Here is a 112869-nt window from a genome sequence, read left to right as displayed (position 1 = left end):
ATTCGGCCATCGACGCAGCCAAGGCCGGCGCGGCCATCGTCCACTGCCATGTCCGCGACCCCGAGACCGGCAAGCCGCGCCGCGATGTGCATCTCTACCGCGAGGTGACCGAGCGTATCCGCGACGCCAATGTCGACGTCGTTCTGAACCTCACCGCCGGCATGGGCGGCGACATGGTGTTCGGCTCGCCGGAAGCGCCGCTGCCGCTCAACGAAAAAGGCACCGACATGGGCGGCGCCACCAACCGGATGGAGCATGTGCGCCAGTGCCTGCCGGAAATCTGCACGCTTGACTGCGGCACCATGAACTTCGCCGAAGCCGACTATGTCATGACCAACACGCCCGGCATGCTGCGCGCCATGGGCGGCATGATGACGGCCCTCGGCGTCAAGCCCGAGATCGAGGCTTTCGACACCGGCCACCTCTGGTTCGCCAAGCAGCTGGTCGAGGAAAAGGTGCTCAACCCCGACGCGCTGGTGCAGCTCTGCATGGGCGTGCCGTGGGGCGCGCCGGACGATCTCAACACCTTCATGGCAATGGTCAACAACGTGCCGTCGACCTGGAACTGGTCAGCGTTTTCCATCGGCCGCAACCAGATGGCCTATGCCGCGGCGGCCGTGATCGCCGGCGGCAATGTCCGCGTCGGTCTTGAGGACAATCTCTGGCTCGACAAGGGCGTGCTCGCCACCAATGCGCAGCTCGTCGAGCGTGCCGCCAGCATCGTCACCAATCTCGGCGCCCGGATCCTGGGGCCGGAGGAAGTGCGCAAGAAGCTCAACCTGACCAAGCGGGCGCCGATCGCAGCCGCGGCATAGGTGGGGGCTGGCGATGGCTACTACCGTCAAATTCACCGCGATGAAGGATGGCGACAGGCAAGACTACGAGTTCCTGACCGCCCATGAGACCGACTATGCCGCCAGGACCGGCGAGCGGCTGCTCGACGCGCTGGTCCAGCTCGACGAGGGTCTGTCCGGCTACAAGATCACCCGGCTCGGCCATTCGTTGCAGGCGGCGACGCGCGCCTGGCGCGACGGCGCCGACATCGACTGGATCGCCTGTGCGCTGCTGCATGACATTGGCGACATCTACGCGCCATACAATCACGACGAATACGCCGCTTCGATCCTGAAGCCCTTCGTGCGCGAGCAATGCACCTGGGTCGTCGAGAAACACGGCGACTTCCAGCGGCTCTATTACGCCCATCATCTCGGCGGCAACCGCCATGCCCGCGACCGCTTTGCCGGCCACGCCTATTTCGACGATTGCGACCAGTTCTGCGAGCGCTGGGACCAGTCGAGCTTCGATCCCGATTATGAGACGCTGCCGATCGACTTCTTCCGGCCCTTCGTGCTCGAGGTTTTCGCCCGCAAGGCCTACGACGCATCCGTGATCCGCGCCGGCGAGCGCGTGCCTCTCATTGATCCCGAAACAGCCAGGACAAGAACCGGAGCTTGCGCATGAGCATCATCAACAAGGCGGCCGCCGTTGGCGGCGGTGTCATCGGCGCCGGCTGGGTGGCGCGGCTGCTGCTCAACGGCATCGACGTGTCGATCTTCGATCCAGATCCGGAAGCCTCGCGCAAGGTCTCGGAAGTGATGAAGGGCGCGCGCCGCGCCTACAAGCAGATGGTGCCCGGCGGCTTGCCGAAAGAGGGCAAGCTCACCTTCGCCAAGACCATCGCCGAGGCGGTCGCGGACGCCGATTTCATCCAGGAAAGCGTGCCGGAGCGGCTCGACCTCAAGCACAAGGTGCTGGCCGAGATCGACGCCCATGCGCCGGCCAACGCCATTGTCGGCTCCTCGACCTCCGGCATCAAGCCGACCGACATGCAGGTGGCGATGAAGAAGCACCCGGAGCGGCTGGTCGTCGGCCATCCGTTCAACCCTGTCTATCTCCTGCCGCTGGTCGAAATCGTCGGCGGCGAGCAGACCTTCCCCGAGGCGATCGAGGTCGCCAAGGAGATCTATGCCTCGATCGGCATGAAGCCTGTCGTCATCCGCAAGGAGATCGAGGCCTTCGTCGGCGACCGCCTGCTGGAGGCCGCCTGGCGCGAGGCGCTGTGGCTGATCAAGGACGGCATCTGCACGGTCGAGGAACTCGACGACATCATGCGCTACGGCTTCGGCCTGCGCTGGGCGCAGATGGGCATGTTCCAGGTCTATCGCGTCGCCGGCGGCGAGGCCGGCATGCGCCACTTCATGGCGCAGTTCGGGCCATGCCTGAAATGGCCGTGGACCAAGCTGATGGACGTGCCGGAATTCAACGACGAACTGGTCGACCTGATCGCCACCCAGTCGGACGACCAGGCGCATGGCCTGTCGATCCGCGAACTGGAAAAGATCCGCGACGACAATCTGGTCGCGATCATGGATGCGTTGTCGAAGCAGAACAAGGGCAAGGGCTGGGGCGCCGGCGCCTTGCACAAGGATTACACCAGGCAGTTGGCCAAGCTGGCGGCAAAGAAGCCGGCTGCTTCCAAGGCCGCCGAAAAGGCCAAGGCCTCCAAGCCGGTGAAGAAGGCGGAAAAGCCGAAGAAAAAGAAGAAGGGCTGAGACGATGGATTTCGGTCTTTCGGAAGAGCAGAAGCTGATCGTCGAGACGACGCGCGCCTTTGTCGAGAATGAGCTTTACCTGCATGAGCGAGAGGTCGAGCGCACCGGTGTGCTGCGCCGCGAGCTGATCGAGGAACTCAAGGCCAAGGCGATCGCGGCCGGGCTCTATGCCGCCAACATGCCGGCCGATGTCGGCGGCGCGGGGCTCGATACGGTGACCTGGCTGCTCTACGAAAAGGAACTCGGCCGCGCCAATTACGCGCTGCACTGGACCTGCGTGGCGCGGCCTTCCAACATCCTCCTGGCCGGCACGCCCGAGCAGCGCGAAAAATATCTGTTCCCGTGCATCCGCGGCGAGAAATGGGACTGCCTGGCGATGACCGAGCCGGGTGCCGGCTCCGACCTGCGCGGCATGAAGGCGTCAGCCGTGCAGGACGGCGACGACTGGGTGCTCAACGGCACCAAGCATTTCATCAGCCACGCCGATCTCGCTGATTTCGCCATCGTCTTCATGGCGTCCGGCGAAGAGGATTCACCGCGTGGCAAGCGCAAGAAGATCACCGCCTTCTTCGTCGACAAGGGCACCAAGGGTTTCACGGTGCGCGATGGCTACCGCAACGTCTCGCATCGCGGCTACACCAACGCCATCCTCGAATTCGACGATTGCCGGCTGCCGGCCAGCCAGGTTCTCGGCGAAGTGCACAAGGGCTTCGACGTCGCCAATTCCTGGCTTGGCGCCACCCGCCTGCAGGTCGGCGCCACCTGCCTCGGACGCGCCGAGCGGGCGCTTGGCCATGCGGTGGAATATGCCGCGCAGCGCCAGCAATTCGGACAGCAGATCGGCAAGTTCCAGGGCGTGTCGTTCAAGCTCGCCGACATGGCGACCGAGTTGAAGGCCGCCGACCTCATGGTCTTCGAAGCCGGCTGGAAGTACGATCAGGGCACCGTCACCGATCAGGACATGGCCATGGCCAAGCTGAAGGCCACCGAAATGCTGGCATACGTTGCCGACGAAGCCATCCAGATCCATGGCGGCATGGGGCTGATGGACGACCTGCCGCTGGAACGCATCTGGCGCGACGCCCGCGTCGAACGCATCTGGGAGGGCACGTCGGAGATTCAGCGACATATTATTTCGCGGGCGCTGCTGCGTCCGTTCGGTGCTTAGAGCATGATCGCCCAAAGCCGAGATTCGGTTTTATCGGGCAAACGAGATCGTTTGTCCTGAGATGCTCAAACGAAAAGATGACCATGCATAAACTCGAACGTCTCCTGCGCCCGAAATCCATCGCCGTCTTCGGTGGCGTGCAGGCCGCCGCCGTCGTCGCGCAATCGATCAAGATGGGTTTTGCCGGCGAGATCTGGCCGGTGCACCCGACCAAGGACGAGGTTGCCGGACGCAAGGCCTACCGGTCGGTCGCCGATCTGCCCGGCGCGCCGGATGCCGCCTTTGTCGGCGTCAACCGGCATCTGACCATCGAGGTGGTCAAGGCGCTGGCCGAACGCGGCGCCGGCGGTGCCGTCTGCTTTGCCGCCGGCTTCCTCGAAACCGAGGCCTATGACGATGACGGCGAGCGGCTGCAGGCCGAACTGGTCGCGGCCGCCGGCGAGATGCCGATCATCGGGCCGAATTGCTACGGCCTGATCAACTATGCCGATGGCGCGCTTTTGTGGCCCGACCAGCATGGCGGCATCCGGCTGGAGGAGGGCGGCAAGGGCGTCGCCATCATCACCCAATCCTCCAACATCGCCATCAACATGACGATGCAGAAGCGCGGCCTGCCGATCGCCTTCCTGATGACCGCCGGCAACCAGGCGCAGACCGGCCTCTCCGAAATGGCGCTCGGCCTGATCGAGGATGAGCGGGTGACATCGCTCGGCCTGCATATCGAGGCCTTCGATTCGGTAGCCGGCTTCGAACGGTTGGCTGCGCGGGCACGCGAACTGAAGAAGCCGATCATCGCCATGAAGGTCGGTCGCTCCGAACAGGCGCGGCAGGCCACTGTCTCGCACACCGCGTCGCTGGCCGGTTCGGACGCGGCCTCCGGCGCTTTCCTGAGGCGGCTGGGCATTGCGCGCGTCGATTCCATTCCGGCCTTCATCGAGGCGCTGAAGCTGCTGCACATCACTGGTCCGCTCCCGGGCTATCGCCTGTCGTCTATGAGCTGTTCTGGCGGCGAGGCTTCTGTCATGGCCGACAGCGCCGAAGGTCGCTGGGTCAATTTCCCGGTTTTGACGGAAAAACACCGTGCCCATGTCAAGTCGACGCTCGGGCCGCTGGTCGCGGTCGCCAACCCGCTCGACTACCACACCTTCATCTGGAACAATGAGCCGGCGATGACCGCCACCTTCACCGCCATGGTGTCGGGCGGCTTTGACTTGAACATGCTGGTGCTCGACTTTCCGCGCCCGGACCGTTGCTCGGTCACCGACTGGTGGGCGACGCTGCGCGCCTTCGAATCGGCGCTGAAGACCAACAAGGCGCATGGCGCGATCGTCTCCTCGCTGCCGGAGAACCTGCCGGAGGAATACACCGCGGAGCTGATGGCGCGCGGCATGGTGCCGCTGTTCGGCATTTCCGAGGCCATGGATGCCGCAGGCGCAGCGGCCTTCATCGGCTGGGCATGGGCCGAACCGCAGGCGCAGCCGGTCGACACCTCCGCTGCTGGCGCCGCCGGCGGCGCGCATGTCACGCCCGACGAGGCCGAGGCCAAGGCGCGGCTGATCAAGGCCGGGCTTCCCGTGCCCAAGGGCGAGCGCGCCGGCAACGCGGTCGAGGCGGTGATTTCCTCGATGGCGCTCGGCTTTCCCGTTGCCCTGAAGGCGCTGGGCGTCACCCACAAATCCGAGGTCGGCGCTGTCCGGCTCAACCTCAAGGACGCCGAATCCGTCAGCACGGCGGCGCATGATCTGCTGCCGCTCGGCACCGGCCTCTATGTCGAGCGCATGGTGCGCGACGGCGTCGCCGAACTGATCGTCGGTTTCACCAGGGATCCGATGTTCGGCGCTGTCATGACGCTCGGCACTGGCGGCGTGCTGGTCGAACTGCTGCGCGACAGCGTCACCTTGATGTTGCCGGCGACCCGCGACGACATCGAGGCGGCTTTGCGCGGCCTGAAGCTGTTCCCGCTGCTCGAAGGCTATCGCGGCCGGCCGAAGGCCGACGTCGCGGCCGCCATCGACGCCATCGCGGGCATTGCCGGCTTCGTGCAGAAGAATGCTGGCGAGATCGAGGAACTCGACATCAACCCGTTGATCGTCTGCGTCGAAGGCAAGGGTGCCTGGATCGCAGACGCGCTGCTGGTGCTGGGAGAGAACAAGAATGTCTGATGTCATTTCGACCCGTCGCGAAGGCTCGATCCTCGAGGTCACCCTCGACCGGCCCAAGGCCAACGCCATCGACCTGAAGACCTCGCGGCTGATGGGGCAAACCTTCAAGGCGTTCCGCGACGATCCGGAATTGCGCGTCGCCATCGTCAAGACATCCGGCGACAAGTTCTTCTGCGCCGGCTGGGACCTGAAGGCGGCCGCCGGCGGCGACGCGGTCGACGGCGATTATGGCGTCGGCGGCTTCGCCGGCCTGCAGGAATTGCGTGACTTGAACAAGCCGGTCATCGCTTGCGTCAACGGTATGGCGGTGGGTGGCGGCTTCGAACTCGCGCTGTCCTGCGATCTCATCTACGCCTCCGACCACTCCTCCTTCGCGCTGCCCGAAATCCGCGCCGGCACGTTGGCCGACGCGGCGACGATCAAGCTGCCGAAGCGCATTCCCTATCATGTCGCCATGGACCTTCTGTTCACCGGCCGTTGGATGGATGTCGCGGAAGCGCATCGCTGGGGCCTGGTCAACGAAGTGCTGCCCAAGGAAAAGCTCGAGGACCGCGTCTGGGAGATCGCGCGCCTGCTCGCCAGCGGCCCGCCGCTGGTGTTCGCCGCGATCAAGGAGACCGCGCGGGTGGCCGAAGCGCTGACCTTCCAGGACGCCATGAACAAGGTGACGCGCCGGCAGTTGGCGACGGTCGACGCTCTCTATGGGTCGGAAGACAATATCGAAGGGTTCCGCGCCTTCGCCGAAAAGCGCGATCCAGTGTGGAAGGGGAAGTGATTTACCCTTCCCTTGATGGAGAGGGTCGGACCGAAGGTCCGGGGTGGGGTGAAGCGCGCCGCCCGCCGCTCCGCGGCGCTCTCCCGCATCAAGGGGGAGGTAAAGGAGCTCCATGACCGACTACACAAAACTCATCGACGCCGAGACCTGGGCCTTCATCGAGCGGACCAATTCCTATTATCCGCCCGATACGATCGATTACACGATCACCCAGCAGCGCGAGATCTATGACCGCATGTGCCGGGAATTCTTTGCCGGCTATCCCCAGGGTGTGACGGTCGAAACCTCGGCCATTGCTACGCCCGCGCACGACATCCCGATCCGCATCTACCGAAGCGCCCCGCAACCGGCGGCGACTGTGCTCTACATCCACGGCGGCGGCTTCATTCTTGGCGGGCTGGACAGCCATGACGACGTTTGCGCCGAGCTCTGCGCCCGCACCACCTACGAAATTGTCTCCGTCGATTACCGGCTGGCACCGGAGCATCTGCATCCGGCCGCCTTTGACGACGCGATGAGCGCCTTTGCATGGGCCGCTTCCACGCGCGACCGACCCATCCTGCTTGGCGGCGACAGCGCCGGCGGCAATCTCTGCGCCGCCGTCGGCCACGCCACGCGCGGCCATGCGAAACGGCCGGCGGGCCAGTTGCTGATCTATCCCGGCCTTGGCGGCGACCGCTCGAAGGGCTCCTATGTTACGCATGCCGAAGCGCCGATGCTGACCATGCGCGATCTCGAATTCTACAAGCACATCCGCACCGGCGGGCAGGATCGCAGCGGCGATGCGACGCTGGCGCCGCTTGCCGATACCGACTTCGCCAAACTGCCGCCGACCGTGCTGATCACCGCGCAGTGTGACCCGCTGTCTTCGGACGGCGAGGCCTATCGGGACCGCATCGTCGGGGCGGGCGGGAGAGCCACCTGGTTCGAGGAACCGGGTCTGGTGCACGGCTATCTCCGGGCCCGGCACACGGTCGGTCGCGCCCGCGAAAGTTTCACGCGGATTGTCGACGCGGTGGCCGCGCTTGGACGAGGCGCCTGGCTCTGGTGAGCGTTTCCCGTCTCACGACGGGCCTGACACCACGGTATCGCCGTTTCACGCCACAGAGCCGGCCGCCGCTCGGCCGGCGCTGCGGCCGGAGAAGATGCAGCCGCCGAGGAACGTGCCTTCCAGTGCGGCATAGCCGTGCACGCCGCCGCCGCCGAAGCCGGCCGCTTCGCCCACCGCATAGAGCCCTGTGACCGGCTGGCCATCCGCATCCAGCACGCGGCTGTCGAGATCGGTCTGCAGGCCGCCCAGCGTCTTGCGGGTCAGGATGTTGAGGCGCACCGCGATCAGCGGGCCGTTTGCCGGATCGAGCATCTTGTGCGGCTTGGCCGTGCGGATGAGCTTGTCGCCGAGATAGACCCGGGCGCCGCGCAGCGCGGTGATCTGCATGTCCTTGGAGAACGGATTGTCGAGTTGGCGATCGCGGGCGCGGATCTCGCGTTCCACCTGCGCGAGCTCGAGCAGCGGCTCGCCGCCGGCCAGCGCGTTCATGCGCGCCACCAGCTTCGAAAGGTCGGCCTCGACGATGAAATCCTCGCCCTTCTCCATGAAGGCCTTCACCGGACCCGGAATGCCTGATGTCGCGCGGCCGAGCACCTGGCGCCAGCTCTTGCCGGTCAGGTCCGGGTTCTGTTCGGAACCCGACAGCGCGAACTCCTTCTGGATGATCTTCCTGGTCAGGATGAACCAGGAATAGTCGAAGCCGGTGCGAATGATGTGGCTGAGCGTGCCCAGTGTGTCGAAGCCGGGATAGAGCGGTACCGGCAGGCGTTTTCCCCTGGCATCGAGCCAGAGCGACGACGGGCCGGGCAGGATGCGGATCGCGTGTTCGGTCCAGATCGGCGCCCAGTTCCTGATGCCCTCGACATAGTGCCACATGCGGTCACGGTTGATGATCGAGCCGCCGGCCTGTTCCGTGATCGCCAGCATGCGGCCGTCGACATGGTCGGGCACGCCGGTGATCATGCGCTTCGGCGCCGTGCCCAGGCGCTTCGGCCAGTTTTCCCGCACCAGCTGGTGATTACCGCCGATGCCGCCGGAGGCGACGATCACCGCTTGCGCATGCAGCTCGAAATCGCCCGATATGTCACGCGAGCTCTTGTGGCCGCGCTCGACGGTGCTGGGTTCGAGGATATCGCCGCGCACGCCGGTCACCACGGCGCCCGTCCGCGTCAATTCGTTGACCCTGTGACGGAACTTGAAGCTGATCAATCCGCGCTTTTGCGCCTCGCGCACGCGCTGCACGAACGGCTCGAGCACGCCGGGGCCGGTGCCCCAGGTGATGTGGAAGCGCGGCACCGAATTGCCATGGCCGATGGCATTGCCGCCGCCGCGCTCGGCCCAGCCGACCACGGGAAAGAATTTCAGGCCGCGCTGCAGCAGCCAGGAGCGTTTCTCGCCGGCGGCGAAACCGACATAGGCTTCCGCCCATCTGCGCGGCCAGAAATCCTCCGGCCGGTCGAAAGCGGCGGTGCCCATCCAGTCCTCGAGCGCCAGATCATGCGAATCGCGGATGCGCATGCGCCGCTGCTCGGGGGAATCGACGAGGAAAAGCCCGCCGAACGACCAGAATGCCTGGCCACCCAGCGACTGCTCCGGCTCCTGGTCGACGATGATGGTCCTCTTGCCGGCCTCGGCAAGCTCGGCGGCGGCAACCAGCCCGGCAAGGCCGGCGCCGACAATGATCACGTCCGCTTCGTCAGCCATTTTTCCTCCCAGAATCAGCCGGCCACTTCATTGCGGAGAGTTAGACAGCCTCCCAGCCGTCCTTGCCGCCGGCGCGGAAGATGGCGTCGATGACCTTCTGGTTGAGCACGGATTCCTCCAGCGTGAAGACACGCTCCTTGCCGCCCTGTGCCGCGCCCGCGAAAGTCTCGACCTCAAGCCGGTACTGCTGCGTGCCGGGAAAGCGGAACACCTGCGCCTCGGTGTGGTTCTGGTTGTGCAGTTCGACGCGGTGATGATCGTAGAGCCCGGCATTGAAGGGCGAAAAGACCTCGATGAAACCCTTCTCGCCGTGGAACACCATCACCTGACGCGCAGCCATCTGCGTCGACAAATAGAAGGACAGTTCGAAATCGCCGAAATCGGCGCGGATCGAGGAGTAGATGTCGGTGCCGAATTTCTTGTCGCGCTCGATCGTCGCCTGCACGCGGCTAGGCTCCTTGCCGGTCGAGAAGCGCGTCGACACGGTCGGGTAGACGCCGATGTCGGGCAGCGCGCCGCCGCCGAGGTCGAGCTGGTTGCGCATGTTGTTGGGGTCGACATTGTAGTAGGAGAACGCGCCTTGCACATGGCGCAGCCGGCCGATGGCGCCGCTGGCGATGAGATCGTGCACCTTGATCCATTGCGGATGGTAGATGACCATGAAGGCCTCGCAGACCAGCACCTTCTTGGCATCGCGCAGCTTGATCAGGGGGAGAATATCCTTGGCGTCAAGCGCGAGCGGCTTCTCGACCAGCACATGTTTTCCCGCCTCGATCGCCTTCGCCGTCCATTCGACATGCTGCGAGGTCGGCAGCGGGATATAGACGCCGTCAATATCCTTGGAGGCCAGGAGTTCCTCATAGGAGCCAAAGGCGTGGCGGGCGCCGAAGCGCTCGGCCAAGGCCTTGGCTTTCGACAGGTCGCGGCTGGCGATCGCCGACAGCACGCCGTTCTCCGCCTCGACGATTGCCGGCAACAACTGCTCGCGGCCGATCTTGGCCGTCGACAACACACCCCATCGGAACATCACGCTTCTCCATGTCGGTTACATCAGGCGAGGTTTGCCCGAAATCGACGGAAAAGCCAATGACCGGGGCTGACCCTAGCTCAGCCCCGCTTCCCCATCAGCGTCATGTCGAAGTTGACGACGTTGGAATAGAGCGGCGTGCCGACATCCATGCCGTAGCGCGACCGCAGCACATTGCCGGTGACATGAAATTTGATTGTGCCGCCCTTCAAGCCGTCGAGTTCGGCGGTGAACTTTTCCGCAAACGTCTTGCCGCGCGCCGTCAGCCTGCCGGTGACAAGCGCTGACGTATCGCCGGTGCGGGTCACGCTGGTCGATCGGAACTGGATCTCCGGGCTGTTTGCCGCATCGAACACCGCGTCGGAGCGCAGGAAGGCATCGATGCGGCTCTGGCCGGTGCCGACGCTTTCGGGATAGATGGTAAGGTCGACCTTCGAGCGCCCGACATCGCCATTGTCGATGCGGATCGTGCCCTTGAAGCGGGCGAAGGCGCCGTCGAAGCCGCCGCCGCCGGCCTTGCCTATGGTGAAACGGATGCTGGAGCCTGCCGGGCTGACCGTGTAGCTGCCGGCGGCGTCGCTCAACGCCACCGCCGCGGCTGCGGGCACGGCAAGGCATGCGACAAAAGCCGCGAATCCAAGGATGCGCGCATGCATGGGATTGTTCCTTTCCCGGAGGCAACGCGTTTGGCGTCCTCACCTCACAAACGCGGGAGGTCCCCGCTCTATTCCCCTTCTGACGAAGGCGTGATCATGCGCGTGAGCACGCTGTCGTGAAGCAGGAAGTGGTGGCGCAGTGCGGCCGCGATATGCAGCGCGACCAGTGCGATGCCCACATAGGCGAGATACCAGTGTGCGGCCGCCCAGAAGCTTTCGGCGGCATCGGATTCGGCGAGCGGCAGATTGGGCATCACGAACAGGTTGAACGGCATGGTCGGGATTTCCAGCGTCGAGACCGAAACCAGCGCCCAGCCGGACAGGGGCAAGGCGATCTGGAAGGCATAGAGCGCCAGATGCGCCAGCGGTGCCGTTCGCCGCTCCAGCGCGCCGACCGAAGCCGGCAGCGGCGGCGTCGCATTGCCGAGCCGCCAGGCGATGCGCAGGATGATGAGGCCAAGCAGCAAAAAGCCCAGGGATTTGTGCAGCTGAATCAGCTCGAAAGCGGTGCGCTGGCTGGTCAGCCGCACCATGACGAAGCCAAGGGCGAATTGCCCGATGAAGATGATGCCGATCAGCCAGTGGAGGAGAATGGTTGCCCAGCCGTAGCGGGTTGGCGTGTTTGTGATTGAAGTCTGCATGGCGTGTGAACGAATGCCGGGTCGGCTTTCTTCCGGCGTTCCTCACCCTCCCCTTGTGGGGAGGGTCGATCCGCAAAGCGGATCGGGGTGGGGGTCCTCGTAGGCGCTACCCCCCAACCCCGCTCGCATTCGCCGCTTCGCTGCGACTGCGAGCCGACCCTCCCCGAGAGGGAGGGTGAGGGACGTTGCCTAACCGCTCACCTTGAAGAAATCCACAAATGCCCTGAGCGCCGGGCGCATCTGCCGGCGGCTGGGGTAATAGACGAAGAACCCGTCGAAGGGCGGGCACCAGTCCTCGAGCACGCGGATCAGCCTGCCGTCGGCCAGCGGCGCGCGGACATAGTCTTCGAAGACGAAGGCGAGGCCGGTGCCGTCGATTGCTGCTTGCGCGATCAGATGATCCTCGTCGAGGATCAGCGGCCCTTGCGCGGCGATCTCGATTTCCTCGCCGCCCTTCGCGAATTCCCAGCGATAGAGAACGCCGCTGGAGAAGCGGAAGCGGATGCAGCGATGATCGGCAAGGTCGCGCGGATGATGCGGTCTCGGCATGGCCGCGAAATAGGATGGCGCGCCGACCACAGCGCCGCGAATGTCCGGCCCGATACGCACCGCGATCATGTCGCGCTGCAGGCTCTCGCCAAGCCGCACGCCGGCGTCGAAACCGCCTTCCACCACATCGGTGAAACGATCCTCGATGAGGATCTCCAGCACGATGTCGGGATAGGCCTTGGCAAAGGCGCCGAGCCGTGGCGTCAGCACCAGATGCGCCGCCGTGCGCGGCACGCTGAGCCGGAGATTCCCGGCCGGCCGGTCGCGCGCCTCGAGTGCCGTCTCCAGCGCCAGGTCGATTTCGGAAAGGGCAGGACGTAACCGCTCCAGCAATTGCGCACCCTCTTCCGTCGGCGCGACGCTGCGGGTGCTGCGCGCCAGCAGCCGCACGCCGAGCCGTGCCTCCAGGCTGGACACCGCATGGCTGACCGCCGACGGCGCGATGGCCAATTCCCTGGCCGCGCCGCGAAAACTGCCGCATTGGGCAACGGTTGCCAGCACGGCAAGTTGGGAAAGATGTGCTCGGTTCATTGATCTATTTCTTGGAACAGCCCGTACAAATGAGAGCCGATTATCGAACAGACTGCAAGGCGCTATTTCTGCTGCATCACAACAAGGAGACGCGTGATGCAAGCCCGCAAGCTAGGAACTGAATTGAACGTCTATCCCGTCGGCCTCGGCTGCATGGGCATGAGCTTCGCCTATGGCGGCCAGCCGGAGGCAGAGGCGATCGCCACGCTGCACCGCGCCGTCGAGATCGGCGTCGACTTCTTCGACACGGCGGAAGTCTATGGTCCTTACGAGAACGAGATCCTGCTCGGCAAGGCGCTGAAGTCGGTGCGGAACAAAGTGACGATCGCCACCAAATTCGGCTTCAAGATTCTGGAGGAAGGCACCGGCCTCGACCGCATGGCCGGCGTCGACAGCCGCCCCGAGCACGTCAAGGCGGTGGCCGAGGCCTCGCTGAAGCGGTTGGGCACCGATGTCATCGACCTCTATTACCAGCACCGCGTCGATCCCAACGTGCCGATCGAGGATACGGTCGGCGCCATGGCAGAGCTGGTGCGCGAGGGCAAGGTGCGCGCGCTCGGCCTGTCGGAGGCAAGTGCGGCGACCATCCGCCGGGCGCATGCCGTGCATCCGATCGCTGCCGTGCAGAGCGAATACTCGCTGTGGAGCCGCGACCCGGAAGAGGAGGTCTTCGCCGTTTGCCGTGAACTCGGCATCGGCTTCGTTCCCTACAGCCCGCTCGGCCGTGGTCTTTTGACGGGCAAGATCGCCAGGCCCGAAACGCTCGACGATGGCGACTGGCGCCGGACCTTGCCGCGCTTCCAGGCCGAGGCCATGGAAGCCAATGCCAAGGTCATCGCCACGCTGGAAGGGATGGCGGCGGAAAAGGGCGTGACCTCGGCGCAGCTGGCGCTGGCCTGGGTGCTGCACCAGGGCGATTTCATCGTACCGATCCCGGGGGCGCGAAAAATCCGCCACCTGGAGCAGAACACGGCGGCGGCCGGGATTGAACTGAGCGCGGCCGAAGTGGCGGCGATCGGCGATGCGCTGTCGCCGGATAAGGTGGTCGGCAAGCGCTACACCGAGGAGCTGCTGGCTCTGGTGAATGGGTAAGCCTTCACCCTCCCCCTTGTGGGGAGGGTCGGCTCGCGGCCGCAGCGAAGCGGAGGCAGCGAGACGGGGTGGGGGAGCGCCCTACGAGTACCCCGCCCCGATCCGCTGCGCGGATCGACCCTCCTCACAAGGGGGAGGGTTAAGTCACCAAGGCACCACAATAATCTCAGGCCAGTTTTCCTTTGCCCGCTTGCCCTTCGCCTCATGCGTTCGCTGGTTGTCCGTCACCCGGTTCGGCGTGATGCGAAACGAGAAGACGTCATCAAGCCCGAACGGCGCCACCAGCTCCATCTGCCCGCCGGCATCGTAGCGCACCCCGACCCCATGCGTCTTCGAGGCAAAATAGCTGATGGGTTCGCTGGAACTCGTATAGCGCGGGCAGGGCTGCCCGAATTTCTGCGGATACCACAGATGCACCCGCGCCTGGTTGCGCACCTCGACCGGCAGCGCCAGCCTCTCGAAATGCCGCGCCGCCCGGCGGATGACAGCATCCTCGGCCTCATAGGACAGGTCGCTGTCGTCGAAATAGAACAGGTCGACATCCTTGATGCCGTAACCCGACGGCTTGCCGGTCAGATGGTTCCAGACTGTATTGTAGAGCGCCCCAGAAACCACCAGCCAGTCCGGCAGCTCAAGCGTGCGGGCCCGCGCCAGCGCCTCATGGACGAGCGGGTCCCCCAAGATGATGTCGAGGAACGCCGCGCGCTGTGCTTCGAACGGCAGCCCGGAATAGCGCAGATGGCCCATCGCCCTTTGGAGGACGATTCGCCATCTGCCCGCAAGCCGTGGTTTCTGCGCAATTCCGGACGGAAAACCGCCAAGCACTTTTCCTGGAATTGCTTCAGCCGCGCAGCACGCCACCCGTCTGCTTGCCGACATTCTCGACGATGCGCTTGGCCAGCGCCTCGAAATCCTCGTCGGTCAGCGTCTTCTCGACCGGCTGGATCGACACTTCGATGGCGATCGATTTTTTGTCGGCGCCGAGCGACGCTCCTTCGAAAATGTCGAAGACCGTGACGGCTGTGATCAGCTTCTTGTCGGCGGCAAGTGCTGCGCGCACCAGCGCGCCGGCCTCGATCGCTTTGTCGACGACGAAGGCGAAGTCGCGCTTCACCGCCTGGAAGGCGGAGAGTTCCAGCTTCGGCTTGGTCTTCGTCGGCTTGGCTTTCGGCTCCGGCACGGCGTCGACGAACACTTCGAAGCCGCAGAGCGGGCCGGAAACGTCGAGCCCTTCCATCGTCTTGGGATGGAATTCGCCGAACGTGCCGAGCACGGTCTTCGGCCCGAGCTTGATCGTGCCGGACCGGCCGGGATGGTACCAGGCTGGACCGCCCGCCTCGATCTGCAGCCGCTCGACCGGCGCGCCGCAGGCTTCGAGCGCCGCGATCGCATCGGCCTTGGCGTCGAACACGCCGACGGGGCCGGAATTGCCGGCCCAGCTGCGGCCCGAGCCGTCGAGCTTGGCGGTGCCGCGGCGCACGCCGGCGGCGACGCGCCGCTGCTGGTCGGCGCCGTCGCCCTCATAGGTGCCCGACACCTCGAACAGCGCGACATCGCCAATGCCCTTGTCGGCATTGCGCTGCGCGGCGGCGATCAGCCCCGGCAGCAGCGACGGCCGCATGTCGGACATGTCGGCGGCGATCGGGTTGGCAAGCTTCAGCGCCTTCTGGCCGCCGCCGAACAGCTCGGCATGCTTAGCCGGGATGAACGACCAGGTGACGGCCTCCATCATGCCGCGCACGGCAAGCGCGCGCTTGGCGGTGCGGGTGCGGACCTGCAGCGTGGTCAGGATCTTCGAATTGACCGCGTCATGCGCGCCGAGCGGCTGCGGCGCGATGTTGTCGACGCCGTGGATGCGCATCACCTCCTCGACCAGGTCGGCCTTGCCGTCGACATCGGGACGCCAGGACGGCACCGCCACATCGACGACATCGCCCGAACCCTGCGGCTTGAAGCCGAGGCGCGACAGGATGTCGAGGCTTTCCGCCTCAGGCACCTCGATGCCGGTCAGCCGCGTCACTTCCGACAGCGGGAAGGAGACGATCTTGGGCTTGTGGCCGGCATAACCGACGACTTCGGTCTCGGCCGGCTCACCGCCGCAGAGATCGAGCACCAGCCTCGTCGCCAGCTCGATGCCGGGGACCATGAATTCAGGGTCGACGCCGCGCTCGAAACGGTAGCGCGCATCGGTGATGAGGCCGAGCGTGCGGCCGGTGCGGGCGGTGGTGATCGGATCCCAAAGCGCCGATTCGATCAGCACGTCCGTCGTGTTCTCGTCGCAGCCGGAATGCTCGCCGCCCATCACGCCGGCGATGGATTCGACGCCATTGTCATCCGCGATGGCGCACATGTCGGGCGTCAGCGTGTATTCGCGACCGTCCAGCGCCATCACCTTCTCGCCGTCCCTGGCGCGGCGCACGACGAGATTGCCGGCGACCTTCCTGGCGTCGAACACATGCAGCGGCCGGCCGCGATCGAAGGTGACGTAGTTGGTCATGTCGACCAGCGCGCTGATCGGCCTGAGACCAATGGCGATCAGCCTTTGCTGCAGCCATTTCGGCGAGGGGCCGTTCTTGACGCCGCGCACCAGCCGCAAGGCGAAGCCCGGGCAAAGCTCCGGCGCCTCGATCACCACTTTGACCGGCGTCTGGCCCTTGCCGGCAATCTTTTCGACCGCAGCGCTTTTCAGCGTGCCGAGCCCGCTTGCCGCCAGATCCCTGGCAATGCCGTAAACGCTGGTGGCATCCGGCCGGTTCGGCGTCAGGTTGATCTCGATGACCGGATCGTCGAGATGGGCGTAGGACGCGAAGCTGGCGCCGACCGGCGCGTTCTCGGGCAGGTCGATGATGCCGTTGTGCTCATCGGACAGTTCCAGCTCGCGCTCGGAACACATCATGCCATGGCTCTCGACGCCGCGGATCTTGCCGACCGTCAGCGTCACGTCGATGCCGGGCACATAGGTGCCGGGCGCGGCGAAAGCACCGATCAGGCCGGCGCGGGCATTCGGCGCGCCGCAGACGACCTGGACGGGGGGCTTGCCGTCGCCGGTATCGACGGTCAGCACCCGCAGGCGGTCGGCATCGGGGTGCTGCACCGCCGTCAGCACCTTGGCGATGACGAAGGGTTTCAGGCCCGACTTGTCGTCGACATGCTCGACTTCGAGGCCGATCGACGTCAGCCGCTCAACGATCACGTTGAGCGTGGCGTCGGTCTCGAGATGATCCTTGAGCCAGGAGAGGGTGAATTTCATGGGGCTGTTCCGTCTGGTCTTTTGACGCTTGATTTCAGATGTCTCGGCAGATCGTCGGACATATGCAGGAAGGGAAGCTGCTCGCTGACATAGGCATGCAGCGTCGGCTTGAAATCGGCCGGCGCGTCCATGGCGCCGAGCATGAAGTAGATGTCGTCTGCCAGCCGCTCGTCGAGATAGGCGATGGGCGAGCCGCAGACGCCGCAAAACGAGCGCGTCACCGGGCCGTTCTCGTACATCATCAGCGCCTTGCCGGTGAACGCCACTTTATCGGCCGGGAAGCCGACAAAGGCCGAGACCGGCGCGCCGCTGGCCCGCCGGCAATCGCCGCAATGGCAATAGCCGACGTGATGCGGCTCGGCCGAGGCCTCGAACCGCACGGCGCCGCAGCGGCAGCCGCCGATGGGGAGCGCTGTCATGCGCTCAAGCCGCCGAACAGCGTCGGCATGTCGAGGGGCCGGAACCCGTAATGCGACAGCCAGCGCACATCCGCGTCGAAGAAGGCGCGCAGGTCCGGCATGCCGTATTTGAGCATGGCGATGCGGTCGATGCCCATGCCCCAGGCAAAGCCCTGATACTCGTCGGGATCGAGCCCGCCGGCGCGCAGCACATTGGGGTGCACCATGCCGCAGCCGAGGATCTCCATCCAGTCGGAGCCTTCGCCGAAGCGCACTTCGCCGGGCCGTGAGCGGTCGCATTGGATGTCGACCTCGAGGCTTGGCTCGGTGAACGGGAAGAAGGACGGCCGGAAGCGCATCTTGACCGACGGCACCTCGAAGAACGCCTTGCAGAATTCCTCCAGCACCCACTTCATATTGGCGACGTTGGCTGATCTGTCGATCACCAGACCCTCGACCTGATGGAACATCGGCGAGTGCGTGGCGTCGGAATCCTGGCGGTAGGTCTTGCCCGGAATGACGATGCGGATCGGCGGCTTCTGCTTCTCCATGGTACGGATCTGCACGGGCGAGGTGTGCGTGCGCAACAGCTTGCGCTCACCCTTCCCGTCCGGCTGGAAGAAGAAGGTGTCGTGCATCTCGCGCGCCGGATGTCCTTCCGGGAAATTCAGCGCGGTGAAATTGTAGTAGTCGGTCTCGACATCGGGACCTTCGGCGATGGCGAAGCCGAGATCGCCGAAGATTGCGGCGATCTCGTCGATGACCTGGCTGATCGGATGGATGCGGCCGCGCTCGGCCGGCGACTGCCGCACCGGCAGCGTCACGTCGACCTTCTCGGCGGCGAGACGTGCTGCGATCGCCACATCCCTGAGTTCGGCCTTGCGGGCCGTCAGCGCCTCGGTGACGCGGTTCTTGAGGCCGTTGATGACGGGCCCCTTGAGCTGGCGCTCCTCGGCGGTCATGGCGCCAAGCGTTTTCAGCATCTCGGACACGGTGCCCTTCTTGCCGAAGGCGGCGATGCGCACGGCCTCGATGGCCGGCTCATCGGCGGCAGATGCGATATCGGCCAGCAGTGAATCTTCCAGGGCTTCAAGATTTCCAGCGGTGGCGTTCACAGTGAAGCTCTCTCGATAGGGTGACCGACACCATTTTGGTTCGTCGTCACCATTTTGGTTACATCAGGGTCAAAAAAGAACCCGCGCCAGCCGTGCCAGCGCGGGTTCCCCATAATCAGAATTGCGAATGCTTGGGAAGCGCTGGTCTTAGGCGACAGCGCTTTCAAAAGCGTTCGGCGTGGTGTTCTTCAGATATTCGAGCGCGACCTTGGCCTTGGCCACGAGCGCGGCGAAAGCCTGCGGCTCATGGATGGCCATGTCGGACAGGATCTTGCGATCGATCTCGATGCCGGCCTTGTTGAGGCCGTCGATGAAGCGGCCATAGGTCAGGCCATGCTCGTGGGTCGCGGCGTTGATGCGCTGGATCCACAGCGCGCGGAACGAGCGCTTGCGGTTCTTGCGGTCGCGGTAGGCGTACTGCAGCGACTTTTCCACCGCCTGCTTGGCGATGCGGATGGTGTTCTTGCGACGGCCGTAGAAGCCCTTGGCGGCTTTCAGGACCTTCTTGTGCTTGGCGTGCGAGGTGACGCCTCTTTTTACGCGTGCCATGTCATGATCTCCTTAAAAGCAATTCCTGGAAAAGTGTCTTGCGGTTTTCCGTTCGGAATTGCGTAAAACTAATGCGTGTCCAGACCGAATGCTCAGAGGCCGTTCGGCAGAAAATTCTTGATGACCTTCTTGCCATCCGGTTCAGCCAGAACCATCGTGCCGCGGGCATTTCGAATGAACTTGTTGGAACGCTTGATCATGCCGTGACGCTTGCCGGCCGCAGCCGACAGGACTTTACCCGTACCTGTGATCTTGAACCGCTTCTTGGCGGCCGACTTGGTCTTCATCTTGGGCATTTTGCTACTCCGTCTTGTTGGCGCACTATCGCGCTTCTTGTTCGCTCCGGGCCGACCAAAGCCCGAAAAGCAAATGAAACCGCCACGGCATGCCCTGCCGGGCGGTTTTCTTGAACGGCGGTCCTATACGTCAAAGCCGGCCTGTACGCAACACCTGAAGCCGTGCGGCGCTCTGTCCCGATCAAGGCAGCGTAAACCACACAGGCAGCACGCCCGACTGCTGCGCGCCGTCGATCAGTTCGAAGGCCGGCAGCGCGATCAGGAACACCAGGCCGTCGAGCAGCGTGGTCAGCAGCAGGCGCGGCTTGAAGCTGCCGGTGTCGCCCTCCTGATAGAGGGAAAGTTTCGGAAAGAAGCGCGGCACCTTCTCCAGATAGGCCTGATAGGGCGCCCCAAGTGCCTCCTTGAGGAATTTCTCTTCGCGCAGGATGACGATGTGGAAAGCCCCCGCGCATAGCAGTGCGAACAGGATAATGCCCGAGAACGAACCAATCTGCGCGCCGACGCCGGCCGCGGCCACGGTCGAGAACACATAAAGCGGGTTGCGGGTGATCGAGTACGGCCCGCCCGTCACCACCTCGGAGGACTTGCGCCCGCCAATATAGAGCGTGGCCCAAAGGCGGCCGACGATGCCGAGGAAAATCAGCAGCACGCCGAACATCTCGACTGTTTCATGCACAGGCGTGTCGGGTGGGAAGGTCGATTGACCGAACAGCAGCGCCAGAAACAGCACCGCCACGAGCACGGCAAGCACCAGCCGACGCATCTGCTGGTAATTGCCCAGCCCGTATTTGAGTTCGTTGTCCAAGGGATATCCGATCGTCGAGGAGCTATTGCATGTCGCCCAAAAGTGGGTTCGGTTTTGGGAGGACGACATGCATAAAAACAAAGCCGGCGATCGCAGCTTTAGCCGAGAAACAGGCGTCCCGCCGATCGCCGGGAGGCTCTGCAAGACAATTCAGGCGGATTTGGAGCGCTGGTCGCGCCTGACTTTATCGTGATCTCAGGTGTTGATATTCAGCACACCTTAGCGCGGCGCCAGCACCATCATCATCTGGCGGCCTTCGAGCTTCGGCTCCGCCTCGACCTTGGCGATGGTCGCCACTTCCTCGCGCACCTTGTTCAGAAGCTGCATGCCGAGTTCCATATGCGCCATCTCGCGGCCGCGGAAACGCAGCGTCAGCTTGACCTTGTCGCCTTCCTCGAAGAAGCGGCGCACCGCCTTCATCTTGGTCTCGTAGTCATGGCTGTCGATGTTCGGGCGCATCTTGATCTCCTTGATCTCGATGACCTTCTGATTCTTGCGCGCCTCGGCCGCCTTCTTCTGGTTGGCGTACTTCAACTTGCCGAGATCGAGGATCTTTACGACGGGCGGCACCGCATTGGGCGATATCTCAACGAGATCGAGCCCGGCCTCTTCGGCGAGCAGCAATGCGTCGTTGATGGAAACATCGCCGCGGTTCTGGCCTTCGGCGTCGATAAGCTGGACCCGGGGAACCCGGATGTCACGGTTGGAGCGCGGCCCATCCTTGGTTGGCGCCGCTGCTTTGAAAGGTCTGCGAATGGTCGTGGTCTCCTTGGCCGTTTCGTTCAGGATTTGTCAGTCTTGATGCGTGGACGCGCCAATGTGGTGAGCGCGCGGGCGGAGTCAATAGCACAGCGTTGACAGAAAATCACCCTGATCACCGCCTGCACCAAACAAAGAAGCAGCGCGAGCACTTTTCGCCACGCCATTGGCTGTGCCACAAGAGCCCGAGCCAGAAGAGGGGCCTGAGGAAAAAGCCATGACCGTCACGCCCCCAACCTTTCTCCCCCCGACCTTTCTCAACGTCGATGGATCGCGCATAGCGGTGCGCCATACGACAGGCGCCGTGCCCGGCATCGTCTGGCTCGGCGGCTACAAGTCGGACATGCTGGGCACGAAAGCGCAGACGCTGTCTGACTGGGCGGCGAAAGAGGGCCGCGCCTTCCTGCGCCATGACTATTCCGGCCACGGCGAATCCGGCGGCGCCTTTGCCGACGGTACGATTTCGACATGGCTTTCGCAAAGCCTTGTTGTGTTCCGGAAGTTTGCCAAGGGCAATCAGATCCTGGTCGGCTCGTCGATGGGCGCCTGGATCGCGCTGCGCATGGTGCAGGAATTGCGCAAGGCGGGCGACGCAAGCGTCGTCGGCCTGGTGCTGCTGGCGCCGGCGCCGGATTTTACTTCTGATCTGGTCGAACCGGCGCTGACCGAGGCGCAAAAGCGTGACCTCGCCGAGAAGGGTTTCTTCGCCGAGCCCTCCGATTATTCAGCCGAGCCCTACATCTATACACGCGCTTTGATCGAGGACGGGCGCGCCAACCGGGTAATGACCGGTCCGATCGACACGCATTGCCCGGTCCACATTCTGCAGGGACTGGCCGATCCGGACGTACCGTCGAGCCACGCGCTGAAACTGGTCAGCCTGCTGCCGGCCGACGATGTCACGCTGTCGCTCATTCCGGACGGCGATCACCGCCTGTCGCGGCCGCAGGATCTCGACATGCTGGTGCGGGCGGTCGGCGACATGGCCGGGCGGGGCAAGTGACGATGCGCCTTTCCATTCCGATCTCGGCCTTCGTCGCGGCAATCGTCGGCTTCGGCGGCACGCTGGCCATCGTCATCGCCGCCGCCCACGCGGTCGGCGCGTCGCAAATTCAGACGGCAAGCTGGGTGACGGCCATTTGCCTGGCCATGGCGATCGAGAGCCTGTGGCTGTCGTGGCGCACGAAAATGCCTGTCATCACCGCCTGGTCGACACCAGGCCTGGCGCTGATGGCGGCGTCGACCGGCTTTTCAATCGGCGAGGCCGTCGCCGCCTTCATCGCCACCGCCATCCTGCTGATCGCGACCGGCCTGTTCCGGCCCCTGACGCAATTGATCTCCAGGATACCGCCCTCGGTCGCTTCCGGCATGCTGGGCGGCATCGTCGTCACCTTCGCCCTCAATGCGGTCAAGACCGTTCCCGTCGACCCCTGGCTGATCCTGCCGCTGATCGCGGCCTTCTTCTTGATCCGCGTGTTCCACCCGGCGCTGTCGGTGCTATCGGTGCTGGTCGGCGGCGGTCTCGCCGCATTTCTCACCGGCCGTGTCGGCGGCCTGCCGACACCGGAACTGTCGACGCTGACGCTGATCGCGCCTGATTTCACCGCCAAGGCGATGATCGGCCTGGCGCTGCCGCTTTATCTCGTCACCATGGCCTCTCAGAACCTCTCCGGGCTGGCCGTGCTGCGCGCCGCCGGCTACCATCCCGAACCCGGGCCGCTGATCGGCGTCACCGGACTGTTTTCCCTGTTGTCGGCGTCATTCGGTGGCTCGACGACCAATTTGGCGGCGATTTCGGCGGCGATCTGCACCGGGCCAGACGTCCATCCCGACCCCGCCGAGCGCTGGAAGACCGGCCCCTTTTATGCGCTCGCCTATCTCATCTTCGCGATTTTCGGCGCCTCGCTGGTGGCGATATTCGCCGTCCTGCCGCAAAGCCTGATCGTGCTGGTGGCGGGTCTGGCGCTGATGGCCTCGCTCGCCAATGCGCTGGCGATCGCACTGAAGCACGAGGGCGATCGCATGGCCGCCACCGTCACCTTCGTCGTCACCGCTTCGGGGTTGACGCTGTTCGGCGTCGGCGCTGCATTTTGGGGCCTCATCACCGGGCTGGTCGTGCTTTTCCTCGACAGTCTCAAAAAGCGATAATCATTTCAGGCCCTTGTCCGGTTTTGGCGGATATTCTCTTGAATCGCCGTTTTTGCCTTCCCATTTCGATTCCACGCAGCCGGTCTTGGCTGTCTCCAACCGAAGGAATGGGAGAAAATGAACACATCTGCATTGATCCGCCCGGCCTGGACGCCGGCAACCATCGCGTTGATGGTGATCGGCTTCATGGTGTTCTGGCCGCTCGGCTTCGCCATGCTCGCCTACATCATCTGGGGTGACCGGCTCGACGGCTTCAAGCGTGACGTCAACCGTGCGACCGACGGCATCTTCGCCGGCTGCCGCCGCGGTTCCGACAAGGCCGCGCGCTGGGGCAATGGCTCCGCCCGCACCGGCAACGTCGCTTTCGACGACTGGCGCGAAAAGGAGCTTGAGCGGCTCGCCGAGGAACGCCGCAAGCTCGACGACATGCTGACCGAGTTCGACGACTATGCCCGCGAACTGCGTCGCGCCAAGGATCAGGACGAGTTCGACCGCTTCATGGCGAAGCGTAACAAGTCGACCGCTCCGGCGAAGACCGATCCGAGCACCGGCACGACCCCCACCAAGCGTGGCAAGGGCTCGAACCTGCTTGACGACTGAGGCCGAGCGCATGGCCCCGAAAACCGGAACCGGTTTTCGGAAAAGGTCATGCGCCGACTTGAAGTGCTACAGCGTCCTCTGTGCGTCCCGGAGAACGCGCGGCGCTGTAGGGCAGGCCCGATCGTGAAAAAACGGCGTCGCGCGAGCGGCGCCGTTTCTTTTTTGTTCTAGTCGTTTTTCTCGAATCGCGTATCGTCCCGCCATGACCATCGGATTCTTCCGCAATCTGACGAAGCCCAAGGCCACGCCAGTCGTGGAGCGCGAACATTGCGTCGCCGGTCGCACGCTGCCGCTCAAGATCGTCGAGAGCGCCCGCGCACGGCGCCTGACGCTGCGCATCGATTCCGGCGGCCAGGGCCTGCGCATCACCGTGCCGCCCGGCCTGCGCCGCGGCGAGGTGGACAGGTTCCTGGACCGCCATCAGGACTGGCTGGAGCAGCGGCTGGCCAAGGTGCCGACGCGCCCGCAAGTGCGGCCGGGCATCAAGATCCCGATCCGCGGCGTGCCGCACCGTATCGTCCATGAACCGTCGAAGCGCGGCACCGTGACGGTATCGCGTGACGAGCGCGGCCCGCTGCTGATCGTTCATGGTGACCGTGTGCATCTGCCGCGCCGCATCGCCGACTTCTTGAAGCGTGAGGCCAAGAAGGAGATCGAGAAGCTGGTGATCAAACACACCGAGGCGCTCGGCAAGCGGGCCAAGGCGATCCGCTACAAGGACACGTCCAGCCGCTGGGGCTCGTGCACCTCGGAGGGCAATCTCTCCTTCTCCTGGCGCATCATGATGGCGCCGCAGCCTGTTATAAATTACCTCGTCGCGCACGAGGTCGCGCATCTCAAGGAGATGAACCACGGCCCGAAATTCTGGAAGCTGTGCGAAAAACTCTGCCCCGACACCGACCGCTGCAAGGACTGGCTGAAGCGCAATGGCGGCGCGCTGCAGGCGATCATGTTTGAATAGGCGCGGATGTTGGCAGTGCGAAGAAGGCCGCCGCCGCTGGTATAGGTGCGGGAGACTGGCGGGGCCACCTCCGATTCGTCATCCTAAGATCTGCGCCGCGCTTCGCGTCGCTCCGCTCTAGCTAGGATGACGGAAATCAGGGGCGCTCTACTCAATCGTCATTGGCTGCATTCAGTTCCTCCGGCCGCAGCCCTTCATCGCCATGATGCGGCCAGGGCAGGAAATTCCGATCGAATTCATCGCTGCCGAAATAATCGAGCGCCCGATGCGCCTCGGCGCCGTTGAAGGCGGCCTTGTCCATCAGATGGGCGATGACTTCGCGCGCCTGCGCGATCTTCTGCTTCAGTTCCGTAACCGTTCTGTCGGCCATGATCGTTCTCCCGCCCTGCATCCTGCCAATTAATCCCGTCCATCATTAGGTAGCGCCTTTGGGCTTGGCGGCAAACGGTATGCTTTTTCTCGACTCTGTCTCGATTTCATGCCAATTCCCGCGCCATGGCGCTCGACATCAAAATCTGCGGCTTGAAGACCGACCAGGCAATGGCCGCGGCGCTCGCCGGCGGCGCCAGTCATGTCGGCTTTATCTTCTTTGCGAAAAGCCCGCGTTATGTCGAGCCGGCGGAAGCCGGGCGGCTGCGCGAAGCGGCGCGCGGCAAGGCCTTGGCGGTTGCTGTCACAGTCGACGCCAGCGACGCCTTCCTGGACGCGATCGTCACGGCCATGCAGCCCGACATGTTGCAGCTGCACGGCTCGGAACAGCCCGAACGGGTGGCCGAACTGAAAGCCCGTTATGGCTTGCCGGTGATGAAAGCGCTGCCGCTCAGCGAGACAGCCGATCTCGACCGGATCAAGCCGTTCATCGGCGTCGCCGACCGCTTCCTGTTCGATGCCAAGCCGCCGAAAGGCTCCGAACTGCCGGGTGGCAATGGCGTCGCCTTCGACTGGCGCATCCTTGCCGGCCTTGACGCCGGCGTCGATTACATGCTTTCCGGTGGGCTCAACGCCGCCAATATCGGCGATGCCCTTCGGCTTGCGAACCCGCCCGGAATAGACATTTCCTCCGGTGTGGAAAGCGCGCCGGGCGTCAAGGATCCGGCGTTGATCGAACAATTTTTCCGGGCCGTCCGGGCAGCACGCGACGACCGCGCCGCCTGAGCGTGGTTCCAACCAGAGCATGTCCCGGAAAAGTGGAATCCGGTTTTCCGATAAGGACATGCTCTAGAACTTGATAGGCAGCATGTCCCGGAAAAGTGGAATCCGGTTTTCCGATAAGGACATGCTCAAAACATAAGATTTAGGAGATCGGCGATGGATCAGCCGGCGACACCCAATTCCTTCCGCACCGGACCCGACGAACAGGGCATGTTCGGCATTTTCGGCGGTCGTTTCGTCGCCGAAACGCTGATGCCGCTGATCCTCGACCTCGAGCGGCACTGGAACGAGGTCAAGAACGATCCGGACTTCAGGGCTGAGCTGACCGATCTTTCGACCCATTATGCCGGACGGCCGTCGAAGCTGTATTTCGCCGAGGGTCTCACGAAGCATCTCGGTGGTGCAAAAGTCTATTTCAAGCGCGAGGACCTGAACCATACCGGCTCGCACAAGATCAACAACTGCCTCGGCCAGATCCTGCTGGCCAAGCGCATGGGCAAGAAGCGCATCATCGCCGAGACCGGCGCCGGCCAGCATGGCGTGGCATCCGCCACCGTCGCCGCGCGCTTCGGCTACCCTTGCGTCGTCTATATGGGCGCCACCGACGTTGCCCGGCAAAGCCCGAACGTGTTCCGCATGAAGCTGCTCGGCGCCGAAGTGCGGCCGGTCACCGCCGGCCACGGAACGCTGAAGGACGCCATGAACGAAGCCCTTCGCGATTGGGTCACCAATGTCGAGGACACCTATTACCTGATCGGCACCGCCGCCGGCCCGCATCCCTATCCGGAACTGGTGCGCGACTTCCAGTCGGTGATCGGCACCGAGGCACGCGCGCAAATCCTCGAACAGGAAGGCCGGCTGCCCGACACCATCATCGCCGCTGTCGGCGGCGGCTCGAACGCCATCGGCCTGTTCCATCCCTTCCTCGACGACAAGGATGTGCGCATCATCGGCATCGAGGCGGGCGGGCGCGGTCTCGACGGCATCGAACACTGCGCCTCGATGAATGCCGGTTCGCCAGGCGTGCTGCACGGCAACCGCACCTATCTCCTGCAGAACGCCGACGGCCAGATCATGGACGGCCATTCGATCTCGGCCGGCCTCGACTATCCCGGCGTCGGCCCGGAGCATTCCTGGCTGCGCGACTCCGGCCGCGTCGAATACGTGCCGATCCTCGACGATGAGGCGCTGGAAGCCTTCAAGCTGACGACCCGCGTCGAAGGCATCATCCCGGCACTGGAATCCGCGCACGCCATCGCTCATGCGGTGAAGATCGTGCCCGCCATGGACAAGGACCAGATCGTCATCGTCAACCTGTCCGGCCGTGGCGACAAGGACGTGCACACGGTGGCCTCGATGCTGGGCATGGAGATCTAGGCCCTTTGGACAGTTTCGATTTGGGAGTTGACTATGAGCAAAATTCGTCCAAAGGGCCAGTCATGACGACCCGCATCGACCGCCGCATGGCGAAGCTGAAGACCGAGGGCCGCCCGGCGCTCGTCACCTATTTCATGGGCGGCGACCCCGACTACGACACCTCGCTGTCGATCATGAAGGCGCTGCCCGGCGCCGGCTCCGACATCATCGAACTCGGCATGCCGTTTTCCGATCCGATGGCCGACGGCCCGGCGATCCAGGCGGCGGGCCTGCGGGCGCTGAAAGGCGGCCAGACGCTGGTCAAGACGCTGAAGATGGCGTCCGAGTTCCGCGCCGGCGACAATGAAACGCCGATCGTGCTGATGGGCTACTACAACCCGATCTATATCTACGGCGTCGACCGCTTCCTGAAAGACGCTCTGGCCAGCGGCATCGACGGGCTGATCGTCGTCGACCTGCCGCCGGAAATGGACGAGGAGCTTTGCATTCCGGCGCTGAAGGCCGGCATCAACTTCATCCGCCTGGCGACGCCGACCACCGACGACAAGCGCCTACCCAAGGTGCTGCAGAACACGTCGGGCTTCGTCTACTATGTCTCGATGACCGGCATTACCGGCTCGGCGCTGGCCGACACCGGCAAGGTGGCCGCCGCCGTCAACCGTATCAAGGGCCATACCGATCTGCCGGTCTGCGTCGGCTTCGGCGTCAAGACCGCCGAGCAGGCGCGTGTCATCGGCGCCAATGCCGATGGCGTCGTCGTCGGCACGGCCATCGTCAATGCGGTCGCCAATGTGCTGGGACCGAAGGGCGAAAAGACCGCCGACCCGGCCGAGGCCGTCGCCACGCTGGTCAGCGGCCTGGCGCAAGGCGTGCGTTCGGCCCGCCTTGCTGCCGCCGAATAGTTTTCCTACGTCTTCGTCAGGACAGGAGCCGAAGCGATGAACTGGATCACCAATTACGTTCGCCCGAAGATCAATTCGATGCTCGGCCGGCGCACCGACATGCCCGAGAATCTCTGGATCAAGGATCCCGAGACCGGCGAAATGGTGTTCCACAAGGATCTGGAATCCAATCAGTTCGTCATCCCGTCTTCCGGCCATCACATGAAGATTTCGGCCAAGGAGCGGCTGAAGTTCTTTTTCGACGACGGCAAATACGAGGCCCTGGACAACCCCAAGGTCACGCAGGATCCGCTGAAATTCCGCGACGAGAAGCGCTATACCGACCGGCTGAAGGACGCCAAGGCCAAGACAGGCCTGGAAGACGCGATCATCAATGCGCTGGGAACCGTCGAAGGCCTGCCGGTGGTGGTGACCGTGCAGGACTTCGCCTTCATGGGCGGCTCGCTCGGCATGGCCGCGGGTGACGCCATCGTGCACGGTTTCGAAGTCGCCCTGCAGCGCAAGCGGCCGCTGATCCTGTTCGCCGCTTCCGGCGGCGCCCGCATGCAGGAAGGTATTTTGTCCCTGATGCAGCTGCCGCGTACCACGGTCGGTGTCGACCGGCTGAAGGAAGCCGGCCTTCCCTATATCGTTGTGCTGACCAACCCGACCACTGGCGGCGTCACCGCCTCCTACGCCATGCTGGGCGACGTGCACATCGCCGAACCCGGCGCGCTGATCGGCTTTGCCGGGCCGCGCGTCATTGAACAGACCATCCGCGAGAAACTGCCGGACGGCTTCCAGCGCTCCGAATACCTGATGGAGCACGGCATGGTCGACATGGTGGTGTCGCGGCTGGAGATGCGCCAAACGATCGCGCGGCTGTTGAAGATGCTGCTCAAGATGCCGGGCGAGCAAAAGCCGCTGGAGCCGGAAATTCTGCCGCCCGCGGTCGTTGCCGCCGAAACCAGGCCGCAAGCCTGACGCGACACTGTGCATGTCGCCCAAAAATGACCTCGGTTTTGGGAAAACGACATGCATAACGCGGCGTTGGCCGCCGCGAACAGCGATTGCGCCATGTCCATGGCGCGCTGTAGCCTTTTGATTGCCATGGCCATTCCGGGATTGATTCTGGTGCTCGGGCCATGCGCCGGGATTCTGCGATGACAACGCTTGCCGCCGACCGCGAAATCGAAGCCCTGATGGCGCTTCATCCGAAAGGTTTCGACCTTTCGCTCGACCGCATCACGCGGCTCCTGGAGCGGCTTGGCAATCCGCAGGATCTGCTGCCGCCGGTCATCCACATCGCCGGCACCAACGGCAAGGGTTCCTGCGCCGCCTTTTCGCGTGCGCTGCTCGAAGCCGCTGGCCACCTTGTCCATGTCCACACGTCGCCGCATCTGGTGAACTGGGCCGAGCGCTACCGGCTGGCCGCCGAAGGCGGCGGCAGGCTGGTCGATGACGATGTCTTCGCCGAAGCCATTGCCCGCGTCGCCAAGGCCAATGACGGTCAGAAAATCACCGTCTTCGAGATACTCACCGCCGTCACCTTCATCCTGTTTTCCGAACATCCGGCCGAAGCCGCCATCATCGAGGTGGGCCTCGGTGGCCGCTTCGACGCCACCAATGTCGTCGCCAGGCCCGCCGTCTCGGTGATCATGCCGGTGTCGATGGACCACGAAGCCTATCTTGGCGACCGTGTCGAACTGATCGCCGCCGAAAAGGCCGGCATCGTGAAGCGCGGTTGCCCGGTGGTGATCGGCGCGCAGGAAAGCGAGACGGCGCTGCAGGTGCTGATCGAGACCGCCGAGCGGCTGGAGTGCCCGACCTTCGTCTACGGCCAGGATTTCCTCGCCTTCGAGGAAAACGGCCGCATGGTCTATCAGGACGAGGATGGGTTGATGGATTTGCCGCCGCCGCGTCTGCCCGGGCGCCACCAGTTCGCCAATGCCGCCGCCGCGATCGCCGCGGTCAAGGCGGCCGGCTTCGAGATCAGCCACCGCGCCGCCGAAAAGGCGATGACCCACGTCGCCTGGCCCGGTCGCATGCAGAAACTGATGCAGGGCCGGCTGACGGATCTGGCGCCGAAGGGCGCCGACATCTGGCTCGACGGCGGCCACAATCCGGGCGCCGGCGTGGTCGTCGCCGAGGCGCTGGCCGAGCAGGAGGAAAAGAACCCGCGCCCGCTCTTCATCATTTCGGGAATGATCAACACCAAGGACCAGAGCGGCTATTTCCGCGCCTTCAAGGGTCTCGTCCGGCATGTCTACACCGTGCCGGTGAGCCTGAGCGATGCGGGCGTGCCGAACGACGAACTGGCGGTCCGCGCCACGGAAGCCGGGCTGACGGCCGAGCCGGTGAGTTCCGTCGCCAACGCGCTGATGCTGCTGCGCGACACCTGGGATGGCCCGCCGCCGCGCATCCTGATCGGCGGGTCACTTTATCTGGCCGGCGCGGTGCTGGCCGAGAATGGCACGCCGCCGACGTGAGCGCTTGATGACCGGCGCAGGGAGCCCGTGATGATCAAGATAAAGCAGCTCGCCCATGTCTGCATTTTCGCCCATGACCTGGAAGCGACGCGCAGTTTCTACCGCGACGTGCTCGGCATGGACACGCGGTTCAATTTCCTGCGTGACGGCGAGATTTTCGGCTTCTACCTCGACTGCGGCGGCCGCAGCCATGTCGAGGTGTTCCAGAAGGATGCCGCCACCTACAGCGAACTCAACCAGATCAACCATTTCTGCCTGGAAGTCGAAGACATCGACGCCGCGATCGCCCATATCAAGTCGAAGGGCATCGACGTGACCGCGAAGAAGCACGCCTGCGACGACACCTTTCAGGCCTGGATCCGCGATCCCAACGGCGTGAAGATCGAGCTGTTCGAATACACCGACAAAAGCGCGCAGTTCATCGGCGGCGACCGCATCGCCGACTGGTGACAGACATGCTCTAGAAATCCCAAGGCGAGACCAGCTCAAGCTTGGCCGGAGCGAAGTCGTTGAGATTGCGCGTTGCCAGCCGGCCTCCATTCACGCGCGCTATCGCCGCGATCATGCCGTCGGGAGCCGACATGCCGCGACCTTGGCGCGTCGCGGCCCCCATGATCTCGCCGTAAGCCAGGGCAGCCTCTTCCGTCAGTCCAAAAATCCGGTCGGCAAATCGATGCCGCCATCGGGAAAGTCCCTGTTCCAGCCGATCCGCACGCTCGTCAGGTCGTATCTTTTGAATACCGAAGGCGATTTCAGCAATCGTCACCGTGGGAAGGGCCAGTTCGGCGTCATTGCGGACAAGCCACGCCAGCACGGCTGGATCCGGCGTCTTCTTCAGAGACTCCGAAATCACGTTGGTATCGACGAAAATCAAAGCTCAATCCCGGAATGAGGCTCGCGACCCCCGCGAATAACTTTCTCCAGATCGATGTCAACGCCACTGCTTGCGGTCAGGCTCGCATAGAAGGTGGAGGCGGGTTCGCGGCCAGCTTCACGAATCTCGTAGGATTCAAGCGCGCGTTCGACCACGTCGGCTATCGAGCGGTTCTCGCGACGAGCAAGCCTATGAGCCAGGTCACGTGCTTTCGCGCTGCGGACTGAGAGCTGTGGTTCGGCCATTTCAAAACTCCCTTTGGAAGAGAAATATAAGCCGACTCGCCTCTGCCATCAAGATGGCACTTGATGGCGTGCCATCTCATGCGCGGTGAGCCCTTTCACTTCAGCTCGATCTCGATAAAGGCATATTCGCCGTCGTTGGCGCTGATGACGTCGTGTTCCACACCCACCTTGCGGAAATAGGGCGCGCCTTTCTTCATCTCGGCGAAGGTCTCGCCGTCCTTGGTCACCAACTTCAGCTTGCCGTCCATCAGCGGCACCACGACATAGTCGTGGCCATGGCGATGCCAGCCGGTGTTGTCGCCGGGCTGGAAGCGGTATTCGGTGACGATGACGCGCTCATTGTCGATGAAGATGGTGGCCTTGGCGGATCCGGTCATGTCGCTCTCCTGCTTCTGCTGCCAGCAGAAGACATGGCGTGCCCCGATGTGAGGGCCAGAGCGGACTAGCCGATGGCGCCAACAAAAAGCCCGGCGCGATGGCCGGGCTTTTGATATCGGGAAATTCAGTCGGATCAGAGGCTGCCATTGATCCAGTGCGACAGCGCGGTCTTCGGCGCGGCGCCAACCTTCATGTCGGCCACTTCACCGCCCTTGAAGATCATCAGCGTCGGGATCGAGCGCACGCCGAACTGCGCGGCCAACTCGGGATTCTCGTCGATGTTGAGCTTGGCGATCTTGATCTTGCTGCCGAGTTCGAGAGCGATGTCCTCAAGCGACGGCGCGATCTGCTTGCAGGGGCCGCACCATTCCGCCCAGAAATCGACCACCACCGGTACGTTGGCGTTGAGCACGTCAGCCTGAAAATTGTTCTTGTCGACCTTGACGGTTGCACCCATGCGGAAAATTCCTTTCGAGAGTTCTTTGTCGCACCAAATGTGGTGGTTATCTAGCCCTTCTTCAAGCAGGTCTTGTGTCACGCTCCCGTGAGTCGGGCAAGGGCGTCATCCATGGCCCGGGCCGGCAGTTCGATCAGCCTTGGCGTTTCGGTGAATAAAAGGGCGGCTTTCACCTCGCGCCCGGGATAAAGCGGCTGCAGCAGGGCGCGATAAAGCGCCAACTGCAAAAGATAGGCCGGAGGAACCTCGGCCAGTGAGGGGGGCGCCGGCCGGTTGGTCTTGTAGTCGACGATCGAAATCGTGTCCGCTGTCACCGCCAGCCGGTCGATCTTGCCGGAAATCGAGCGCGTTTTGCCCCTCACCTCCAGGCTGCCCATGATAGCCACCTCGGCGCGCGAGGAGGGCGCGAACAATTGGCCGAGGCGCGGGTCGTCGAGGATGGCGATGACCGATGCCAGGGCCTTGTCCCGCTCCGACGGCGGCCATGCGGCACCCGTTCGCGCGAGATAACGCTCGGCGGCACCTTGGCGTTCACCCTCGGCAATGCCGGGCAGCATCTGCAGCAGCTTGTGCAAAGCCAGCCCGCGCAGCACGGCAAAGCCCGGTTCGGCGTCGGCGTCCAGCACCGGCGAAGCCTTGTCGATGACCGCTTCCTTGCCTTCATCGATCAGCGCCGAGGCGCCGGATGGCGACAGCGGCCGCGGCAGGTCCTCGAAGGGCGGCAAGGGGCGGAACAGCGTCCCCGGCAGCGGACCGAAAGCATCGGCCCGCCGCGCCTGTTCATCGGCGCTCGCCGCGACGGGCGGCAGCTTGGTGACGTGGAAACGGTGCACCGGCTCGCCGCCGGCGGGATGCGCGCGCTGTTCGCTTTCCGGCGCGCCGGTGAGCGCGCGACTGACGATCGAATGCCAGGTGCCGGTGCTTGGTGCCCGCTTGCCGTGATAGCCGCAGACGATCAGCCGGTCCTCGGCGCGGGTCATGCCGACATAGAGCAGCCGGCGGTATTCGTCGTCGGCGAGTTCGCGGGCGCGGGCGGCTGCCGCCTTCGAGAAGCCGTTGGCGACCTCGCTGGCCGAACGCCAGAGATAGCCCTTGCCGTCCCAGAAGGTGCCCGAGCCGTCGAACGGCATCAGCCGCGGCAGATGCTGGTCGCTGAACGGGGCGGAGCCGCCATCGACCAGGAACACCACCGGCGCCTCCAGGCCCTTGGCGGCGTGCACGGTCATGACGCGGACCTCGTCGCGGGTCTGGTCCATCTCGCGCTTGATCTCGGGTCCGGCATTTTCCAGCGTCGACAGGAAGGCTTCCAGTCCGGGCAGCCCGGTCCGTTCCTCGGCAAGGCAGAAGCTCAGGAATTCATCGAGAACATCGCCGGCTTCGGGCCCAAGCCGGGCGATCATTTTTCGGCGCACGCCGTCGCGCGCCAGCAGGCCGGCATAGAATTCGAACACAGGCTTGAAGGCGGCCTCGCCAGCCCAGACGTCGAGTTGCGCGACAATCTTCGCCAGGCGCTCGTTTTCTTCGGCATGCTGGCGCAGCGACGTGGCCAGAGACACGCCCGGCAGCCTCTGCGCGGCGAGCGTGAACAGCGTCTCCTCCGGCAGGTCGAAGATCGGGCTGCGCAGCACTGCCGCGATCGACAGATCGTCCTGCGGCTGGAGCAGGAGATGGCCGAGCGCGATCAGGTCCTTGACCGCGATGTGGCCCGGCAGGCTCAGCCGGTCGGCACCGGCGACCGGAATGTCGCGGCGTTTCAAGGCGCGGGTCAGCGCGTGAACAAAACTGTCGCGCTTGCGCACCAGCACCAGCACGTCGCCCGGGCGAAGCCGCTTGCCGCGGCCTTCGACGATCTCGCTTCTGCCGATCCAGCCGGCAATGGTCGCCGCGACATTCTCGGCAACGCGCACCGCCGGCGCATGGGCGTGGTCGATGGCTTGCGTCCAGTCGTCAGGTTCGTCGACGACGTCGGCGCCGATCGATGGCCAGACCTCGACATAGCCCGGTGCATCGGTGCGGATGGCCTTGTGGCTCAGCGGATCGGGATCATGGCTGATGCCGCGCCGCACGATAGGATCGGCAAAGACGCGGTCGACGGCGGCCAGGACGTCGTCGGTCGAGCGGAACGACCAGGTCAGCTTGAGGTCGGCGAAGGACGCCTTGGCATCGCGCACCCGGCCGGCGAACAGCAGCCGGCTGTCGGCGAAGGAATGCGGCGCGGCTCCCTGGAAGGAATAGATCGACTGCTTCTCGTCGCCGACGGCGAAGACCGTGCGGTGGACCCTGTCGCGCGCGCCGAAGCCGGCGAAAAATTCCTCCGCCAGCCGCTTCACCACCTCCCATTGATCCGGGCTGGTGTCCTGTGCCTCGTCGAGCAGGATGTGGTCGATGCCCTGGTCGAGCTTATATTGCACCCAGGGGCCGGCGTCGGGCCGCGCCAGGAGGTTGACCGTGCGGGTAATCAAATCGTTGAAGTCGAGGAAGCCGCGGCTGCGCTTCAGCACGTCGTAGCGGGCGATCAGCCAGTCGGCGATGGTCAGTGCCGCGCGTGTGCCTTCCAACATGCGGAACAGCGCCAGCCGGTCGACGGTTTCGACGATGGTGCTTGCCGCCGAGACATAGCGCTCGGCCAGGTCCGGCAGCCGGTCGCTCAGGGCTTTCTTGAAGGCCTTTGCCGGGTCGTAGGGATCGCCATCGGTCTTGAGGAAGGCTCTGGCCAGCAATTGCAGGCGGCGAACGGGATCGCTCTCGGCGAAAGCCTGGCGCGCATAGGGCAGGATGTTGTTCAGCACCGATCTGGCGTCGGTGGATTCGGCGGCCTGGGCGAAGCCCGCGAAATAGTCGGGCAGGAAGCCGGGCAGCGGCCAGGCCGATGCTGCAATCCCTTCGGTGGTCTGGCCAGGGCGGAAATGGAATTCATCGAACAAAGGCTGGAAGCCGTCACGCCCGACCGCGTCGAGGAACTGCCGCAATCCGTCGCGCTTGCGCACAATCTCGCCGAGCAAGGCATCGAGACCGGCCTCGCCGCCGCGTTCCAGCACGGTGGCGAAGGCGTCGGCCAAGTCCGGGTTGCCGGCAGCCGTGCCGGAGATCATCTCGCGCCGCGCGGCGGCGAAAAGCGATGCCTCCATCTGGCCGTCGAGCATCTCGAAATGGGCCGGAATATTGGCTTCCAGCGGGAACTGGTGGAGCACCGATTCGCAGAAGGCGTGGATGGTCTGGATCTTCAGTCCGCCCGGCGTCTCCAGCGCCTCGGCGAACAGGCGCCGGGCCCGGCGCATGGTGTCGCGGTCGGGCCGCCGCCCTTCAAGCGCCTCGATCTTCGCGGCCAGCTCGGTATCGCCGAGCACCGTCCAGTCCGACAGCGTGGAAAAGACCCGGTTCGACATGTTGGCGGCGGCGGCGCGCGTATAGGTCAGGCACAGGATCTTCGACGGGTCGGTGCCGTTGAGCAGCAGCCGGATGACGCGCTGGGCCAGCACATGGGTCTTGCCGGAGCCGGCATTCGCCGACACCCAGGCCGAATTCTGCGGATCGGCGGCGCTGGCCTGGCTGTTGGCGGTATCGCTCGGGATGGGATAGGCCTTCTTCATGCCTCCCCTCCCTCGTCGCCGGCATCGCCACCGGCCGACCATTCGAGCACACGGGCGAGATGGTCGTAATCGCCATCTGTCTCGCCCTCGCGAAACGGCAGCGCGCGCGACAGATAGCCGGTCTGCGGGTCGGCATAGTGGATCAGCAGCTTTTCCAGCCGCGCCCAAGCCTCTTCGGCAAGATCTGCGGCGGTCCGTGGCTGGCGGTTGTGCTCGAGAATGGACTCCTCGAACACCTCGCCATTCGGCTTCAGCCTGATGAAGGCCAGCTGCGACGGCTCGCGCGCGCCCAGATCCTTGAACGCGCCGCGCCGCAGCAGCGCGCCTTCCAGCGCCAGCTGCGGCGCCAGCAGCGTGTGCGCCTGCGCCTTGGAGGGCGAGGAGCCCGTCTTGTAGTCCAGAATATCGGCCATGCCGCCGGCCAGCAGATCGACGCGGTCGGCATAGCCGGACAGCGTCACGCCGGACTGGCCGACGAGGGTCTTGCCGGCACGCTCCTCGGCATGGCGCCGGACCACCGCATCGGCACGCGTGCGCTCCCATTCGACGATGTTGGCGGCGAGCTTTTCGAAGCGCGGCCACCACACCGCCTCGACATCGGCCGGAAGAACGGCTTCGGCAAAGCAGGCGCGGCCGGCGGCAATGAGACCGGCCAGCGCGTCGGGTGCGCGCGGATCGGCAACGCGCGACGAGAACAAATGCAGGATGGCGTGGAACAGCGTACCGCGCTCGGCCGCGCCGGGATCACGGATGAGCGCATCGAGCGGCATCAGGCCGAGGATACGTCTGGCATAGACGGCATAGGGATCCCGGCGCAACGTCTCGATCTCGGTGACCGAGAAATGCGTTGGGCGCACCGCCAATGGCGGCTTCGGTTGCGGCCGCGGCGCGAAATCCTGCTTTGGGCCGGTGTCGAGTGCGCGTGCCCAGGCGAGCAGTTCGTCGCCACGCCGGCGCAGGGTTGCCGCCTGGTCGTTGCCGGTGAAGGTAAGTAGCCGCTGCAGCCAGCGCGACGGCACGGCGGGCGCGTCGCCGGAACGCGCCGAGCGGGCCAGAACGACGTGCATCGCGCCCATCGCCATCTGGAAATCATGCGCGGCAAGGCCGATGCGCCGCTCCGGCGGTTCGAGATCGATGCCGGTCTTCATCAGCCGCGACATGAAGCGGTCGCTCTCCGGCTTGCGCGGCCACACGCCTTCGTTGAGCCCGCCAATGACCAGCGTGTCGACATCCTGCAAGCGCGCTTCCAGCGCCCCCCAGATGGCGATGTTCCTGTCGGTGCCTTGCGCCGGCTTGACCGTCTCGGGCGCGATCAGCGCGTTCATCACATCGGGCCACTCGCTGGTAGCGAACGACAGCGATGCCGAAGCGGCGACCAACCCGCGCAGCAGCTCGGCGAGCTTTTCACCGGCATCGCCGGCATAGAGGTCGCCCAGGCCGCCATCGGCGGCGCGCCCGAGGCTTTCCAGGGCCACCACGCTGGCTTTGACCAGCGCGGCAAGATCGGCTTCCGCTTGGTCGCGAAACGCCGAAAGCGGAGCCAGCGCTTCCGTCAGTCGTACGAGGAGGGTTCGAGCATCCTCGATGGAGCGCACGGTGAGACGGGAAAACCAGAAGGGCGGCCGGCTGTCATCGCCGAGGCTCGTCAGTCGGGCCTCGAACAAGTCCGGCAGCGAAACGATGTCGGGGCGACCGGTGCCGCCGCGCAGCGCCACCAGTTCGACCAGTTCCGCCGCGTGGCGCACATCGGCGCGTTCGAGGCCGAGGCCGAGCAGCGGATGCTTGAGCAGCGACAAAAGGCCGACCGGATCGCCCGGCCGGAACACTGCTTCGAGCGCAAGCCGGAGCAGGCTGGCCGCCGGGCTGTTGGCGAGCGGCGTGCCGCCGGAATCGTCGGCGACCACGCCGAAGCGCCTGAGTTCCACCGCGACGCGCCGCGCCAGCGCGCGGTCGCCGGTGACGAGCGCGGCCCGCTGGCCGGGCTGTTCGACGGCCTGCTTCAGCGCGACGGCGATGGCGACGGCTTCGTCGCGCTCGCTGGCAGCTTCCAGCAGCGTCACCTCGGCAAAGGCGCCGGCAATATCGGACGCCGAAAACCCGCTGCGTGTTTCGGCCCACAATTCGGTGGTCTCGGCCGGCCGCAGCGCCTCGCCGACAAGCGCGGCGCGAAGCGCCAGCCGCGGTTCGGCCGTGCCGAGTTCTTCGACATCGGCGCGCAGCACGCCGATCTTGCCGATCAGCCTGGCCAGGCCATATTGCGGGTGGCCAAGCACGGCCGGCCGCGCGCCGGGGGCGACAAGCGCCTGGAAGGACGCTTCGTCCAGCGTCCGGTCGAGCCCGGGCAGCACGATGGCGCCGCTGGGCAGGCGGGCGATCGCTGCAAGCAGCTCCGCCGTCGCCGGGATGGAGCCGGTCGACCCCGCGGCGATGACCGGCCCGGCTGGCGGATTGCGCCGCAGCCGCGCCGCCTCGGAGCGGATCAGCGCGCTGCGATGCGCGGCCGGATTGGAGCGGTCGCTTTCCCTGAGGAATTTCGGCCAGGCATCGGTGACGATGCCGAGGAATTCGAGCGTCACCTGCCACCAGCCGGCAAGGTTGCCGGTGACCAGATCTGCGAGCTTGGTCCAGTCGGTGCCTTCCGTCTCGATCTCGTCCATCAGCCCTGCGAGATCGCGCGCCAGCCAGATTGCGTCGGCGGTGGAGGCCGGGATGACGATTTCCTCGGCGAAAAGCTTGGCCACATGCTCCGGCAACCGGCGTTTCCAGGCACGCACCAGCGGCGTCAGCAGCAACAGGCGTTCGGTCGCCGAGATCGGCGGCGCGAGATCGATCGCCGCCGCTGGCTCGGCCTCGAACAGGGCTTCGTCCTCGTCGAATTCGCCGAGCGGGCGGATGATCGGCAGGATCGCCGAACCGCCGCCGCCGCGTGCCCTCAAGCTGTCGACGAAGACACCGCGCAAGGCGCGCGCGGCACGACGCGTCGGCACATAGATGGTGACATCGGCCAGCGCGAGCGGATCGCCGTCGAAACGAAATCCCGGGACCAGGCGACCGGCAAGCAGCGCCTCGGCCAGCGTCGGCAGGAACGGCGCTCCGGGGGGAATAGAGAAAACGCGGCTTGAGCCGCTCATTGCATCTCGGCTAGCGCGCCGGCGACGGCTTCTTCCGCCTGCGGGATGGCATCGGGCGTGCCGACGGTAATCCAGTGGCCGTGCATCGGCATGCCGAACAGCCGGCCGGCGGCGATGGCTTTGTCGAAATAGGCGTTGAGCGAATGCGGTTCGGCCGTTGCATCCTTGAACAGGCGTGGATGAACGATCGCGGCACCGGCATAAATCAGGCCGGCCGGATCGCCTTTCGAGCGCCGCAAGGCTCCGTCCGGCGCCACCAGGAAATCGGTGCTGCCACAGTGACCTGTCGCCTGATGGAGATCCGCCAGCATCAGCAGAATATCCATTTTCGCGGCGTCCCACGCAAGGGCAAGCCGGCCGAGATTGAGCGGACCGTGGTCGATCCAGAACGTGTCGGCATTGAGGATGTAGAAGGGTTGTTGGCCGAGTTCCGGCAGCGCCTTGACGATGCCGCCGGCCGAATCGAGCAACCGGTCGCTCTCATTGGAAATGATGATCTGCGGAGCGCTACGCGCCGCGACATGGGCGACGATCTGCTCGGGAAGATAGTGGACGTTGACCACCGCCTTGGCGACGCCGGCGGCGGCGAGGCTGTCGAGCCCCCAGTCGAGCAAGGTCTTGCCGGCGATCCTGACCAGCGGCTTGGGGATCGTATCGGTGATCGGCCGCATGCGCTTGCCGAGCCCGGCGGCAAGGACGATGGCAGTGTTCGGTCTCGTCACAGCGTTCGTTCCTCGAGCAGCCCGTGCGTATTGTAGAATTCCCGCAGGCTGGCAAGTGCCGGGTGGGACAGCGCCCGCCGCAGATAGTCGCGGATGCGCGGCAGGTGCTTCAAATAATAAGGTTTGCCGTCGCGCTTTTCGAGACGCACGAAAATGCCGAGTATCTTGGAATTGCGCTGCGCGGCCATGATTGCATAGGCTTCCAGGAAGCTTGCTTCGTCGAAAGCGCCTGCCGCATGGCGCGCCGCGACATAGGCATCGAGCGTTTTCTTCTCGATCTCAGGCGAGATGGTGACACGGGCGTCCATGGCCAGCGAGGCGACGTCATAGGCTGAAGGCCCGATCAGCGCATCCTGGAAGTCGACGACGCCCAGCCGGTCGTGGCCGGCGCGGTCGTCGCGCCAGATGATGTTGGGCGAATGGAAGTCGCGCAGCATCAGCGCGTATTCGCTGCCTTGCAGCCGGTCGAAAAGCGCGTTCCATTCCCTGGCGTAGCCCGAGCGCAGGTCGTCGCTTGGCGGGCCGCCCGATATCGCCGGCACATACCAGTCGACCAGCAGATCGGCTTCGATCATCATCGCGTCGCGGTCGAAGGGCGGCACCTCATGGAAGCTGCCGGGTCCGGCTTGCAGGCGCTGCGGCCAGCTCCTGCCATGCATCATGGCCAACAGCTCGGCCGCCGCCGCATAGCGCTCGGCCACCGGCTCGCCGTCCTTGCCGAGAAACCCCTCGGAACCGAGATGTTCGAGCAGCAAAAAGCCCTGGTCCTGGTCCTCGGCATGGATTTGCGGAACGCTGACGCCACCGGCCTTCAAGGCGCGGTCGATGGCGACGAAGGCGGTGACCGACTGGGCGGTGTGGGCAATCACGGCATAGGGTTTGCCGTCGCGCACGGGCGGTCCGAGCACCAGCCGCGGCGAGTTCATCAGCACGCGCGGCTCGTGGCCGGCGAGCGTCACGATCTCGTAGGAACGGGCGGAGGCGTCGCCGATGAAATGGCACCGCCGCGCTTCGCCCCAGCCGGCATTTTCGAGAAAACCGCGCATGGCCAGCGACCGCGCCGCGCGGTCGAAGGCAGCGCCTTGCCCCGACAGCCGCGCCAGCCGGCCCTCGCCATGCTGGACGAGTTCGATCGAGAGTGTCGTCTTCGGCAGATAGTCCTCCGCCCGCTCGGGCCATTCGACCAGGGCAGCCCCTTGCGTCAGCGCTTCGTCGAAGCCGAGTTCGTCGAGCTCGGCAGCCGAGGCCAGGCGGTAGAGGTCGAAATGGTGCACCGGAATGCGCGTGTCGTAGCTCTGCACCAGGGTGAAGGTCGGGCTCGGCACGTCGAGGCTGGCATCATCGGCCAGCGTCCTGATCAGTGCCCGCGCCAATGTCGACTTGCCGGCGCCGAGATCGCCCTTGAGCGCCAGCACGTCGCCGGCGCGCAGGGACAGCGCCAGATCCTCGCCCAGCCGCGCTGTCTGTGTCTCATCCGCGAGCAAACGCTCCAGCACAGGTCCCGTCATCGAGCGCGCTACTCGGCCGCGGCGCGGATGCCCGGCATGTCGGGGAAGGTGCAGATGACGGTGGTGCCCTTGTCCTTGCCGGTTTCAATGCGAACATTGCCGCCATGCAGTTCGACAAAGCTCTTGACGATCGACAGGCCGAGGCCGGCGCCCCGGCGGCGGCCGCCATTGGTGCGCGGTTCGAAGCGGCGGAACACCGAGTCCAGAACGTCCGGCGGCATGCCGGGTCCATCGTCGTGAACGGAAAATTCCACCCCGTCCGCCAGATGGCGGCAGGCAAGCCGGATGGTGCTGGCTTCCGGCGCGTAGTTGGCGGCGTTGCTGAGCAGATTGTAGAGGATCTGGCGGATGCGGGTCTCGTCGCCATGGAACGTCTTCGGCGCGGCAGCGGCATCGACCTCGAGCCGGATCGAATGCTCCTGCAGCCGGTCGGCGACCAGTTCCGCGGCCGCTGCGATGGTGCGGTCGACATGCACCTCGGAAATGTCGAGCTGCATGATGCCGGCATCGACGGTCGCAAGGTCGAGTATGTCGTTGACGATGGTCAGCAGCACCGAGGAGGACGAACTGACATGCTCGACATATTCGCGCTGCTTTTGGTTCAGCGGCCCGGTCGTCGGCAGTGAAAGCAGTTCGGTGAAGCCGATGATGTTGGTCAGCGGCGAACGCAGTTCGTAGGACACGTGCTGGACGAAGTCGTTCTTGAGCTGGTCCGACTTCTCCAACGCCTCGTTCTTGTCCTTCAGCGCACGTTCGACATGCACGCTGTCGGTGACGTCGACGAAGGTCATCATCACTTGCCCGTTGGGCAGCGGGATCACGGCGTAGCGCAGCACCGTGCCGTTGTTGAGCTCGCTCTGGCCGTGCCGGTCGCGGCGTTCGTCGTCGAAACCGGTGATGGCGGCGACGAAGCCCGGCCAGGGGCTGTCGACCGCCTGGCGGTCGCAAAGGTCGCGTATGGTAGAGACGTGCACATTGGGCTTGGCGGCTTCGCCGCTCAATCCCCAGAGCGTCGCAAAGGCCGGGTTCGACAGGCGCAGCCGCCCATCGGGGCCGAACACCGCCACGCCTTCGGCGAGATTGTCGAGCGTTTCGCCCTGGACGCGCACCGCGGTGCGGTAGCGGCTTTCCAGGTCCATCTTTTCGGTCAGGTTCTCGAACACCCAGGTGACCCCGCCCTTGGGCTGCGGGTTGGCGACGACGCGGATGGTTTTGCCGTCGGGCAGATGCCACCAATGTTCCTGCGATTCGACCGCGCGATAGGCGCCGAGCAGGCCTTCCTTCCAGCGGCGCCATTCGGGCTGCTCGGCAATCTTGCCTTCGCTGCGCAGCCGGTCGAGCAAAAGCGCATTGTCGGGCGCGCTGTGCAGGAAGCCGCTGTCCAGGCCCCACAGTTTCTGGAACGCCTGGTTGAAGAAGCGCAGCTTCTCGTCAGTGTCGAAGATGGCGACGGCGGTGTTGAGCTGGTCGAGCGTGTCGGCGTGGCTGCGCACCGTCCGCTCATATTCGCCGCGAATGGTCTCGATGGCGCTGGTGTCGGCGGCAAGGCCGGCCGAACCGTCGGCGCCGGCGAAGTCGGTCACCGCGAAGACGCGCCGGTCGCCTTCGATCACGGTGGAGAGCGACTGCTCGAAGACCGGATGCGTCTTGTGCTGGGCGTCGATTGCCTCGCGTGCCTGGCCCCCGAGGAATTCCTTGGCGTCACGGACGGCGGCTTCCGCGCTTTCGGCTTCGACCGCGTCGGCATAGGCCCGGTTGACCCATTTCAGGCGTCCATGCTCGTCGCGCAGCCATGCCGGCATCTTCAGCGCTTCGAGCAGGCCGATCATGGTGTCGTGGTCGGCGGCCAGCCGCTGGTTGTCGATCTTCAGCCGGGCCTGGCTGCGCTGGGTCTCGGAAAGCGACACAAACCGCACCAGTATGTGCGCGGCGCTCTTGCGGCCATGCACTTCGAGCGGGGCGCCGGCCTGCGATTCGATGACCAGGTCGAAGGGCCTGGCCTTTTCGCGCAAGCCCGCGATGGCGTGCTCGAGCGCCGCCGCCGAGCGCGGCATCAGCCAGCGGCCAAAGGCGAGGAAAGCCGCCCGCTCCTCCGGCGCGCCGCTTTCGACCGGCAATGTGCCGATGAGTTCGGGTTTCTTGTTCTCCGAGGCCCAGACCACCACGCGCTGGTCGCGCAGATTGAGCAGCGCTTCCGAACGGCGCAGTGCCGCATTGATGTCGGCGACACGGCTTCTCAGTTCGACATTCTCCGCCGAGGTGCGGGCCCGTTCGCGGATGAGAACGATGGCCGACAGGAATGCCGCGCCGGTCACGCCGACGAACACGGCAAGCTGCATGACTTCGACCGTGTTGATCGACAGGCCGGCGGTGGCCACGGCGGCGCTCTCGGCATGCGCCACCGCGCTGGCCAGGGGGCCGGCCAGCGCGGAACTGGTCAGGAACAGCCCGGCGCGGACACGCCATGAAAGGCGCCCGCCCTGAATGGTCGAGCCTGTGGTCCCCGAATCGTCATGGCCGCCGGAAACGGCCGATCCCGCTCCGTGCGGGTTTTGCCCCGGCATGTCTTGGTCCTCTCCGCCGCCTGAATGCAAGACCGCCCTGATACGCGCTTCTCTTGATCCTCTCGGGCCGGAAGCGTCGCGAATCACCCGACAATAAACCCTCGCCGAATCGGCGTGAAGGCTGATCGCGCGCAAAAATAAAGCCGGGCGAAAAGTCAATCGCCCGGCCTCAATATATGGTAGCAAATTTAGCTTTGGTTAATAGCGGTAGTGTTCCGGCTTGAACGGGCCCTGCGGCGTGACGCCGATATAGGCGGCCTGCTCACCCGACAGTTCGGTCAGGCGTGCGCCGAGCTTGTCGAGGTGCAGGCGCGCGACCTTCTCGTCGAGATGCTTGGGCAGGACATAGACCTGGTTCTGGTACTGTTCGCCCTTGGTGAACAGCTCGATCTGGGCCAGCACCTGGTTGGTGAAAGACGCCGACATGACGAAGCTCGGATGGCCGGTGGCGTTGCCGAGATTGAGCAGGCGGCCTTCCGACAGAAGGATCATCCGCTTGCCGTCCGGGAAGGTGATCATGTCGACCTGCGGCTTGACGTTGGTCCATTTCAGGTTGCGCAGCGAGGCGACCTGGATCTCGTTGTCGAAGTGGCCGATATTGCCGACGATCACCATGTCCTTCATCGACCGCATATGGTCGAGGGTGACGACATCCTTGTTGCCGGTGGTGGTGATGACGATGTCGGCGGTCGGAGCCGCGTCTTCCAGCGTCACCACTTCAAAGCCGTCCATCGCCGCCTGCAGCGCGCAGATCGGATCGACCTCGGTGACCTTGACGCGGGCGCCGGCGCCCTTGAGCGAGGCCGACGAGCCCTTGCCGACGTCGCCATAGCCGCAGACGACCGCGACCTTGCCGGCCATCATCGTGTCGGTGCCGCGACGGATGCCGTCGACCAGCGATTCCTTGCAGCCATACTTGTTGTCGAACTTCGACTTGGTGACGGAATCGTTGACGTTGATGGCGGGGAAGGGCAGCAGGCCCTTCTTCTGCAGCTGGTAGAGCCGGTTGACGCCGGTGGTCGTCTCTTCGGTGACGCCGCGGATCGCAGCCTTCTGCTTGGTGAAGAAGCCGGGCGAAGCCTTCAGGCGCTTTTTGACCTGGGCGTAGAAATATTCCTCTTCCTCGCTCTGCGGGTTGGACAGCACGTCCTCGCCGGCCTCGGCGCGGGCGCCGATCAGGATGTACATGGTGGCGTCGCCGCCATCGTCGAGGATCATGTTGGAGAGGCCGCCGTCGGCCCACTGGAAGATCCGGTCGGTGTAGTCCCAGTACTGTTCGAGGCTCTCTCCCTTGACGGCGAAGACCGGAATGCCGGCCTCGGCGATGGCCGCGGCGGCGTGGTCCTGGGTCGAGAAGATGTTGCAGGAGGCCCAGCGGATGTCGGCACCGAGCGCCTTCAGCGTCTCGATCAGCACCGCGGTCTGGATGGTCATGTGCAGCGAGCCGGTGATGCGCGCGCCCTTCAGCGGCTTCTTGGCGCCGAATTCCTCGCGGCAGGCCATCAGGCCCGGCATTTCGGTTTCGGCGATATCGAGTTCCTTGCGGCCCCAGCCGGCAAGCGAGATGTCGGCGACCACATAATCCTTGCTACCCGTCATGGTAGTACTCCCTGCGAATTGTTGTGCTGCGAATTGGTTGCGGGTGCGCCCGCGCCCGGTCGGCGCGTCGAAGGACGCGAATTGCCGGCCTGACTAGCAGATCAGGCTCAAGTCGACAATGGGATATAAAGAAATCTTTATCCCTGCATGTCCTGCGAGCATGCTTGGGCAGCGTCCGGGATCAGCATTCCTCGCCGAAGCGGGAGGCGACAAGCTGTTCAAGCGCGTCCATGACCTCGAGCGCTTCCGGCCCGCTGGCGGTGACGCGGATCGAGTAGCCTGGGCTGGCGGCCAGCATCATCAGGCCCATGATCGACGTGCCGCCGACCTTGACGCCGTCCTTCTCGACATGGACCGCTGCGTCGAAACCGCTGGCGAGCTGGACGAATTTCGCCGAGGCGCGCGCATGCAGGCCGCGTTGGTTGACGATCGGAAACTCCCGGACGATGTGGTCCTTTTCCGGGGATATCGCGTTCATTTGCTGCTCAGAAGCTGGCTGGCGACATTGATGTATTTGCGCCCGGCGGCCTGCGCCTCGTCGAGCGCGGCGGCCATATTGTCGCCCTTGCGGATCGAGGACAGCTTGATCAGCATCGGCAGGTTCATGCCGGCGATCACCTCGGTGCGGCCGGACTCCATCACCGAAATGGCGAGGTTCGACGGCGTGCCGCCGAACATGTCGGTCAGCACGATAACACCAGCCCCGGTATCGACACGGGCCACGGCGTCGACGATGTCGCGGCGACGCTGTTCCATATCGTCGTCGGCACCGATCGCCACGGTTTCGAAATTGTCTTGTGGCCCGACGACATGTTCGACGGCATGTCGGAACTCGGTGGCCAGTTGACCGTGCGTTACAAGCACGAGTCCGATCATTCTTTGGTGGCTCCCGTCATCGCCGCTTCACAGGCGCATTTTATGTTCGCCAGCCATTCCAGGCGGCGGGAGCGCTATCTTGTCGACGCGCGGCCCGTTGACAAGCCCAAAATTGCGCCGGCCCATGCCATTTTGACGCATTGCAGCAAAAAACCCAGGGCGGATCATAGAAAAGGCATGATGGACAGCCGCGCCATCACGGCGGGCAGGGCCGTGGCGGCGTTACGCTCGGCAAGGTCGATACGCGGTACCGGGCAGCCTGCGACCGGCTCGCTGATTTCCTCCTGGAAACGGGCCATCTCTGCCTTTGGCACCAGCCTCACATGCAGGTCGATCACTCCGCCCGGTTCGAACGGCAGCGGGCGCGGCATGAACCCAGGGACTTCGGCGAGACCGGCGATAGTCGGCGGCACGCGACAGACCAGCCGCCCGGCGCGGGCCGCGGCAAGCAGCCTGTCGTCGCCGATCAGCCGTGAGAACAGGCCTCGCGCGCGGCAATGGTCCAGGAGTGTCAGCGCCAGCGTCGTCTTGCCGGCGCCGGACGGCCCGGTGATAAGGACGCCGCGGTCGCCGATCAGGATCGCGGTTCCGTGAATGTTTTCAGGCTGCGCGGCGGGTTCGGGCATGGTTATGTTCGAGCTAGAGGTCAGCCTTCGGCCGGCAGCGTCACGACGAAGCGCGCGCCCTTGATCTCGCCGGGCTTGGTGCCGGGAATGTTCTCGGCGGTCAGCGTGCCGCCATGGGCTTCGACGATCTGCCTGGAGATCGACAGGCCAAGGCCCGAATTCTGGCCGAACGCCTCGCCCGCCGGCCGGTCGGTGTAGAAGCGTTCGAAGATGCGGTCGATATTGTCGGCGCGGATGCCGGGACCATTGTCGTCGACGGTCAGGATGTTGAACTTGCCGGCGCGCGCCAGCGACAGGCTGATGTGGCCATGGGCCTCGGGAACGAAGGAGCGCGCATTCTCGATCAGATTGGTGACGACCTGGCCGATGCGCAGGTCGTGGCCGGCGACGAAATAGCCTTTCACGCCCTGCGGCAGCTTGGCGACCTTGAGTTCGATCTCGACCGCCTTCTTGTTGCGCGTGGTCTCGCGCGACACGGCGACGAGGTCGGTGATGAATTTCTTCAGGTCGACCGTTCCCGCATCTTCTCGCGCCAGTTCGGCATCGAGACGGGAAGCGTCGGAAATGTCGGTGATCAGTCGGTCCAGCCGGCGCACGTCATGCTGGATGATGTCCATCAGCCGGCTGCGCGAATTGTCGTTCTTGGCCAGGGGCAAGGTTTCCACGGCGCTGCGCAGCGAGGTCAGCGGGTTCTTCAATTCGTGCGACACATCGGCGGCGAAGCTTTCGATCGCCTCGATGCGAGCATAGAGCGCGTTGGTCATGTCGCGCACGGCGACCGAAAGATTGCCGATCTCGTCCTGCCGGTCGGAAAAGTCGGGGATTTCCTCACGGCTCTTGACGCCGCGCCGGACCCGCACCGCCGCGGCAGACAGCCGGCGCAGCGGATTGGCGATGGTCGAGGCCAAAAGCATCGACAGGATGGCGGTGACCAGTGCCGCGATGCCGAAGACGCGCAGGATCGCCTTGCGCTCTGCCGCGACGATCTTGTCGATGTCGCCGCCTTCGGTCGACAGCATCAGCACGCCGAGGACGGCGCGGAAGCGCTGGATTGGTACCGCCACCGAAACGATCTGCTCGCCCTGCTCGGAGACGCGCACGATGGTCGACGGGCTGCCGGTCAGCGCCTTGACCACTTCCGGGAAGGCGGCGCCATTGCCGCCCGGCTGCTCGCGATAGACCGGCAGGTCGGTGTTGCGGAAGAAGTCGAAGATGAACTTCTGGACGCGTTCGACAAGGTCGGGCTCTTCCTCCTCGACCGGCGGCAGATCGTAGCGCAGGATCTGGCCGCGCGAATAGAGGTGGCGCGAATCGAGCAGCAGATTGGCGTCGCGGTCATAGATGCGGGCCCGCGTGCGGGTCGGCGAGATCAGCCGCCGCAGCACTGGCGCGACACGCTCGGGATTGATCGGGAAGTCGAGATTGTCGAGTTGATCCGAGCCCGGCCCCAGGCTTTCGCCGGCCTGCAGCTCAAGCAGCTTTTCCGGGTCGATGCTGATCGAATCGGTTTCGACCGTCGCCGACGCCGCGATCGCGCCGGCGATGATCTCGCCCTGCGTCATCAGGCTTTCGACGCGGGCATCGATCAGCCCGTCGCGGAAGGTGTTGAGGTAGAGGATGCCGGTGACCAGGACAGCCAGGCCGGCAAGGTTGAGAAACAGGATGCGCCGGGTCAGGCTGGAAAAGATGTGGTGGCCGAGGAAGCGGCGCATCGGCACCGTGATCTTCGAGACGAAGGACGGCATGATGCGCGACGGCCGCCTGGCGGCGCCCGTCGGTCTTGTTCGCTGTGCTTCCACTGCCATCGAATAGCAGGCCCTGCCTAATTAGTGAGTAGCGAGTAGGCAGTAGGGAATAGAGAAGTGGCTGAGATCGCGGTAATGTGGCCGCTCGCACCATTCAAAACGGACTACTGACTATTCCCTACTGCCTATTTCACGCTTCGCGGAACCGGTATCCGACTCCGTAAAGGGTTTCGATCATCTCGAAGTCGTCGTCGACAGCCTTGAACTTCTTGCGCAGCCGCTTGATGTGGCTGTCGATGGTACGGTCGTCGACATAGACCTGCTCATCATAGGCCGAATCCATCAGCGCATCACGGCTTTTTACGACACCGGGGCGCTGCGCCAGCGAATGCAGTATCAGGAATTCGGTGACGGTGAGCGTCACCGGTTCGCCCTTCCAGGTGCAGGTGTGGCGCTCCTGGTCCATGACGAGCTGGCCGCGCTCGAGCGAGCGGGCCTGCTGGCTGGGCGCCTTTGCCGCAGCCTCGCGGGCGCTGGCACGGCGCAGCACGGCGCGCACCCGCTCGACCAGCAGGCGCTGCGAGAACGGTTTGCGGATGAAATCGTCGGCGCCCATCTTGAGGCCGAACAATTCATCGATCTCGTCGTCCTTGGAGGTCAGGAAGATCACCGGCAGGTCGGACTTCTGGCGCATCCGGCGCAAGAGCTCCATGCCGTCCATGCGCGGCATCTTGATGTCGAGGATGGCAAGATTTGGCGGACGCGCTGCCAGGCCTTCCAGCGCGGACGCACCATCCGTGTAGGTCTCGACGCGATATCCCTCGGATTCGAGGGCGATCGACACCGACGTCAGAATGTTGCGGTCGTCATCGACAAGCGCGATTGTTGCCATTTCAAGCGGCTCCCTCATGAGCTGTCCCTTCTTTCGTAGAGAAGGGGCTTTTGCAGGACAAATTAGGTACAAAATGTGGCATAGGCCTTGTCCGCTGTCACGCGCGGGGTGCCGCAGGCCACAATCCTACCTCGACATGGATTGGACGAACGAACATCGCCAATCCTTTGGGCAACCGTGAAACTTTTCGCATATATAAACGATTTAAACAACTTTCAAAATTTTTAAATCGATTAATGATTTGATATCATTTGGCTTTTCTGGTTTTGACCATCTCAGCCCGCTCGGCGGGCGTGCCGGAAATGCGCCGGCAAAGATGCGGCAAATCGTAGAAGGGACACCAATGTCGGAAGTCGGCAAACGCAATCCTGCTTGCCCGATCGATCGTATCGGCCTGAAAACCACCGGTATGGTGCGCTATAATTTTGGCGCGGCCGCCCTTTACGAGGAGGCGATCCGGCGCGGCGAGGCCCGGCTGACCGCGCATGGCGCGCTGGTCGCCGAGACCGGACAGCACACAGGCCGTTCGCCAAAGGACAAGTTCGTCGTCCGCGACGCCAACACCGAGGCGCATGTCTGGTGGGACAACAACAAGGCGATCTCGCCGGCCCAGTTCGAAACGCTGTTCGCCGATTTCCTTGCTCACGCCGCGGACAAGGATCTCTATGTTCAGGACCTCGTCGGCGGCGCCGATGCCGAGCTGAAACTGCCGACGCGCGTCATCACCGAGTTTGCCTGGCACTCGCTGTTCATCCGCAATCTTCTCATCCGTCCGGACAAGGCCGAGCTCGAACAGTTCGTGTCGGAGATGACGATCATCGACCTGCCGTCCTTCCGCGCCGACCCCGCCCGCCACGGCAGCCGCGCGGAAACGGTGATTGCCGTCGACCTTACCCGCAAGATCGTGCTGATCGGCGGCACCTCCTATGCCGGCGAGATGAAGAAGTCGGTGTTCACCATGCTCAACTATCTGCTGCCGCAGAAGGGCGTGATGCCGATGCATTGTTCGGCCAATGAGGGGCCGGCCGGCGAAGCGGCCGTCTTCTTCGGGCTTTCCGGCACCGGCAAGACGACACTGTCGGCCGATCCGTCGCGCACGCTGATAGGCGACGACGAGCATGGCTGGGGCCCGCACGGCATCTTCAATTTCGAAGGCGGCTGCTACGCCAAGACGATCAAGCTGTCGGCTGAAGCCGAGCCGGAGATATTCGCCACCACGCAGCGCTTCGGCACGGTGCTGGAAAATGTCGTGCTCGACGCCGACGGCGTGCCGGACTTCAACGATGGCCGCCTTACCGAAAACACACGCTGCGCCTATCCGCTCGACTTCATCCCTAACGCCTCGAAGACCGGGCGCGCCAGTCATCCCAAAAACATCATCATGCTGACCGCCGACGCCTTCGGCGTGATGCCGCCGATCGCGCGGCTGACCCCGGCGCAGGCGATGTATCATTTCCTCTCCGGCTATACGGCCAAGGTGGCCGGAACCGAAAAGGGCGTCACCGAACCCGAAGCGACGTTTTCGACCTGCTTCGGCGCTCCGTTCATGCCGCGCCACCCCTCGGAATACGGCAATCTGCTGCGCGAGCTCATCGCCAGCCACGGCGCCGATTGCTGGCTGGTCAACACCGGCTGGACCGGCGGCGCCTACGGCACCGGCAAGCGCATGCCGATCAAGGCGACACGCGCTCTGCTGGCCGCCGCGCTCGACGGCTCGCTGAAGACAGCCGAATTCCGCACCGATGCCAATTTCGGCTTCGAGGTGCCGGTGGCGGTGCCTGGCGTCGATAGCGCCATTCTCGATCCGCGCTCGACCTGGGCCGACAAGCCCGCCTATGACCGCCAGGCGGCAAGACTGGTCGGCATGTTCGCCGTCAACTTCGAGAAATTCGAGCCGCATGTCGATGCAACCGTCATGGGTGCGGCGCCACGCATGCAGGAAGCGGCGGAGTAATCGTCACGTCGCTCAGCACCATTGAAGGCCCGATTTCGATCGGGCCTTTTCTTTTGTCCGCCGCCGCGCCATGACTGCGGCATGCCGATCGACGACGACATCATCATATCGGGCGAAGCCGTGATCCATCCCGGTGACCTGCACGAGGATTTCATCCGCTCGTCGGGGCCGGGTGGCCAGAACGTCAACAAGGTGGCAACCGCCGTGCAACTGCGCTTCGACGCGGCCGGCGCGGCCGGCCTGTCGGAACGCGTGCGTGCCCGCACGATCAAGCTTGCCGGCCAGCGCGCCACCAAGGACGGCGTCATCGTCATCGAGGCCGGGCGCTTCCGCACCCAGGAGCAGAACCGGGCGGACGCCCGGGCGAGGCTCACGGCGCTTGTCGCCAAGGCAGCCGAACCGCCGCCGCCACCCCGCAAGAAGACGCGCCCTTCGAAAGGCGCGGTGGAGCGGCGGCTGAAGAGCAAGGCTGGACGCGGCACGATCAAGAAGCTGCGCGGCCGCGTCGGCGACGACTGATCCGTCTGCCAGAACGTTTTCGGGTCGTTGTCAGCGCCTCCGTGTGGCATTCTTCAAGGTCAAAGCAGCAACCGGATTATCACCGACCTCATGCTCGTTTTGCCCAAAGGCGTCCGTCACATGCCGGCCCATCTCTCCCGCGCTGTTCAGGAGGCGCTGGTCGAAGAGGTGAGAGGCATCGTCCAGCAGGCCCCGCTGTTCGTCCCTGCCATGCCGCGCACCGGCAAGGAGATGAGCGTGCGCATGACCAATTGCGGCCTGCTCGGCTGGGTCACCGACAAGGAGCGCGGCTATCGCTACCAGCCGACGCATCCGCTGACAGGAGAGCCATGGCCGCCGATCCCAGAGGGCCTGCTCGATCTTTGGCGGCAGGTGTCGAGCTATCCGAATCCGCCGGAGGCCTGTCTTATCAATTTCTACACGGCCGACGCGAAGATGGGCCTGCACCAGGACCGCGACGAGGCCGATTTCTCGGCGCCTGTCGTCTCTGTCTCGCTGGGCGACGATTGCCTGTTCAGGGTCGGCCAGACGACGCGCGACGGCGCCACCAAATCGTTCAGGCTGAAGAGCGGCGACGTCGTCGTGCTCGGCGGCGAGGGCCGTCTCGCCTTCCACGGCGTCGACCGCATCTATCCCTCGACCTCGGCGCTGCTCAAGAACGGCGGCAGGATCAATCTGACGCTGCGGCGGGTGACGAAGCCGAACGAGAACGCCTTATAAGCCGATCCTGACGCGCGCCCTACCGAGGTCGCCAGGGTCCTGGAAACAGCCGCAACTGCTTGGCAAGGCTGCCGCGCCGGGGCCGCCCGACGCTGTCACGCCTCTATTTCGAGAGCCGAAAGCGGCTTCGAGCAGCAAGCGAGGATGAAGCCGTCATCTATCTCGTGATCGAGGATGCCGCCATTGTGGCTCATCTCGACGGCGCCGGAGACTTTCTTCACCTTGCAGGTTCCGCACAGGCCGAATTCGCAGGCCGCGGGGATCCGCACACCCGAGGAACGCGCCGTCTGCAGCACGGTCTGGCCGGCGATGCACTCGGCATCGACATCCGAAAGCGCGAAGCGGATCGGTGTTGCCTCGATAGGAACGGCAACGTCTTCCCCAGGCGATGCGAACGGCGCCGGGACTTCCTCAACCGCGGGGGCGGCAAAGCTCTCCTGGTGGTATTTCGTCATGTCGAAGCCGGCGGCTTCAAGCATGCCGCGCACGGCGCGCATGAAAGGATCCGGACCGCAGCAGAAGATCTCGCGTTCGCGGAAATCGGGCGCCAGCAGCGGCAGCCGGATCGCGTCGATGCGGCCCATATGGCCATACCAGCCCTCGCGGCTCGACCGCTCCTCGATCATGAAGCCGAGCGACAGGCCCGGCATATGGCCGCCGAGCAGTTCGAGTTCCTTGCGGAAGATGATCTCTTCGGCGCGCCGCGCGCAGTTGACGAAGCCGACATCGGTCCATGGCGCGCAATCGTTCAGCCAGCGCAGCATCGACATCATCGGCGTCACGCCGGAACCGGCCGAGATGAACAGATATTTGGCCGCCGGGTGGCTGTGCAGCGAAAAGTCGCCGCTCGGCCCATAAGCCTTGACGTGCGAACCGGGCACCAGGTGTTCGAACATCCAGCGTGTGCCGATGCTGCCGGCCTGCGCCTTCACCGTCACCGCGATCGAGAACGGCCGTGACGGCGACGACGACAGCGTATAGGTGCGCATCAGCGGTCCGTCCGACGTCGGCAGTTCCAGCGTCACGAACTGGCCCGGCTTGTAGCGGAACCAGGTCTGGTTGTCGGAGCGGAAGGTGAAGGTCTTGACGTCAGGCGCCTCGTCGCTGACGCCGATCACTTCCAGCACCTGCAGCCTGTCGTTCCAGGGCGCCATCTGATCGAGATGGCGATAGAGGCCAAGATCCGTCATCGCGTTCATCCCCAGACCTCTCAGGCGACACTGCGCAAAGCCGGCCGGCCGTCTTCGGCAAGCCGTGGGCCGATGAAGGACGCGTACCATTCGACAAACTGGATCACGCCGCCCTCGTGCAGCTCCGAATAGGGGCCGGGCTCATAGGCCGGCGACAGAATGCCGAAGGCGTTTTCCTCGACGATGCGGCGATCCTGGTCGTTGGTCTCGGTCCAGACATGGGTGAGTTCGGCAAGATCGTAGTCGACGCCCTCGACTGCGTCCTTGTGCACCAGCCATTTGGTCGTCACCGCGGTTTCCGTGGCGCTGATCGGCAGCACGCGGAAGGTGACGGCATGGTCGCCGAGGATGTGGTTCCACGTCGTCGGATAGTGATAGAGCAGCAAGGAGCCGATGCGGTCGGCCGAGACGCTGTCGGACAGGTTCTTCTTCACCGCCCGCTTGCCCGTCATCGTGTAGCTGACCGCATCGCGCAGCAGCGGCGCGCGGGTGGCGCGGTATTGCCCGGCCGGATCGATGCGGAACTTGCTAGGCAGCCCGGCCGCCTCGCATTTGGCCCAGTGTGCCAGCATTTCCGGATCGCTGTCGGCGCCTTGCACACCGGTCACCGTCGGGGCTTCCGGGAAGGTCTTGCACAGTTCCGGGTGATTGCCGGCGCAATGATAGCACTCGCGGTTGTTTTCCCAGACGAGCTTCCAGTTGCCCTTCTCGACGATCGTGCTCTCGAAGGCGATCTTTGCTTCGCTGAGCCGGTGCGGCTTGAGATAGGGTTCGATCATCGCCCGCATCGGCGCGAAGTCGGCGGGTTCCTTGGCCAGGCAGATGAAGATATAGCCGGCCACGCTTTCGCAGGCGACCGGCTTCAGGCCGAACTGGCTTTTGTCGAAGCCGTCTGCCATCTGGCGGGCAAACAGCAGCCTTCCGTCCAACTCATAGGTCCATTGGTGATAGGGGCAGACCAGCTTGGCGGCCATGCCCTTGTCGGTGTTGCAGACGCGGCTGCCGCGGTGGCGGCAGGAATTGTGGAAGGCGTTGATCTTGCCCTGCTGATCGCGCACCAGCACGACAGGGTAGTCGCCGATCTGTACGGTGATGAAGCTGCCGGGCTTGGGCAGTTCGCAATCATGGCCGACGAACAGCCAGTCGCGATACCAGATCAGCTCCATGTCGAGCTTGAAGAAATCGGGATCGGTATAGAAGGGCTGCTCGAGCGAGAAGCCCTCTCTGCGGCCATTCAACAGCCTCAGCATATCGTTGCGCGCATCCATGTCCTGTCCTCATACTTCAAGGACTGAACTGGTGGTGATTGAGGAAGGATGAGACGCAGCTCGGCGAAAGCCGGGCACGCGCGATCCGCCTCTTGACCGCCCACCGCGATCAGTCGAGTTCAAAAATCTCGGGCTGGTTTCCGGGCTCTGGAGTGTCCTTGCGGACGGTCGCGACACCTTCCCAGGCTTTTGCCCAGTGGTCTCCCGTTGCGACTTGAACTCCACCACCGTTGCGGGGGCAGCGCCGGATTTTGACCGGCTTCCCAATTCTCCGCCCCGTCGTCACGAAGCGGCACCTGAGATGACATGATCTAATCACGACAGCGTTTGCGACATCGGCATGAAAGCGACATCGTATCCATGCGGCGCGACACGCATGCGCAACGATTAGGTCACGGGCAGCGGTCACGAAAATCGCCTCCGCCGATAGCTGTGCCGGCTGTCAAAATCGACCCGGAACTGGGGCAAAAGAGGTTAACGGTTTCGAAAAGTGACTATTAGCAGACTCTAAAATCGAACCGAACGGTTCGTTTCTGTTGACGGTGCGTGCAGGACGGTGTGAACGATGGCCCTCCGATACAGTCTGTGACCTTGCGGCTGGCGTTTACTAAGTGGTTGATATCAACAAGAAAAATGCATGGCTCGGAAGCCCTGGCACAATTTCAAGTGGTGGATTCTTGGTCCACACGGAACAACTTCGTGATTGGAAACGGCGAACTGGCTTTCCCACATCGGGCCTGTCCGAACGACGCGATTTCAATCCCAAGACACGCCGCTAGACGGACGGAAAAAATACTGGAGTACCAAAAATGAAAAAGATTGTTCTCACTGCCGCCGCCCTTCTGGCTATTTCCGGCAGCGCCTTTGCTGGTAGCGACCACTATGGTTCGAATGCCGCCGCAGCCACGGCTGTCGACAGCTCGTACACCGCTTCGACCAACAAGTCGGAGCCGGCTGCTCAGACGCCTGCCCAGGGCGCCGATCGCAACCTCTTCGGCAACAACTAACAACAGATCCCGGCCGACAGCGGGCTTTTCGCCCGCCGCTCTGGCCGACCTTGAGAAATTCAGGAGACTAACATGAGCAAGATCATCCTTGCTGCCGCCGCCGTTCTGGCCATTTCCGGCAGCGCCTTCGCTGGCAGCGACAACTACGGTTCCAACGGTGCCGACCAGTCGGCCGCTGCGGCCGACCATTCCTACACGGCTTCGGTCGACAAGTCGGCTCCGGCCACCCAGCTGCCTGCTCAGCAGGGCGCTGACCGCAACCTCTTCGGCAAGTAATGCCGGTTTACGGGAATGGCGGCGATGCCGGCCATTCCCGTGAAATCCAGAAATTCAGGAGACTAACATGAACAAGATCATCCTTGCTGCCGCCGCCGTTCTGGCCATCTCCGGCAGCGCTTTCGCGGGCAGCGACAATTTTGGTTCCAATGGCGCCAACCAGCCCGCCGTGACTTCGCCCGCCGCAACTTCGATTGACAACTCGCGTACGGCTTCGATCCGCGAGAGCGGCTCGCCTGTCTACAAGCTGCTCAATTCGTCGGGCGACGCGCAGAAGTCCGCTCCTCAGGGCAGCGACCGCAACCTCTTCGGCCGTTAACAGCCGTAGCTGATTTCCAAAAAAGAGCGGCGGGCCTGGCTCGCCGCTCTTTTTTGTTGCCTTGACCCAGCAGGACCGGCGGCCTCAAGCCGCTTTTGCTTCCGGCTTTTGCAGCGCGAAGGAATGTCCGTCCGCATCGAAGATATGCAGGTCCTCGGCATTGGCGCTCAGCCGCAATGTCGAACCGCGCTTGACCTCGACATTGCCCGGCAGTTTGGTCACCAGCGGCAGGTCGGCGCGGCCGATATCGACATAGACCAGCTGGACCTCGCCGAGCTGCTCGACATAGTCGACCGTTCCCTCGAACAGATAGTCCGCGCCGCTGGCGATCATCAGGTCTTCCGGCCGCACGCCGAAACTGACCGCCGCGCCCTTGGCCGAGGCCGGCGTGGTGATCGGCACCGCCGCCTTGCGGCCGCCGACATGGCTGACGACGGTCGGGTTGCCGGTCTTGTCGATGGTTGCCGGCAGGATGTTCATGGCCGGTGAGCCGATGAACTGGGCGACGAACAGATTGCCGGGTTTCTTGTAAAGGTCCATCGGCGTGCCGACCTGTTCGACATGGCCGTCCTTCAGCACCACGATGCGGTCGGCCAGCGTCATCGCCTCGACCTGGTCGTGGGTGACATAGATCATCGTCGTGTTGGGCATCGATTCCTTGAGCTTGGCGATCTCGATGCGCGTGGCGACGCGTAGCGCGGCGTCAAGGTTCGACAGCGGCTCGTCGAACAGGAACACTTTCGGATTGCGCACGATGGCGCGGCCGATGGCGACACGCTGGCGCTGGCCGCCCGACATCGCCTTGGGCAGCCGGTCGAGATACTTGGTCAATTGCAGGATTTCCGCCGCCTGGCGCACGCGGCGGTCGATCTCGGCCTTGTTCTCCTTGCCGATCTTCATCGAGAACGCCATGTTGTCGTAGACCGTCATATGCGGATAGAGCGCGTAGGACTGGAACACCATGGCGATGCCGCGCTTGGACGGCGGCACGTCGTTGACAACGTCGCCATCGATCTTGAGTTCGCCCGACGTGATTTCCTCGAGCCCGGCGATCGAGCGCAGCAAGGTCGACTTGCCGCAGCCCGATGGACCGACGAAGACGATGAACTCGCCCGATTTGATATCGAGGTCGATGCCGTGGAGAATGTTGAGATTGCCGTAGGACTTCTTCACTTGTCTCAGATTGACATCGGCCATTGGTGTCCTCCCAGTGATTTCCTCAAAGATTTCAGTCTATGCGCCCGAACCAGGCGCCGTAGCCGCCAAGCTCGATCGAACCGGTGCTCGCCTGCCCGGAAAACCCGTGTCCCGGCAAAGGTTGCAGTGATCGGCTGCCAAGGTCAACCTTGGCCGGCTTGGCGCCCAGGTTGAAGACGCAGACAACCTGCTCGTTGCCGGCGCGGCGCGTGAAGGCGACGGTGTCGCCCTCGCTTTCGATGAAGGTGATGTCGCCCTTGGCCAGAGCCGGATGGGCGCGGCGGAAGGTCAGGAAGCGCCGATAGTGCTCGAGCAGCGAAGCCTGGTCGCCTTGCTGGACATTGACCGCCTGCGCCAGATGCTTGGCCGGCACCGGCAGCCAGGGCTTGGCCTGGGAAAAGCCGCCATTCCTGGCGCCGCCATCCCACACCATGGGCGTACGGCAGCCGTCGCGGCCCTTGAACTCCGGCCAGAAGCGGATGCCATAGGGGTCCTGCAGGTCCTCGAAGCGCAGTTCGGCCTCGCCCAGCCCGAGTTCCTCGCCCTGGTAGATGCAGACCGAGCCGCGCAGCGACATCAGCAACGCCGAGATGACCTTGAGATAGGCGACAGGGTCGGGTTCGCCGGCGGCCCAGCGCGAGGCCGGGCGCATCACGTCATGGTTGGAAAACGCCCAGCACGACCAGCCGTCGCTGGCGACCTTGCCAAAGGCTTCCAGCACCGAGCGCACCTTGGCGGCGCTGATCTTTTCCGGCGCCAGGAAGTCGAAGGAATAGCACATGTGCACGCGCTTGCCGCCGGCCGTGTAGGCGGCCACGACTTCCAGCCCGCGCTGCGAATCGCCGACCTCGCCGACGGCGGCGGTTGCCGGATATTCGTCGAGCAAAGCGCGGAAGCGTTCGAGGAAGCCGAGATTTTCCGGGCGGCTCTTGTCGTAGAGATGGTCCTGGTAGTTGTAGGGATTGACCGCCGGCGCGGTCTGGTCGTTGCGTTCTTCCGGCGGCAGCGGCGGATTGTTTTCCAGGCCCTGACTGTGGAAGTAGAAATTGATCGTGTCGAGGCGAAAGCCGTCGACGCCGCGTTCCAGCCAAAAGCGGGTGACGTCGAGCAGCGCATCCTGGACTTCGCGGTTGTGGAAATTGAGGTCGGGCTGCTCGGCCAGGAAATTGTGCAGGTAATATTGCTGGCGGCTGGTGTCCCACTGCCAGGCCGACCCCCCGAAGATCGACAGCCAGTTGTTGGGCGGCGTCCCGTCGGGCCTGGCGTCCGCCCAGACATACCAGTCGGCCTTGGAATTGCTACGGCTCGACCGGCTTTCCTTGAACCAGGGATGGATGTCGGCCGTATGCGACAGCACTTCGTCGATCATCACCTTGAGACCCAGCCGGTGCGCCTCCGCCGTCAGCGCGTCGAAATCGGCCAGCGTGCCGAACATCGGGTCGACGTCGCAATAGTCCGAGACGTCATAGCCGAAATCCTTCATCGGCGATTTGAAGAAGGGCGAGATCCAGATGGCGTCCGCGCCGAGCGCGGCGATGTAGGGCAGCCGTCCGATGATGCCCTTGAGGTCGCCGATGCCGTCGCCGTTCGAATCCTGGTAGCTGCGCGGATAGATCTGGTAGATCACCGCGCCTCGCCACCAGTCGCGATCGATGGCGAGGTCGGGGTTCGAACTGGCTTTCAAAGCGGATTGCATGGTTTCAGCCTCCTTTCACCGAGCCGGCGAGCAGCCCGCGGACGAAATAGCGCTGCAGTGAGAAAAAGACGATTAGCGGCACGATGATGGTGATGAAGGCCGATGTCGTCAGGATCTCCCAGTTGCCGCCGCGAGAGCCGAGCAGCGCGTTGAGCTTGGCCGTCAACACGATCTGGTCGGGTGCCGTACCAAGGAAAACCATCGCCACCAGGAGATCGTTCCATACCCACAGGAATTGGAAGATGGCGAAGGAGGCCAGCACCGGGAAGGACAGCGGCAGCACGATCTTGACGAAGATCTCGAAATCGCTGGCGCCGTCGATGCGGGCCGATTCCATGATCTCGCGCGGCAGGCCGGCGATATAGCTCCTCAGCAGGTAGATGGCGAAAGGCAGGCCGAAGCCGGTATGCGCCAGCCAGATGCCGAGATAAGTCTTCGACGGCACGCCGAAGAAAGTACCGACGCCGTTATAGAGCTTGAGCAGCGGGATCAGCGACATCTGCAGCGGCACCACCAGCAGGCCGATGATGACCGCGATCAGCAGCGCACGGCCGGGAAACCGCATCCAGGCCAGCGCATAGGCGGCAAAGGCGGCGATCAGGATCGGGATGACCGTCGCCGGTATGGTGACGGTCAGCGAATTCATGAACGAGCGGCCGATGCCTTCCGAGAACAGCACCGTCTGGTAGTTGTCTGGGGTGAATTTCGGCGGCGCCGACGAAGCATAGTAGAGACGCTGGCCGCGGTCGCCTTCGAACGCCTTGGGCGAGGTCATGACGAAGCTGCCGTCGGCATTGACCTGCAGGGTGACGCCTTCACCCAGGTCGGCCGATGAGCCGGCCGGATATTGCGTCGGAGCGGCCGCCTTGACGCCGAAGGCGCTGATGTTGCGCTTGGCGCCATCGCCGAAAATGTTGCCCTCGAGAACGTACTTGCCGTCCTTCTGGGTCTGCGCCGTGGCGGGCGGCAGCCGCCCGGCCTCGGTCTGGCTGGAGCTGGCGAATGAATTCCACCAGCCCGAGGCGACTATCTGGTCCTTGTCGCGCAGCGACGAGACCAGGATGCCGAGTGTCGGAATGGTCCAGATGGCAACGAAGACCAGCACCGCTATGTGGACGCCGAAACGGCTGGCGAAGGATTTTCCGGTCGCGACGGCCATCTCAATGTCCTCCCGTCTCTTTGTTCGCCTGGCGGATGTTCCAGACCATGATCGGGATGACCGCTATCATGATGATGATGGCGATCGTTGCGCCGCGGCCGAAATCGCCGCCGCCTCGGAACATCCAATCGAACATCAGATTGGCCAGCACCTGGCTGTTCCACTGGCCGTTGGTCATGGTCAGCACGATGTCGAAAACTTTGAGCACCAGGATGGTGATGGTGGTCCAGACAACGGCGATGGTGCCCCAGATCTGCGGCACCATGATCTTCCAGAAGATCTGGAACGGGTTGGCGCCGTCGATGACCGCGGCCTCCAGCGTCTCTTCCGGAATGCCGCGCAACGCCGAGGACAGGATGACCATGGCAAAGCCGGTCTGGATCCAGATCAGGATGATCATCAGGAAGAAATTGTTCCAGAACGGCAGCGATATCCACACCTGCGGCTGGCCGCCGAAATGCTGGATGATGGCGTTGAGCAGGCCGATCTGCACCTGGCCCTCGCCGCGATATTCGTAAATGAACTTCCAGATCACGCTGGCGCCGACAAAGGAGATGGCCAGCGGCAGGAAGATCAGGCTCTTGGCGATCGTGCCCCACCAGATCTTGTCGGTGAGCACGGCGATGATCAGGCCGAGGAAGGTGCAGGCCGCCGGCACCACGGCCAGCCACAGCAGGTTGTTCAGGATCGAGCGCCGGAGGTCTGGATCGCGCAAAGCCCACTCATAGTTGGCGAGCCCGACGAAACTGCTGCCGCCGCGGTCGAGGAAGGAGAGCCATAGCGTCGCGATCACCGGGTAGATCAGGTAGATGGTGAGAATGATCAGCGCCGGGCCGACGAACAGCCATGGCCGCACAAGGCCCTGCCGGCGCAGATTGTTGACGGCAGCCGTGCCGGTGACCCCGCGCGAAGGGAAGGTCAGGTCCAGCAGTTTGTTGGCGCCCCAGAAGTAGGCGACACAGCCGCCGACGCCGATGATGATGACGAAAATGGCCGAGAAAATCTGAGCCGCCATGGGTCCCTCTCCCTGCGCATGACCAGCCAGGCAAGCTGGCGGTCGGATGCACCGACTTTGTGAGTCATTCGGAACAATCGAAACGCGAAGGCTTCCGGCGTATGCCGCCGGTCGGACCCGGGCCGTGGCCCGGATCCTGCAGGAGGATCAGTAAGGTTCCAGCTTGCCTGTTGCGATCTACTTGATTGCGTCCCAGCTCTTCTGGATGTCGGCGGCCACGTCCTGGGCGGACTTGCCGCCGACCAGATCGATCATGCCGGTCCAGAATGAGCCGGCACCGATCTTGCCGGGCATCAGGTCGGAGCCGTCGAAGCGGACTGTCGTCGCTCCGACCAGGATCTCGCCCTGCTTCTTCAGCGCATCGCTGCCATAGGCATCCTTGTTGGCGCTCTTGAAGGGGGTGACGAAGCTCTTCTGTGCCATCCACAATTCATGCGCGAGCGGCATTTCGAGGAACTTGATGAACTCGCGCGATGCCTTGGAATCCTTGGTGATCATCACCAGCGTTCCGGCGACCTCCAGCGGCGTTCCGAGTTCCGGCTTGGAGGCGTAGGGCGGGTAGGGGAAGAAGTCTGCGTCCTGGCCGAGCTTCACGCCCTCCGGGAAGAAGGACGGGATGAACGATGCCTGATGGTGCATGTAGCACTTCGGCGGCACGGTGAAGAGCCCCTTCGGGCTGTCGCGGAAATCGGTCGCCGCCACTGCCTTGGCGCCGCCATCCACCATCTTGTCGTCCGTGGCGATCTTGCCGAAGATGTCGATGGCGCTGACCACCGCCGGGTCGGTGAACGGGATCTCGTTCTTGACCCACTTGTCGTAGACTTCCGGCGGCTGCGTCCTGAGCATGATGTCCTCGACCCAGTCGGTCGCCGGCCATCCTGTCGCACCGCCGGAACCAAGCCCGATGCACCAGGGCTTGCCGCCATCGGCGATGATCTTCTTTTCGAGCTCGGCCAGTTCCTCTTGCGTCTTCGGCACCTTGTAGCCGGCTTCCTCGAAATTGTCGGGCGAGTACCAGACCAGCCCTTTCACGTCGATCTTGTAGGGAAAGGCATAGAAGGCCGACTTGCCGTCCTTGCCGGTATAGGTGCCGAGTTTGGCCCAGGAGTCGCCGGCGGCGTAGTTTTCCTTGATCCAGGCGGCGACGTCGTCGCCCAGCGGGGTCAGCACGCCCTTGGAAGCGAGGTCCTGGATCAGGCCCGGCTGCGGCAGGACGGCGATGTTCGGCGGGCTGCCGGCCTGGGTATCGATGACGATCTGCTGCTCGTAGTTTTCGGACGAGGAGTATTTCACCTCCGCGCCGGTCGCCTCGGAGAAATAGTCGAGCACCGAACGGACAAGCGTCTCGTCCTCGCCGCGCCACGGCCCGAAGATGGTCAGCGTCTCGCCCTTGAGGTCGACCTTCTTGAGGTCTTCAAAGTTTGCCCAGTTGAAGCGCTTGTCCTCGCCTGGCTTGAACTTCAGTTCGGCATGCGCGGGCGTATTCAGGGCGAGCGCACCAAACGCAACACCCAGCAAAAGCATTTTCTTCATCGGTATTCCTCCCAGTGGGTCACACACACCGGACGGAACCTCCATTCCGCCCGCCGACGCCGCAGGACTGTGACTCAGTCGCAAGGGAACCGCAACCTTTCGAAGAGCCTTCCAAAGCGCTTTGGCTTTTTGGATCACGCCATTGAATCATCTGAAAGTCAAGAGGCTCGGTAGCTAATCGATTTAATTTTGCAGATTATGCCGCCGAAAAGTGCACCGCAGCATGCTTTTTTGGCAGCGCAACAGCAATTTTCGTTTCAAACTGACTCCAACCCCGACTATGGTCATCTCGATACCGTCGCGCCTTTGTGGCGATTGGGTCGATTCAATTTAAAAGCGCTTTGAGGGAATGGAGGCCGTTGTGAACCTCAAGCAGCTCGCGCATATGCTGGCGCTTTCGCAGACCACGGTAAGCCGGGCACTGAATGGCTATCCGGAGGTCAACGAGGAGACGCGCAGGCGCGTCATGGACGCCGCCAAGCGCCATGGTTATCGCCCCAATCCGAGCGCGCGGCGGCTGGCGACCGGCAAATCCGGCATGATCGGCTATGTCCTGCCGACGGGTGCGGCCGTCGACATCGATCCGCATTTTGTCGAGTTTCTGTCCGGCCTCGGCGACTATGCCCGCTCGCACGAGCTCGACCTCGTGCTGTCCCCGGCCGACGCCGACGACCAGGAGACGACCTATCGGCGCATCGTCGCCAACCGGCAGGTCGATGCCGTCTATATCTCTTCGCCGCGGCCGCAGGACAGTCGGGTGGCGCTGGTCAGCACGCTCGGCATTCCCTTCCTCGTCCATGGCCGCAGCGAGGGCTTCGATTTCGACTATCCCTATCTCGACATCGATAATGAGGGCGCCTTCCACGAAGCGGCGCGGCTGCTGGTCCAGCTCGGCCACCGGCGGCTTGCGCTGATCAATGGCGACGACCGCGAGACCTTCGCCATCCATCGCGAGCGCGGCGTGCGCCGCGCGCTCGCGGCAAGCGGGCTAAGCCTGGGCGAACGCCATGTCTGCTCCGTGGTCATGACCGAAGAGAACGGTTATCGCGCCACCAGGCGCCTGCTCGAGGAGGGCGACGCGCCGACGGCGATCGCCTGCTCCAGCCTGATCATGGCGCTGGGCGTCGTTCGCGCGGTGCGCGACCTCGGCCTCACCATTCCCGGCGATGTCTCGCTGATCGCTCATGACGACGTCTTCCCCTGGTTGAAGCCGGAGAATTTTTCTGTGCCGCTGTCGACGACGCGCTCATCCATCCGCCTTGCCGGCGCCCGCGTCGCCGAGCGGCTGGCGGCGCGGATTTCGGGGCTGGAAGAAGGCGCCCGCGGCGAAGTCTGGCCGGTCGATCTGGTGGTCAGGGGATCGGTTGCGGGAGCGCCGGCCTAGCGGTCGAAACGCAATCACTCTGAGCGAGGGGGGGCGGCACGGTAATCATGCGGAACGGTAAGCCGCCCCCCAACGTTAGCGCATGACGGGCTGAGAGGAGGCAAATATGGTTTCGTGGAAAGGCACTTGGCGCAATCAATACGGCTCGGTTGTGATTATCGAAGATGATAGTGGTGGCATGATCCGGGGTGTCTTCAGGACAGCGTTGCCGGACAGCAGCTTCTCCGGGATGGTGGTGCCATTCTATGGCGCCGCTCATGGAGATGTGATTGGCTTCACGTCTGCGGCGTCGGGAAAGGCGGGGCCTGCGGCTGTCAGCTACACCGGCATTGTTCGAGATGGCAAGATCGAGATGTTGTGGCACACGGTGGCCGGACAAGTGCTCTCAGCCGAGGCGGAAGGTGAGCCCGCAAAGCTGACCACGGTTGGAGCATGGCGCGCCTTCGGGACGAGCCTGGACACCTTTGAGCGCATTGACTGAGTGATCTCACTGGTTCGCAGCCACGTTAAACTCCAAGCTAACCTTAGTCGCTTGCCGCCCCGGCGGCCTTGATGTCCAACAAGCCGTAGCCGAAATCATTGTCTCTGCCCGTGGGCCCGAGATCCCTGGCCGTTGCCGCCAGCGCTTTCTCGATGTCATCGGCCGAGCGGGCGGGCGAAGCATGGAGGAGATTGGCGATGGCGCCGCTGACGATCGCCGCGGCGAAAGAGGTGCCGGTGACGACATCCGAGCCGGCGCCGCTTGGCGCCACCATTTCGACGCCCGGCGCCGAGATGAAGACATAGGCGCCGCGATTGGCCTGCGGCATCAGTCCGTCCTTGGCGTCGGTCGCGGTCACGGCGATGACGCCGTCGAAGGCGGCCGGATAGCCATAGGGCGCCTTCGGCCCGTTGTTGCCGGCGGCGGCGACCAGCACCATGCCGAGCGCGCGGGCATTGCGGCAGGCGGCGCCGAGCAGGTCGTTCTTCGGCCCGACGAAGCTCATATTGATGATGCTGACATTCTGCTCGGCCGCCCAGTCGAGCGCGGACAGGATGACGTCCATGGTCGACTTGCCGCCTTCGAAGGCGCGGGCGTGGTAAATCCTGGCGCCCGGCGCCATGCCTTCCAGCGCGCCGACGCCGGCGATCAGCCCGTCGATCGAGGTGCCATGGTCGCGCTTTTCGACCGGTACGTCGGGCATGGCGTCGAACTGCGCGGCGATGACACCGGCCAGTGCCGGATTGGTGTCATCGATGCCGGTATCGATGACGGCGACGCGGACGTTTTGACCGCTCGCCTGTTTGGCATCGAGCGCGATACGGTCAAAGGCATAGTTGACGATGCCGGCGGCCTGCTGCAGCGAGTAGATGTGGTTGGGCTCGCGCCGCTGCGTCCGGCCGTCGGCGGCAAGCTGCGCCAGCACGACGCCGACGGGGCGACCATCGGGAATACCGAAGCGTACCAAAGTGGTGCCGAGCAGGCGTGACTGGCGCTGCGAGCGCACCTGGAGGCCGAAGGAGGCGGCGATCTGCTGCACGGCGCCGGCATCGCCGTCGACCGTCACCAGCACCTCGTCGGGCACGAAATCGCCGGCCACGGCGCGCGGTGGCTGGACGGCGACGAGATCGGTCGGCGAGACGATCGGCCCGCCGGCCGGAGGGCCGGCCTGATTGTTGCCGGGCGGCGTGACCGGTTCCGGCGGCGGCGTCGGCACCGGTGCCGGAGGCGCGACCGGATTGGGAAACAGGTCGACGATCAAGGCGGGAAGAAAGACGGCCGCCGCCTGGGCAGGACCCGCACCGCCGGCATTGCCGCTGGCGCTGCCGTCCTTGGCGCAATCTGCGCCGGCCGCGTTGGTGCCGTTTCGGCAGTCGATTTTCGTCTGGTCGCTCTTGGCGGCATTGGTCTGTGCCGACGCAGGCACGGCGGTGATTGTCATCGCCGCCGCCACGATTGCCGCAAATCGAAGGGCCGCCTCAGCCGCCATCAACCGCTTTCCTTCCCTCGATCACAGTGTCGGCGAATGGCTGGGCTGCAATAAGGCCAAGCTGCTTGGCATAGTCGGCTGCGTTGGCGGCGGGAATGCCGATCCGGAACACGCCGTCCGCGGTCGGTCCACCGATGACCTTCAGCCCGTTGCTGCCGAGAAATGCCGAAATGTCCGACATCTTCGCATCCGGTTTGAACTTGACCAGGGCGAACGGCATTTCTGCCAGATCGTCTTGCGCGCCGGCAATCTCGAAATCCTTGCCCTTGCCGCCGGGCTGCACCAGGGACTGCACCGCGATCAGCGCCAGCAGGACCGCGGCCGTCGCCCAGGCGACGCCGACCGGCACAGCCATGAAGCGGCTCCAGGCCTGCGCCAGCCAGGACGAGCCAGCCGGCTTGCGTGCAGGTCCGGCCTCGGCATCGAGCGCCTTGGCGAAGCGGCTGAGCGCATCGGCTGGCGGACGGATTGCTTCATTGGCGGCCGATGTGCCGGAGAATTCGGCCTCGGCCTCGCCAAGGGCTGCCATCGCCGCCGGATCGGTCGCCAGCCACTCCTCTACGGCTTCGAGGTCGGAGCCTTCCAGCGAGCCGTTCAGGTAGAACGGCAGCAGCGTTTCCATTTCGTCGCGACGCGACATTTTTTCAGCGGCGCTCATGGCCACTCCCTGTCGTAACCGGCGGCCTTGAGGGCCTCGCCGAGTTTCTTGCGGGCGTAGAACATCCGGGTCTTGACCGTCGCGACCGGGATGGCGAGCACCTCGCCGATCTCTGTCACCGACTGCCCGTGATAATAGGCAAGATCGATCACCGTGCGGTGTTCTTCGGGCAAGGCGTCGATGAAGCGGCGCAAGGCGGCGGCCTTGTCCTCTTTCATGGTGACGACCTCCGGCGTGTCGGCGCTGTCCGGCACCGCGGCGGCCGCCTCGTCGTCGATCCAGTCTTCCTTCTTCTTGCGCAGCAGCGACAGCGCCTTGAACCGGGCGATGCCCAGCAGCCAGGTCGAGACTTCGGAGCGCCCTTCGAAGCCTGGCGCCTGGCGCCACAGCTCAAGGAACACCTCGTTCGCGATATCGTCAGCCATCATTTCCGATCCCGTCTGGCGCGCCACGAAGCGGTAGACGCGCGCGTGGTGACGCATGAACAGGAGCCGCACGGCGGCACGGTCGCCCTTCGCGACCCGGTCGACAAGCGCGCGATCGGTCTCCGTCGCCGCCGTCATGGCCGGTCGAGCCGCCTGGCTCCTGCCTGCTCTGTCGCCGATCGGTCCAAAAAGGTTCATCCTCCGCCAAGGAATTTGCGGAGGCTAACCGAAGAGCGGGGCGGTTGCCAGTAGGGACGCCTTCCTTCCCCCCTTGTGGGGGAAGGTGGATCGGCGCGCAGCGCCGAGACGGATGAGGGGTGGTCCAGCGGAGTGAGACGTTGGCGTTCCCTGGAACACCCCTCATCCATCGCCTTCGGCGACACCTTCTCCCACAAGGGGAGAAGGGAAAGCCGCCCTCACCCCAAGAAAGGCTTCGCCTTCATCGTCGCGGGCACCGGCACGCCGAGCCGGCTCAGCACCGTCGGCGCCAGCTGCAATTGGTCGAGCAGCGTATCGGCCTCAGGCCCTTGGCCTTGTCCGAAATAGTACAGCGCGAAATCCTGCATCTCGTTATCATGGCCGCCATGGTGGCCGCGGTCGGTCTGGCCGTGATCGGCGGTGACCATGACCTCGTAGCCGGCCGCGATCCAGCCTGGCAGGAAGGCGGCCAGCATGCCATCCATCGCATAGACCGCATGGTCCATCTCGTGGCAGTCATGGCCGAAGCGATGGCCCATCGAGTCCAGTGTGCAGGTGTGCAGGATGCCGTAGTCGATGCCGTGGCGTTTGGTCAGCATGGTCAGCGTCGCGAGCAGATCGACATCGCTCGGCGTCATCTGGTTGCGGGCGTTGTAGCCGGTCATGGTGTGGAAGCGGCCATGCGTGATCGGCCCGCCCGGCTCGTCATATTCCATGTCCTCGACCAGGTCGAACGGGTAGGAGCGGAAGAATTCCGACCAGTAGGAGTGGGTCACCGCCCCGGTCTTGCCTCCGGCCTTGCTGACTTCCGAGAAGATGTCGGGCTGCGCGACGCGGAACCGGTTCTCGTTGGAGAGGATGCCATGCACCTGCGGCGACACGCCGGTGTGGATCGAGGCATAGCAGCAGGCCGAGGTCGACGGCAGCACTGAGCGCATCTTCCAGACCCGCGCCTCGCCCGATTGCACCCAGCCTTCGAGATTGCCCATCAGCCGGCGCCAGTTGCGATAGGGAACGCCGTCGAGGATGATCAGCAGAAGCTTGGATTTGAGCGCCATGGGCTGCTCCATGCAGTCTTGTCATAGAGGGCAGGGATGGGGTCCCGGGCCCGACCAGCAGGTCGTTAGTTCCCCGCGCTGGCCATGCGCCGCCCCTTGATCGCCTTTTCCAGCCAGCCGATCTCCATCTCAGGGACCGACGACAGGAGAAGGTCGGTATAGGCGTCGAAGGGCGGCGTCAGAACCTTGCTCTTCGAACCGTAGCGGACCACTTCGCCGCGATACATCACCGCGATCGAATCGGCGATCGACTTCACTGTCGCCAGATCGTGGGTGATGAAGAGATAGGCGACCTTCTCGTGCTGCTGCAGGTCGAGCAGCAGCTTGAGGATGCCGTTGGCCACCAGCGGATCGAGCGCCGAGGTCACCTCGTCGCAGATGATCAGCTTCGGCTTGGCGGCGAGCGAGCGGGCGATGCAGACGCGTTGCTTCTGGCCGCCTGAAAGTTCCGCCGGATAGCGGTCGACAAAGCCCTTACCCATTTCGATCTCGTCGAGCAGTTCGGCGACGCGCTTGTCGCGTTCCCTGCCGCGCATGCCGAAATAGAATTCGAGCGGCCGGCCGATGATGGTGCCGACGGTCTGGCGCGGGTTCATCGCGACGTCGGCCATCTGGTAGATCATCTGCAGCTGGCGCAGATCTTCCTTCGGCCGGCCGGCGAGCCGGTTGGCGAGCGGCCGCCCATCGAAGGTGACAGTGCCTTGCTCGGGCGGCAAAAGGCCGGTGATGGCGCGCGCCAGCGTCGACTTGCCGGAGCCGGATTCGCCCACCACTGCCAGCGTCTGGCCGGGGTAGATGTCGACCGACACGTTCTTCAGCACCTTGACGTGGCCGCCGCCATAAGCGGCGGTGACGTTCTTCACCGACAGGAACGGCGTGGCGCCGGGGTTCTGCTCCTGGTGCTCGATCTCATGCACCGAGACCAGCGCGTTGGTGTATTCCTGGCGCGGCTCCTTGATGATCTGGCGGGTACCACCCCATTCGACCAGCCTGCCATGGCGCAGCACCATGATCTCGTCGGAGACCTGGGCGACGACGGCAAGGTCGTGGGTGATGTAGAGCGCCGCCACATGGGTGTCGCGGATGGCGTCCTTGATCGCCGCCAGCACGTCGATCTGCGTCGTCACGTCGAGCGCCGTTGTCGGCTCGTCGAAGACGATCAGGTCGGGTTCCGAGCACAGCGCCATTGCCGTCATCACGCGCTGCAACTGGCCGCCCGAGACCTGGTGCGGAAAGCGTTCACCGATGGTTTCCGGGTTCGGCAGGCTGAGCTTCCTGAACAGCGCGACGGCGCGCTTTTCGGCCTCGGCGCGTGTCGCCGTGCCATGCAGCAGCGTGGCTTCCACCACCTGGTCCATCAGCCGGTGCGCCGGGTTGAAGGCGGCCGCCGCCGACTGCGCGACATAGCAGACCTCGCGGCCGCGCAGTTTGCGGAAACCTTCCTTGCCGCCCTTCAGGATATCGCGGCCGTTGAGGATCACTTCGCCGCCGGTGATGCGCACGCCGCCACGGCCATAGCCCATCGACGACAGGCCGATGGTCGACTTGCCGGCGCCGGATTCGCCGATCAGGCCCAGCACCTTGCCCTTTTCCAGCGTCAGCGAGACATCGTGCACCAGCACGATGTTCTTTGGCGCTTCGCCGGGCGGATAGACCGTGGCCTCGATGCGCAGATTCCTGATATCGAGCAGCACGCCTGGCTTGGGTTGTCCGGGCTTCGCGTTGCTATCAGCCATCACCCGCGTCCTCCCTTCAGGCTTGTCGTGCGGTTGAGGATCCAGTCGGCGACAAGGTTGACCGAGATGGCGAGCGCGGCGATCGCCCCCGCCGGAATGAGTGCCGCGGCAATGCCGAAGACGATGCCGTCCTTGTTCTCCTTGACCATGCCTCCCCAGTCGGCGTCCGGCGGTTGCACGCCAAGGCCGAGGAAGGACAGCGTCGACAGAAACAGCACCGCATAGATGAAGCGCAGGCCGAGTTCCGAAACGAGCGGCGACAGCGCGTTGGGCAGGATCTCGCGGAAGATGATCCAGGCGCTGCCTTCACCGCGCAGCTTGGCGGCCTCGACATAGTCCATGACGTTGATGTCGACGGCCACCGCGCGCGACAGGCGGTAGACGCGGGTCGAATCGAGAATGCCCATGACCAGGATCAGCGTCACCAGGTTTGTCGGCAGCACGGAGAGCACGACCAGGCCCATGATCAGGGTCGGGATCGACATAAGCAGGTCGACGAGGCGCGACAAGATCGTGTCGAACCAGCCGCCAAACACCGCCGCCGAAAAACCGAGTATGGCGCCGAGCGAGAAGGACAGCGCGGTGGCCAGCACGGCGATGAACAGGGTGATGCGGGCGCCGTAGATCATGCGCGATAGCAGATCGCGGCCGAGATTGTCGGTGCCCAGCCAATGCGCGGCCGACATTGGTTCCCAGACGTCGCCGACGATCTCGGCATTGTCGTGCGGCGAGATCCACGGCGCGAAGATCGCCGCCAGCACGAACAGGGCGGTCAGCACCAGGCCGATCAGGGCAGGGATGGGGATGCGTCTTATATCGAGCATGCCCGCCCCCTCACTTTGGATGCCTAAGTCGCGGATTGGCGACGATCGCTGCAATGTCCGCGATGATGTTCAAGCTGATATAGACGGCGGCAAAGATCAGGCCGACCGCCTGCACCACCGGCACGTCGCGCTTGGTGACGTGGTCGACGAGATACTGCCCCATGCCGGGATAGACGAAGATCACCTCGACGACGACAACGCCGACGATGAGATAGGCGAGGTTGAGCATGACGACGTTGATGATCGGCGCGATGGCGTTCGGGAAGGCATGCTTGCGGATGACGGCGAAGGCCGAGAGCCCCTTGAGCTCCGCCGTCTCGACATAGGCCGACTGCATGACGTTGAGGATCGCCGCGCGCGTCATGCGCATCATGTGGGCCAGCACCACCAGCGTCAGCGCCGTCGCCGGCAAGGCGATGGCCTGCATCCGCTCGCCGAAGGGCATGCCGTCATAGACGGTCGAGATGGCGGGGAACCATTGGTGCTGAACCGCGAAGTAGAAGACGAGCAAGTAGCCGATGAAGAATTCCGGGAAGGAGGTCGAGGCGAGCGCCAGTCCGGAGATCAGCTTGTCGACCCAGCCATTGCGGAAACGCACGGCGATCAGGCCGAGCGTTATGGCCAGCGGGATGGCGACGATCGCCGCCCAGAAGGCGAGGAACAGCGTGTTCCACAGCCGGCCCTTGATCGAGGTGGCGATGTCCTGGCCGCTCGACATGGCGGTGCCGAGGTCGCCGGTCAGCACGCCGCCGAGCCAGTGGAAATACCTGACATAGGCCGGATCGTTGAGGCCGAGCTGTTCGCGCAGATTGGCGAGCGACTCCGGCGTCGCCGATTGTCCCAGAATGGCTTGCGCAACGTCGCCGGGCAGGATTTGCGTGCCGGCGAAGATCAGGACCGAAATGGCCAGCAGAAGGAGGATGCCCAGCGCGATGCGCTGGGCAATTAGCTTCAGGATGGGTGAGGACATCTCCGCAAAGCCGGACTCAGGCCTGCAGCCAGCACTTCGCCAGGGCGTAGCCGTTCATCAGTTCCTGGTGCGGATCGTCCACCCAGCCATCGACCTTGGCGCCGGTGGCGTCGATGAACTGGTTGAACATCGGCAGGATCAGGCCGCCTTCGTCACGCACCATGACGGCCATGTCGTGGTACATCTGCTTGCGCTTGGCCTCGTCGAGCTCGGCGCGCGCCGCCAGCACCATCTTGTCGAAGTCCGGGCGCTTGAAACGCGTGTCGTTCCAGTCGGCGGTCGACAGGTAGGCGGTCGAGTACATCTGGTCCTGCGTCGAGCGCCCGCCCCAATAGGAAGCGCAGAAGGGCTGCTTGTTCCAGACCTCGTTCCAGTAACCGTCGCCGGGCTCGCGCTTGAGCTCGATCTTGATGCCGGCCTTGGCCGCGCTCTGCTGGAAGAGCTGCGAGGCATCGACCGCGCCGGGGAAGGCGACGTCCGAGGTCCTCAGCAGAACGGTGCCGTCATGACCGGACTTCTTGTAGTGGAACTTGGCCTTGTCGGGATCGTACTTGCGCTGCTCGATTTCGGTGAACAGCGGATAGGACGCGTTGATCGGGAAGTCGTTGCCGAGCGAGCCATAGCCGCGCAGCACCTTGGTCAGCATCTCTTCGCGGTCGATGGCGAGCTTCAGCGCCATGCGCAGGTCGTTGTTGTCGAAGGGCGCCGTGTTGCAATGCATGATGAAGACATAGTGGCCCGGACCCGCATGGTTGCGGATGGTCACGCCCGGCACGCGCTTGATCAGGTCGACGATCTTCGGCTCGACGCGGTTGATCATGTTGACCTGGCCGCCCTGCAGGGCCGCCGTGCGCGCCGTCGCGTCATTAATGACGATGACTTCGATCTGGTCGGCATGGCCCATCTTGTCGCCCTGCCAGTAATTGGCAAACCGTTCGGCGCCATGGCGCACGCCGGGCTCGTTGGTCTTGACCACATACGGGCCGGCCGAGATGCCGGCATCGGGCTTGTCCTTGCCGCCATTGGGCTGGACGATCAGGTGATAGTCGCTGAGCAGGTAGGGCAGGTCGGCATTGGCCTCCTTCAGCGTCAGCACCACTTCCTTGCCGCTGGCCTTGATGGTGTCGATGCCCTTCATGTAGCCGAGCGCGCCGGACTTAGATTTCTCGTCGGAATGGCGCTCGAGCGTGGCGGCCACGTCCTCGGCGGTCACGGTCTTGCCGTTGTGGAATTCAACCCCGTCGCGGATTTTCAGAGTCCAGGTCTTCGCGTCGTCGGACGAGCCGATCTCTTCGGCGATGCGGTTCTCGAGCTTGCCGTCCGGCGACAGCTCGACGATCATTTCGCCCCAGCACTTGCCGAAGGCGAACGGCACCTGCGTCATGAACAGCGCCGGATCGAGACTGTTGGTGGATTCGCCGCCGACCAGGCCGGCCTTCAGCGTGCCGCCCTTGACCGGGCCTGCCGCGCGCGCCGCGCTTGAAAGCAGCGAATTGGCGAAGGGCGCGGCGATGCCGAGCGCTGCCGCGCGACCGAGAAAATCACGACGGCTCAGCTTGCCTGCTGCGACACGCCGGCTAAGGAATTCCAGTTCGTTCGACATATTGAGTTCCTCACTCTGTTGGTTCGACTCTACGGTCGATTTTTGTTGTTAATTCTCCCTGAATAATGAGGGTAAGCTAACGCCGTAAGCAAGACCGAATGCGACATGCCGTGGCGTAAATCGTACGTCGCATTTGGACCAAGGGCGTCAGCGCTCAGACAAGCGCACGTGGAATTTTCTCCTCGAAATTGCGCTCGAAGACGATTTGTTCGCCCTCATAGGCCTCGATTCTGGCGCTGACGATGAAGTTTTGTGCGTCCGATCGCATCTCTGCCCATGTCTCGGTTCGCACCGACCATCCATTTCGCGACAATGTCTGCGTCCAGTGTGTTTTCCCAGAGGCCGACAATGGATTGTCAGGATGGATCGTCCATGTTTCGCGGGCGATGCTGCCATTGACCAGGCCGTGGTCGAGATCGCGCACCTCGCCGAAATCATCCGCAATGGAAAGCGTGATGATTCCGGTCTTTTCGTCGCGATCGACATGGCGTTCGGAATTCGCTGCACGGGTCGTCTCGGTGGCCCAGGGCGCGGCACCTTCCGGCTCGGCGAACGTCGCTTCGCCGCCTTTCGCCAGCGGCCGCAGCGGCAAGGCAAGTGTCGCCGCCGACAAGCTTAACTGCACCGGCTCCGGCGACGGCCAGATCATGGGCCAATAGGCGTTCGACACGGCGACGCGCAGGCGGTGGCCGGCCGGCACGCGGTAGGCGCATTGATCGAGCACGACGCGCGCCGACACGGTCTCGCCCGGCGCCAGTGCCTGCGGGAATTCGTGCGAGTCGCGATGTGTCAAATTGAGCACACCATAGGAGATCAGTTCGGAAGCGCCGTCGGGATGGACGTCGCAGAGCCGCACCGCGATGTTGGCCTGCGGGCGATCGGAAGCGAACGTGACCTCGACTTCCGGCGCGCCGACAATGTCGATGGTCTCGGCGAGTTCCGGTTGGTCGAAACACACCGACAGTGCATCGTCGGGACGCTGGTCGCCCGGCAATTCCGGACCGAAGGTGAACGGAAAATATTCGCCGCCGGCGAGCCCACAATTCTGCGGCGAGGCGACAATGGTTGGTTGGCTCCCCTTGGGCAGCAGTTCGATGGCCTGGGTCTTGATCGCGGGTGACGGCCATTGTTGCTCGGCCACCCAACGGCCGGGCCGCTCGGGGTGCCAGCGCGCCGGACGCACGCTGTCCATCACATAGGCGCGGTAGGCGGGATCGCCCTCGACGCCGGTCTCGGTGCCCTTCAGCCAATGGTCCCACCAGCGCAGCGCCTCCTGCAGGAAGCCGATGGCCGGCTGGGGGCCGGCATAGTGCGGGTATTTGTGGATCCAGGGGCCGACAATGCCCCTGACCGGCGCCTCGATGTTGGTGACCAGGTGCGAGATCGTGTTGCGGTAGCCGTCATGCCAGCCGCCGATCGACAGAACGGCGGCCTTGACGGCCGAAAAATCCTCGCAGATCGAGCCGCGCTTCCAATAGGCGTCGCGATGCTGGTGGCTGAGCCACAGCGGCAAAAGGAAGGGCTGGTTCTCCAGTCGGGTCAGCCACAGATCGCGCCATCTGTTGTCGCCGGCGATCAGCGGGTCCGGCGGCCGCGACGAGTAGGAGAGCATGGTCGAGGCCCAGCCGAAATTCTCGATCAGCAGGCAGCCGCCCTTGTAGTGGATGTCGTCGGCGTAGCGGTCGACGGTCGAGCACAGGCTGATCACCGCCTTCAGCGTCGGCGGCTGCTTGGCCGCAACCTGCAGGCAGTTGAAGCCGCCCCAGGAGATGCCCATCATGCCGACATTGCCGTTGCACCAGGGCTGAGCCGCCGCCCAGGCGATGACGTCGCAGGCGTCCTGCAATTCCTGCTCGGAATATTCGTCGTCCATCAGCCCTTCGGAATCGCCATTGCCGCGCATGTCGACGCGGATCGAGGCATAGCCGTGGCCGGCGAAATAGGGATGCGTCAGCTGATCGCGAAAAATGGTGCCGTCACGCTTGCGGTAGGGCAGGTGCTCGAGGATGACAGGCACCGGATCGTCGCCGGCATCCTCCGGCATCCACATCCGCGCGGACAGCCGGCAGCCATCCGGCATGATGATGCCCATATCGGGGAATTCAACGACCTTGCGGGGAAATTCGGTGACGGTTTTCATGGGTGCGCATAACGCCCCGAGGCGCGGCAAGTTTCAATCGCCATTCGCGACTGGAGCAGCGAATTATGCGACCTGTGCCGTTACCGCAATTCGTCCAGCAATTCGGGATGTCTTTCCAGCAACGTCATCAGTTGGATGGTCGGACCGCTAGCCTCGATCAGGCCTCTTTCATACTTGTCGAAGGCATTCTCGCCGACCTTGAACAGCGATCCCGCCTCGCGCTGTGACAGTTTGAGCTTTGTGCGCATCCGCCGGATGGTTGCTGGAGCGGGAACGCCATCGATCTTTTCCTTGAGGGCACGAAGAGCTGCGTCGACAGCAGTCATGTCGTCTCCAACATGCACACCTTCGCCCTGCGAAGCCGGATAGTAACCTGGCAGGTCGACAATCATGCTCTCGCCCTTATAGGTCACGGTGAATGGACGCACTTGACGCGTCAGGGTTTCCCGGTTTCGGGGGAAATCATCGTTTCACTTCCTTCTCTTGTCGCCATGCGTTTTTTCCATGCTGCAATATGCCACCATAAAGGGGGCAATTCAAAGTGGATGATCCTGCGGCCGAAGGTTAGTCTAGCGGAATATCGTTCTCGCCCTTGCTCGCCTGGTAGGCGCCGGACAGCGCGTCGTAGCGTGCCGAGATCTTGCCGATGCGTGTCTCCAGCCGCTGGCGTTCCGCCTCGGGCAGCGCCCGCACCATCCTGCGGATGGAAAAACTCTTCCAATAGGCATTCTGGGCGTTGTAGCCGCCTGGGTCGAGGGTGAAGACCTCTTTCAGGATCTTCAGGTCGTGCGGGATCGCAAAGCTGTCGCGCGAATCCTCGTGGCTGAAGAGATAGTAAAAATTGTCGAAGCCGGTCCAGGTGATCGCCGACAGGCAGAGCGAGCAGGGCTCATGCGTGGCGATAAACAGAGCGTCCTTGGTGTCGACGCGCTCGGCTTTCGGCATCTCGTAGAACCGCTTCAGGCAGTGCACCTCGCCATGCCAGAGCGGATTTTCGATCTCGTTGTTGGTTTCGGCCAGCACCAGCGAGCGGTCGTCCTTGCGCAGGATCGCCGCGCCGAACAGCTTGTTGCCATGGGCAACACCCTCGGCCGTCTTCGGCACGATATCGTGCTCGATAACGTCGAGCAGGCGGTCGATCAAGGAAATGTCGGTCATGGGGATCAAAAGCTTTCAGGGGAGATGGATCTCGTAGGCGTGCGAGAAATGAAACTCTTCGAGATTCGAGCCGTCGCCGCCGCGGTCGACGATCAGGAAATCCTGTGGCTCGCCAAGCGGCGTCAGCACGCCGTGCCAGAGATTGCGCGAATAGTTGATGCCTTGTCCGGGCGCGGTGATGAAGGCGTGCGGTTCGCCCGGCCCCTCCTTGCCGTCAAGGCAGACGACGACCAGGAACGGACGCGGCGACAGCGGAATGAAGGCCTGGCTGCCGAACGGATGCCGCTCGACCATGGTCAGTTTCAGCGGCAGTTCGTAAGGCGTGCCGCGCACCATCGAGATCAGCACGCGCGCGTTCGGTCCCGTGGCTTCAGCGGTGGCGAGGTCGTGGTAGCGCTCGGCCTTGCCGCCATTGATCGGGTAATGGTTGTCGCCACCCATGTCGATGACATCGCCGAAGGGGGCAAAGGCCTCCCGGGTCAGCTTCTGTGCTGTGATGCGGGTCACCGCGCGCGACCGCCGATGCCGACGCCGCCGAGCTTGGCGTGCCGGTTGACGTCCTTGTAGAGCAGGTAGCGGAACTTGCCGGGGCCGCCGGCATAGCAGGCCTGAGGGCAGAAGGCGCGCAGCCACATATAGTCGCCGGCCTCGACCTCGACCCAGTCCTGGTTGAGGCGATAGACCGCCTTGCCTTCCAGCACGTAGAGCCCGTGTTCCATCACATGCGTCTCGGCGAAGGGAATGACGGCGCCCGGCTCGAGCGTGACGATGGTCATATGCATGTCGTGGCGCAGATCGGCGGGATCGACGAAGCGGGTCGTCGCCCAGCGGCCTTCGGTGCCCGGCATCGGCGATGGCGCGATCTCCTGCTCGTTGGTGAAGAAGGCTTCCGGCACGTCGAGACCGTCGACCACTTCGTAGGCCTTGCGGATCCAGTGGAAGCGAACCGGCGCCTTGCTTTCATTGCGAACGGTCCAGCCGCTCGCCGGCGGCAGGAAGGCAAAGCCGCCGGGCCGCAACACATGCTTCTTGCCGGAAAGCAGAACGGTCAGTTCGCCCTCGACCACGAACAGGGCGCCTTCGGCGCCGGCGTCGGGCTCCGGCCGGTCGCTGCCGCCGCCAGGCTCCACCTCGACAATGTATTGCGAGAATGTCTCGGCAAAACCGGACAGTGGCCGCGACAGGATCCAGACGCGGGTCTTGTCCCAGAACGGCAAGGCGCTGGTGACGATGTCCCGCATCACGCCCTTGGGAATGACGGCGTAGGCCTCGGTGAAGACGGCGCGGCCTGTCAGCAATTCAGATTGGCCGGGATGGCCGCCATGCGGTGCGTAGTAGGTGCGCTCTGGCATCCTGATCGTGTCCATGGGTTCAAACCTATTGCGGTAGCATGTCTCTGAGGCGGAGCAGCGCGATGCGCTCGACCTGTTTGCAGGCGGTCTCGAATTCGACGCCACGGCTGTTGCCGATGCGCGCCTCGAACTCGGCGAGGATTTCCTCCTTGGTCTTGTCCTTCACCGCGATGATGAAGGGGAAACCGAAGGTGGTGACGTAGGCGGCGTTGAGCTTGGAGAACAGTTCGCGCTCCTTGTCGGTCAGCGCGTCGAGGCCGGCGGAGGCTTGTTCCCTTGTCGATTCCGCCGTCAGCCGCCTGGCCTTGGCCAGCTTGCCGGCAAGGTCGGGATGGGCATTGAGCACACCCAGCCGCTCGGTCTCGCTGGCAGCGCGGAAGATGCGGCAGAGCGCATTGTGCAGGCCGCCGGCGGTGTCGTGCGCCGGGCCCAGCTCCAACTCGTAGGCCCGCTCGGCGATCCAGGGCGAATGCTCGAACACGCCGCCGAAAGTGTGAACGAATGTCTCGAATTCCATCTTCGACGGGCGCAGCGCCGCCGGCTTGTAGGGATGGCTCTCTTGCCAGTGCTTGGCGATATCGATGCGCCGCGCCAGCCAGACCTTGTCATGCGACTTCACATAGTCGACGAAGCGCTTCAGCGCCGCCACCCGGCCCGGCCGCCCGACGAGGCGGCAATGCAGGCCGATATTCATCATGCGCGGCCGCCCCGCCTGGCCCTCGGCATAGAGCGTGTCGAAACTATCCCTGAGATAGGCGAAGAACTGGTCGCCTGAATTGAAGCCCTGCGGCGTGGCGAAGCGCATGTCGTTGGCGTCGAGCGTATAGGGGATGATGAGCTGCGTGCCGCCGGCATGCTCGAACCAGTAAGGCAGTTCGTCGTCATAGGTGTCGGAGACATAGTCAAAGCCGCCTTCTTCGGCCACCAGCCGCACCGTGTTGACCGATGTGCGGCCCGTATACCAGCCCGTCGGGCGCTGGCCTGTCACCTCGTAATGCAGCTTGATTGCCGCTTCCAGGTCGCGGCGCTCGTCGTCGGCGCTATGATCGCGGTAGTCGATCCACCGCAACCCGTGCGAGGCGATCTCCCACCCCGCGTCCTGCATGGCCGTGACCTGGTCGGGCGAGCGGGCAAGTGCCGAGGCGACGCCGTAGCAGGTCACCGGAACTTGCGACTCGCTGAATAGGCGCAGCAGCCGCCAGAAGCCGGCCCGCGCGCCATATTCGTAGATCGATTCCATGTTCCAGTGGCGCTGTCCCACCCAGGGCGCGGCGCCGACGATCTCCGACAGGAAGGCTTCCGACGCCTTGTCGCCATGCAGCACGCAATTCTCGCCGCCCTCTTCGTAATTGACGACGAACTGCACGGCGACATGCGCCCCGCCGGGCCATTTCGGATCCGGTGGATTGGCTCCGTAGCCGCGCATGTCTCTTTCGTAACGCATTGCCCCTCCTGCCGGACACTGCCGGAAGTTGTGATCAGGATAGTCGAAAGGGTTGCCGCCGCATTCCCTTGAAATTTTTGAAAGTGTTTTTGTGCCGCTCCGCTCGACCGGGACTTATGCATCGCCTTTAATTGGCGCACAATTCATTGCTTTGTTCGACTGTACCGGGAATGGGAGGCGCCAGTGGCAGAAACGTCGAAAGCCGATGGCGGACGTCTGACGACGCATGTCCTCGACACCGCGACCGGCAAGCCGGCGGCTGGGTTGTCGATCGCGCTCTATCGCCTTGACGGTTCGGCCAGGACACATTTGAAGACAGTCGCGACCAATATCGACGGCCGTTGCGACGCGCCGCTGCTGGCGGGCGCCGAGTTCCGCGCCGGCCAATATGAGCTGGTGTTCGCGGCCGGCGACTATCTGCGCGGCCAGGGCACAGAACTGCCGGAACCGGCTTTCCTTGACAGTGTGCCGATCCGTTTCGGCATGGCAGAGGCAGTGCACTATCACGTGCCATTGCTGATCTCGCCCTATGGCTATTCGACCTACAGGGGGAGCTGAGGCATGGCCAAGATCAAAATCCGCAACGAAATCCACTTCATCCTCAATGGCAGGGATGTCGTGCTGTCGTCGGTGGCGCCGGACGCGACCCTGCTCGACTGGCTGCGTCTCGACCGTTCGCTCCGCGGCACCAAGGAAGGCTGCGCCGAGGGCGATTGCGGCGCCTGCACGGTTCTGGTCGGCAAGCTTTCGGCCGCTGGTCTGGTCTATGAAAGCGTCAATGCCTGTATCCGCTTCCTCGGTTCGCTCGACGGCGCCCATGTCGTGACAGTGGAACATTTGCGTGGTCAGCCCGGCCAGTTGCATCCCGTCCAGCAGGCGATGGTCGATTTCCATGGCTCGCAATGCGGCTTCTGCACGCCGGGCTTCGTCATGTCGCTCTATGGCCTGTGGATGCGGTCGCTGGAGCCGTCGGACGCGGCCATCGAAAAGGCCTTGCAAGGCAATCTCTGCCGCTGCACCGGCTACGAGGCGATTGTCCGCGCCGCGCACGCCATCTCCAGTTACGGTAAAGCGGCGAAGGATCCGCTGGCGGCGGAGCGCAAGGCGATCACCGCGCGGCTGGAAGCCTTGCGGGACGGCGCGCGGGTCGAGATCGGTTCGGCCGAGGCGCGGCTTATCGTGCCGGCCAATGTCGACGATTTCGCCAATGTGCTCGAACAGGAACCCGGCGCCACCATCGTTGCCGGCTCGACCGATGTCGGCCTGTGGGTGACCAAGCACATGCGCGACATCTCTCCGGCGGTCTTCATCGGCAATCTCGACGGGCTGTGCACCATCGCCGAAGACAAGGGCGTCATTTCGATCGGCGCCGGCGTTACCTACACCGAAGCCTTTTCGACGCTGTCGAAACGCATCCCGGCGCTCGGGCCGCTGTTTGACCGCATCGGCGGCGAACAGGTGCGCAACATGGGCACCATCGGCGGCAACATCGCCAACGGCTCGCCGATCGGCGACACGCCGCCGCCCTTGATCGCGCTCGGCGCGCGCCTGACGCTACGCAAGGGCAAGAAGCGGCGCACGATCCCGCTGGAAACCTTCTTCATCGCCTATGGCAAGCAGGACCGGCAACCGGGCGAGTTCGTCGAGGCCGTGCACGTGCCCGTGCCGGCCAAGGGCGAAAAATTTGCCGTCTACAAGATCACCAAGCGCCGCGACGAGGATATCACCGCTGCCCTCGGCGCCTTCTTGCTGACGCTAGCCAAGGACGGTACGGTTGCCGATGTGCGCATCGCCTATGGCGGCATGGCGGCGACGCCGAAGCGGGCGTCTTTTGTTGAAAGGGCGCTGCTCGGCAAGCCATGGACCGAAGAGACGGTCGAGACGGCGATGGCGCAATATGCCAGGGATTTCACCCCGCTCACCGACATGCGGGCGTCAGCCGAATACCGGGCGCTGGCGGCCAAGAACCTGTTGTTGCGCTTCTTCGTCGAAACCTCCGGCACCAGGGCGCCCTTCCAGGTGTCCCGCAACGAGGCGGCATGATGAACAAGCACGCCACATCAAATCTCAAGGCTGAGAAGATCGTCGGCGGCGTCGCCACCGATCAGCGGCATGATTCCGCCCACAAGCATGTCAGCGGCACCGCCGTCTACATCGACGACATGCCGGAACCGGCCGGCACGCTGCATGGCTGCCTTGGTCTCTCGGCCGCCGCGCATGCCACCATCACCCGCATGGATCTTTCGGCGGTGCGCGCTGCTTCCGGAGTCGTCGATGTGCTCACGGCAAAGGATGTGCCGGGCGAGAATGACATTTCGCCGACCGGTCGGCACGATGAGCCGGTGCTCGCCGACGGCAAGGTCGAGTTCTTCGGCCAGCCGATCTTCTGCGTCATCGCCGAAACCCGCGAACAGGCACGCCGCGCCACCAGGCTGGCCAAGGTCGAATACAAGGAATTGCCCTTCGTCACCGACATCGGCGGACTCGATCCGAGGAAGGACAAGCTCGTCACGCCGCCGCTTACCCTGAAGCGCGGCGATGCCGCTGCCGCGATCAAGGCGGCACCGCGCCGGTTGAAGGGAAAGATGCGCGTCGGCGGCCAGGAGCATTTCTATCTTGAAGGCCATATCGCCATGGCCGTACCCGGCGAGGATCAGGACGTCACCATCTATTCCTCGACCCAGCATCCAAGCGAAGTCCAGCACATGGTAAGCCATGCGCTCGGCATACCCAGCAATGCCATCACGGTGGAGATCCGCCGCATGGGCGGCGGTTTCGGCGGCAAGGAAACGCAGGGCAACCAGTTTGCCGCGCTCGCGGCCATCGCCGCCAAGAAACACCATCGCGCCGTCAAGATCAGGCCCGACCGCGACGACGACATGATCGCCACCGGCAAGCGCCATGATTTCCTCGTCGACTACGAAGTCGGCTTCGATGACGAGGGCAACATTCTCGGTGTCGATTTCATGTTCGCCGCGCGTTGCGGCTTCTCGTCGGATCTGTCAGGCCCGGTGACCGATCGCGCGCTGTTCCATTGCGACAACACCTATTTCTGGCCCGCCGTGCACGCGCAATCGGCGCCGCTCTACACCAACACCGTGTCGAACACTGCCTTCCGGGGTTTCGGCGGCCCGCAAGGGATGGTCGGCGCCGAACGCGTCATCGACGAGGTGGCGTTCGCGGTCGGCAAGGATCCGCTCGAGATCCGCAAGAAGAATTTCTATGGCACCAGCGACCGCAACATCACGCCCTACCACCAGACGGTCGAGGACAACATCATCCAGCGCATCGTCACTGAACTCGAAGAGAGCGCTTGCTATGCGCGGCGGCGGCGCGAAATTTCGGCCTTCAATGCCAACAGCCGTTTCGTCAAGCGCGGTCTGGCGCTGACGCCGGTCAAGTTCGGCATTTCCTTCACCGCCACGCACTACAACCAGGCCGGGGCGCTGGTGCATGTCTACACCGATGGTTCGGTGCATCTGAACCATGGCGGCACCGAAATGGGGCAGGGGCTCTACCTCAAGGTCGCGCAGGTGGTGGCGGAAGAGTTCCAGATCGATCTCGACCAGGTGAAGATCACCGCGACCACCACCGGCAAGGTGCCCAACACCTCGGCCACAGCGGCATCGTCCGGTTCAGACCTCAATGGCATGGCGGCGCAGAATGGGGCTCGCCAGATCAAGGACCGGCTGACCGATTTCGCTGCCGAGAAATACCAGGTGCCGCGCGATCAGGTGCTGTTCCTGCCCAACCGGGTGCGCATCGGCAACCAGGAGATCGCCTTCGCCGATCTCGTCAAGCAGGCCTATATGGCGCGCATCCAGCTGTCGGCGGCGGGCTTCTACAAGACGCCGAAAATCCATTGGAATCGCGACAAGGGCGAGGGCCGCCCTTTCTACTATTTCGCTTACGGCGCCTCCTGCTCGGAAGTCTCGGTCGACACGCTGACCGGCGAATATGTGGTCGAGCGCACCGACATCCTGCACGAGACCGGCCGCTCGCTGAACCGCGCCATCGACCTCGGCCAGATCGAGGGCGGCTTCATCCAGGGCATGGGTTGGCTGACGACCGAGGAATTGTGGTGGGACGACAAGGGCCGGCTGCGCACCCATGCGCCGTCGACCTACAAGATCCCGCTCGCCTCCGACCGGCCGAAGATCTTCAACGTCACTTTGGCCGACTGGCCGGAAGCGAGCGAGCCAACGATCCACCGCTCCAAGGCGGTCGGCGAGCCGCCCTTCCCGCTAGGCATGTCCGTGCTGCATGCGCTGTCGGATGCGGTGGCCAGCGTCGCCGATCACAGGATCTGTCCGCGCCTTGACGCCCCGGCGACGCCGGAGCGCGTGCTGATGGCGATCGAGCGGCTGAAAGGCGAGGCGAAGGCCTGAATCCGGCAAAACGTGCAATTCAGGTCGAAAAACCCTATGTTTCCCGCACGGGAATGCGAATGATGACTTCGAAAGTGCAAAGCCTGAAAGACTTCCTGGCTGGCCAGGGTCGCGTCGCTTTGGTCGAAGTGGCCGGCACCAAGGGCTCGACGCCACGCGAGAAGGGCGCCTTCATGCTGGTCTCGCGGGAGGCGATTTTTGGCACGATCGGCGGTGGCCAGCTCGAATATATGGCGATCGACAGGGCGCGGCAGATGGTGGCGTCGTCACCTCGCCGCAAGCCGCGGGGCAAAGAAGCCCGCATCGAGGTCGATGAAGTCTGCGCTACACTGGACGTGCCGCTCGGCCCGGAGATTGGCCAATGCTGTGGCGGGCGCGTCGAAGTCTTGATCCGATTCGTCGATGCCGATCTCGCCAACGGGTTGATTGCAGCGGCGGAAACCGAAGAAGCGCATCTACCGCATGTCTATATCTTCGGCGGAGGCCATGTCGGCCAGGCGCTGGCGGCGGCAATGTCGCTGCTTCCCGTGCACGGCGCCGTCATCGAGACGCGGGCCGAGGCGCTGGAAGGCATGCCGCAAACCGTCGAGACGCGGCTGACGCCGATGCCCGAGGCCGAAGTGCGCAACGCGCCCGCCGGCACCGCCTTCGCCATCCTCACCCATGACCATGCGCTGGATTTCCTGATCGTCGCCGAAGCGCTGAAACGCGACGATGCGGCCTATGTCGGCATGATCGGCTCGAAGACCAAGAAAGCGACGTTCAGGAACTGGTTCCTGAAATCGGCCGAAGGCACAGAAGCGGAATTTGCCCGTCTCGTCTCGCCAATCGGCGGCGACGCCGTCAAGGACAAGCGCCCTCAAGTCATTGCGGCACTTGCTGCCGCCGAGATCATGACGGCGCTGGTCGTGCATAGAGCTGCATCAAATGCCGACCATCAGGTGCCGCGGCACAGGGTGCTCGCCGGTTAGTCACAGCTGCTCAGCGGCTTGTCCGTTTTTCAATCGCGGGAACGATCCGTTTGCTATATCCACCCGGCGTTGCGGCATGAGGTGTGGAGACATGGGCGTTCTGAAAATCGCGGCTTTTTCGGATGGCAACACCGGCGGCAATCCTGCCGGGGTGCTGATAGGCGATGTCTTGCCCGATGCGGCCGAGATGCAGCGTCTGGCAGCGGAAGTCGGGTTCTCTGAAACGGCCTTTGCCGCCAGGCAGGGAGATAACTGGCGGGTCCGCTATTTCTCGCCGGAATCCGAAGTCCCCTTCTGTGGTCACGCCACGATCGCCTTGGGAGCCGCCCTGGTCCGGCAGTTCGGCGATGGGATTTTCCCGCTGAAACTCAACCAGGCGAACATCACTGTCGAAGGGTTCCGCGACGGTGCGACCATCGCCGCGGCGTTGCAGTCGCCGCCGACACGCAGCAAGCCGGGGCCGCCGGCGCTGATTACCGAGGCGCTGGCATTGTTCGGCTATACCGCGGCCGATCTCGATCCGGCCATTCCGCCGGCGCTGATCCACGGCGGCGCCGACCATCTGGTCTTGGCCCTCGGATCGCGCGAGGCACTGGCCGCGATGCGCTACGAGTTGAAAGCCGGACAGGCCCTGATGCGTCGCGAAGGGCTGGTAACGATCCTGTTGGCCTATGGCGAAACGCCACGACTGTTCCACACGCGCAATCCTTTTGCTTCAGGTGGCGTCTATGAGGATCCGGCGACGGGCGCCTCGACAGCTGCCTTTGCCGGCTATCTGCGCGACATTGGCTGGCTGCATGGCGGCGCGATCGATGTCGTGCAAGGCGAGGACATGGGCATGCGGTCGCGTCTGCATGCCGATATTCGGCCTGAGATCGGCAGCTCGGTCAGGGTTTCTGGCACGGCCCGGGTGATGGACGAAGCATAGAAGTCTCCAGCTCACGCCGGCCGCTTCAAGCCCAGATGCTCCCGTAGCGTGTTGCCGTCATATTCCTTACGGAACAGGCCGCGCCGCTGCAGTTCCGGCACCACCAGCGTGGCAAAGACATCGAGCTCGCCCGGGAACCAGGACGGCATGACGTTGTAGCCGTCGGCCGCACCGCCCTCAAACCGCGCCTGGAGTTCGTCGGCGACCTGCGCCGCCGTTCCGACAATGCGCCAATGGCCCCGCGCGCCGGCGAAGTGGCGGGCCAGCTGGCGGATGGAAAGGCCGTCGCGGCGCGATTGCTCGACGACCAGCGCCTGCCGGCTTTTCATCCCCTCGCTGTCAGGCAAGTCCGGCAGCGGCCCGTCGATCGGGTAGCGCCAGAGATCGGAGATGCTGAGATAGCTGGACAGCAGCGCCACGCCGACATCGTCCGGAATCAGCTCCTGCAATTCCTCATGTTTCTCCCGGGCCTCGGCCTCTGTTTCCGCCACCACAGGTGAGACGCCTGGCATGATCTTGATGTCGTCAGGCTCACGTCCATAGGCGGCCATGCGTCCCTTGAGATCGTCATAAAAGGCCTTCGCCTCCTCGAAGGTTTGCGCAGCCGTGAACACCACATCGGCGGTGCGGGCGGCAAGGTCGCGGCCGACATCCGAGGCACCGGCCTGCACCATGACCGGTGCGCCCTGCGGCGAGCGCGGCAGGTCGAGCGGATCGCGAACCGAAAAGCTCTGGCCGTCATGGCCGGAAGCCTTGCCGTGCCATAGGCCGGTGACCACCTCGGCGAATTCGCGCGCCCGCTCGTAGCGGTCGGCATGGGGCTTGAGGCCCGTCGAGCCGAAATTGGCGGCTTCGATCGGGCTGGCCGAGGTGACCAGGTTCCAGCCGGCCCGGCCGCCGCTCAGATGATCGAGCGACAGGAAAGTCCGCGCCAGTCCGTAGGGCTCGTTGTAGCTTGTCGAGGCCGTCGACACGAGGCCGATGCGGCTGGTCTGGACCGCCAGCGCCGAAAGCAGGCTGATCGGCTCGAAGCCGATCGAACGCGACGTCTGGCTGGCGATGCCGACATTGGCCTCCCGCAAGCCGGCGGCATCCTCGCAGAAGATCATGTCGAACTTCGCCGCCTCCGCCGTGCGCGCCAGCTGGATGTAGTGGTCGATGTCGATGCCTGCCGTGACATGCGCCTTCGGGTGGCGCCAGGCGGCGATGTGGTGACCCGTCGCCCACAGGAAGGCGCCGAGCTTCATCTGCGCGGTCATCGGTCACCTCCGCCTGCAAGTCCAAGATGCGCGCGCAGCGTTGTGCCACGATAGCCCTCCCGGACAAGGCCGCTTTGCCGCAACTCCGGCAGAACACGATCGGCGAAATCGTCGAGCGCTGAGTGCTGCGCGGGCAGCCGGATGTTGAAGCCGTCGCAGCTTTTCGCCCGCAATTGGGTTTCCAGCTTGTCCGCGGTGGCGGCTGCCCCATCATCCGGGGCGAACGAGATATTCGTCAGCACCTTCACAGCGTCCGGATCGCGCCCGGCGGCCGTTGCGCGACGCTTCAGCTCATCGAAGCGTATTTTCGCGCGCTCGGCCGACCCGCTCTCCAGCAAAATGACATCGGCGGTGCGGGCCGCAATATCCAGGTCGGGCTCGGATAGGCCTGACAGCACCAGCACCGGGGTATCCTGCGGCGAGCGTGCGACGTTCAGCGGCCCGCGCACGGAGAAGAACTCGCCCCTGTGGTCCAGCAGATCCATCTTTTCCGGATCATGGAAGCGGCCACCTGTCTTGTCGAACAGCAGCGCATCCGCATCCCAGCCCTGCCACAGGCCTTGAACGATACCGATATATTCCTCGGCGCGGCGGCGAAAGTCGGCGTCGGAAAACCCCTCCGGTCGGCTGAAATTGGCGGCTTCGCGAGAGCCCTGCACCATCGTCGCATGCCAGCCGGAACGACCATGGCTGATGATGTCGAGCGAAGCGAAACGACGCGCCAGATTGTAGGGCTGATGGGCAACCGTCGAGGCACTGGCCACGAACCCGATCTTATCGGTGACGGTCGCCAGGGCGGCCAGCAGCGTTGTCGCTTCGAACGGGCTGCACGATAACCCTTCCACGGAGTCGGAAATCACGACCATATCGATGCCGGCGGCCTCTGCCGCCCGCACGAAGGTCTTGATCTCTCCGAAATCCAGAACGGCCTGTCCCTTGGCGGCAGCGATGTTGAGCGAAATGGCGAGATGCATTGCGCCAACCTAGGTTCGCCGGTGCGCAAGGCAAGTCCGGCGGATAGACCAGTGGACCCTCACTTGTCGGCCAGCCGCTCACTTGCCGGCCAGGATATCCTTGATCAGCCGCTGGCAGCGCTCGGCCATGAAGTCGAGCAGAAGCCGCACCTTGGGGTCCTGAAGCTTCTTGTGCGGATACACGGCGGCGAACTGCACCGGCGTCGGCGGCGTGTTGGCCAGGATCACCTGCAGCCGACGGTCGCGGATGAACGGTTCGACCTCGAAGCGCGGCTTGTTGATGATGCCGCGTCCCGACAGTGCCCAGCCGGTCAGCACATCGCCATCGTCGGTGTCGTAGGGTCCGTGCACCTCGAATTTCTGCGGGCCGGCGGGGGTCTGCAGCGTCCAGACATATTCGCGTGCGCCGGAATAGCGCAGCATCAGGCAGTCGTGTTTCTTTCCGATCAGCTCCTGCGGCTCCGCCGGTTCGCCGCGCGCCTCCAGATATTTCGGCGCCGCCACCAGCACGCGTTCGCACTCCATGATGCCGCGCATCCTGAGGCTTGAATCCTCGATGATACCGAGCCGGAAGGCGACGTCTATGCCCTCCTTCATGATGTCGACATTGTGGTCCGAGAGCCTGAGCCGCACCTCGATGTCAGGATATTTGTCGTGGAAATCAGGAATGCCCGAGGCCACCAGCCGGCGCCCGAGGCCGAGTGGCGCTGTCACGCGAATGGTGCCGCGCGGCTGGCCGGACAGAGCCGACACCGCCGCTTCCGCTTCGGTGATCGCCTCCAGCACCTGCTTGGCGCCCGAGTAGAAAACCGTGCCATGCTCGGTCGGCATCAATTGCCGCGTCGTGCGGTTGAACAGCCGCACGCCGAGGTGCTTCTCCAGTTCCTTGATGCGATTGGAGGCGACCGCCGGCGAAATACGCATGTCGCGGCCCGCCGCCGACAGATTGCCGAGTTCGACGACGCGAACGAAGACGGCGATGTTGTCGAGATAGGCCATGCGGAGCACCTTCGCCGGTTTGCAGCGACAAACCTAGTATTTTCCATTTTTTTTTGAAAGTCATCGCACACCTCGCCTCTTTCCGTTTGCGCGCCACACCGTAAAGTCGCGTCATCGGCAGGGACGACTTCAATGATGGATTTCGCGATTTTCTGGGACTGGCTGAGCTTCGCCGTGCGCTGGCTGCACGTCATCACCGGCATCGCCTGGATCGGCTCGTCCTTCTATTTCGTCGCGCTCGATCTCGGCCTGCGCCAGCGGCCGGGCATGCCGGTCGGCGCCTTCGGCGAGGAATGGCAGGTGCACGGCGGCGGCTTCTACCACATCCAGAAATATCTGGTGGCGCCGGCCGAGATGCCGGAGCACCTGACCTGGTTCAAATGGGAATCCTATGCCACCTGGCTGTCCGGCTTCGCCATGCTGTGCGTGGTCTACTATGCCGGGGCCGACCTGTTCCTGATCGATCCCAATGTGCTGCCGATGTCGGTGCCGGCTGGCATCTTGCTGTCGCTGGGAACGATCGGCGTCGGCTGGGTGGTCTATGATCTTCTGTGCCGCTCGCCGCTCGGCAAAAGCGACACCGGCCTGATGCTGGTGCTCTACTGCGTGCTGGTGTTCATCGCCTGGGGGCTCACCCATCTGTTCACCGGCCGCGCCGCCTTCCTGCATCTCGGCGCCATCACCGCCACGATCATGTCGGCCAACGTCTTCATGGTCATCATCCCCAACCAGAAGATCGTCGTCGCCGACCTGATTGCCGGCCGCAAGCCCGACCCGAAATACGGCAAGATCGCCAAGCAGCGCTCGCTCCACAACAACTATCTGACGCTGCCCGTTCTGTTCCTGATGCTGTCGAACCACTATCCCCTGGCGTTCGGCACTGAGTTCAATTGGGTCATCGCCTCGCTGGTGTTCATCATCGGCGTGCTGATCAGGCACTATTTCAACACCGTGCACAAGCGGGCCGGCAACCCACACTGGACCTGGCTCGGCGCCCTTGTCCTGTTCCTCATCATCATCTGGCTGTCGACCGTGCCGAAGGTGCTGACCGGCGAGCCCAAGGCATCCGCCTCGGCGGAGGTCTATATCGCTTCCGCGCATTTCCCGGCAGTGCGCGACACCGTGCTCGGCCGCTGCTCGATGTGCCATGCCCAGGAACCGGTCTATGAAGGCATCTACCACGCGCCCAAGGGCGTTGTGCTCGACACCGATGCGGACATCGCCAACCATGCCCGCGAGATCTATCTGCAGGCCGGCCGCAGCCACGCCATGCCGCCCGCCAATGTCAGCCAGATCACCGACAAGGAACGGGCGCTGCTGGTGGCCTGGTTCGAAGGCGCGGGGAAATAGCATGACCTCGACACTTCTGCGCGGCCGCACGCTGTCCTTCGTGCGCTGGCCTGAAACCATCGACGACCATTCGGCGTGGCGTTATGAGGAAGATGGCGGCCTGCTGATAAGCGGCGGTCGGATCGTCGCATCAGGCGCCTATGCGCAAGTCGAGAAGCAGGCCGGTGAGGGCGCCAAAAAAATCGACCACCGGCCGCACCTCTTGCTGCCGGGCTTCATCGACACCCATGTGCATTTCCCGCAGATGCAGGTCATCGCGTCCTATGGCGCCGAACTGCTCGACTGGCTGAACACCTACACTTTTCCGGAAGAGACGAAATTCGCCAACGCCCAGCATGGCCGCCGCATCGCGCGGCTGTTCCTCGACGAAATGGTGCGGCACGGCACCACGACGGTGGCCGCCTACTGCTCGGTGCACAAGGCCTCGGCCGAAGCCTTTTTCGCCGAGTCGCATGACCGCAACATGCTCAACATCGCCGGCAAGGTGATGATGGACCGCAACGCGCCCGAAGGCGTGCTCGACACGCCGCAATCCGGCTATGACGACACCAAGGCGCTGATCAGGGAGTGGCACGGCAAGGGGCGCCAGCACTACGCCATTACGCCGCGCTTCGCCATCACCTCCTCGCCGGAGCAGATGGAGATGGCCGGCGCGCTGTGCCGCGAGCATCCCGGCCTGCACATGCAGACGCACCTGTCGGAAAACCACGCCGAAATCGCCTTCACGCAGCAGCTTTATCCCCGGTTGCGCGACTATACCGATGTCTACGAACACTACGGATTGCTGGGCAAGAAGAGCCTGTTCGGCCACTGCATCCACCTCAGTGAACGCGAAGCGGACGCGCTGTCGGAGAGCGGCTCGGTGGCGGTGTTCTGCCCGACCTCGAACCTGTTCCTCGGCTCCGGTCTTTTCGACTACCAGCGCTTTCGCCGCCGCGACAAGCCGCTCAGGATCGCCGCTGCCACCGATGTCGGCGGCGGCACCAACTATTCCATGCTGCGCACCATGGACGAGGGCTACAAGGTGATCGCGCTGAACGGCGAGAAGCTCAACCCGTTCCAGTCCTTCTGGCAGATCACGCGCGGCAATGCCGAGGCGCTGTCGGTGGCCGGCAAGATCGGCACGCTGGATCAGGGCACCGACGCCGACATCGTCGTGCTCGACGCCCGGGCGACGCCGGCGATGCGGCTGAGGATGGAAACGGCGCAGACGCTGGCGCAGGAATTGTTCCTGCTGCAGACGCTGGGCGACGATCGCGCCGTGCGCGAGGTCTATGTCGCGGGGCGGGCGGCCAAGAGCGACATGGCGAATTAGGCATGCTGATATTCAGGTGATGCCGGCCTGCAAATGGTGGCTTCCTGCGGTTCCGGCACTGACGTACCCAATGTACGCTCCGCTCCGGTTCTCGGAAGCCACCATTTTCGACCCGGCCTGACCTGGATCTCAACACACCGACGCGCACGACCTTACGAAGTCGCACAGACGCTTGACCCGGCGGCAGCCATCGGTCAAAGCGTGCGGCGAAGTTGACAGGGGAACGACATGGCCGCTGCGGACGACATCGCACTGATCCGGAAACAGGAAGAAGTTCTTGTCTTCCCAGCCTTCGATGAGGCCGTCGCCTTCAAGATCGGCGCCGCCATCCGCGCCCGCGCAATCGCCGAAAACCTGCCCATCGTCGTCGACATCAGGCTGTGGGACCGGCCGTTGTTCTATGCGGCCACGCCGGGATCGAATGCTTCCAATCCCGATTGGGCGCGCCGCAAGATCAATGTGGTGAAACGGTTCCTGAGAAGTACCTACCGCATGGTGCTGGAGCAGCAACGCCCCGACCGCGCCTTCAAGATCGGCGAGGGCCTCGACATCTCCGAATATGTCCTCGCCGGTGGCGGTTTTCCGGTGACGGTCAAAGGCGCAGGCGTCATCGGCGTGATCGCGGTCTCCGGGCTGCCGGAACGCGAGGATCACGGCGTGGTCGTCGATGCGCTGTGCGATCACCTGGGTGTCGACAAACGTAGTCTGGCACTGGCTTCGGAAGCTGAATGACCGTGCTCGACCCCAAGGCCTTCCTCACCTCCATCTTCGACGCCGCCGTTGCCGCCGCCGATCCGGAACGGACGATCAGGGACCATCTGCCGGCCAGGCCAAAGGGCCGCACCATCGTCATCGGTGCCGGCAAAGGCTCGGCGCAGATGGCGGCGGCGTTCGAGAAGGTCTGGGACGGGCCGATCGAAGGGCTGGTCGTCACCCGCTATGGTTATGGCGCGAAATGCGAACGCATCGAGATCATCGAGGCGGCACACCCTGTGCCGGACGCCGCTGGCCTCGAGGCCTCACGGCGACTGCTGGAAAAGGTCCAGGGACTGACTGCGGACGATTTGGTCGTGGCGCTGATTTCCGGCGGCGGTTCGGCGCTGCTCCCATCGCCGGCGGCTGGGCTCACGCTGGCCGACGAGATCGCCGTCAACGAGGCGCTGCTCGCCTCCGGCGCGCCGATCGCGGCGATGAACACCATCCGCAAGCATGTCTCGACCATCAAGGGCGGCCGGCTGGCCGCTGCTGCCTGGCCGGCCAAGGTGGTGTCGCTGGTGGTCTCCGACATTCCCGGCGACAATCCCGCCCTTGTCGCCTCCGGCCCGACGGTCCCCGATACCGGCAGCCGAGAAGACGCGCTGGCGTCGATATCGGCCTATGGCATGAAGCTGCCGGCCTCGGTGATGGCGCATATCAATTCGCCGGCGGCCGACGCTCCAGATCCCGACGACCAGCGCTTTTCGCGCAATGAAGTGCATCTGATCGCCTCGGCCGGCGTGTCTCTGGAAGCAGCAGCGGCGGAAGCCAAGCGCCAAGGGATAGAGGCCGTCATCCTCTCCGATGCCATCGAGGGCGAAGCGCGTGAGGTCGGCGGTGTCCACGCGGCCATCGCGCGCGAAGTGGCGACGCGCAACCGGCCATTTACGAAGCCGGTCGTCATTCTCTCGGGCGGCGAAACAACCGTGACCTTGCGGGCAAAAGGCAAGGGCGGCCGCAATTCGGAATTCCTGCTTGCCTTCGCCATCGGCATCAACGGCGTGCAAGGCATTCATGCCCTGGCGGCCGACACCGACGGCATCGACGGTTCGGAAAACAATGCCGGGGCCTTCGCCGACGGTTCGACCGTCTCGCGCATGCGCGCCGCCGGCGTCGGTGCCAAGGCGATGCTGGCCGGCAACAACGCCTGGACGGCGTTCCATTCGATTGATGATCTCTTCGTGCCCGGCCCGACGGGCACGAATGTCAACGATCTCAGGGCGATATTGATCCGATAGGCGACCGGTTCAGGCAGCCATCAGCCGCTTCACCTCTCTCATATCCCTCAGGAAACGCTCGCGCTCGGCCTCCTTGTCCGCGGCTTCACGGATGCGCAGGACGAAGGAGGGATGGATGGTGATGAACACGCGCAAGCCATCCTCGCGCTCGATTACCTGACCGCGCATCTTCATAACCGGTGTTGCCTTGCCCAGCAGCGACAACGCCGCCGTCGCGCCAAGCGCGACAGCAAGATTTGGCTTGATCAACTCGAACTCCTTGTCGAGCCACCAGCGGCAGGCCTGAACCTCGCCGGCATTCGGCTTGGAATGAATGCGACGCTTGCCGCGCGGCTCGAATTTGAAGTGCTTGACCGCGTTGGTGACGTAGACTTTCTGCCGGTCGACCCCTGCGTCGTCCAGTATGGCATCCAAGACCTTGCCCGCCGGGCCAACGAACGGTTTTCCGGCGAGATCTTCCTGATCACCCGGCTGTTCGCCGACGAAGATCACCTTGGCGTTATCGGGCCCTCCACCGAAGACGGTCTGTGTTGCATTGCGCCACAGGGGACAGCGACGGCAACCTTGTGCCGCCTCGCGCAGTTCCGTGACCGAGTTGGCATTGGTCTCGGCTGATATCAACTCGGCGCGTGGCACAGAAACGCGCCGGTCTGGCATCTTCGCCTTACGCGGAAGGTCCGTGGTCGCCATCATCCTGCCTCGTCCGGTTCGATATTGAAATGGACGAGGCGAACGATGGTTCCTTTCCTCAAACCTCGTGCAGATAGAGATGATAATCCAGTTCGCTCACCGTGCGTGCCACGCGCAGATATTCGGACTGTTTGATGGCCACGAAAGTGCGGTGCAGGTCCTCGCCCAGCGCACCTTTCAGGAAGCTGGAGGCCTTGGCCGCTTCGATCGCGGCGCGCCAGTCCGCCGGCATCGTCGTGCGGGTGACGGCCGCTTCATAGCCATTGCCGGTCGTTTCGGGGCCGGGATCAAGCCCTTCGTCGAGGCCTTTGATGATGCCGGCCAGAACCGTCGCGGCGATCAGGTAGGGATTGGCGTCGACGCCGGACGGCCGGTGCTCGATGCGCCGGTTCTTGGCGTCGCCAGCCGGCACGCGCAGCGCCACCGAGCGGTTGTTAACGCCCCAGGTCGGCGCCACCGGCGCATAGGATTGCGAGACGAAGCGCCGCCAGGAATTGGCGTGCGGCGCAAACACCAGCATCGATTCCGCCATCGTCTGGATCAGCCCGCCGAGCCCTTGCAACAGGGGTAGCGACCAGCTCTCGCCGCCGGCTTCGGCAAAGACGTTGCGGCCGGCTCTGTCCTGCAGCGAGACGTGGAAATGCATGCCCGAGCCGGCATATTTCTCGATCGGCTTGGCCATGAAACAGGCGGTCACGCCGTGGCGGCGCGCCTGCGCCCGCACCAGCCGCTTCAGCATGACGAGGTCGTCGGCGGCCCGCATCACATCCTTGCGGTAGTTCAGCGTCAGCTCGTACTGGCCGGGCGCATATTCCGATATCACCGTCTCGGCCGGGATGCCTTGCGCCTTGGCGGCGGCGTAGATGTCGGAGAACAGCGGCTCCATGCCGTGCAGATGATCGACGGAGTAGACCTCCGTCTTGCCCGAAACGCGGCCGTCGAGCACGGCGCGCGCCGGCTGCACCTTGCCGTCGGCGTCGCGCTCATTGGCCAGCAGGAAGAATTCCAGTTCGAAGGCGCCCGCCGGGTAAAGCCCCTTGGCCGCGAGGATGCCGACCTGCCGGGCAAGCGCCAGCCGCGGGTCCGACGACATCGGCTGGCCGTCGAGATGATACATCGCCATCAGCACCTGGCCGCGCGGCGGATTGGTGCCGTAGAGCGGCACCAGCGTGCCGGGGATCGGCCAGGCCCGGAGGTCGCCGTCGCCTGTGGTCCAGATCAGTCCGGTCTCGTGCACGTCCTCGCCGGTGATGTCGAGGCCGAGGATCGAGATCGGCATGTGCCGGCCGCCCTCGAAAATGCTTTTCAGCTCATGCCGGCGCACGATCTTGCCGCGGCCGACGCCATTGGCGTCGGTTAGCACGATATCGAAGGCTTCGATTTCGGGATGGGCGTCGAGAAAGGCTTGCGCCTCGGCGGGCGAGGACCCCGAAGGGGAGGTCACGATGGCATTGTCCATAGCCGCTTGTCTCATGCCGCAAGCTTTGCCGCAACCGCGCCGAAGGCGGCGATCAGCCGGTTGACCTGCGCGCCAGATGTCGCCGGCGAGATCAGCATCATGTTGTGGAAGGGCGCGATCAGCACGCCGCGATTGACCAGCGCGACATGGATGGCGGCCTCCAGTTCCGGCGCATGCGCGGTCTCGGCTTGCGCGCCGTTGCGCAACGGCCCGGGTGCGCAGATGAATTCGACGCGGGCGCCGACGCGGGCGACATGCCAGGGCAGGCGATAGCGGTCGATCACCCCGGTCAGTCCGGCATCGAGCCGTCGCGCCAGATGGTCCATGCGGTCATAATTCTCCACCGTCATCACCTCTTCGAGCGTGGCGCGCATGGCGGCGAACTGCAGCGGGTTGGCCGACAGCGTCGTGCCCATGCCGGAATAGCCGGGCTCCTTGGTCCTGTTGTAATCGGCGTAGCGCGAGGCGACCTCGTCGCTCATGCCCCACACGCTTGCCGGCACGCCGCCGGCAATCGGCTTGCCCAGCACGAAGAAGTCGGGCTCCAGCCCGTATTTCCTGGTGTAGCCGCCGGGGCCGGTCGAGATCGTGTGCGTCTCGTCGATCAGGAGCAGTGTGCCGGTCTCGCGCGTCAACTTTCGCAACGCGTCATGGAAGCCATGGGCGGCCGGCACCATGCAGGAATTGGTCAGCACTGGCTCGGCGATGACGCAGGCCACATCCCTGCCCTTGAGGGCTGCTTCAAGTGCTGCAACATCGTTGAACTCGATGACCTTCGCCGTGCGGGTCAGGTCGCGGAATTCGCCCGCCAATCCGGGCCGGTTAACCGGCCTGCCGTCGATCAGCCGCACCATCGTCTCGTCGACCGAGCCGTGGTAGCAGCCGTTGAACACCAGGATCTTTTCGCGCCCGGTGACGGCGCGGGCAACACGCAGCGCGAAGCGGTTGGCATCGGTCGCCGTCGTCGCGATCTGCCAGAATGGCAGGCCGAAACGCTGCTGCAGCAGCGGCCCGATGGCAAGCGCGTCTTCCGAGGGCAGCATATAGGTCAGGCCGCGCCCGGCCTGGCGACGGATGGCGCGCGCCACCGGTGGCGGCGAATGGCCGAACATCGAGCCGGTGTCGCCAAGGCAGAAATCGTCGAGCCTGTTGCCGTCTATGTCGGTGATCGCAGCACCTTTGGCGCTGTCGACCAGGATCGGAAATGGTGTCGGCCAGTCGTTCATCCAGTGCATCGGCACGCCGCCGAAGAAGCCGGGCAGGCCGTTGCCGACCTTGGCTTGCGATTTCGGCCGCGCCGCGCGGAAGGCCGCGTTTTCGGTCTCGCGCAATTGCGCGATGCGATCGCGGCTTATGCCGCCAATGGTCTTTGAACTGTCGCTGCTGTGCATGAAAACCCCTCTCGTCCGTCCCTCTTAGCCAATCCATATCCGCAACCGCAATTGGCCGCGCGCCCGCCCTGCATTGGCTCAGCCGCCTGCGGCGCCGCTTGGGCGCTGCTTGACCGTGCTGGCGAAGTCGGCGCCAATATGAGCGGAAATTGCGGTGGGGCGAACAAAAATGCGGACGATCATCTGTGTGGCAATGCTCCTGGCGTCGGCTGGCACGGCCTTCGCCTCGGGCGGTATCTGGTGCAATGTCGACGATACGGCTGTGACATTCGATGTCGGCGCCGGCGTCACCAGAGGCATGGGCGGCCCGACCTTCAACTTCCGCGGCGATCTCGAAATCAAGGCGAGGCCGGCTGGCGATGGATTGCGCAAGACGGTGTTCGAGGATTCCAACCTGACCCAGTACTGGCTGGACGACAAGGAACTGCGGCTGAACATCTACCACGAGCACGAGGCGGCAAACGCCTTCAATTCGATCGAACTGACGATCCTGACCAAGGCCAGCGACGAAGGCGTCTATGACGGGCAATACAAGCTTGCCGTCTATGACAATACCGCCGACATCGACAAGGATGGCAAGCCGGCTGAATTGACGGGCAAAGTGTCGTGCGGGGCTGAGTAGGGGGCCGATCGATTGTGTCAGCCTGCCTGCATCGAGGCGATGGCGCGCCGCATCAGGTCGAGAAACACCAGCCGCTCGTCCTCGCTGAAGCCCGTCAGTGCCACCTCGTTCTGTGAGCGCGCGGCCTGTGTCGCCGGCTCGCGCAGGCCAACGGCTTTCGCGGTGAGATGGATTGACTGCGAGCGCCCGTCTTCCGGGTGCAGGCGCCGTTCGATCAGCCCATCACGTTCCATGCGGATCAGCGTGTTGGCCATCGTCGCTTGTTCCACGCTGAGACGCTGCACGAGTTCGCGTTGCGTCAGGCCATCATCATCCCACAACGCCAGCAGCGTCATGAACTGAGCGGGCGCCAGGCCGAGTGGCCGGATGCGCTGCTGCAGGCCGTTGGCAAACAACCGCGCCATGTGATTGGCCAGGAATCCCGCGGATCGCTCCTTGTGAAATGTCATGCCTGCCAGATAATAGTTGAATAGCATGCTATGCAATGATATATAGCTTGCTATGGAGATGAAAATGAAAACCAGAATTCATGCAGCGGCGGGCGCCATCGCGCTCACCACGGTGTCGGCTTTCTGGCTGTCGACCGCCACGGCCGAACTGCTCGGCGACGCGGCAGCGATCACAACGGTCAAGAACTGTGTGCTGGCCGGCATGGCGGTGCTCATCCCGGCGATGATCGTTGCCGGCGCATCGGGCTTTTCACTCGGCAAGGGCTGGAAGAGCCCGGTCGTGGCACGCAAGAAGTGGCGCATGCGCATCATCGCCGCCAACGGATTGCTGGTCCTCGTGCCCTGCGCCTTCCTGCTCAGCAGCTTTGCCGCGGCTGGTCGCTTCGACAAGTTTTTCGTAGTCGTCCAGACGATCGAACTGGCAGCCGGCGCAACGAATATCGCACTGCTGTCGCTCAACATGCGCGACGGCCTGTCGCTGCGGCGCAAGCCTCTTCGGCTGGCCGCGCGAGCGCGGTGAATTCAGGCCGTGATGTCTATGACACCGCAATCGCCGGCCGCGCTGCCGAAGGCGATGCGGCGCTCTTCCCTGTCCCACATCATCGAGGTGATGGCGCCCTTGCCCTGCCGGCGCAACAGCACTTCCTTGGCGTCGGCGAAGCGGGCGGCAATGACCATGCCGTCCTCATAGCCGATCGCCACGACATCCTGGCTCGGATGGCATGCCACGCAAGTCACCATCGTGTTGCCGCGCGTGCCGAGTTCCAGCGGCGCCTTGCCCATCGGTCCGTCCTTGCCCGAAAACGGCCAGACGATCGCCGCCGGCGCGCCAGAGCTCGCCAGCCATTTGCCTTTGACGCTCCATGACAGGCTTTTGACCTTGCCGGGATAGCCGGTCATGCGCATGTGCTTGCCGTCGGCCAATTTCCAGCCATGCAGGGCGTTTTCCTGCATGGTGGTGACGAGGAAAGCGCCGTCAGGCGAGAAGGTGATGCCGGTATGGGCGCCGGCCCATTCGAGTTCCACCGGCTTGCCCTCGGCGGCCGGGAAATGCAGCGTCGCGCCATTGTAGCGGGCAACGCCGAAGCGCATGCCCTTGGGCGAAAACGCCAACCCCTCGACCGAGCGCGGATGGGCAAATTCCCTGGTCTTGCCATCGGCGAAGCGCACGAAGGCGGTCTTGCCCGTCGCATAGGCGACGGCGCCCTGCGGCCCGGCGGCGACGCTGGTGATCCATTTTTTCCCGGCGCTCGCCACTTCGGCGAGTTCGCCGCCCGCCTTGACGGCAAATACCTTGCCGTCCTCGCCGCCGGTGATCAGCCGGTCGTTGGCCGCATCGTGGAAGGTGGCGAGCAACCCGTCATTGGCCTGGATGGTCTTGTGGCCATTGTCGAGCCGATGGACGGCGCCATCGGCCAGCGCGAAATGCGGCACGTCGCCAAGGAAGATAGCGGCGACGCAATGGCCTTCGAGGTCGAGGGGAGCAACTGTGGGCATGGTATCTTTATTCAGTTGAATTGCAGCGGTTGCAGGGGCTTACTCGACGTTTAGGGTTCCGGCAACCTCGGAGGATCGGCGAGGCGGCAAGAGGCTGTAATCTGGTCAAAGCAGCCCGTTGGCTCGCAGTTCAGTTGCAAACGTCGCCAATGGCATCGCCAGGGTCAAAGCCGATCCCTGGAGGCGCTCTGCACCACAGCTGGCAGACCACCTTGCGGACCCGGTCGCTCTTGGCATCGATGATGAGCAGGATCCCGCCGCCTTCGCCGGCAAGCCGCAGGCAGCGCAACGCGGCGGCGGCGAGCAGTTGACCTCCAGCCCTGCCCGATGGCGGGTTGGACATCTTCCGATCCCCAACGGAACGGGGATAACATCACCGATCGTGATTTCCAGGTGGGAACGGAACTTCCGCACCCTGCGATTGTATGATGACCCGAACCATGTTCCTGGCGATGCTCGCGCCGCTCGCTCCGGTCGTTTGAGAAAGGAACAATGTGCTGGGCTTCTTGGAGCGCAGGGGCCTTCGGCTGTTCGTGACATTGTTGGTCGCTTTGTCAGTCGCTGCCGGCTACGCTTTCCTCAGACGCAAAATACTGTGGGAGACGGTGCAGACCTGCGCACTTGCAAGTACGCGGTTTGGCGTCGCCTTCCCCTGCGACGAGGTGATACTGACCGAGCAAGGGGATTATGGGTCAGTGCTCATCAAATCACCCCTACACCGGACCGAGTTTGTGGTGGCCCCAATCACAGCCGTTGCGGGCTTGGAGAGCCCATCCGCCCGTTCCACGGATAGCGCCCAACTATGGAACCGGGCATGGGAAGCCCGACAGAAAGTCGAGGCAAGACTCGGACACGGCTTGCCACGATCAGCCGTTGGCCTGGCGGTGAATTCCCGATTTGAGCGGTCCCAGGATCAGTTGCACATCCACGTCGATTGCTTGCTGGAGTCGGTTGAAAGGACGCTTGCCTCAGATGGGCCGAAGCAAGACGCGGCTTGGCAACCGTTTCCATTGATGTTGAACGGGCGACCCTATTGGATAATGGCAGTGGATGAGCCGGATCTGCGAACCACTAACGTGGTTGGCTTGGTTGTTGCCGGTTTGCCTCAGGCACGACATGCTATGGATGATCTAAATGTACTCGTCGCCGGTGCAACGCTGGCTGACGCGAGGCCGGGATTCTATATTCTGGTAAATTGGGGAAGGGCAGCCGAGCACCTCCTCGATCACAGATGTACTTCGCGCTAGCCATCGCCTGTTGGTCAAAGCCGATCATTCGACCATTTCAAGGACGCCCTCGCTGTGACGCACCCGTCCGTCTTCCTTTACATCTAGCCTGGAAGCGCACGGCAAAGCCTGACTAGGCCTGGCAGGCCTCGAAACTCTTCTTCAGCCGCTCGGCGTCCAGTTCGCGGCCGATGAACACCAGCCGGCTCTCATGTTTCTCGCCGTCTTTCCAGGCGCGCTGATGGTCGCCCTCGATGATCATGTGCACGCCCTGGATGACGTAGCGTTCATCATCGCCTTTCAGGGCAATGATGCCTTTCAGCCGCAGGATGTTGGGGCCTTCCATCTGGGTGATCTTCTCGATCCATGGGAAGAATTTCTTCGGGTCCATCTCGCCGCCGCGCAACGACACCGACTGCACCGTCACATCATGGATGTCTGAGGGATGCGCGTGTTCGTGGTGGTCATGCCCGTCATGATCATGGTGGTGGTGATCGTGGCCATCATGGTCGTGATGATCGTGATCGTGGTCGTGATGGTGATCGTCATGCGTCTCGAGGAAATGCGGATCGTTCTCCAGCGCCCGGGAGAGGTCGAAGGCGCCGCGGTCGAGCACTTCCGACAGGGCGACGCCGGCGCGCGTGGTGCGATGGATCCTGGCCGCCGGATTGATGGCGCGGATCGTCGCCTCGACCTTGGCGAGCTCTTCCGGGGTGACGAGATCGGTCTTGTTGAGGACGACCACATCGGCGAAGGCAATCTGGTCCTCGGCTTCCTTGGAATCCTTGAGCCTGAGCGGCAGGTGCTTGGCATCGACCAGCGCCACCACCGCATCGAGCTTGGTCTTGGAGCGTACGTCGTCGTCCATGAAGAAGGTCTGCGCCACCGGCACCGGATCGGCGAGACCGGTTGTCTCGACCACGATGGCGTCGAAGCGGCCGGGCCGGCGCATCAGGCCCTCGACGACGCGGATCAGGTCGCCGCGCACCGTGCAGCAGACGCAGCCATTGTTCATCTCGTAGATTTCCTCGTCGGATTCCACGATCAGGTCGTTGTCGATGCCGATTTCGCCGAATTCGTTGACGATGACCGCGTAGCGCCTGCCATGGTTCTCCGACAGGATGCGGTTGAGCAGCGTCGTCTTGCCGGCGCCGAGATAGCCGGTGAGAACGGTTACGGGGATCTGCGTCTGTGCGTCGCTCATGGCTTGCCTCGAGATGACTGGGCCTTGAAATCCAGGCCGCGAAAAAGGGATTGTCGGTTCCATATAGGATGTGTGCGGGGCTTTTGCACGGGGCAAACCGATGGGCCAAAGCTCTTGGCCCGGCCACTGCGATATCGGCGTGCCGGATGACTGCGAAAGTGCGCCTTTGCCGCGAGCAAGCCGCGTCTCACGTCACGCGCGCCCCACCTTTGCGGCGATTCCCGTGCGGCGAAAAGTCGTTTGTCATCTAACTGAAATAAACATCTGGCATTAGCCACGGCGGGCACCGCAATGCTTGCCGGCAAAGCTGTTTCACGCGCCGGATTCTTTTTATCGTCGATTGCCAACCGGCCGGCTGCGTCTATGCTGTCGCTACCGGTATGGCCGAAGAGGGGATGATCATGGCCAAGGCGGACAAAACTGCAACAATGAGCCGGCTGCATTCGGCGGCAAGGCTGGCAAGAACCGCGCTGGCGGCCCGGCTCCTGGCGCACGGCTTCTATGCCGGCCAGGACCAGATCATGTTGGCGCTCGACCGAGAGGACGGCCAGACGCCTGGCAATCTCGCCGGCCGCCTCGGCGTGCGCCCGCCCACCATCACCAAGACCATCAACCGGCTGCAGGCGCAGGGCTTTCTGGAAAAGCGCGCCTCGTCGGCCGACGCCCGTCAGGCTCATATTTTCCTCACCGACGCTGGCCGCGATATCATCCACGCCATCGAGAAATCGGTGAAGAAGACCGAAAAACAGGCGCTGAAGGGCCTCGACAAGAAAGACCAGAAGGCGCTGTTCAAGCTGCTGGCCCGCATCGAGGCCAATCTCTCCAACGAGGAGCTTGTGCTGATCGACGACGACGCCGAGGCGGACGAGTGATCAGGCCGCTGCAGGAGCCGCGTCCCGGATCAGCGAGGACCAACGCCCCGGCGTCATGCCGAATGCCTTCTTGAATTGCCTGTTGAAATGGCTCTGGTCGGTGAAGCCAGCCTCGACCGCGATCTGCGCCAGGGGCTCGCCGGCGGTAATCATCCGCCGCGCGCGCTGAAGCCGGCGCATCACCAGGAAACGATGCGGGCTGGTCGAGAAGGCGGCGCGGAAATGCCTGGATAAGGCGTAGCGGTCCAGTCCGGTGACGGCTTCCAATTCGCCGGAACGCACCGGGCGCATTGCGTTCTCCGTAAGATAGTCCCGCGCCAGCGTCGCCGCCCGCCATGCCGTCCGGGCCATCTGCTTTGCCGGCTCGCCGGCATGCCGTGCCAGGCCATGCATCAGTTGCGTGAGAAAGTCATCGACGAACAGCTCGTCGAGTTCCTGCTGCAGCGGCCCCAGCGCTGAAAGCAGCGTGGCGCAGAAGGCTTCGTCCCGCACCACGGCATCCCTGACGAAGGGCAACGACGCGCCGCCAAGGCAGTCCAGCATCAGAGACGGTTCGAGATAGAGCATCCTGTAGCGCAACCCGTCCTCGGTGCCGGCGCCGCCATCATGCAGTTCGTCGGGATGCAGCACGATGATCTGGCCGGGCAGGCTCAATCGCGTCGCACCGCGATAGCGGAAGGTCTGCACGCCATGCAGCGTCACCCCGATCGCGTAGGTGTCATGACGATGCAGGTCGAAGGCGCTGCCATGAAAGCGCGCCTCGATCCGCTCCATGCCGGCGGGGTCGGGTGCGGAAATGATGCAGTTCTCCGCCGCATCCGCGCACAAACGTCCAAGACCCCTAGAGGCCTGCCGGTCTATTTCGAACGACATCGTCTCCTTCAGCCTCGTAGTCGCGGCCTAACCTCGAATGGTCTTTTCTCATGTTCGATACGAAATTTGCAATCGTCCTGCGGGAAGACTTGCCCGTCTGGCAGAAACTCAACGTCACCGCCTTCCTGACCAGCGGCATTGTCGCGCAGTTTCCCGACATCATAGGCGAGCCCTATCGCGACCGCTCGGGCAATCTCTACAATCCGCTGTCGATCCAGCCGGTCATCGTGCTGTCGGCAGATCAGGCGACACTGGCCACGATCCACCGGCGCGCGCTGGAGCGCGGCGTGACGACTTCGCTCTATGTGGAGGAGATGTTTTCCACCGGCTTCGATGCCGCCAACCGCGCCGTCTTCGCACAATTCGCGCCCGAAGACGCGAAGGTGGTCGGCATCGCGCTGCGCGCCGACAAGAAGGTGGTCGACAAGATCACCAAGGGCGCCCGCATGCAGGCATAGCGACACTCAATCGGCTGGCTGCCGCCGATCGAGAGCAGCTGCATACAGCGCCGCCAGCAATGCGAGGGCCGCTGATATCAGCATCGTCACGAACAGCGCGGGGATCGACCTCGCCAGGAAGAGGCCGGCGATGGAGGCTATGAGCGCCCCGCCGCCGATCCGCATCGCGGCAGCCAGTCCCGCGGCGGTGCCGACCAGATCCGGTCGTACGGACAAGGCGCCGCTGTTGGCCGCGGGCATGGTCAATCCATTGCCGACGCCGATGAACAAGCAAGGCCCAAAGAAGGCCAGGACGTGCGTGATACCAAGGCTTGACAGGGCCAGGCCGGCCAGCAGACCGGCGCAGGTCAGGAGGCGCGCAAGAACGAGTATGGCGCCCAGCGAGGTTTTCGAGGCGTAGCGCCCGGCCAGATAGCTGCCGAGAATGAAACCGGTAGGGACCAATCCCATGTAGAAGCCGAGCTTCGCGCTTGACCTACCGAGCTCGTCGCCGACGACCAATGGCGCTCCTCCCAGGAAGACGTAAAGGACGCCCATCGAGGCAGCCATGCACAGCGTGTAAGCCCAAAACCGCGCCGAACGCAGGAGAAGCCCATAGGCGACAACGTAATTCCCACGCGATCTCGGCAATGGAATTCTTCTGATCTCGCGCATGGATAGGGCGAAGGCGGCTGCACCCAGGATCGCAAAGACAACGAAACTTGACCGCCATCCGAACAGTTCGTCCAGGGAACCGCCGAACAAAGGACCGACCATGGGCGCGAGCGCCCACCCCATGGCGAGATAACCGAATTTGCTGGCGGCTTCGCGCTCGTCCGATGTCTCCTTGATGATCACCAGAGCGACCGAATAGCAGGGGCCGATGCACGCCTGCATCGCGCGAAACAGAAGGAAGGTGCCGATATTAGGAGCCACAGCGCAGCCGATGGACGCCGCGACGAAGATCGAGAGAGATGCCAGGACGACCGGCCTGCGCCCAAATCGGTCCGATATTACACCCCCGATGGCCTCCATGACGGCGGTGATGATCGCAAAGCCGGCAACCGACAGATTGACCAAGGCGAAATCGGCATGAAACGTTACGGCAATGTTCGGCAGCGACGGCAAAATCATGTTCACCGGCAACACGGCAAGAGCCGAAAGCAGGATAAGTGTAATCAGTCGGGGTGGAGCAGCCGGTTCGGAGACCCTCGTGCTACCGATTGTGCCTATAGCCGGACGCCGAATGGGGTTGTCGCTCGCCATGATCTCGCTCGCCTTGTCGGGGGATTGAAGTGAGGGGTCTGACGGGTGGCCCGAATTCCGGGCATAAAAAAAGGCCCCGTCAGGAGCCTGCTTACCGCGCATGGGTGCTTTCGCCGGATGGTTACACCATCCTGCCCATGCGCTCCCTTACGACGACCAAAGCCATTGCGATGTTCATGGGATCAGAGCTAGGCGCAAAAGATGCGTGTCGTCAAGGCAGCATGGTTGCGACGCCGATCGACATGCGGCCAGGCTGAGGCCTGACCCAGGCGGCGATGGCGGTTTGGGCCATCGCATGCGAGACGGGGCTAAGCCTGTCGGAACGTCTTGTTGTGCCAGGCGCTTTTGGCTTTGCCGGCAAGCGACAATTCCCGCAAAGGTGCGCTTCAGCCCAGCTTTTCCTCCGGCCTGCAAGTGAATGCTTCCCAAAGATACGTCGAAAGCGCGACGCCGCCGGTGGCGATCCTGTGCATGCTTACCACCTATGTCTTCTTCACCTTCCTCGACACCTCGAGCAAATATCTCGTCCTTGCGGGCGTTTCGGCGCTGATCGTTGCCTGGGTGCGCTTTGCCGTGCATGTCGTGCTGGTCGGCACCCTCCTGCGCGGCTGGCGCGATCCGCTGCGGTTTCGCCCGGTCAACCTGCCGGCGCATGTGCTGCGCGGCGTGTTCCTGTTCGGCTCGACCATGTGCAACATCCTGGCCCTGCGCTCCCTGCAACTGGCCGAGACGACGTCGATCTATTTCTTCGGGCCGATGGTGATCACCGCGCTTGCCGGCCCGCTGCTCGGCGAATGGGCCGGCTGGCGGCGCTGGCTGGCCATTCTGGCCGCGTTCGCCGGGGTCCTCATCATCACAAGGCCAGGTGTCGGCGTCTTCGGCATCGGCCATCTCTTCGCACTCGGCTCGATGCTGTCGAACTGCTTCTATGTCATCATGACGCGCCGCATGTCGTCGACGGAGACGTCGGAAAGCCTGATCCTGTTTTCGGCGCTGGCGCCGACGGTGCTGCTTTTGCCCATGCTGCCGTTTTCCTTCTCGCTGCCGCATGATGGCTGGCACTGGTTCATCCTGCTCATGCTTGGCGTGTTCGGCGGTGTCGGGCACTGGCTTCTGGTCCAGGCCTATCGGCTGGCGACGACCACGGCACTGGCGCCCTATCCCTATTCGCAGATGGTCTGGATGATCATTTCCGGCTGGATCATCTTCAAGCAGTTCCCGGATCGCTGGACGCTGGTCGGCGCCGCCATCATCGTTGCCAGCGGCCTCTACATCGTCCATCGCGAGCACCGGCTTCGGCTGCGGAGCCGCGCGGCCTCCGATGTCGAGGCCGAGGCGCTGGCAAAAAAACTTTGATTTGCCCCCGATCGGTGGCATAACGCCGCCTTTAAACAGTTTAAGTCGCAATTCAGCTCGTTCGGGGAGCGCAAGGCGCTGGCACAAAAAATCAAGCTTTCGACGATCGCCGATGCACTCGGCGTGTCCACGGCCACCGTGTCGCTGGCGTTGCGCGATAGCCCGCTGGTGGCCGGCGCGACGCGCGACCGCATCAAGGAACATGCGCGCGCTATCGGCTATATCTACAACCGCCGCGCCGCCAGCCTGCGCACCTCGCGTTCGGGCATTGTCGGCGTCGTCGTGCACGACATCATGAACCCGTTCTTCGCCGAGATCCTGCGCTCGATCGAGAGCGAGCTCGACCGCAGCCGGCAGACCTTCATCCTGTCCAATCACTACGACCAGCTCGAAAAGCAGCGCACCTTCATCGACACGCTGCTGCAGCTCGGCGCCGACGGCGTCATCATGTCGCCGGCCATCGGCACCCCGGCCGCCGACATACTGATGGCCGAGGAAAACGGCCTGCCGGCGGTGCTGATCGCCCGCACCGTCGAGGGCGCCGACGTGCCGGTGTTTCGCGGCGACGATTCCTATGGCACCGGGCTTGCCACCAACCATCTGATCTCGCTCGGCCACAAGCGCATCGCCATGATCGGCGGCACCGACCAGACCTCGACCGGCCGCGACCGCTATCAGGGCTATGTCAACGCCATGGAGGCGGCAGGGCTCGAAGTCAGGCCGTCCTGGCGCATCGCCGGTCCGCGCACCAAGCAGGCCGGCTTCGAGGCCGCCGGGCAGTTCCTGGCGCTGAAGGACAGACCGACCGCCGCCTGCTGCTGGAACGACCTCGTCGCCATCGGCCTGATGAACGGCATTGCGCGCGCCGGCCTGGTGCCGGGCATCGACATCTCCGTCACCGGCTATGACGATCTCGAGGAGGCGGCGATCGCCACGCCGGCGCTGACCACCGTCTGGAACGGCCAGCGCGAGGTCGGCCGCCGCGCCGCCAGCGCGCTGCTCGACAAGCTCAATGGGCAGACGGTGCGGCCCTCGCAGGAATTGATCAAGCCGGAGCTGCATGTGCGCCAGTCGACCGGCAAGCCGGTGGAGCGGGCATGACCAAGGCCGAACAGCTGCAAGCCGTCGCCATTCTGGTGCCGGCGGACTTCAGCGACCATGCCGTCCGGCGCATCGACCGTACCTTCAAACAGATCAGGATCGAGCGCGCCGATCCGGCGCTGGTCACCGACGAGATGCGCCGCATGGTGCGTGGCATTGCTTCCTTTGCCGGCATCAGCGCGGCTATGATGGATGCGCTGCCCAATCTCGAACTCATCGCCTCCTTCGGCGTCGGCTATGATTCGGTCGATGTCGGCCATGCGGCGGCGAAGAACATCATGGTCACCAACACGCCCGACGTGCTGACCGAGGAGGTCGCCGACACCGCGGTCGGGCTTTTGATCAACACGATCCGCGACCTGCCGCGCGCGGAAAACTGGCTGCGCGACGGCAGCTGGGTGCGCAAGGGCAACTATCCGCTGAGCCGGCTGACCTTGCGCGCCCGCCGCGTCGGGATTTTCGGCATGGGCCGCATCGGACAGGCCATCGCCCGGCGGCTCGAGGCGTTCGGCCTGCCGGTCGCCTATCACAATCGGCGTCGCGTCGAAGGTCTTGCGTATCAGTATCACCCGACGCTGAAAGGTCTTGCGGAAGCGGTCGATACGCTGATTTCGGTGGCGCCTGGTGGCGCTTCTACGCAGAAGGCGGTCAATGCCGAGATCCTGTCGGCGCTTGGCGCCAACGGCGTCTTCGTCAATATCGGCCGCGGCAGCACCGTCGACGAGGCGGCACTCGCGGCGGCGCTTGCCGGCGGCACCATCGCCGCCGCGGGGCTCGACGTCTTCGCCGACGAGCCGAATGTGCCCAAGGCGCTGCTCGACGCCCCCAACGCCTCCCTGTTGCCGCATGTCGGCTCGGCCTCGGAGCACACACGCCGCGCCATGGCCGATCTGTGCGTCGACAATCTGGTGTCCTGGTTCACCGAGCGCCGTCCGCTGACGCCGGTGCCGGAGACGGCGCATGTGAAGGCTCGCGGCTAGCGAAGCAAACCGATGACGGTGAAGCCGCCTGACAATTCCACGATTTTGGTCGCCACCAATGGCCGGGACCAGATCATTTCAATTCCGTATCCAAGGCGGCCCTTCGCCAACTACCTGATCGGCATATTCGTTCTTTGCTGGCTAGGTGGTTGGGCCTTCGGTGAGATGACAGCCGCATATCAGCTCGTGACCAGGCCGTTCGGCGGACCTATGGCGTTTGTTGCCTTCTGGCTCTGCGCTTGGACAGTCGGCGGCATCTTCGCAATGCTCATGGTTCGCCGCATTTTCCGGCGCTCCGTGCCCGAAGTGATAAGGCTCGATGCGGCCGGGGTCAGCCATGACCCTGGGTTGCCGCCGTTCAAGATGCCATCCTACGGCGCCTCCGCCTGGACGCAGCTGTTTTCGAAGCGGACCGAGCGCCGGTTCGACCGGATGCAGCTCAAATCGCTGAGACTTCGCGACGGCGATACTCGCAATCGCCTGACGGTCGACGCTGGTGCCCAGAGGGTCGAGATTGGTTCGGCAGCCACCGATGTCGAGCGCGAGTGGCTCTTCAAACTCCTTTCAGATCGCTATCCGCCGACCGTCCCGCAATAGTTCCACGGTTTCGTCTTCGGCATTCGTTGACACCGGCAGTGGCTCCGCCACATTTATTAACGCCAGCTTAACCCTTTGAAATCATTCTCCATCCTGCCCGTGTGCGTGGATGAGACAGAATGAAAACGCTTTTCGCATTGATCGCCGCCGCCGCCTTGTTTGGCGGCGTTCATCTGTTTCATGACGGCAATGGGGAAAGCGTCGCCGACGAGGTCACGCCATCCAACACCTACAGGCTGGTCGCCAATGGCGATGAGAGGGCCTGCGCGGTGAGCCGCGGGGCCGAAATTTCGGATGGCCTGTCCCTGCTCACTGTTGCTTCGACATGCCGTCGTCTGATGCCTGGCATAGAACGGGCAAAGTTCTGGCGCCAGCAGAATGACGGCACGGTCGCCTTCAGCGCCAACGGCATCGACCCGATTGTCACCTTCGCCGTGGCTGATGGCGACGGTTACGAATCCTATGCGCCTGCCACGCCCTTGCTGTCGCTGGCGGGCGACCGCAACACCGGCGGCTGATTACTCCGCCGCGGCCCGCGAGCCAGCCTTCGCGGCGGCGTGCAGGCGCACCGCATCGCCGAAGGCGCGAAAAATCTTGGCCGAGTTGCTGTCCGAATTGACCCAGTACTCCGGATGCCATTGGACACCGACGGCGAAGGCGCGTGCTCCCTTGACCGAAACCGCTTCGACCGTGCCGTCCGTGGCGACCGCTTCGATCTCGAGCTTCGACCCGAGCCGATCGATCGCCTGGCGGTGCAGTGAATTGACCTTGATCTCGCCGGCGCCGAACACACCGGCCAGGCAACTGCCCGGTTTGATCGAAATGGTCTGGTGGATGGCGAAGCGCTCGTCCTGTTGGTCGCTCGCCGGCGCGCGGTGGTCGAGCGAACCCTCGCGCTCCTGGATCTCGGTGCCCAGCGTGCCGCCGAGCGCCACGTTCAACTCCTGGATGCCACGGCAAATGGCAAGCAGCGGCACGCCGCGCTCGATCGCCCGGCGGATCAGCGGCAGCGTGGTGGCGTCGCGCGCCGGATCATAGGGGCCGTTGGCTTCGCTGGCATCGCCACCATAAAGCGAGGGGTGCACGTTGGATTTCGAGCCGGTGACCATGACGCCGTCGACCGAGGACAGCAGTTCATCGAAGTCGAGCCTGTCACCGAACGACGGCACCAGCAGCGGGAACACGTCGGCGCCGGCAACCGCCGCTTCCAGATATTGCTGCGGGGCGGCATGCCAGGTGTAGTTGTCGAACTGACGGACGTCGGTCGATATGGCGACGAGCGGCTGGTGCATTTTGGGTCTGTTTTCCATCTGGCAAGGGATATCCTGCCTGCAAAATAGGCGATCCCCGGGCATTTTTCCATGCCAAGTTTCGGCGTGTCGCATGGGCCACGAAACCGCACGTTAGACTATAGTTGCAGGGCTGCATGGCTCGGTTACCAAATCTGGTCGCCGTGCTGGACTAGACTTCTCGCCTGTGTATTGTTTCGGCCAACCGATACGGGAGCCCGAGGATTTCCCGGATGTCGGTCTGTTGGTCCAAAAGGGAGGAATTGCATGGATCGTCGTTCATTCATTCGCAAAGCCGGCGTGACCGGCGTCGGCGCCGCGGCGGCGGCGGCAACGCTTGCGGCCCCGGCAATCGCCCAGTCCAATCCCAAGGTGACATGGCGGCTTGCGTCGTCCTTCCCGAAGTCGCTCGACACCATCTATGGCGGCGCCGAGGTGTTCTCCAAGATGCTGTCGGAAGCCACCGACGGCAATTTCCAGATCCAGGTCTTTGCCGCCGGCGAACTCGTGCCCGGCCTGCAGGCCGCCGACGCCACCACGGCAGGCACGGTCGAAGCCTGCCACACGGTGGCATATTATTACTGGGGGAAGGACCCGACATGGGCGCTTGGCGCGGCGGTTCCCTTTTCGCTCAACGCGCGCGGCATGAATGCCTGGCACTACCATGGCGGCGGCATCGACCTGTTCAATGAGTTCCTCGCCACGCAAGGT

107 protein-coding genes, 1 pseudogene and 1 riboswitch (2 of these 109 running past the window's edge) are annotated in these 112869 nt (G+C 64.0%); of the genes and pseudogenes, 45 read left to right on the top strand and 63 right to left on the bottom strand.

The window, feature by feature from the left end; all coding sequences use genetic code 11:
• The 7 genes from CK226_RS13500 to CK226_RS13470 all read left to right on the top strand — a co-directional run.
• Window positions 1–815 carry the 3' portion of a 3-keto-5-aminohexanoate cleavage protein gene (locus CK226_RS13500; protein WP_095792103.1) on the top strand. The gene continues 109 nt to the left of window position 1, outside the view, so 815 of the gene's 924 nt are visible here — the last part of the coding sequence; its start codon lies off the left edge, out of view; its stop codon occupies window positions 813–815.
• Window positions 816–828: 13 nt separating this feature from the next.
• Window positions 829–1461, top strand: a complete 633-nt coding sequence (locus tag CK226_RS13495) for an HD domain-containing protein (RefSeq protein ID WP_095771509.1) — start codon at window positions 829–831, stop codon at window positions 1459–1461.
• On the top strand, window positions 1458–2552 hold the full coding sequence (locus CK226_RS13490) for a carnitine 3-dehydrogenase (RefSeq protein ID WP_095792102.1): 1095 nt from the start codon (window positions 1458–1460) through the stop codon (window positions 2550–2552). The genes CK226_RS13495 and CK226_RS13490 overlap by 4 nt, the downstream gene beginning before the upstream one ends.
• A gap of 4 nt (window positions 2553–2556) precedes the next feature.
• Window positions 2557–3720, top strand: coding sequence for an acyl-CoA dehydrogenase (locus tag CK226_RS13485; RefSeq protein WP_095792101.1), 1164 nt, complete (start codon window positions 2557–2559; stop codon window positions 3718–3720).
• Between the two features lie 83 nt (window positions 3721–3803).
• Entirely contained in the window at window positions 3804–5882 is a 2079-nt protein-coding gene (locus tag CK226_RS13480; protein WP_095792184.1) for an acetate--CoA ligase family protein, read from the top strand.
• Window positions 5875–6657 carry a carnitinyl-CoA dehydratase gene (locus CK226_RS13475; RefSeq protein ID WP_095792100.1) on the top strand — a complete coding sequence of 261 codons (783 nt, stop codon included), beginning with the start codon at window positions 5875–5877 and terminating at the stop codon, window positions 6655–6657. The genes CK226_RS13480 and CK226_RS13475 overlap by 8 nt, the downstream gene beginning before the upstream one ends.
• A gap of 112 nt (window positions 6658–6769) precedes the next feature.
• Window positions 6770–7708 carry an alpha/beta hydrolase gene (locus tag CK226_RS13470; protein ID WP_095792099.1) on the top strand — a complete coding sequence of 313 codons (939 nt, stop codon included), beginning with the start codon at window positions 6770–6772 and terminating at the stop codon, window positions 7706–7708.
• A 45-nt stretch (window positions 7709–7753) separates the two neighbouring features.
• Here the strand turns inward: CK226_RS13470 and CK226_RS13465 are convergent, their stop codons facing one another.
• The 5 genes from CK226_RS13465 to CK226_RS13445 all read right to left on the bottom strand — a co-directional run bounded on the left by CK226_RS13465 (window position 7754) and on the right by CK226_RS13445 (window position 12816).
• On the bottom strand, window positions 7754–9412 hold the full coding sequence (locus tag CK226_RS13465) for an FAD-binding dehydrogenase (RefSeq protein WP_095792098.1): 1659 nt from the start codon (window positions 9410–9412) through the stop codon (window positions 7754–7756).
• A 40-nt stretch (window positions 9413–9452) separates the two neighbouring features.
• Window positions 9453–10439: a Gfo/Idh/MocA family oxidoreductase gene (locus CK226_RS13460; RefSeq protein ID WP_095792097.1), complete on the bottom strand. Its 987-nt coding sequence runs from the start codon at window positions 10437–10439 to the stop codon at window positions 9453–9455.
• Window positions 10440–10519: 80 nt separating this feature from the next.
• Window positions 10520–11095: a YceI family protein gene (locus CK226_RS13455; RefSeq protein ID WP_095792096.1), complete on the bottom strand. Its 576-nt coding sequence runs from the start codon at window positions 11093–11095 to the stop codon at window positions 10520–10522.
• A gap of 68 nt (window positions 11096–11163) precedes the next feature.
• Window positions 11164–11736, bottom strand: a complete 573-nt coding sequence (locus tag CK226_RS13450) for a cytochrome b (protein ID WP_095792095.1) — start codon at window positions 11734–11736, stop codon at window positions 11164–11166.
• A 189-nt stretch (window positions 11737–11925) separates the two neighbouring features.
• A complete protein-coding gene (locus tag CK226_RS13445; RefSeq protein WP_095771518.1) occupies window positions 11926–12816 on the bottom strand; it encodes a LysR family transcriptional regulator in 891 nt (296 codons plus the stop codon).
• Window positions 12817–12912: 96 nt separating this feature from the next.
• Here CK226_RS13445 and CK226_RS13440 point away from each other — a divergent pair, with 96 nt between their 5' ends.
• Window positions 12913–13908 (top strand): aldo/keto reductase, encoded by a 996-nt coding sequence (locus tag CK226_RS13440; RefSeq protein WP_095792094.1) that lies wholly within the window; start codon window positions 12913–12915, stop codon window positions 13906–13908.
• Between the two features lie 144 nt (window positions 13909–14052).
• Here the strand turns inward: CK226_RS13440 and CK226_RS13435 are convergent, their stop codons facing one another.
• From CK226_RS13435 to infC, 8 genes are all read right to left on the bottom strand, one after another.
• Entirely contained in the window at window positions 14053–14655 is a 603-nt protein-coding gene (locus CK226_RS13435) for a nucleotidyltransferase family protein (protein WP_095792093.1), read from the bottom strand.
• Window positions 14656–14749: 94 nt separating this feature from the next.
• A complete protein-coding gene (pheT, locus tag CK226_RS13430; RefSeq protein ID WP_095792092.1) occupies window positions 14750–17158 on the bottom strand; it encodes a phenylalanine--tRNA ligase subunit beta in 2409 nt (802 codons plus the stop codon).
• Complete coding sequence (locus CK226_RS13425) at window positions 17155–17577, bottom strand: GFA family protein (RefSeq protein ID WP_095792091.1); 423 nt, start codon at window positions 17575–17577, stop codon at window positions 17155–17157. The genes pheT and CK226_RS13425 overlap by 4 nt, the downstream gene beginning before the upstream one ends.
• Window positions 17574–18671 carry a phenylalanine--tRNA ligase subunit alpha gene (pheS, locus tag CK226_RS13420; protein WP_095792090.1) on the bottom strand — a complete coding sequence of 366 codons (1098 nt, stop codon included), beginning with the start codon at window positions 18669–18671 and terminating at the stop codon, window positions 17574–17576. The genes CK226_RS13425 and pheS overlap by 4 nt, the downstream gene beginning before the upstream one ends.
• Window positions 18672–18818: 147 nt before the next feature.
• Window positions 18819–19220, bottom strand: a complete 402-nt coding sequence (rplT, locus tag CK226_RS13415; protein ID WP_006201247.1) for a 50S ribosomal protein L20 — start codon at window positions 19218–19220, stop codon at window positions 18819–18821.
• A 92-nt stretch (window positions 19221–19312) separates the two neighbouring features.
• The gene (gene rpmI, locus CK226_RS13410; protein WP_006201248.1) at window positions 19313–19516 is read right to left on the bottom strand and encodes a 50S ribosomal protein L35; all 204 of its coding nucleotides are present in this window, start codon (window positions 19514–19516) and stop codon (window positions 19313–19315) included.
• A gap of 181 nt (window positions 19517–19697) precedes the next feature.
• On the bottom strand, window positions 19698–20324 hold the full coding sequence (locus CK226_RS13405; protein ID WP_095792089.1) for an isoprenylcysteine carboxylmethyltransferase family protein: 627 nt from the start codon (window positions 20322–20324) through the stop codon (window positions 19698–19700).
• 219 nt (window positions 20325–20543) lie between these two features.
• Window positions 20544–21080 (bottom strand): translation initiation factor IF-3, encoded by a 537-nt coding sequence (gene infC, locus CK226_RS13395; RefSeq protein ID WP_010912915.1) that lies wholly within the window; start codon window positions 21078–21080, stop codon window positions 20544–20546.
• Window positions 21081–21300: 220 nt separating this feature from the next.
• On the opposite strand from infC, the gene CK226_RS13390 reads away from it, so the two are divergent.
• The 4 genes from CK226_RS13390 to CK226_RS13375 all read left to right on the top strand — a co-directional run bounded on the left by CK226_RS13390 (window position 21301) and on the right by CK226_RS13375 (window position 24792).
• Window positions 21301–22086: an alpha/beta hydrolase gene (locus tag CK226_RS13390; RefSeq protein ID WP_095789404.1), complete on the top strand. Its 786-nt coding sequence runs from the start codon at window positions 21301–21303 to the stop codon at window positions 22084–22086.
• A gap of 2 nt (window positions 22087–22088) precedes the next feature.
• Entirely contained in the window at window positions 22089–23231 is a 1143-nt protein-coding gene (locus tag CK226_RS13385) for a benzoate/H(+) symporter BenE family transporter (protein ID WP_095789405.1), read from the top strand.
• A gap of 117 nt (window positions 23232–23348) precedes the next feature.
• Window positions 23349–23831, top strand: coding sequence for a DUF2852 domain-containing protein (locus CK226_RS13380; RefSeq protein ID WP_027047647.1), 483 nt, complete (start codon window positions 23349–23351; stop codon window positions 23829–23831).
• A 202-nt stretch (window positions 23832–24033) separates the two neighbouring features.
• Window positions 24034–24792: a M48 family metallopeptidase gene (locus CK226_RS13375; protein ID WP_095792087.1), complete on the top strand. Its 759-nt coding sequence runs from the start codon at window positions 24034–24036 to the stop codon at window positions 24790–24792.
• Window positions 24793–24943: 151 nt separating this feature from the next.
• On the opposite strand, the gene CK226_RS13370 is transcribed toward CK226_RS13375, so the two are convergent.
• The gene (locus tag CK226_RS13370) at window positions 24944–25162 is read right to left on the bottom strand and encodes a hypothetical protein (RefSeq protein ID WP_095792086.1); all 219 of its coding nucleotides are present in this window, start codon (window positions 25160–25162) and stop codon (window positions 24944–24946) included.
• Between the two features lie 125 nt (window positions 25163–25287).
• Between CK226_RS13370 and CK226_RS13365 the strand changes: the two genes are divergently transcribed.
• The 6 genes from CK226_RS13365 (at window position 25288) to CK226_RS13340 (ending at window position 31141) form a co-directional block, all read left to right on the top strand.
• Window positions 25288–25947: a phosphoribosylanthranilate isomerase gene (locus tag CK226_RS13365; RefSeq protein WP_095792085.1), complete on the top strand. Its 660-nt coding sequence runs from the start codon at window positions 25288–25290 to the stop codon at window positions 25945–25947.
• A gap of 153 nt (window positions 25948–26100) precedes the next feature.
• A complete protein-coding gene (trpB, locus tag CK226_RS13360) occupies window positions 26101–27321 on the top strand; it encodes a tryptophan synthase subunit beta (RefSeq protein ID WP_095771529.1) in 1221 nt (406 codons plus the stop codon).
• Between the two features lie 62 nt (window positions 27322–27383).
• Entirely contained in the window at window positions 27384–28223 is an 840-nt protein-coding gene (trpA, locus tag CK226_RS13355; protein ID WP_010912924.1) for a tryptophan synthase subunit alpha, read from the top strand.
• 36 nt (window positions 28224–28259) lie between these two features.
• Complete coding sequence (accD, locus tag CK226_RS13350; RefSeq protein ID WP_095792084.1) at window positions 28260–29186, top strand: acetyl-CoA carboxylase, carboxyltransferase subunit beta; 927 nt, start codon at window positions 28260–28262, stop codon at window positions 29184–29186.
• 179 nt (window positions 29187–29365) lie between these two features.
• On the top strand, window positions 29366–30691 hold the full coding sequence (locus CK226_RS13345) for a folylpolyglutamate synthase/dihydrofolate synthase family protein (RefSeq protein WP_095792083.1): 1326 nt from the start codon (window positions 29366–29368) through the stop codon (window positions 30689–30691).
• Window positions 30692–30721: 30 nt separating this feature from the next.
• Complete coding sequence (locus tag CK226_RS13340) at window positions 30722–31141, top strand: VOC family protein (protein ID WP_095789410.1); 420 nt, start codon at window positions 30722–30724, stop codon at window positions 31139–31141.
• Between the two features lie 10 nt (window positions 31142–31151).
• Here CK226_RS13340 and CK226_RS13335 read toward each other — a convergent pair whose 3' ends face one another.
• The 15 genes from CK226_RS13335 to CK226_RS13265 form a co-directional block, all read right to left on the bottom strand.
• A complete protein-coding gene (locus tag CK226_RS13335; RefSeq protein ID WP_095771533.1) occupies window positions 31152–31565 on the bottom strand; it encodes a type II toxin-antitoxin system VapC family toxin in 414 nt (137 codons plus the stop codon).
• Window positions 31562–31810, bottom strand: coding sequence for a type II toxin-antitoxin system VapB family antitoxin (locus tag CK226_RS13330; RefSeq protein ID WP_095771534.1), 249 nt, complete (start codon window positions 31808–31810; stop codon window positions 31562–31564). The genes CK226_RS13335 and CK226_RS13330 overlap by 4 nt, the downstream gene beginning before the upstream one ends.
• 95 nt (window positions 31811–31905) lie before the next feature.
• Window positions 31906–32187: a cupin domain-containing protein gene (locus tag CK226_RS13325; protein ID WP_095792082.1), complete on the bottom strand. Its 282-nt coding sequence runs from the start codon at window positions 32185–32187 to the stop codon at window positions 31906–31908.
• A 134-nt stretch (window positions 32188–32321) separates the two neighbouring features.
• The gene (gene trxA / locus CK226_RS13320) at window positions 32322–32645 is read right to left on the bottom strand and encodes a thioredoxin (protein ID WP_095771535.1); all 324 of its coding nucleotides are present in this window, start codon (window positions 32643–32645) and stop codon (window positions 32322–32324) included.
• A 77-nt stretch (window positions 32646–32722) separates the two neighbouring features.
• Entirely contained in the window at window positions 32723–36235 is a 3513-nt protein-coding gene (gene addA, locus CK226_RS13315) for a double-strand break repair helicase AddA (RefSeq protein WP_095792081.1), read from the bottom strand.
• The gene (gene addB / locus CK226_RS13310) at window positions 36232–39366 is read right to left on the bottom strand and encodes a double-strand break repair protein AddB (protein WP_095792080.1); all 3135 of its coding nucleotides are present in this window, start codon (window positions 39364–39366) and stop codon (window positions 36232–36234) included. The genes addA and addB overlap by 4 nt, the downstream gene beginning before the upstream one ends.
• Window positions 39363–40088, bottom strand: coding sequence for a nucleotidyltransferase family protein (locus CK226_RS13305; RefSeq protein ID WP_280951476.1), 726 nt, complete (start codon window positions 40086–40088; stop codon window positions 39363–39365). The genes addB and CK226_RS13305 overlap by 4 nt, the downstream gene beginning before the upstream one ends.
• On the bottom strand, window positions 40085–41596 hold the full coding sequence (tsaE, locus tag CK226_RS13300; protein ID WP_095792079.1) for a tRNA (adenosine(37)-N6)-threonylcarbamoyltransferase complex ATPase subunit type 1 TsaE: 1512 nt from the start codon (window positions 41594–41596) through the stop codon (window positions 40085–40087). Before tsaE ends, CK226_RS13305 begins: the two co-directional genes overlap by 4 nt.
• A gap of 8 nt (window positions 41597–41604) precedes the next feature.
• A complete protein-coding gene (locus CK226_RS13295) occupies window positions 41605–44160 on the bottom strand; it encodes a PAS domain-containing sensor histidine kinase (RefSeq protein WP_095792078.1) in 2556 nt (851 codons plus the stop codon).
• Between the two features lie 198 nt (window positions 44161–44358).
• Window positions 44359–45759: an adenosylhomocysteinase gene (ahcY, locus tag CK226_RS13290; RefSeq protein ID WP_010912937.1), complete on the bottom strand. Its 1401-nt coding sequence runs from the start codon at window positions 45757–45759 to the stop codon at window positions 44359–44361.
• A 181-nt stretch (window positions 45760–45940) separates the two neighbouring features.
• Complete coding sequence (locus CK226_RS13285) at window positions 45941–46237, bottom strand: HPr family phosphocarrier protein (RefSeq protein WP_095771540.1); 297 nt, start codon at window positions 46235–46237, stop codon at window positions 45941–45943.
• Window positions 46234–46635 (bottom strand): PTS sugar transporter subunit IIA, encoded by a 402-nt coding sequence (locus tag CK226_RS13280; protein WP_010912939.1) that lies wholly within the window; start codon window positions 46633–46635, stop codon window positions 46234–46236. Before CK226_RS13280 ends, CK226_RS13285 begins: the two co-directional genes overlap by 4 nt.
• A gap of 164 nt (window positions 46636–46799) precedes the next feature.
• Complete coding sequence (locus CK226_RS13275; RefSeq protein WP_095771541.1) at window positions 46800–47261, bottom strand: serine kinase; 462 nt, start codon at window positions 47259–47261, stop codon at window positions 46800–46802.
• 20 nt (window positions 47262–47281) lie between these two features.
• Window positions 47282–49066, bottom strand: a complete 1785-nt coding sequence (locus CK226_RS13270) for a sensor histidine kinase (protein ID WP_095771542.1) — start codon at window positions 49064–49066, stop codon at window positions 47282–47284.
• Window positions 49067–49196: 130 nt separating this feature from the next.
• Window positions 49197–49898 (bottom strand): response regulator transcription factor, encoded by a 702-nt coding sequence (locus tag CK226_RS13265; protein WP_010912942.1) that lies wholly within the window; start codon window positions 49896–49898, stop codon window positions 49197–49199.
• 343 nt (window positions 49899–50241) lie between these two features.
• Between CK226_RS13265 and CK226_RS13260 the strand changes: the two genes are divergently transcribed.
• The 3 genes from CK226_RS13260 (at window position 50242) to CK226_RS13250 (ending at window position 53091) form a co-directional block, all read left to right on the top strand.
• Window positions 50242–51852 carry a phosphoenolpyruvate carboxykinase gene (locus tag CK226_RS13260; protein WP_095792077.1) on the top strand — a complete coding sequence of 537 codons (1611 nt, stop codon included), beginning with the start codon at window positions 50242–50244 and terminating at the stop codon, window positions 51850–51852.
• A gap of 81 nt (window positions 51853–51933) precedes the next feature.
• Window positions 51934–52371, top strand: coding sequence for an alternative ribosome rescue aminoacyl-tRNA hydrolase ArfB (gene arfB / locus CK226_RS13255; RefSeq protein ID WP_095771544.1), 438 nt, complete (start codon window positions 51934–51936; stop codon window positions 52369–52371).
• Window positions 52372–52461: 90 nt separating this feature from the next.
• Window positions 52462–53091: an alpha-ketoglutarate-dependent dioxygenase AlkB gene (locus CK226_RS13250; RefSeq protein ID WP_095792076.1), complete on the top strand. Its 630-nt coding sequence runs from the start codon at window positions 52462–52464 to the stop codon at window positions 53089–53091.
• Window positions 53092–53186: 95 nt separating this feature from the next.
• Here CK226_RS13250 and CK226_RS13245 read toward each other — a convergent pair whose 3' ends face one another.
• Both CK226_RS13245 and CK226_RS13240 read right to left on the bottom strand, forming a co-directional pair.
• Window positions 53187–54281: a hybrid-cluster NAD(P)-dependent oxidoreductase gene (locus tag CK226_RS13245; RefSeq protein ID WP_095771921.1), complete on the bottom strand. Its 1095-nt coding sequence runs from the start codon at window positions 54279–54281 to the stop codon at window positions 53187–53189.
• Between the two features lie 20 nt (window positions 54282–54301).
• Window positions 54302–55549, bottom strand: coding sequence for an aromatic ring-hydroxylating dioxygenase subunit alpha (locus CK226_RS13240; RefSeq protein ID WP_095792075.1), 1248 nt, complete (start codon window positions 55547–55549; stop codon window positions 54302–54304).
• Window positions 55550–55662: 113 nt separating this feature from the next.
• Window positions 55663–55864: riboswitch (cobalamin riboswitch) on the bottom strand.
• A gap of 494 nt (window positions 55865–56358) precedes the next feature.
• On the opposite strand from CK226_RS13240, the gene CK226_RS13235 reads away from it, so the two are divergent.
• The 3 genes from CK226_RS13235 (at window position 56359) to CK226_RS13225 (ending at window position 57151) form a co-directional block, all read left to right on the top strand.
• On the top strand, window positions 56359–56556 hold the full coding sequence (locus CK226_RS13235; protein ID WP_095771547.1) for a DUF680 domain-containing protein: 198 nt from the start codon (window positions 56359–56361) through the stop codon (window positions 56554–56556).
• Between the two features lie 72 nt (window positions 56557–56628).
• Window positions 56629–56832 carry a DUF680 domain-containing protein gene (locus CK226_RS13230; RefSeq protein ID WP_095792074.1) on the top strand — a complete coding sequence of 68 codons (204 nt, stop codon included), beginning with the start codon at window positions 56629–56631 and terminating at the stop codon, window positions 56830–56832.
• A gap of 67 nt (window positions 56833–56899) precedes the next feature.
• Window positions 56900–57151 (top strand): DUF680 domain-containing protein, encoded by a 252-nt coding sequence (locus CK226_RS13225; protein ID WP_095771549.1) that lies wholly within the window; start codon window positions 56900–56902, stop codon window positions 57149–57151.
• An 84-nt stretch (window positions 57152–57235) separates the two neighbouring features.
• Here CK226_RS13225 and ugpC read toward each other — a convergent pair whose 3' ends face one another.
• The 5 genes from ugpC to CK226_RS13200 all read right to left on the bottom strand — a co-directional run bounded on the left by ugpC (window position 57236) and on the right by CK226_RS13200 (window position 63751).
• Window positions 57236–58348, bottom strand: a complete 1113-nt coding sequence (gene ugpC, locus CK226_RS13220; RefSeq protein WP_095789419.1) for a sn-glycerol-3-phosphate ABC transporter ATP-binding protein UgpC — start codon at window positions 58346–58348, stop codon at window positions 57236–57238.
• Window positions 58349–58379: 31 nt separating this feature from the next.
• Entirely contained in the window at window positions 58380–60044 is a 1665-nt protein-coding gene (locus CK226_RS13215) for an alpha-glucosidase family protein (RefSeq protein ID WP_095792073.1), read from the bottom strand.
• A gap of 4 nt (window positions 60045–60048) precedes the next feature.
• Complete coding sequence (locus CK226_RS13210; RefSeq protein WP_095771552.1) at window positions 60049–61203, bottom strand: carbohydrate ABC transporter permease; 1155 nt, start codon at window positions 61201–61203, stop codon at window positions 60049–60051.
• Between the two features lies 1 nt (window position 61204).
• The gene (locus CK226_RS13205) at window positions 61205–62218 is read right to left on the bottom strand and encodes a sugar ABC transporter permease (protein ID WP_095771553.1); all 1014 of its coding nucleotides are present in this window, start codon (window positions 62216–62218) and stop codon (window positions 61205–61207) included.
• A gap of 177 nt (window positions 62219–62395) precedes the next feature.
• Entirely contained in the window at window positions 62396–63751 is a 1356-nt protein-coding gene (locus CK226_RS13200) for an ABC transporter substrate-binding protein (RefSeq protein WP_095771554.1), read from the bottom strand.
• A 361-nt stretch (window positions 63752–64112) separates the two neighbouring features.
• Here CK226_RS13200 and CK226_RS13195 point away from each other — a divergent pair, with 361 nt between their 5' ends.
• Together CK226_RS13195 and CK226_RS13190 are read left to right on the top strand one after the other, a co-directional pair.
• The gene (locus CK226_RS13195; protein WP_038653696.1) at window positions 64113–65135 is read left to right on the top strand and encodes a substrate-binding domain-containing protein; all 1023 of its coding nucleotides are present in this window, start codon (window positions 64113–64115) and stop codon (window positions 65133–65135) included.
• Between the two features lie 106 nt (window positions 65136–65241).
• Complete coding sequence (locus tag CK226_RS13190; protein ID WP_095771555.1) at window positions 65242–65616, top strand: avidin/streptavidin family protein; 375 nt, start codon at window positions 65242–65244, stop codon at window positions 65614–65616.
• Window positions 65617–65659: 43 nt separating this feature from the next.
• Here the strand turns inward: CK226_RS13190 and CK226_RS13185 are convergent, their stop codons facing one another.
• The 14 genes from CK226_RS13185 to puuE form a co-directional block, all read right to left on the bottom strand.
• Window positions 65660–67105 carry a S8 family serine peptidase gene (locus CK226_RS13185; protein WP_095792072.1) on the bottom strand — a complete coding sequence of 482 codons (1446 nt, stop codon included), beginning with the start codon at window positions 67103–67105 and terminating at the stop codon, window positions 65660–65662.
• Window positions 67095–67763, bottom strand: a complete 669-nt coding sequence (locus tag CK226_RS13180; RefSeq protein ID WP_095792182.1) for an anti-sigma factor — start codon at window positions 67761–67763, stop codon at window positions 67095–67097. The genes CK226_RS13185 and CK226_RS13180 overlap by 11 nt, the downstream gene beginning before the upstream one ends.
• On the bottom strand, window positions 67760–68326 hold the full coding sequence (locus CK226_RS13175) for a sigma-70 family RNA polymerase sigma factor (RefSeq protein WP_095792181.1): 567 nt from the start codon (window positions 68324–68326) through the stop codon (window positions 67760–67762). Before CK226_RS13175 ends, CK226_RS13180 begins: the two co-directional genes overlap by 4 nt.
• A 278-nt stretch (window positions 68327–68604) precedes the next feature.
• Window positions 68605–69444 (bottom strand): alkaline phosphatase family protein, encoded by an 840-nt coding sequence (locus CK226_RS13170; RefSeq protein WP_095792071.1) that lies wholly within the window; start codon window positions 69442–69444, stop codon window positions 68605–68607.
• Between the two features lie 65 nt (window positions 69445–69509).
• On the bottom strand, window positions 69510–71180 hold the full coding sequence (locus CK226_RS13165; RefSeq protein ID WP_095792180.1) for an ABC transporter ATP-binding protein: 1671 nt from the start codon (window positions 71178–71180) through the stop codon (window positions 69510–69512).
• Complete coding sequence (locus CK226_RS13160; RefSeq protein WP_095789423.1) at window positions 71180–72004, bottom strand: ABC transporter permease; 825 nt, start codon at window positions 72002–72004, stop codon at window positions 71180–71182. The genes CK226_RS13165 and CK226_RS13160 overlap by 1 nt, the downstream gene beginning before the upstream one ends.
• A gap of 10 nt (window positions 72005–72014) precedes the next feature.
• Entirely contained in the window at window positions 72015–72974 is a 960-nt protein-coding gene (locus CK226_RS13155; protein ID WP_095771558.1) for an ABC transporter permease, read from the bottom strand.
• Window positions 72975–72990: 16 nt separating this feature from the next.
• Window positions 72991–74577 (bottom strand): ABC transporter substrate-binding protein, encoded by a 1587-nt coding sequence (locus CK226_RS13150; RefSeq protein WP_095771559.1) that lies wholly within the window; start codon window positions 74575–74577, stop codon window positions 72991–72993.
• Window positions 74578–74731: 154 nt separating this feature from the next.
• Window positions 74732–76717 (bottom strand): CocE/NonD family hydrolase, encoded by a 1986-nt coding sequence (locus CK226_RS13145; protein WP_095792070.1) that lies wholly within the window; start codon window positions 76715–76717, stop codon window positions 74732–74734.
• Window positions 76718–76797: 80 nt separating this feature from the next.
• Window positions 76798–77130, bottom strand: a complete 333-nt coding sequence (locus CK226_RS13140) for a type II toxin-antitoxin system MqsA family antitoxin (protein ID WP_245437742.1) — start codon at window positions 77128–77130, stop codon at window positions 76798–76800.
• A 151-nt stretch (window positions 77131–77281) separates the two neighbouring features.
• Window positions 77282–77875 carry a nucleoside deaminase gene (locus tag CK226_RS13135; protein ID WP_095789427.1) on the bottom strand — a complete coding sequence of 198 codons (594 nt, stop codon included), beginning with the start codon at window positions 77873–77875 and terminating at the stop codon, window positions 77282–77284.
• A 15-nt stretch (window positions 77876–77890) separates the two neighbouring features.
• Entirely contained in the window at window positions 77891–78382 is a 492-nt protein-coding gene (locus CK226_RS13130; protein ID WP_095771562.1) for an ureidoglycolate lyase, read from the bottom strand.
• On the bottom strand, window positions 78379–79242 hold the full coding sequence (locus CK226_RS13125) for a bifunctional allantoicase/(S)-ureidoglycine aminohydrolase (RefSeq protein ID WP_095792069.1): 864 nt from the start codon (window positions 79240–79242) through the stop codon (window positions 78379–78381). The genes CK226_RS13130 and CK226_RS13125 overlap by 4 nt, the downstream gene beginning before the upstream one ends.
• 10 nt (window positions 79243–79252) lie before the next feature.
• Window positions 79253–80671, bottom strand: coding sequence for an allantoinase PuuE (puuE, locus tag CK226_RS13120; protein WP_095792068.1), 1419 nt, complete (start codon window positions 80669–80671; stop codon window positions 79253–79255).
• 183 nt (window positions 80672–80854) lie between these two features.
• On the opposite strand from puuE, the gene uraH reads away from it, so the two are divergent.
• The 5 genes from uraH (at window position 80855) to CK226_RS13095 (ending at window position 86958) form a co-directional block, all read left to right on the top strand.
• Window positions 80855–81229 carry a hydroxyisourate hydrolase gene (gene uraH / locus CK226_RS13115; protein WP_095771565.1) on the top strand — a complete coding sequence of 125 codons (375 nt, stop codon included), beginning with the start codon at window positions 80855–80857 and terminating at the stop codon, window positions 81227–81229.
• Window positions 81230–81232: 3 nt separating this feature from the next.
• Window positions 81233–82714: a xanthine dehydrogenase small subunit gene (gene xdhA / locus CK226_RS13110; protein ID WP_095789429.1), complete on the top strand. Its 1482-nt coding sequence runs from the start codon at window positions 81233–81235 to the stop codon at window positions 82712–82714.
• Complete coding sequence (gene xdhB, locus CK226_RS13105) at window positions 82714–85059, top strand: xanthine dehydrogenase molybdopterin binding subunit (protein WP_095792067.1); 2346 nt, start codon at window positions 82714–82716, stop codon at window positions 85057–85059. The genes xdhA and xdhB overlap by 1 nt, the downstream gene beginning before the upstream one ends.
• Window positions 85060–85121: 62 nt before the next feature.
• On the top strand, window positions 85122–86030 hold the full coding sequence (gene xdhC / locus CK226_RS13100) for a xanthine dehydrogenase accessory protein XdhC (protein ID WP_095792179.1): 909 nt from the start codon (window positions 85122–85124) through the stop codon (window positions 86028–86030).
• A 91-nt stretch (window positions 86031–86121) separates the two neighbouring features.
• Window positions 86122–86958, top strand: coding sequence for a PhzF family phenazine biosynthesis protein (locus CK226_RS13095; protein WP_095792066.1), 837 nt, complete (start codon window positions 86122–86124; stop codon window positions 86956–86958).
• An 11-nt stretch (window positions 86959–86969) separates the two neighbouring features.
• Here CK226_RS13095 and CK226_RS13090 read toward each other — a convergent pair whose 3' ends face one another.
• The 3 genes from CK226_RS13090 to CK226_RS13080 form a co-directional block, all read right to left on the bottom strand.
• Window positions 86970–88217: an LLM class flavin-dependent oxidoreductase gene (locus CK226_RS13090; protein WP_095792065.1), complete on the bottom strand. Its 1248-nt coding sequence runs from the start codon at window positions 88215–88217 to the stop codon at window positions 86970–86972.
• Window positions 88214–89191: an LLM class flavin-dependent oxidoreductase gene (locus CK226_RS13085; RefSeq protein ID WP_095792064.1), complete on the bottom strand. Its 978-nt coding sequence runs from the start codon at window positions 89189–89191 to the stop codon at window positions 88214–88216. The genes CK226_RS13090 and CK226_RS13085 overlap by 4 nt, the downstream gene beginning before the upstream one ends.
• 78 nt (window positions 89192–89269) lie before the next feature.
• Window positions 89270–90190 carry a LysR family transcriptional regulator gene (locus CK226_RS13080; RefSeq protein WP_095771571.1) on the bottom strand — a complete coding sequence of 307 codons (921 nt, stop codon included), beginning with the start codon at window positions 90188–90190 and terminating at the stop codon, window positions 89270–89272.
• Window positions 90191–90322: 132 nt separating this feature from the next.
• On the opposite strand from CK226_RS13080, the gene CK226_RS13075 reads away from it, so the two are divergent.
• From CK226_RS13075 to CK226_RS13060, 4 genes are all read left to right on the top strand, one after another.
• Window positions 90323–91540 carry a urate hydroxylase PuuD gene (locus CK226_RS13075; protein WP_095771572.1) on the top strand — a complete coding sequence of 406 codons (1218 nt, stop codon included), beginning with the start codon at window positions 90323–90325 and terminating at the stop codon, window positions 91538–91540.
• Between the two features lies 1 nt (window position 91541).
• On the top strand, window positions 91542–92855 hold the full coding sequence (gene guaD / locus CK226_RS13070) for a guanine deaminase (RefSeq protein ID WP_095792063.1): 1314 nt from the start codon (window positions 91542–91544) through the stop codon (window positions 92853–92855).
• A 228-nt stretch (window positions 92856–93083) separates the two neighbouring features.
• Window positions 93084–93587 carry a heme-degrading domain-containing protein gene (locus CK226_RS13065; RefSeq protein WP_095792062.1) on the top strand — a complete coding sequence of 168 codons (504 nt, stop codon included), beginning with the start codon at window positions 93084–93086 and terminating at the stop codon, window positions 93585–93587.
• Window positions 93584–94849 (top strand): glycerate kinase, encoded by a 1266-nt coding sequence (locus CK226_RS13060; RefSeq protein ID WP_095789435.1) that lies wholly within the window; start codon window positions 93584–93586, stop codon window positions 94847–94849. Before CK226_RS13065 ends, CK226_RS13060 begins: the two co-directional genes overlap by 4 nt.
• 9 nt (window positions 94850–94858) lie before the next feature.
• On the opposite strand, the gene CK226_RS13055 is transcribed toward CK226_RS13060, so the two are convergent.
• The 3 genes from CK226_RS13055 to CK226_RS13045 are packed head-to-tail and all read right to left on the bottom strand — an operon-like array spanning window position 94859 to window position 98389.
• Complete coding sequence (locus CK226_RS13055; RefSeq protein ID WP_095792178.1) at window positions 94859–95539, bottom strand: UdgX family uracil-DNA binding protein; 681 nt, start codon at window positions 95537–95539, stop codon at window positions 94859–94861.
• Between the two features lie 58 nt (window positions 95540–95597).
• The gene (locus CK226_RS13050) at window positions 95598–96998 is read right to left on the bottom strand and encodes a glutamine synthetase family protein (RefSeq protein WP_095771576.1); all 1401 of its coding nucleotides are present in this window, start codon (window positions 96996–96998) and stop codon (window positions 95598–95600) included.
• Between the two features lie 11 nt (window positions 96999–97009).
• Window positions 97010–98389 carry an aspartate aminotransferase family protein gene (locus CK226_RS13045; RefSeq protein WP_095792061.1) on the bottom strand — a complete coding sequence of 460 codons (1380 nt, stop codon included), beginning with the start codon at window positions 98387–98389 and terminating at the stop codon, window positions 97010–97012.
• 169 nt (window positions 98390–98558) lie between these two features.
• Between CK226_RS13045 and CK226_RS13040 the strand changes: the two genes are divergently transcribed.
• On the top strand, window positions 98559–99011 hold the full coding sequence (locus tag CK226_RS13040; RefSeq protein WP_095792060.1) for a hypothetical protein: 453 nt from the start codon (window positions 98559–98561) through the stop codon (window positions 99009–99011).
• Between the two features lie 17 nt (window positions 99012–99028).
• On the opposite strand, the gene CK226_RS13035 is transcribed toward CK226_RS13040, so the two are convergent.
• The gene (locus CK226_RS13035) at window positions 99029–99460 is read right to left on the bottom strand and encodes a MarR family transcriptional regulator (protein WP_095792177.1); all 432 of its coding nucleotides are present in this window, start codon (window positions 99458–99460) and stop codon (window positions 99029–99031) included.
• A 64-nt stretch (window positions 99461–99524) separates the two neighbouring features.
• Between CK226_RS13035 and CK226_RS13030 the strand changes: the two genes are divergently transcribed.
• Window positions 99525–99980, top strand: a complete 456-nt coding sequence (locus CK226_RS13030) for a hypothetical protein (protein WP_095792176.1) — start codon at window positions 99525–99527, stop codon at window positions 99978–99980.
• A gap of 2 nt (window positions 99981–99982) precedes the next feature.
• On the opposite strand, the gene CK226_RS13025 is transcribed toward CK226_RS13030, so the two are convergent.
• From CK226_RS13025 to CK226_RS13010, 3 genes and pseudogenes are all read right to left on the bottom strand, one after another.
• Entirely contained in the window at window positions 99983–100957 is a 975-nt protein-coding gene (locus CK226_RS13025; protein ID WP_095792059.1) for a WD40 repeat domain-containing protein, read from the bottom strand.
• Between the two features lie 105 nt (window positions 100958–101062).
• Window positions 101063–101273, bottom strand: a pseudogene (locus tag CK226_RS13020) (GNAT family N-acetyltransferase); the annotation flags it as partial.
• Between the two features lie 1043 nt (window positions 101274–102316).
• Entirely contained in the window at window positions 102317–103387 is a 1071-nt protein-coding gene (locus CK226_RS13010) for a GTP-binding protein (RefSeq protein ID WP_095792058.1), read from the bottom strand.
• Between the two features lie 401 nt (window positions 103388–103788).
• Here CK226_RS13010 and CK226_RS13005 point away from each other — a divergent pair, with 401 nt between their 5' ends.
• A complete protein-coding gene (locus CK226_RS13005) occupies window positions 103789–104259 on the top strand; it encodes a MarR family winged helix-turn-helix transcriptional regulator (RefSeq protein ID WP_095792175.1) in 471 nt (156 codons plus the stop codon).
• On the opposite strand, the gene CK226_RS13000 is transcribed toward CK226_RS13005, so the two are convergent.
• Window positions 104260–105132, bottom strand: coding sequence for an AraC family transcriptional regulator (locus CK226_RS13000; protein ID WP_095792057.1), 873 nt, complete (start codon window positions 105130–105132; stop codon window positions 104260–104262).
• Window positions 105133–105182: 50 nt separating this feature from the next.
• Here CK226_RS13000 and CK226_RS12995 point away from each other — a divergent pair, with 50 nt between their 5' ends.
• Entirely contained in the window at window positions 105183–105590 is a 408-nt protein-coding gene (locus tag CK226_RS12995; protein WP_095789441.1) for a DUF2000 family protein, read from the top strand.
• A gap of 6 nt (window positions 105591–105596) precedes the next feature.
• Here CK226_RS12995 and CK226_RS12990 read toward each other — a convergent pair whose 3' ends face one another.
• The gene (locus CK226_RS12990) at window positions 105597–106937 is read right to left on the bottom strand and encodes a multidrug effflux MFS transporter (RefSeq protein WP_095792056.1); all 1341 of its coding nucleotides are present in this window, start codon (window positions 106935–106937) and stop codon (window positions 105597–105599) included.
• A gap of 369 nt (window positions 106938–107306) precedes the next feature.
• Here CK226_RS12990 and CK226_RS12980 point away from each other — a divergent pair, with 369 nt between their 5' ends.
• From CK226_RS12980 to CK226_RS12960, 5 genes are all read left to right on the top strand, one after another.
• Window positions 107307–108191 (top strand): DMT family transporter, encoded by an 885-nt coding sequence (locus tag CK226_RS12980; RefSeq protein ID WP_179296027.1) that lies wholly within the window; start codon window positions 107307–107309, stop codon window positions 108189–108191.
• A 78-nt stretch (window positions 108192–108269) separates the two neighbouring features.
• A complete protein-coding gene (locus tag CK226_RS12975) occupies window positions 108270–109292 on the top strand; it encodes a LacI family DNA-binding transcriptional regulator (protein ID WP_095771585.1) in 1023 nt (340 codons plus the stop codon).
• On the top strand, window positions 109289–110272 hold the full coding sequence (locus CK226_RS12970; protein WP_095771586.1) for a 2-hydroxyacid dehydrogenase: 984 nt from the start codon (window positions 109289–109291) through the stop codon (window positions 110270–110272). The genes CK226_RS12975 and CK226_RS12970 overlap by 4 nt, the downstream gene beginning before the upstream one ends.
• Window positions 110273–110284: 12 nt before the next feature.
• Window positions 110285–110869, top strand: a complete 585-nt coding sequence (locus CK226_RS12965; RefSeq protein ID WP_095792055.1) for a hypothetical protein — start codon at window positions 110285–110287, stop codon at window positions 110867–110869.
• A 119-nt stretch (window positions 110870–110988) separates the two neighbouring features.
• Window positions 110989–111387, top strand: a complete 399-nt coding sequence (locus CK226_RS12960) for a hypothetical protein (RefSeq protein ID WP_095792054.1) — start codon at window positions 110989–110991, stop codon at window positions 111385–111387.
• Here CK226_RS12960 and CK226_RS12955 read toward each other — a convergent pair whose 3' ends face one another.
• Window positions 111388–112161 carry a gamma-glutamyl-gamma-aminobutyrate hydrolase family protein gene (locus tag CK226_RS12955; RefSeq protein ID WP_095792174.1) on the bottom strand — a complete coding sequence of 258 codons (774 nt, stop codon included), beginning with the start codon at window positions 112159–112161 and terminating at the stop codon, window positions 111388–111390.
• Window positions 112162–112425: 264 nt separating this feature from the next.
• On the opposite strand from CK226_RS12955, the gene CK226_RS12950 reads away from it, so the two are divergent.
• Window positions 112426–112869 carry the start of a TRAP transporter substrate-binding protein gene (locus tag CK226_RS12950; protein ID WP_038651600.1) on the top strand. 666 nt of this gene lie beyond the right edge of the window, so only the first 444 of its 1110 coding nucleotides appear in the window; the start codon lies at window positions 112426–112428; its stop codon lies off the right edge, out of view.

Source organism: Mesorhizobium sp. WSM4311, assembly GCF_002295115.1.
Lineage (GTDB): Bacteria > Pseudomonadota > Alphaproteobacteria > Rhizobiales > Rhizobiaceae > Mesorhizobium.
Note: the sequence above shows the minus strand (reverse complement) of the source record. Positions and strands in the feature narration are given on the sequence as shown.

What these genes read in the sequence shown, in the direction of transcription:
- CK226_RS13245 (WP_095771921.1), bottom strand. Translation starts at nt 54,281, where the DNA reads ATGACGGATCTTGGCCTCTATCGCCATCTCGATCAGATGGCGCCCTGG.
- CK226_RS12955 (WP_095792174.1), bottom strand. Translation starts at nt 112,161, where the DNA reads ATGCACCAGCCGCTCGTCGCCATATCGACCGACGTCCGTCAGTTCGAC.
- CK226_RS13275 (WP_095771541.1), bottom strand. Translation starts at nt 47,261, where the DNA reads ATGCCCGAACCCGCCGCGCAGCCTGAAAACATTCACGGAACCGCGATC.
- CK226_RS13025 (WP_095792059.1), bottom strand. Translation starts at nt 100,957, where the DNA reads ATGCCCACAGTTGCTCCCCTCGACCTCGAAGGCCATTGCGTCGCCGCT.
- CK226_RS13235 (WP_095771547.1), top strand. Translation starts at nt 56,359, where the DNA reads ATGAAAAAGATTGTTCTCACTGCCGCCGCCCTTCTGGCTATTTCCGGC.
- CK226_RS13440 (WP_095792094.1), top strand. Translation starts at nt 12,913, where the DNA reads ATGCAAGCCCGCAAGCTAGGAACTGAATTGAACGTCTATCCCGTCGGC.
- CK226_RS13200 (WP_095771554.1), bottom strand. Translation starts at nt 63,751, where the DNA reads ATGAAGAAAATGCTTTTGCTGGGTGTTGCGTTTGGTGCGCTCGCCCTG.
- arfB (WP_095771544.1), top strand. Translation starts at nt 51,934, where the DNA reads ATGCCGATCGACGACGACATCATCATATCGGGCGAAGCCGTGATCCAT.
- CK226_RS12965 (WP_095792055.1), top strand. Translation starts at nt 110,285, where the DNA reads ATGACGGTGAAGCCGCCTGACAATTCCACGATTTTGGTCGCCACCAAT.
- CK226_RS13480 (WP_095792184.1), top strand. Translation starts at nt 3,804, where the DNA reads ATGCATAAACTCGAACGTCTCCTGCGCCCGAAATCCATCGCCGTCTTC.
- CK226_RS12980 (WP_179296027.1), top strand. Translation starts at nt 107,307, where the DNA reads ATGCTTACCACCTATGTCTTCTTCACCTTCCTCGACACCTCGAGCAAA.
- CK226_RS13475 (WP_095792100.1), top strand. Translation starts at nt 5,875, where the DNA reads ATGTCTGATGTCATTTCGACCCGTCGCGAAGGCTCGATCCTCGAGGTC.
- CK226_RS13055 (WP_095792178.1), bottom strand. Translation starts at nt 95,539, where the DNA reads ATGGCGACCACGGACCTTCCGCGTAAGGCGAAGATGCCAGACCGGCGC.
- CK226_RS13425 (WP_095792091.1), bottom strand. Translation starts at nt 17,577, where the DNA reads ATGACAGCGCTCCCCATCGGCGGCTGCCGCTGCGGCGCCGTGCGGTTC.
- CK226_RS13150 (WP_095771559.1), bottom strand. Translation starts at nt 74,577, where the DNA reads ATGTCGAACGAACTGGAATTCCTTAGCCGGCGTGTCGCAGCAGGCAAG.
- xdhA (WP_095789429.1), top strand. Translation starts at nt 81,233, where the DNA reads ATGGCCAAGATCAAAATCCGCAACGAAATCCACTTCATCCTCAATGGC.
- rplT (WP_006201247.1), bottom strand. Translation starts at nt 19,220, where the DNA reads ATGGCACGCGTAAAAAGAGGCGTCACCTCGCACGCCAAGCACAAGAAG.
- tsaE (WP_095792079.1), bottom strand. Translation starts at nt 41,596, where the DNA reads ATGACGGGACCTGTGCTGGAGCGTTTGCTCGCGGATGAGACACAGACA.
- CK226_RS13010 (WP_095792058.1), bottom strand. Translation starts at nt 103,387, where the DNA reads ATGAGCGACGCACAGACGCAGATCCCCGTAACCGTTCTCACCGGCTAT.
- rpmI (WP_006201248.1), bottom strand. Translation starts at nt 19,516, where the DNA reads ATGCCCAAGATGAAGACCAAGTCGGCCGCCAAGAAGCGGTTCAAGATC.
- CK226_RS13155 (WP_095771558.1), bottom strand. Translation starts at nt 72,974, where the DNA reads ATGTCCTCACCCATCCTGAAGCTAATTGCCCAGCGCATCGCGCTGGGC.
- CK226_RS13435 (WP_095792093.1), bottom strand. Translation starts at nt 14,655, where the DNA reads ATGGGCCATCTGCGCTATTCCGGGCTGCCGTTCGAAGCACAGCGCGCG.
- CK226_RS13125 (WP_095792069.1), bottom strand. Translation starts at nt 79,242, where the DNA reads ATGGACACGATCAGGATGCCAGAGCGCACCTACTACGCACCGCATGGC.
- CK226_RS13265 (WP_010912942.1), bottom strand. Translation starts at nt 49,898, where the DNA reads ATGGCAACAATCGCGCTTGTCGATGACGACCGCAACATTCTGACGTCG.
- CK226_RS13005 (WP_095792175.1), top strand. Translation starts at nt 103,789, where the DNA reads ATGGCCAAGGCGGACAAAACTGCAACAATGAGCCGGCTGCATTCGGCG.
- CK226_RS13175 (WP_095792181.1), bottom strand. Translation starts at nt 68,326, where the DNA reads ATGACGGCGGCGACGGAGACCGATCGCGCGCTTGTCGACCGGGTCGCG.
- CK226_RS13295 (WP_095792078.1), bottom strand. Translation starts at nt 44,160, where the DNA reads ATGCCGGGGCAAAACCCGCACGGAGCGGGATCGGCCGTTTCCGGCGGC.
- pheT (WP_095792092.1), bottom strand. Translation starts at nt 17,158, where the DNA reads ATGAAATTCACCCTCTCCTGGCTCAAGGATCATCTCGAGACCGACGCC.
- CK226_RS13280 (WP_010912939.1), bottom strand. Translation starts at nt 46,635, where the DNA reads ATGATCGGACTCGTGCTTGTAACGCACGGTCAACTGGCCACCGAGTTC.
- guaD (WP_095792063.1), top strand. Translation starts at nt 91,542, where the DNA reads ATGACCTCGACACTTCTGCGCGGCCGCACGCTGTCCTTCGTGCGCTGG.
- CK226_RS13085 (WP_095792064.1), bottom strand. Translation starts at nt 89,191, where the DNA reads ATGCATCTCGCCATTTCGCTCAACATCGCTGCCGCCAAGGGACAGGCC.
- addB (WP_095792080.1), bottom strand. Translation starts at nt 39,366, where the DNA reads ATGAGCGGCTCAAGCCGCGTTTTCTCTATTCCCCCCGGAGCGCCGTTC.
- trxA (WP_095771535.1), bottom strand. Translation starts at nt 32,645, where the DNA reads ATGGGTGCAACCGTCAAGGTCGACAAGAACAATTTTCAGGCTGACGTG.
- CK226_RS13215 (WP_095792073.1), bottom strand. Translation starts at nt 60,044, where the DNA reads ATGCAATCCGCTTTGAAAGCCAGTTCGAACCCCGACCTCGCCATCGAT.
- xdhC (WP_095792179.1), top strand. Translation starts at nt 85,122, where the DNA reads ATGACTTCGAAAGTGCAAAGCCTGAAAGACTTCCTGGCTGGCCAGGGT.
- CK226_RS13065 (WP_095792062.1), top strand. Translation starts at nt 93,084, where the DNA reads ATGGCCGCTGCGGACGACATCGCACTGATCCGGAAACAGGAAGAAGTT.
- CK226_RS13170 (WP_095792071.1), bottom strand. Translation starts at nt 69,444, where the DNA reads ATGGCGCTCAAATCCAAGCTTCTGCTGATCATCCTCGACGGCGTTCCC.
- CK226_RS13330 (WP_095771534.1), bottom strand. Translation starts at nt 31,810, where the DNA reads ATGGCCGAACCACAGCTCTCAGTCCGCAGCGCGAAAGCACGTGACCTG.
- CK226_RS13325 (WP_095792082.1), bottom strand. Translation starts at nt 32,187, where the DNA reads ATGACCGGATCCGCCAAGGCCACCATCTTCATCGACAATGAGCGCGTC.
- CK226_RS13465 (WP_095792098.1), bottom strand. Translation starts at nt 9,412, where the DNA reads ATGGCTGACGAAGCGGACGTGATCATTGTCGGCGCCGGCCTTGCCGGG.
- CK226_RS13250 (WP_095792076.1), top strand. Translation starts at nt 52,462, where the DNA reads ATGCTCGTTTTGCCCAAAGGCGTCCGTCACATGCCGGCCCATCTCTCC.
- CK226_RS13345 (WP_095792083.1), top strand. Translation starts at nt 29,366, where the DNA reads ATGACAACGCTTGCCGCCGACCGCGAAATCGAAGCCCTGATGGCGCTT.
- trpB (WP_095771529.1), top strand. Translation starts at nt 26,101, where the DNA reads ATGGATCAGCCGGCGACACCCAATTCCTTCCGCACCGGACCCGACGAA.
- CK226_RS13460 (WP_095792097.1), bottom strand. Translation starts at nt 10,439, where the DNA reads ATGTTCCGATGGGGTGTGTTGTCGACGGCCAAGATCGGCCGCGAGCAG.
- CK226_RS13285 (WP_095771540.1), bottom strand. Translation starts at nt 46,237, where the DNA reads ATGAACGCGATATCCCCGGAAAAGGACCACATCGTCCGGGAGTTTCCG.
- CK226_RS13230 (WP_095792074.1), top strand. Translation starts at nt 56,629, where the DNA reads ATGAGCAAGATCATCCTTGCTGCCGCCGCCGTTCTGGCCATTTCCGGC.
- CK226_RS13380 (WP_027047647.1), top strand. Translation starts at nt 23,349, where the DNA reads ATGAACACATCTGCATTGATCCGCCCGGCCTGGACGCCGGCAACCATC.
- CK226_RS13160 (WP_095789423.1), bottom strand. Translation starts at nt 72,004, where the DNA reads ATGCTCGATATAAGACGCATCCCCATCCCTGCCCTGATCGGCCTGGTG.
- CK226_RS13225 (WP_095771549.1), top strand. Translation starts at nt 56,900, where the DNA reads ATGAACAAGATCATCCTTGCTGCCGCCGCCGTTCTGGCCATCTCCGGC.
- CK226_RS13180 (WP_095792182.1), bottom strand. Translation starts at nt 67,763, where the DNA reads ATGAGCGCCGCTGAAAAAATGTCGCGTCGCGACGAAATGGAAACGCTG.
- accD (WP_095792084.1), top strand. Translation starts at nt 28,260, where the DNA reads ATGAACTGGATCACCAATTACGTTCGCCCGAAGATCAATTCGATGCTC.
- CK226_RS13165 (WP_095792180.1), bottom strand. Translation starts at nt 71,180, where the DNA reads ATGGCTGATAGCAACGCGAAGCCCGGACAACCCAAGCCAGGCGTGCTG.
- CK226_RS13040 (WP_095792060.1), top strand. Translation starts at nt 98,559, where the DNA reads ATGCGGACGATCATCTGTGTGGCAATGCTCCTGGCGTCGGCTGGCACG.
- CK226_RS12995 (WP_095789441.1), top strand. Translation starts at nt 105,183, where the DNA reads ATGTTCGATACGAAATTTGCAATCGTCCTGCGGGAAGACTTGCCCGTC.
- CK226_RS13340 (WP_095789410.1), top strand. Translation starts at nt 30,722, where the DNA reads ATGATCAAGATAAAGCAGCTCGCCCATGTCTGCATTTTCGCCCATGAC.
- CK226_RS12960 (WP_095792054.1), top strand. Translation starts at nt 110,989, where the DNA reads ATGAAAACGCTTTTCGCATTGATCGCCGCCGCCGCCTTGTTTGGCGGC.
- CK226_RS13060 (WP_095789435.1), top strand. Translation starts at nt 93,584, where the DNA reads ATGACCGTGCTCGACCCCAAGGCCTTCCTCACCTCCATCTTCGACGCC.
- CK226_RS13035 (WP_095792177.1), bottom strand. Translation starts at nt 99,460, where the DNA reads ATGACATTTCACAAGGAGCGATCCGCGGGATTCCTGGCCAATCACATG.
- CK226_RS13260 (WP_095792077.1), top strand. Translation starts at nt 50,242, where the DNA reads ATGTCGGAAGTCGGCAAACGCAATCCTGCTTGCCCGATCGATCGTATC.
- puuE (WP_095792068.1), bottom strand. Translation starts at nt 80,671, where the DNA reads ATGCGTTACGAAAGAGACATGCGCGGCTACGGAGCCAATCCACCGGAT.
- CK226_RS13205 (WP_095771553.1), bottom strand. Translation starts at nt 62,218, where the DNA reads ATGGCGGCTCAGATTTTCTCGGCCATTTTCGTCATCATCATCGGCGTC.
- ahcY (WP_010912937.1), bottom strand. Translation starts at nt 45,759, where the DNA reads ATGACGGGTAGCAAGGATTATGTGGTCGCCGACATCTCGCTTGCCGGC.
- CK226_RS13185 (WP_095792072.1), bottom strand. Translation starts at nt 67,105, where the DNA reads ATGGCGGCTGAGGCGGCCCTTCGATTTGCGGCAATCGTGGCGGCGGCG.
- CK226_RS13490 (WP_095792102.1), top strand. Translation starts at nt 1,458, where the DNA reads ATGAGCATCATCAACAAGGCGGCCGCCGTTGGCGGCGGTGTCATCGGC.
- CK226_RS13370 (WP_095792086.1), bottom strand. Translation starts at nt 25,162, where the DNA reads ATGGCCGACAGAACGGTTACGGAACTGAAGCAGAAGATCGCGCAGGCG.
- CK226_RS13190 (WP_095771555.1), top strand. Translation starts at nt 65,242, where the DNA reads ATGGTTTCGTGGAAAGGCACTTGGCGCAATCAATACGGCTCGGTTGTG.
- CK226_RS13135 (WP_095789427.1), bottom strand. Translation starts at nt 77,875, where the DNA reads ATGACCGACATTTCCTTGATCGACCGCCTGCTCGACGTTATCGAGCAC.
- CK226_RS13045 (WP_095792061.1), bottom strand. Translation starts at nt 98,389, where the DNA reads ATGCACAGCAGCGACAGTTCAAAGACCATTGGCGGCATAAGCCGCGAT.
- CK226_RS13470 (WP_095792099.1), top strand. Translation starts at nt 6,770, where the DNA reads ATGACCGACTACACAAAACTCATCGACGCCGAGACCTGGGCCTTCATC.
- CK226_RS13450 (WP_095792095.1), bottom strand. Translation starts at nt 11,736, where the DNA reads ATGCAGACTTCAATCACAAACACGCCAACCCGCTACGGCTGGGCAACC.
- CK226_RS13080 (WP_095771571.1), bottom strand. Translation starts at nt 90,190, where the DNA reads ATGGCCTATCTCGACAACATCGCCGTCTTCGTTCGCGTCGTCGAACTC.
- CK226_RS13365 (WP_095792085.1), top strand. Translation starts at nt 25,288, where the DNA reads ATGGCGCTCGACATCAAAATCTGCGGCTTGAAGACCGACCAGGCAATG.
- CK226_RS13145 (WP_095792070.1), bottom strand. Translation starts at nt 76,717, where the DNA reads ATGAAAACCGTCACCGAATTTCCCCGCAAGGTCGTTGAATTCCCCGAT.
- CK226_RS13455 (WP_095792096.1), bottom strand. Translation starts at nt 11,095, where the DNA reads ATGCATGCGCGCATCCTTGGATTCGCGGCTTTTGTCGCATGCCTTGCC.
- CK226_RS13390 (WP_095789404.1), top strand. Translation starts at nt 21,301, where the DNA reads ATGACCGTCACGCCCCCAACCTTTCTCCCCCCGACCTTTCTCAACGTC.
- addA (WP_095792081.1), bottom strand. Translation starts at nt 36,235, where the DNA reads ATGAAGAAGGCCTATCCCATCCCGAGCGATACCGCCAACAGCCAGGCC.
- CK226_RS13095 (WP_095792066.1), top strand. Translation starts at nt 86,122, where the DNA reads ATGGGCGTTCTGAAAATCGCGGCTTTTTCGGATGGCAACACCGGCGGC.
- CK226_RS13050 (WP_095771576.1), bottom strand. Translation starts at nt 96,998, where the DNA reads ATGGACAATGCCATCGTGACCTCCCCTTCGGGGTCCTCGCCCGCCGAG.
- ugpC (WP_095789419.1), bottom strand. Translation starts at nt 58,348, where the DNA reads ATGGCCGATGTCAATCTGAGACAAGTGAAGAAGTCCTACGGCAATCTC.
- xdhB (WP_095792067.1), top strand. Translation starts at nt 82,714, where the DNA reads ATGAACAAGCACGCCACATCAAATCTCAAGGCTGAGAAGATCGTCGGC.
- CK226_RS13075 (WP_095771572.1), top strand. Translation starts at nt 90,323, where the DNA reads ATGATGGATTTCGCGATTTTCTGGGACTGGCTGAGCTTCGCCGTGCGC.
- CK226_RS13485 (WP_095792101.1), top strand. Translation starts at nt 2,557, where the DNA reads ATGGATTTCGGTCTTTCGGAAGAGCAGAAGCTGATCGTCGAGACGACG.
- CK226_RS13385 (WP_095789405.1), top strand. Translation starts at nt 22,089, where the DNA reads ATGCGCCTTTCCATTCCGATCTCGGCCTTCGTCGCGGCAATCGTCGGC.
- CK226_RS12970 (WP_095771586.1), top strand. Translation starts at nt 109,289, where the DNA reads ATGACCAAGGCCGAACAGCTGCAAGCCGTCGCCATTCTGGTGCCGGCG.
- CK226_RS13090 (WP_095792065.1), bottom strand. Translation starts at nt 88,217, where the DNA reads ATGACCGCGCAGATGAAGCTCGGCGCCTTCCTGTGGGCGACGGGTCAC.
- CK226_RS13240 (WP_095792075.1), bottom strand. Translation starts at nt 55,549, where the DNA reads ATGGATGCGCGCAACGATATGCTGAGGCTGTTGAATGGCCGCAGAGAG.
- CK226_RS13000 (WP_095792057.1), bottom strand. Translation starts at nt 105,132, where the DNA reads ATGTCGTTCGAAATAGACCGGCAGGCCTCTAGGGGTCTTGGACGTTTG.
- CK226_RS13445 (WP_095771518.1), bottom strand. Translation starts at nt 12,816, where the DNA reads ATGAACCGAGCACATCTTTCCCAACTTGCCGTGCTGGCAACCGTTGCC.
- CK226_RS13030 (WP_095792176.1), top strand. Translation starts at nt 99,525, where the DNA reads ATGAAAACCAGAATTCATGCAGCGGCGGGCGCCATCGCGCTCACCACG.
- CK226_RS13495 (WP_095771509.1), top strand. Translation starts at nt 829, where the DNA reads ATGGCTACTACCGTCAAATTCACCGCGATGAAGGATGGCGACAGGCAA.
- CK226_RS13270 (WP_095771542.1), bottom strand. Translation starts at nt 49,066, where the DNA reads ATGGCAGTGGAAGCACAGCGAACAAGACCGACGGGCGCCGCCAGGCGG.
- CK226_RS12990 (WP_095792056.1), bottom strand. Translation starts at nt 106,937, where the DNA reads ATGCGCGGTAAGCAGGCTCCTGACGGGGCCTTTTTTTATGCCCGGAAT.
- CK226_RS13210 (WP_095771552.1), bottom strand. Translation starts at nt 61,203, where the DNA reads ATGGCCGTCGCGACCGGAAAATCCTTCGCCAGCCGTTTCGGCGTCCAC.
- CK226_RS13375 (WP_095792087.1), top strand. Translation starts at nt 24,034, where the DNA reads ATGACCATCGGATTCTTCCGCAATCTGACGAAGCCCAAGGCCACGCCA.
- trpA (WP_010912924.1), top strand. Translation starts at nt 27,384, where the DNA reads ATGACGACCCGCATCGACCGCCGCATGGCGAAGCTGAAGACCGAGGGC.